Raw genomic sequence first — 115,343 nt, forward strand, 5'->3', positions numbered from 1 at the left:
GATCTTTTGCGGCTGGATCTGGTCCGCGATCGCCACCACGCGCTTGGCGACGTTCTTGGCGAGATCGCCGATGCGCTCGAGGTCGTTCGAGACCCGGATCGCCGACACGGTCTCGCGCAGGTCGATGGCCATGGGCTGGCGCCGGGCGATGAGTAGGATCGAGCGCTCCTCGATCTCGCGCTGCAGGGTGTCGAGACGGTGATCGGCGGCGATGACCGCCTGGGCCAGGGGCACGTCGCGGCGCACGAGGGCGTCGCTCGCCTCCGTCATCATCTTCTCGGCGATGCCGCCCATCTCGGAGATGGACCGCCGCAGGTCTTCGAGGTCGGTGTCGTAGGAACTGACGATGTGGTCGGGCATGTCGCACTCCTCGGTCAGGTCTCGTTCGGGGAACCCTGCCACAGGGCGGGGTGGGGCGGGCTGCGGCGGAGGAGCCGCCCCCTCTCCCAAGAAATCAGCCGAAGCGGCCGGTGATGTAGTCCTGGGTCTGGCGCTTCTCGGGGTTCATGAAGATCCGCGTGGTCGGACCGAACTCGACGAGTTCGCCGAGATACATGAACGCCGTGAACTGCGAGATGCGCGCCGCCTGCTGCATGTTGTGCGTGACGATGACGATGGTGAATTCGGACCGCAGCTGCTCGATGAGCTCTTCGATGCGGCCCGTCGAGATCGGGTCGAGGGCCGAGGTCGGCTCGTCGAACAGGATCACCTCGGGGCGCTGCGCCACCGTGCGGGCGATGCACAGGCGCTGCTGCTGGCCGCCCGAGAGGCCCATGCCGGACTGCTTGAGCTTGTCCTTCACCTCGTCCCACAGGGCAGCCTTGCGCAGGGACTCCTCCACGCGCACGTCGAGGTCGGCTTTCGGCAGCTTTTCGTAGAGGCGCAGGCCGAAGGCGACGTTGTCGTAGATCGACATCGGGAACGGCGTCGGCTTCTGGAACACCATGCCGATGCGCGAGCGCAGCTCGTTCAGGTCGACCCTGGCGTCGAGGACGTTCTGGCCGTCGAGCAGGATCTCCCCTTCGGCGCGCTGGTCGGGGTAGAGGCTGTAGATGCGGTTGAAGGTGCGCAGCAGGGTCGATTTCCCGCAGCCCGACGGACCGATGAGTGCGGTGACCTGCCGGTCGTGGAAGTTGAGGTTCACGGATTTCAGGCCGTGGAAGGTGCCGTAGTAGAAGTTCAGATCCTTCACGGCGATGCGGACGGGGGAACTCTCGTCCGCCTTGTGGCGGCCGGTGAGCTGCGCGGAGGTGATCCCGTTGGCGGCGTTCATCGGTTGCGGGTCCTTCAGGTCGAACGGGGGCGGGGCGAACGGGGCGCGGATCAGCGCGCGCGCTCGCTCTTGATGACGAAGCGGGCCACGATCGAGAGGGCGAGGATCGTGACGGTGATCAGGAGGGCGCCGGCCCAGGCGAGCTGCTGCCAGTTGCCGTAGGGCGAGAGGGCGAACTGGTAGATCATCACCGGCAGGTTCGGCACGCCGCCCATGAGGTTGGGTGAGAACCAGCTGTTGTTGTTGAGCGCCGTGAACAGGAGCGGCGCGGTCTCGCCGGCGATGCGGGCGAGCGCCAGGATGATGCCGGTGACGATGCCGGCGGAGGCCCCGCGCCACGTGATGGCGGTGATCACCTTGGAGGGCGGGGCCCCGAGCGCCGCGCCGGCCTCGCGCAGGGTCGAGGGCACGAGGCGCAGCATGTCCTCGGTGGTGCGGACGATGACCGGGGTGGCGATGATGGCGAGCGCCACGGCGCCGGCCCAGCCCGAGTAGCTCCCCATGGGCCGCACCATCAGGGTGTAGACGAACAGGCCGATGAGGATGGAGGGTGCCGAGAGCAGGATGTCGTTGAGGAAGCGGATGAGGTCGGCGAGCTTCGAGTTGCGGCCGTACTCCGCGAGGAAGGTGCCGGCCATGACGCCCACCGGCGTCGCGACCAGGATGCCCAGGAAGGTCATCACCAAGCTGCCGAGGATCGCGTTGGCGATGCCGCCGCCCTCGGAGCCGGGCCCGGGCGTCGGCTCGGTGAAGAGGAGCGGCGAGAACCCCTTCACGCCCTCGATGATCAGCATGGCCAGGATCGAGCCGAGCACGAGGATGCCGATGAGGGTCGCGACCGTGCTGGCGCCGATGAGCAGCTTGTCGGCGACCCGGCGTCCCGAGCGGACCCGGCTCGCCTGGAGGGGCGGCGCGGCGGTGACGGTGTTGAGCGCGTCCATGGTGGTGTCTCCGGCCGGACTCAAGCGACCTTCACGCGCCGGACGAGCAGGCGGGCGACGATCAGGACGAGGAAGGTGATGACGAACAGGATGCAGCCGAGCGCCATCAGGGAGTTCAGCTGCAGGCCGTCGGCCTCGTTGAACTCGTTGGCGATGCGGGACGCGATGGTGGAGCCCGGATCGAACACCGAGGCCGAGAGGCGGTTGGCGTTGCCGATGACGAAGGTCACCGCCATGGTCTCGCCGAGGGCGCGGCCGAGGCCGAGCATGATCGCGCCGATGATCGAGACCGAGGCCTGGGGCACGAGGACGTGGCGCACCACCTCCCAGGTGGTGCAGCCGATGCCGTAGGCGCTCTCGCGCAGCACCGTCGGGATCTGGTCGAGCATGTCGCGGGTGATCGAGGCCACGAACGGCACGATCATGATGGCGAGGATGATGCCGGCGGTGAGGATGCCGACGCCCGAGGGCACGCGGGCGTAGAACAGGGTGCCGACGATGGGCATCCCCTCCACGAGGTTCGACACCGGCATCTGCACGAAGCGGGCGAACAGGGGCGCGAAGATGAACAGGCCCCACATCCCGTAGATGATGCTCGGCACCGAGGCGAGGAGCTCGATGGTCATCGCCACGGGCTTGCGCGCCCAGCCGGGGCAGAGCTGCGTCAGGTAGATGGCGATGCCGAGGGACAGCGGCACGCCGATGAGGAGAGCGAGGATCGCCGAGGCCAGGGTGCCCACGATGGCGACGAAGGCACCGTATTGCTCTTGTCCGATGTTCCAGGCGCTCGAGGTGATGAAGCCGGGGCCGAACTCGGCGAAGGCCGGCCAGCCGCCATACGCGATGGAGGCGAGGATGCCGAAGAGAACGAGGAGGACGAGGATCGCCGAGGCGTAGGAGGCGGTCCGAAACAGGGTGTCGCCGAGGCCGCCGGGCTTGCGCCGGGCCGGAGCGGCGGTCCGCGTCAGGGAGATCTGTTCAGTCAAGGCGCCCATCCGAAATCGTCTCTTCTCTCTGCGGCGTCTACAGCGCGGCGTGCCCCGAGGCGAGCCCACCGTCGCCGGGCCCACTTTCGCCCATGGGACGGGCCCGGCGCATGCACCGGGCCCGTCGATGGATCACCTGTCCTCCGTGGAGGAGGGCTCAGTTGTTGTAGACGGGCTTGCCATCCTTGGTCTTGATGGTCTTCCAGGCCTCGTGGATCAGGCCGACGACGTTGTCGGGCAGCGGCACGTAGTCGAGGTCGACGGCGAGCTTGTCGCCGTTCTTGTAGGCCCAGTCGAAGAACTTGAGCACGTCGGCGGTCTTGGCCGCGTCGGCCGGCTCGCGGTAGACGAGGATGAAGGTCGCGGCGGTGATCGGCCAGGCGTCCTCGCCGGCCTGGTCGGTCAGCGAGATGCCGAAACCGGGGGCGGACTTCCAGTCGGCGCTGGCGGCTGCGGCCTGGAACGCCTTGTCGTCGGGCTGCGGGAACTTGCCGGCCTTGTTCTGGAGCAGGGTGTGGCTGAGCTTGTTCTGCTTGGCGTAGGCGGACTCGACGTAGCCGATGGCGTTGGGGACCTGCTTGACGGTGGCGGTGACGCCCTCGTTGCCCTTGCCGCCCTGGCCCACGGGCCAGCTCACCGTGGTGGCGGCACCGAACTCCTTCTTCCAGGGCTCGGAGACCTGGGAGAGGTAGGTGGTGAAGATGTTGGTCGTGCCGGACGCATCCGAGCGGTAGACCGGGGTGATGTTGGCGTCGGGGAGCTTCACGCCTTCGTTGAGCTTGGCGATGCGGGCATCCGACCACTTGGCGATCTTGCCGGCATAGATGTCGGCGACGATCTCGCCGGTGAGCTTGAGCTTGCCCGGCTCGACGCCCGGGATGTTCACCACGGGGACGACGCCGCCCATCACGGTGGGGAACTGGACGAGGCCGTCCTTCTCGAGGGCCGGTCCCTTCAGGGGCGCGTCGGTGGCGCCGAAATCGACGGTCTTGGCCTGGATCTGCTTGATGCCGCCGCCCGAGCCGATGGACTGGTAGTTCAGGCCCATGCCGCTTTCCTTACGGTAGGCCTCGGCCCACTTGGAATAGACCGGGAACGGGAAGGTTGCGCCAGCACCCGTGATGTCGGCAGCCAGGGCGGAGGTGGCGAGCTGGGCGGTCGCGAGCCCGAGGGCAAGCGCGTAGGCGAAGGGTTTCACGAGGCTCTCCGTGTCTGTCGAGCGGGAGGGGGGACCGAAGGGCCCGCGCGATCCGCGCGCCCTAGATCCGCCACGACCCGTTAGCCGCCCGATGGTGCGGCTCTATGACCACGACGTGACATACGGATGACAGCGCCCGCCCATTCCCCGCGGCGGCGCGGCTGAATGGCACGGTCCTTGGACTTCGTGCGTTGGCAACACCTGCGCTCAGCACCGTGTCTTGGCGCCGTGTGGTGGCACGATGCGGCTCGGGGGAAACGATGGCGATGAACGAAGCGGACCGCGAAGAGGCGCCGTCGGGCGGCGATCCGGTGGGCGATCCGGGCGAGGGCGAGTTCCTCGACCTCCACGTGCAGCGCGAGGCCCTGGAGCGCAGGCTCGTCCTCGTTCAGCAGCAGCAGCAATTCGGTACGAATGCGGAGGCGATCGCGCAGGCCGGCACCGAGGAGCGCGAAGCCCTGCTCGACCTCGATCGGGTGCTCACCCTGATCCGGGCGGCGGAATATCGGCGACAGCCGGGCGCGCGGCGCTGGTAGGCCCGCGCAGTCCGGGGACGTTCAGTCCATCCGGCGGCGGTCGCGCTCCTTGTGGCGCAGGCGCAGGAGGAGGTCGATCTGGCTGTCGGGGATCGGCAGCGTGTCGCAGGTCTCCTCGTAGAGGGAGCGCAGGGCGTTGCCGAGGCGGTAGCGCGTCTCGTCGGTCAGCGTGGGATGCGCGTCCCCGTCGTGTTCGTGGTCCATGCCCATTCCGGTGATTCTCTGGTCCACGTCGCAGTCCCTCGTCTCGAGCGATGTTCAACGCCGACGCCGAATCAGGCGCGTGCCCGTCACCACGTGAGAGTCCGCGATCATGGTAAACAAAATCTTAACGCTGTCCGTGTCCCAGGTGCATCACGCATCCGCCGATTGAAGCAGGCGGGCGGCCGCGGCGCGGGCCTCGTCGGTCACGGTGGCGCCGGCGAGCATCCGGGCGATCTCCTCGCGCCGGGCCGGGGCGGCCAGGGACGCGACCCGGGTGGCGACCCGGTCGCTGCCCTTCACCGGGTCCTTGGCGATGAGGAAATGGGTCTCGGCCCGGGCGGCCACCTGAGGCGCGTGGGTGACGGCCACCACCTGAACCCGGGTGGCGAGGCGCCCCAGGCGGGCGCCGATGGCGTCGGCCACGGCCCCGCCGACGCCGGTGTCGATCTCGTCGAAGATCAGGGTCGGCGCCGAGCCCTTGTCGGCGAGTACGACCTTGAGGGCGAGCATGAAGCGCGACAGCTCGCCGCCGGACGCGACCTTCATCATTGGCCCGGGCCGGGTGCCCGGATTGGTCTGCGCCCAGAACTCGACGCGGTCGTAGCCCGCGGCATCCCGCGAGTCCGGGTCGGTGCTGATCTCGGTGATGAAGCGGGCGCGTTCGAGCTTGAGCGGCGGCAATTCGCCCTTCACCGCCGCGTCGAGGGCCTTGGCCGCCTTGCGGCGCCCCTCGGTGAGCTTCGTCGCCGCCTTGGCGTAGGCGGCCTCGGCCCCCGCCAGGGTCTTTTCCAGGCCGCCGAGGGCCTCCTCGCCGGCATCGATGGCGGCGACGTCCGACGCGTAGCGCTCGCGCAGCGCCGCGAGATCGTCCACGGGCACGTCGTACTTTCGCGATGCGGCGCGGAGCGCGAACAGCCGCTCCTCGACCCGCTCCAACTCGCGCGGGTCGAACTCGGCCTCGCGCAAGGCGGCGTCCAGAACCGTATGGGCCTCGTCGAGGGCCGTCAGGGCGGCATCGAGGGCGGCGACGCAGGGCTCGACCAGGGCGGGCAACTGTCCGGCCCGACGCTCGAGCTTGCGCAGGGCGGAGGAGAGGTGGGCGACGCCCGGACCACCCGACGCCTCGATGGCCTCGTTGAGTTCACGGGCGACCTTCTCGCCCTGCTGCATCACCGTGCGGCGCTCGGCCAGGGCCGTCTCCTCGCCGGCCTTCGGATCGAGGGTCTCCAGCTCGTCGACGGCGTGGCGCAGGAAGTCGACCTCCTTGCGCGCGGCCTCCACCCGGGCCCGGTGCTCGGCGAGGCTGGCGCGGGCGGCGCGCACGCGCTTGGCCGCCTCGCTCACCTGACCGAGGGGCGCCTGGAGGCCACCGAAGGCGTCGAGGATGGCGCGATGCGTCCCCGGATCGGCGAGCGCGCGATCGTCGTGCTGGCCGTGGATCTCCACGAGGGCGAGGCCGATGGCGCGCAGGACCTGCACACCCACGGGCTGGTCGTTGACGAAGGCCCGGGTGCGGCCGTCGGCCATCTGGATGCGGCGCAGGATGAGATCGCCCTCGGTGTCGAGGTCGGCCTGCGCGGCCAGCGCCCGGGCGGGGTGGTCGAGGCCGATGTCGAACACGGCGGTCACGGCGCCCTGCGCCTCGCCGTGGCGCACGAGCCGGCCGTCGCCGCGTCCGCCGAGCGCCAGGGCGAAGGCGTCGAGCAGGATCGACTTGCCCGCCCCCGTCTCGCCGGTCAGGACGCTGAGGCCCTCGCGAAAGTTCAGGTCGAGCTTGTCGATGAGGACGATGTCGCGGATCGCGAGCTGGCTCAGCATGCCGCGGATTCGGCCCTGTTGAAAACGGTGGCCACGTCTGGGTGCCTCACGAAACGCCCTAGAGGCATTCTCCCCCGCAGCGACGGGCGCGGGAGCCATGTGTGAGGATCTCTTAGCGGGATTCGGGGCGGGACGAAATCACCCGCCTCCGGCGGCGGGGACGCACGCGCTCCGCAGAACGGCGGCCCCGAGCGGGGCCGCTGGCTCAGGTCACTGCGCTTCGGCGGTCCGGCCGACGACGCCGCGATAGACCTTGCTCAGCCACGAGGACTTTTCCTCGCGCGGCTCCAGGCCGCCGTTCTGCAGGAGCGCGAAGGCGTCCTTGTACCAGGGGCTGTCGGGGAAGTTGTGGCCCAGCACGGCGGCGGCTGTCTGCGCCTCGGCGGTGATGCCGAGCGCCATATAGGCCTCGACGAGGCGCTCCAGGGCTTCCTCCGCGTGGCGGGTCGTCTGGTACTTGCTCACCACATCGCGGAAGCGGTTGATGGCGGCGGGGAAGTTGCGACGCTCGAGGTAGAAGCGGCCGACCTCCATCTCCTTGCCGGCGAGCTGGTCGCGGGTGATCTGGATCTTGGCCTTGGCGTCGGTCGCGTATTCCGAGGTCGGATACTTCTGGACGAGCTCCTGCAGTCCGGCGAGCGCCTTCTCCGAGCGATCCTGATCGCGGGTCACGTCGGGGATCTGCTTGTAGTGCGACATCGCCATCAGGTACTGGGCGTAGGCCGCGTCCTTGCTCGCCGGGTGGCGCTGGAGGTAGCGCTTCGAGGCCGAGATGGCGTCGTCGTACTTCTGGCCCTCGTAGTTCGAGTAGGCCGTCATCAGCAGCGCGCGGCGCGACCAGTCGGAATAGCTGTAGGCCTTATCGAGCTCGCCGAATTTCTTTGAGGCGCCCTCGTAGTCCTTGTCCTCCATCCGCGCCAGGCCGTCGCTGTAGAGCTTGTCGGCGGGAACATCCGGCACGACTTCCGGCTTGTACTTCTCGGCGAAGGGGTTGATCGAATCGAGGGCGTCGCAGCCGCCGAGGCCCACGCCGCAGAGCGTGAGAAGCACGGCCGCCATCGCACCGCGGTTCGGATGAGTGAGGCGCATTCCGGTACTTCCCCCAACAGGCGGCCCGCTCGGGACGCGCGTCGTCAAGCCATCACAGGTGTCGGTCGCGTGGCTGACGGCGTGATGCCACGGTCCGGCTGCGTTGCCCAGCGGACCTTGCCCCGTTTCACGGACGATTCACCGTGGCGCGCGATTTGGGCGTGAAAACGGCGGCCGGCCCGGCCTGTGCCCTGAGCCCACCGATTTGCGGACCGGATGTTGCGGGCCCGCTACAGATCCCGCTGTCAGAGTTCGCCCGCGAAGGCGGCGAGGCCGAGGCTGTTGCCGAATTCGGCGAGGCTGGTCTCGCGGCGCGGGCTGGCGGCTTCGACGATGGCGTAGTTGGCCCGGTCGGAGAACAGGGCGGTCAGCACGCCGACGTTCATGCGGTGGCCGCCGCAATAGGAGCGGTAGGCGCCCTGGAGCGGCAGGCCGGCAAGCGCGAGGTCTCCGACGGCGTCGAGGAACTTGTGGCGGACGAACTCGTCGGCGTAGCGCAGGCCCTCGGGGTTCACGACCGCCGTCTCGCCCACCGCGACGGTGTTCTCGAGGGAGGCGCCCAGGGCAAACCCGGCCTTCCAGTAGCGTTCGACGTCGCGCATCATCCCGAAGGTGCGCGCGCCCGCGATCTCGCGGCGATAGGCGGAGGGGGTGAGGTCCATGGCCTTGCGGCTGCGGCCGATCACCGGGTTCTCGAAATCGATCTCCACGTCGAGGCGGAAGCCGCGGTCGATGGGGCGGAGCTCGGCGAAGGCGCGGTCCACCTCGATGCGGACGGGGCGCAGCACCTTGATCCAGCGCCGGGCGGCGCCACAGGTGGTGAGGCCGACGGCGTCGATGGCCTGCACGAAGGGACGGGCGCTGCCGTCGAGGATCGGCATCTCGGGGCCGTCGATCTCGACGAGGACGTTGTCGAGCCCGAGCCCGTATAGGGCGGACATCAGGTGCTCGATGGTGGCCACGGCGCCCGTCTGGACATCGCCGATGACGGTGCAGAGTTCGGTGGCGGACACGCAGGCGTGGTGGGCTTTGATGAGGCGATCGTTGCCGGTGGGCATGCCGGTGCGGAGGAACGCGATTCCGTGGTTCGCCGGCGCGGGGTGGAGGGTGATCTCCGCCGGGTTCCCGGAATGCACGCCGATCCCCCTGAGGGTGGCCGGTGCCTTGAGTGTCGTTTGATGGTTCGTTCGCATTCCATAGCCCTCGGCCGTGATCGAACGCAGGCCTCCTTCGAGGGAGGCAAGTCGTTCCCGTGATCCGTCCGCTGCTTGAAGCCCCGCGAGCGCGGGCGGCGAAACCGCCGCGCTTTTCGTTCCAAAATTCGTATAGCCCCGCCCCAAACCGGGACCAAATCACGGATTCTTACGCTGTGTTACAATGCAGCGTTTGGAGAGTGATCGAAAAACCTCTGCGCGATCAATCGCTTGACCACGCACGTCACCCGAGGTCGCAAGACCCCGGGTGCGTTGCAAAAACACATCAGACCGGACGGAGATGGGCCCCGTCCGGGGCGTTCAGTTGGCCTGGCGACGGAGGAAGGCCGGGATCTCGAGCTGATCGTCGTCCATCATCCGGGCCTGCGGGGCCTGTACCCGGCCCTGCGGGTCGAGGTTGCCCTGGGCCGGGCGGTAGCCCTGGGCGGCGGGCGCGGGCGCCCGCTTGGCGTAGTCGGCGGGGGCCGGCGGCACCGGGCTGGCCGGAGCGCGCACCGGCACCGGCACGGGGGCGGCCTCGGCCTCCTCGCGGCGTCCGCCGAAGCCGACGGTGGCGAGGCGGCGCAGGAGCGTCATCCGCTTGGTATCGGCGGCGGGCTCCGCCGGCTCTTCGCCGCGGCTGGCGCGGAGCTGGGCCTGGGCCGGCATCGGCAGGTCCTGGATCTGCGGCATGCGCGGCGCGCGGGCGACGGCAACGGCCGGGCGCGGCGGCACGAACGGGCCGGCGGCCTGGAGGGGAGCCGGCTCCGGCAGCGGCAGAGGGGCCGGCTCGTACGCCATGGCGGCGCGGGGCTGGGTCTGGGTCAGCACGACCTCGTCGCGGATGACGGGGGCCATCTCCATCCGCACCGGCTCGACGGGGGCCATGGCCTCCGGCAGGGCGGTGCGCGGAGCCTGGACCGGCGCCGGAGCGACGGGGGCGGCGACCGGGGCGGCCGCGGGAGCGGTCAGGGGCTGGTCTTGTCCGGGGGCGCGAAAGGTGGTGGCGGGCTGCGCCGCCCGGGCCCTCGCTTCCGCCCGAAGCCGCTCGGCCACCTCGGCGATCCGCTGCTCGGTCTGCTGGATCTCGGGGTTGTTCTGCGAATGGGCCGTGATCAGGGCCGGCTCGATGCCGGTGGCGACCACGGAGACGCGGATGATGCCGTCGAGGCTCTCGTCGAAGGTGGCGCCGAGGATGATGTTGGCGTCCGAGTCGACCTCCTCGCGGATGCGGGTGGCGGCCTCGTCGAGCTCGTAGAGGGTGAGGTCGTTGCCGCCCGTGATGGAGATCAGCAGGCCGCGGGCGCCCTTCATCGACACGTCGTCGAGGAGCGGGTTGGCGATGGCCGCTTCCGCCGCCCGGTTGGCGCGGTTCTCACCGGAGGCCTCGCCGGTGCCCATCATGGCCTTGCCCATGCCGCGCATGATCGCGCGGACGTCGGCGAAGTCCAGGTTGATGAGGCCTTCCTTGACCATGAGGTCGGTGATGCAGGCGACGCCCGAGTAGAGCACCTGGTCGGCCATGGCGAAGGCGTCGGCGAAGGTGGTCTTCTCGTTGGCGACCCGGAACAGGTTCTGGTTCGGGATCACGATGAGCGTGTCGACGGCGGCCTGGAGCTCCTGGATGCCGGCCTCCGCCGTGCGCATCCGGCGCACGCCCTCGAACTGGAAGGGCTTGGTGACGACGCCGACGGTGAGGATGCCCATGTCGCGGGCGGCGCGGGCGATGACGGGGGCCGCACCGGTGCCGGTGCCGCCGCCCATGCCGGCGGTGATGAAGCACATGTGGGCGCCGGACAGCTGGTCGCGGATCTCGTCGATGACCTCGTCGGCGGCGGCCGAGCCGACCTCCGGGTGCGAGCCGGCGCCGAGCCCCTGCGTCACGCCGAGACCCATCTGGATCACGCGCTCGGCCTTGGAGGAGGTGAGGGCCTGGGCATCCGTGTTGGCGACGACGAACTCGCAGCCGAGCAGGCCGGATTCGATCATGTTGTTGACGGCGTTGCCGCCGGCTCCACCGACGCCGAAGACGGTGATGCGGGGCTTCAGTTCCCGGATGTCAGGTGCCTGCAGACTGATGGCCATGGGTGTCGAGCCTCTCGTGCCTTTCACGTTTCATTTGACGCCTCGATGGAGGGAGGCGCCGATTCTCGTCTGGCCGTTCGCGCCCACCCCCGATGCCGGGGGTTTGGGGCGCGATGGCGGTCGTTCCTCTAGAAACTCTCGCGGAGCCAGCGTCCGACGCGCGAGAAGTAGCCGTCCGTTCCGGTGCCCGCGAAGGCGCCGTGCCCACGTGGTTCGAAGTGCTCCGCGTGGGCCACCTGCGGGTAGACCAGGAGCCCCACCGCCGCCGAGAAGGCGGGTCCCTTGGCGGCCTCGGGGAGGCCGCGGATGCCGAGCGGCCGGCCGATGCGGACCTGCCCCTCCATCACCCGGCGGGCGACTTCCGGCAGGCCGACGAGCTGGCTCGCCCCGCCCGTGAGCACCACCCGGCGCCCGGCCTGGGCCGAGAAGCCGGCGTTGCGCAGGCGGTCCCGCACGAGTTCGAGGACCTCCTCGACGCGCGGGCGGATGATCCGCACGAGCTGCGAGCGCGGCACGTGGGTGGGGGCGTCGCCCTCGTCCTCGCCGACCCCGTGGACCGCGATCATGTCGCGGTCGTCCGACGCCGTGGGAAGCGCCGAGCCGTAGAGGGTCTTCAGGCGCTCGGCGGCCGCGACCCGGGTGGAGAGGCCGCGGGCGATGTCCATGGTGACGTGGTGGCCGCCGACCGCGATGGCGTCGACATGGACGAGGTGGCCGCCGGAGAACACGCCGACGCTGGTGGTGCCGCCGCCCATGTCGACGACGCAGACGCCCATCTCGGCCTCGTCGTCGACGAGCGCCGACAGGCCCGCGGCGTAGGGGGTGGCGATGACCGCCTCGACGCCGAGGTGGCAATGCTCCACCGCCAGCATGAGGTTGCGGGCGGCGGCGGCCTCGCCGGTGACCACGTGGAGATCGACGCCCAGCGCGTCGCCCATCATGCCCGACGGGTCGATGACCGCGCCCTGGCCGTCGATGGCGTAGCCCGTGGGCAGGGCGTGGAGCACGGCCCGGCCGGGGCTGACGCCGTGGGCGGAGGCCGTCTCCAGCACGCGCTCCACGTCCGTCCCCGTGACGGTGCCCGTGCGGGTGTTGACCCGGGCCTCGAAATGCTGGGAGCCGATGCGGCCGCCCGACATGTTGACGATGACGGACTGCACCTCGACCTTGGCCATGCGCTCGGCGGCGTGGACCGCCTGGCGGATGGCGCCCTCGGCGGCTTCGAGATCGACGATGGCGCCGCCCTTCAGCCCCTGCGAGCGCTGGTGGCCGATGCCGATGATGCGGGCGAAGTGGGTGCGACCGCGCAGGGTCGAGAGCGCCTCGGCCGGCTGAAGCTCGGCGATGAGGCAGACGATCTTGCTCGTCCCGATGTCGAGCACCGAGAGGGTGGTGCTCCGCCGGGCGGAGAGCGGCTTGAGCCGCGGGGTGAGGCCGTGCTGGTGGTGCATGGTGCTACCGGGCCGGGAACGCGGGGACAGTCGGCGTGGACGCGGGATGCGCCGGACGGATCGTGCGGCTCATGTCGCGGGTCACGTGGCGGCTCCCTTGGCCTTGGGCTTCTTCTGGGATTCCGCGCGGGCGGCGGCGGCTTCCTCGGTGAGCCGCACCACCACCCGGTCGGGCATGCGCAGGTCCACCGCGATGATGTCCTTCTCGAGGATGCGGGCGTCGCGCTCGAGGCGCACGAGGCGGGCGAGCGCGTCCGCCGCCCCGGTCTCGGGCAGGCGGATGTCGACGCCGTCGAGCTTGAGCGTCCAGCGCCGGCCGGAGACGTAGGTTCCGGCCTTAACCCGCTCGGCGAGGGTGCCGGCGGCCTCGATGAGGGCGAGGTAATCCTTGAGGCGCTCGTTGGCGCCCTCCCCCACCACGAGGGGGAGCGCGGCGTAGCGGTCGTCCCGCATCTCGTCGATCACCTTGCCGTCGGCGGCGATGACCGAGATGATTCCGTTGCGCTGCCACAGGGCGGCGGGCTCGCGCTCGACCTGGGTGATGACGATCTCGTTCGGGTACACCTTGCGCACGGAGGCGCTGGCGATGAGGGGCACCTGCATCAGCCGGTCGCGGACCTCGTTGACGTCGAGGAACACCACCGACGAGTGGCCGTCGATGCCGGCGGCCTGGAGCACTTCGCGCTCATAGAGGCGAGCGATCCCCGCGATGGTGACGCGCTCGACGCCGAAGCCGGCTAGGCGCGCGAGAATGTCGAAGGGGCGGCCGTTCTCGAGGACGAAGCGCTCGTAGCGGCCGCTGGCGACGAAGCCCGTCAGCGCCAGGGCGGCGAAGGACACGGACATGGCCAGGGTGCCGAGGTGGCGCGGGATGCGCCGCTCGATGGGCAGGGCGAGGCGCGAGCGGCGGCCCGGACCCAGGCGCCGCAGGCGTGCGGTCACGGCGTCGCGCAGGGCGCGGGCCGGGGCGAAGCCTGCGCCGCCGGAATGACCCGACCCGCTCAGCGGCCCAACGTTGCGTCCTCCACCATCCATTGGACGAGCTCACCGAAACTATGACCAGCGTGGGCTGCGATCTCCGGCACAAGGCTCGTCTTCGTCATGCCGGGTTGCGTGTTGACCTCCAGGACGACGAGGGCACCGGTTCCACCCGGTGTGTCGTCGAAGCGGAGGTCCGCACGGCTGATGCCCCGGCACCCGAGTGCTTGATGCGCCGTTAACGACAACTCTTGGACACGCTGGTAAAGATTTGGTTTAATTTCTGCCGGGAGGACGTGGATCGACCCCCCTTCGGCGTACTTCGCATCGTAGTCGTACCAGTCCCCCGAGGCGGTCTTGATCTCGATCACCCCGAGGGCCTTGTCGCCCATCACCGCGCAGGTCAGCTCGCGTCCGGCGACGTAGGTTTCGATAAGGATATCATCGCCGTAGCCCCAATCCGCCCGGCCGACGTCCCGGGGCGGCGGGGCGCTCGCGTCGCGCACGATGACGACGCCCATGGACGAGCCCTCGGCCACCGGCTTGAGCACGTAGGGCGGCGTCAGCAGGTGTGACTTCGCGGCCGCATGACGGTTAACGACGCGGCCCTCGGGAACGCTCACACCGGCCGCCCGCATGATCGTTTTGGCACGTTCCTTGTGCATGGCGAGCGCCGAGGCGAGCACGCCCGAGTGGGTGTAGGAAATGCGCAGCAGCTCCAGCAGGCCCTGGATCGTGCCGTCCTCGCCCGCCGGCCCGTGCAGGGCGTTGAAGGCGACGTCGGGCTTTAGGTCGGTGAGCACCGTGGCGATGTCCGGTCCGACATCGACGCGGGTCACCCGGTAGCCGCGGCCCTCCAGGGCCTCGGCGCAGGCGTTGCCGGAATTGAGCGAGACCGGGCGCTCGGAGGACCACCCGCCCATGAGGACGGCGACGTGCTGGGACATGGGAGGCTCCGGAAGGCGGATGCGGACAGGACAAGGGATCAGACGGGACCAATCCGACTGCGGACGGCGTCAAAGACCGCCGCGGCGGCATGGACCGGCAAGGCACCGATCCGGCGCAGGATGCGCGACGGCTCGATGCAGGCAATCTTGGACGGGCGCACCATCGAAGCGGTTTCGAGACCGGCAGCTTCGAGGTCCGAAATCGGAAGGTCTCCCGCCCTGTTCGCATGGCGTGCGCTGGTGATCATGGCGATCCAAACGAAGCCGGCCTCGGCTACGGCGGGACCGGAGATAACGACGGCCGGGCGGCGCTTTTCCGCGAGACGATCGGAGTATGGAAAAGGCACGACAATGACGGTGCCGGCGACGAGCGCCTGACGGTCAGAGGTTGGCATAGTCTTCGTCGTCGATGGGACTCGCCCATTCCGTGAAGGTCACGAACGGGTCCTCAACCTCCGGCTGCGCCTTCTCGATCCGGATCCCATCGGCCGTCAGCACATAGCGAAGGCGGTCTCCGGGCGCGATCCCGAGCTTGGCGCGAACCTCGGCGGGCAGGACAGTCTGGCTTTTCACGGAAACCTTGGAATAGGCGGTTCGAACGGCGTGGGCCATGACTGTACTCCAGAAGCGTCCTTACGACTTACCGACTTACAGCAGAGGCGTCGAGGCCGATGCGCTTGATCTCCCAATGTAGGTCGACGCCGCTGGTCTCGCGCACGCGCCGGCGCACCTCTTCGCCGAGGCCCTCGATGTCGGCCGCCGTGGCGCCGTCGCGGTTGATCAGGAAGTTGCAGTGCATGGGCGAGACCTCGGCGCCGCCGACCCGCAGCCCCCGGCAGCCGGCGGCGTCGACGAGCTGCCAGGCCTTGCCGCCGGGCGGGTTCTTGAAGGTCGAGCCGCCGGTGCGCTCGCGGATGGGCTGGGCGGCCTCGCGCGCCGCCGTGACCCGATCCATCTCGGCCTCGATGCTTTCGCGATCACCCGGACGGCCCCGGAACACGGCATGGGTGAAGATTACGTCGTCGGGGGCCCCGCTGTGGCGGTAGGCGAACCCCATCTCGGCGTGGCCGAACGTCCGCCGGTCGCCCTTCCGGTCGACGCCCTCGGCCGCGATCAGCACGTCCGTGGTCTCGCCGCCATGGGCCCCGGCATTCATGCGGAGCGCCCCGCCGATGGAGCCGGGGATGCCGCGGAAGAACGCGAGCCCGTCGAGGCCGGCTTCCGCCGCCGCCTTTGCGAGGCGCATGTCGGGCACGGCGGTACCGACGCGCAGGTGATCGCCGTCGATCGCGACCGACCCGAAGGCCTTGCCGCCGAGGCGCACCACCACGCCCGGCACGCCGCCGTCGCGCACGATGAGGTTCGAGCCGAGGCCGATCACCGTGACGGGGATCTCCGGGTCGAGGCCGGCCAGCAGGGCGGCGAGATCCTCCGCATCGGCCGGGGTGAACAGCACCTGCGCCGGGCCGCCGACCCGGAACCAGGTCAGGTCGGACAGGGGCTGGTTGGCGATGAGGCGCCCGCGCAGGGCGGGCGCGGCCGCGCGGATGGCGGGGGTGAGATCGGGGAAGGCGGGGGTGAGATCGGGGAAGGCGGTCATGGGTGCTGGTGCCTTTCGGCATAATCAATTAGAAATTGCAGAGCCGATGGGCGGGTGGGGGCATGGACAGGGCGATCGTTTTCACCCGCCCGGCGGCCCGTGCCCTGACCCGGATGCCGGCGACGACGGAGGCCCTGATCCGCGCCAAACTGCGCCAACTCGCCGAAGATCCGGACGCCCTGGTCAACAACATCAAGGCCCTGAAAGGTCAGGACGGCTGTCGCCTCCGCGTCGGCGATTGGCGGGTGATCTTCACGAGCGAGCCCGATCGGGTCATTGTGCATGATGTCGGACCGCGTGGGTCGATCTACGATTAGGACCAGCGACATGACCATCGTCCGCACGAGAACGCCGGCTGGCGAAGCGATCGTCATTCTTCCCGAAGCCGAGTTCGAACGCCTCGTCGCCCTGGCCGAGGACGCGTCGGATACACGCGACCTTGCCGCTTCGCGGACGCGGCTCGATACAGGCGCCAACGAGCTGTTGAGCGAGGCCGACCTCGATGCCCTGCGCGCGGCGCCGACGCCCCTCGTTTTCTGGCGCGAGCGCCGCGGCATGGCTGCGGCGGCGCTGGCCGAACGGGCCGGCATCACGGAGCCTGATCTCGCGGCGATGGAGCAAGGCGCATACGCGGGCGACACCACGGACTACCGATCTCTCGCCGCAGTGCTCGGCGTCGATCCGGACGATCTTCTGCCGGACGCCAAGGCCGCGTGAGCGTCTGTCACCCCGCCACCCCCCCGAGCGCCGCCAGCTCGCCCGGCAGGGCGTAGGCCCATTGGGTGATGTTGCCCGCGCCCAGGCACACGACGTAGTCGCCCGCCTTCGCCCGCCCGGCGACGATGCCGGCGAGATCCTCGGAGCGGTCCAGGGCGATGGCATCGCGGTGGCCGCGCGATTTGAGGCCCGCGACGAGGCCGTCGCGGTCCATGCCTTCGATGGGGGGTTCCCCGGCGGCGTAGACGGGGGCGACGATCACCGTGTCGGCGTCGTTGAAGCAGGTGCAGAAATCGTCGAACAGGGAGGCCAGCCGGGTGTAGCGGTGGGGCTGGACGATGGCCACCACGTTGCCGTCCGTGGAGGCGCGGGCGGCCTTGAGCACCGCCTTGATCTCCACGGGATGGTGTCCGTAATCGTCGAAGATCAGGGCGCCGTTCCACTCGCCGGTCTTGGTGAAGCGGCGCTTGACCCCGCCGAAGCCGGCGAGCGCCTTGCGGATCGCCTCCGGCTCGACGCCGAGCTCGTGCGCGACGGCGAGCGCCGCCGTGGCGTTGAGGGCGTTGTGCTTGCCCGGCATCGGCAGGACGAGGTCCTCCATCTCGATGCGGAAGCCCGGCCGCCGGTCGCGGATCATCACCCGGAACTTGCTCTGGCCGCCACGCAGATCGATGTCGATGAGGCGCACATCGGCCTGCGGGTTCTCGCCGTAGGTGATGATACGGCGGTCCTCGATGTGCCCGACGAGGTCCTGCACCACCGGGTGGTCGATGCACATCACGGCGAAGCCATAGAACGGGATGTTGTCGATGAAGCGCCGGAACGCGTCCTTGACCGCGTCGAACGAGCCGAAATGGTCGAGGTGCTCAGGGTCGATGTTGGTGACGATGGCGACATCGGCCGGCAGCTTGAGGAAGGTGCCGTCGGATTCGTCGGCCTCCACCACCATCCACTCGCCCTCGCCCATGCGGGCGTTGGTGCCGTAGGCGTTGATGATGCCGCCGTTGATGACCGTGGGGTCCATGTTGCCGGCGTCGAGCAGGGTCGCGACCAGGGACGTCGTGGTGGTCTTGCCGTGGGTGCCCGCGATGGCGACGCACGACTTGAAGCGCATGAGCTCGGCCAGCATCTCGGCCCGGCGCACCACCGGCAGGCGGCGCTCGCGGGCGGCGACGAGTTCGGGGTTGTCGCGCTGGATCGCCGTGGAGACGACCACGAGGGCGGCGTCCTCAACGTTCGAGGCGCTGTGGCCGACGAAGGTGCGGATGCCTTTCTCGGCCAAACGTCGGACGTTGGCGTTGTCCGAGGCGTCGGAGCCCTGGACGGTGTAGCCGAGGTTCATCATCACCTCGGCGATGCCGGACATGCCGATGCCGCCGATGCCGATGAAGTGGATGGGGCCGAGCTTGTCGGGCAGCTTCATGGGATGAACCAGTCCAGGCCGGGCGCACCCGAGGCGGCGCCCATGGAGGGGAAGATCAGGTGCGGGCGGCCGTGGCGACGACGATGTCGGCGAGGCGTTCGGCGGCGTCGTGGATGCCCGCGCTTTTGGCCGCTGCCGCCGCCGCGGTCAATTTCCCGCCCTCCGTGAAGCGGTCCACGAGTTCGGCCGCGAGGCGATCGGGCGTGAACTGGCTCTGGGGAATCGCCAGGGCCGCGCCGATGGAGGCCAGGGTCGCGGCGTTGGCGGCCTGATCCTGATCCAGCGCCCCGGGGAGCGGCACCAGGATCGACGGCCGGCCGATGGCGGCGAGTTCCGAGACCGTGGAGGCGCCGGACCGCCCGACGACGAGGTGGGCGGCGGCCATGCGGGACGGCAGGTCCTTGAAGAAGGGCGCCGCCTCGAAACCGCCGAGGCCGAGGCCGAGATAGAGGTTCTGCACCGCCGTGAGATCCTCGGCCCGCACCTGCTGGACGAGGTGGAGGCGGGCGCGCAGGTCCGCCGGCAGGCTCGCGATGGCTTTGGGCACCACCTCGCCCATCACCCGCGCGCCCTGGCTGCCGCCGAAGACGAGGAGGTGGAGGGGGTCGCCTGGCCCGACGGAGGGATAGGGCGTGGCCGCGGCCGCGATCACCGCCGGGCGCAGGGGATTGCCCGTGTGGGTGCGGGGCGCCAGCGCCTTGAGGGGCACGCCGCGCACTTGCCCGAAGCCCGTGGCGATGGCCCGCGCGCCGCGGGCCAGGAAGGCGTTGGCCCGGCCCATGACGGCGTTCTGCTCGTGCAGAACTGTCGGCACCCGCAGGATCTGCCCGGCGAGCATGGGCGGCACCGTGGGGTAGCCGCCGAAGCCCACGATGGCGGCGGGATCGAGGCGCTTGATCTGCCGCGCGGCGACGCCGAAGCCGCGCCCCAGGGTGAGGAGGGCGAGGCCGCGCTTCACCGGGGACCGGCCCGAAGGCGTGGCCGACGCGATGGTGACGATCTCGGAGGCCGGAAACCCCGTGGCGATGGAATCGACCCGCGCGTCGGTGGCGAGCACCACCCGCATCCCGCGCGCGCGCAGGACGTGGGCGAGGCTCTCGGCCGGAAACAGGTGGCCGCCCGTGCCGCCGGCACACAGGAGGATGGTAGCGGTGGCGACGGTCAACGCATCACTCCGGCGACGGTCGCCGGGGCGGTCCCCGGCGGCTTCTGGCTCAGGGTGGTGGTGCGCGGGCGCTTGCGGGTCAAGGCGACGAGGAAGCCCATGCCGAGGGCCAGGGACAGCATCGACGAGCCGCCGTAGGAGACGAACGGCAGGGTCATGCCCTTGGCGGGCATCAGCTGGACGTTCACCGCCATGTTGATGCAGGCCTGGAGCCCGAACAGGGTGACCAGACCCGTGATCGCCAGGCGCGAAAAGGTGTCGTCCGTGCGCCGGGCGAGTTTCAGGCCGCGCATGACCAGGTAGGCGAACAGCGACACGAGGCCGAGGCAGACGAGGACGCCGAACTCCTCGCCGATCACCGAGAACAGGAAGTCGGTGTGCGCGTCGGGCAGGTGGCGCTTGGCCAGGCCCTCGCCCGGTCCGACGCCGAGCCAGCCGCCGGCGTTGAACGATTCGTGCGCCCAGAAGCCCTGGAAGTTGTCGCCGGACTCGGTGTTCATGAACCGGTCGATGCGCTCGCGCACGTGGTACAGGAAGCGGTAGGCGACGCCGACGCCGAGCAGTCCGGCGATGCCGAGGCCCGCGACCCAGAACCAGTGCAGGCCGGCCACGAAGAACAGCGCGCACCACACGATGGTGATGAGCATGGTCTGGCCGAAATCCGGCTGGAGCACGAGAGGCACGATGGTGATGGGCAGGAGCAGGATCGCCAGCAGGCCGCCCGGCATGTCGCGGCGCTGGGCGCCCTCCGAGAAGGCCCAGGCGGCCACCACCACGAAGGCGGGCTTGACGAATTCCGACGGCTGCAGGCCGAAGGGGCCGAACTGGATCCAGCGATGCGCGCCCTTGATCTCCGGCCCGAACTTGCCGGCGAGCACGCACAGGACCACGCCCATGAGCCACGTCGCCAGGGCCACGCGCCGGATGTGGCGCAGGGACAGGAACGACACGGCCACGATGATCAGCAGGGTCGGCGCGAGGTAGAGCGCCTGCCGGTTGAGGAAGTGGAAGGTCGGCAGGCCGATCTTCTCGGCCACCGGCGGACCGCCGCCCATGAGGAAGACGAGGCCGGCCACCATGAGGGCGCCGAGGCCCGCCAGCAGGCCGCGATCGACGGTCCACCACCAATCGGTGAGAGGCGTGCGTTCCGCGCGGGACATCATGGTGAGCGCTCTCCGTGAGGCCTGGGCGCTCGAAGGAGCAGCCGCCGGCCGCCGGCAGCATCGGGAGCCGGCACGGCGCGATCCTGTGCCGGAATGGTAAACCAATCCTTTGCGGTCAGGCCCCATCCTCGGGATGGCGCATCATCCGTGTCGCCACCCAGCCCACCGCGATGGCGACGGTGACGCCCCAACCGACCTCGAGGAGGCGTGAGCCGAACATCTGCTGGGCGGTGCCGACATGGGGCACGAGCAGGATGATGGTGGCGGTGATGCCGGCGAGGCGCCCGGCGCTCGCGACGTTGAGGAGCCAGCACGCGGTGAGCGAGAGGATGACGGCGACCGCGTAGGCGACGAGGTCCTGACCCACGGTACTGAGCACGCCAAGACCGATGAGGCCGCCCGTGGCTGCGCCCAGGAACTGGTCGCGGGCCATGGTGCGGGTGGCGCGGAATTCCGTCTGCACCACCGCGATGGCCGTGATGGCGCTCCAGAATCCCTCGCGGAGGTTCAGCGCCTGGGTCGGCATGTAGGCGATGAGGGCGGCGGACGCCGACATCAGCCCGTGCGCGGCCCCGCCGACGAGGCGCCGGCGCAAGGGCATACGCTTGCGCAGGCGACCGATCTGCTGGCGCAGCCAGCCGATGCGGACCTCGTCCCGCGTCGCCTCGCCCGGCAGGACCGGGGGCTCGCGCAGCTCCTGCTCCACGGGACTCACTCCACGGAACTCACTCGATGGGACTCACTCGATGGGGCTCAGGCCGCCGCCTTCGTCGCGGAAGCGAGGCCGGGGGCGACCTGCGCGGCGATCTGACCGGAGGCGAGATTCTTCGATTTCGCCTCGATCTCGAAATCCGCCCAGGCGAGGTGCCGGCCGACGAGGGCGTTGACGGCGCGGTTCCACATCATGTCCGAATGGGCCGCGAGGTCGCGGCGGGAATGGCCGGCGGCCGAGAGCGCGACGAAATCGGGTGCGGCCTCGGGGTCGGTGCCCGCCAGGAGATTCTCCCGCGAGACGCTGATATGCGCTATGGGGCGCACGCCGCGCCACGAATCGCGCACCTGCGCGATGCGCGAATCCTCGGGCTCGATGTAGGCGCCGCCACTCTCGACCCAGTGGTGATGGAGGTCGAGCACCACCGGCACAGCGTCGGCGAGTTTCAGCACCGTGTCGAGGCCGAAGGCGTTCTCGTCGTTCTCGACGGTGATAAGGTCGCGCGCCGTTTGCGAGAGCAGGGGCAGGCTCGCGCGAAACCCCTCGACGCCGGGGTCGCGGGCGCCGACATGGATGTTGATGTGCGCCCCATGCGGGTGCCACCCGGAGCCGTACCCCATCAGCGCCATCACCTCGGCGTGATACTCGAACTCGGCGATGCCGTTCGCCTGCGCGGACGGGTTGCGCGAGGCGATGACGCAGAACTGACCGGGATGGAAGCTGAGGCGCACGCCGGCTGCCCGGGCGAGATCGCCGATGCGGGCGAGCCCCGGCTCGATCAGGGCGCGCAGGCCCGGCTCGGCGTAGATGTCGCTCGCCACCGGGTGCGTGTAGCCGGGGAGCACGTTGCTCGCCATGCGCAGCAGCCGCTCGAGGGGCGGACGCGCGGCGACCCAGGCGATCTGCCGCTCCAGGGCGCCGAGGTTGTGGCGGGCCAGATCCTCCAGCTTCGCCCGGCGGTCCGCAGGCGCGAGGCGCGTGAGGTTGGCCATGGTGACGTGGCTGAGGTTCATCTCCAGGGCCGCCTCGCGGGCGGCCTTCAGGGTCTTGAAGCTCTCCGGCGGGGCTTCGAGGATGAACTTGCAGCAGAAGCCGAGGCGCGGTTCGCCATCGGTCAGGGGTGCGGGAAGGTTCGGGGTCTGGGTCATCGTCTGAGTCATCCTGGCCCCAACGCCGCTGGGCCGGTTTGGTCCCGCCCGACCCGACGCGTGCGGGCCACAGCCCCGATGAAAAACGTCGCGCCCGGCCTCCGCTCCCCGGACAGGCATTGACGGGGCGGCGGGCCTCGCCTTTACCCGCTTCCATGCAGGCAGATCGGCCCAGGGGAGCGAGCCGCCGCGCGATCATCGCCGTGATCGCGCTCTACGCCCTGTGCCTGCAGGCCATCCTGGGGACCGCCGTGCCCCTGTCGCCCCCCGGGGTGGACCCCGCCCTGTGCCTGCACGAGGCGGGCGAGGCCGGGCCGGACGCGCCCGCTCCCGTCCACGTGCACGTGTCCTGCTGTACGGCGGCCCAGGCCGTGGCGAGTCTCGACCTGCCGCCCCTCATGCCCACCGGCCTCGTCTGGCCAAGCCGGCGCCGCGTCGCCGTGGCGTGGCGCCCGCACGCGGCCGCGCAGCCCCGGGCGCCCCCCGAACGAGACGCACAACCGCGGGCACCGCCCGTCGCCTGAGGGCGCCCTTCGTCCGCCGCCGAGCTTCGGTGCGGCCGGCGCCCCGATCCCCGACCGACCGTCCGCCAGACCGGACAGGTTCGATGGATCGGCCGTGCCCGCGAGGCGCGGCCCCGAGCGCTCGCGACCGTCCAGGACGACCATGCCCTCCTCCCTCACCGGCGCCGCCGCGCCGTTCGCCGCGCCCATTCGCCTCTCCCGCGAGGCGGTCTACCGCGCCGTGTGGCGCTGGCACTTCTATGCCGGGCTGATCTGCCTGCCGTTCCTGATCCTGCTCTCGACCACGGGGGCGCTCTACCTGTTCAAGGACGAGATCAACGTCGCCCTGTTCACCCGGCGCTTCGTCGTCCCGGCCTCGGACGGAGCGTCCCTGGGCCCGGATCGCCTCGTCTACGTGGCGAGCCAGGCGGTGCCGGATGCCACCCCCCTCACCTACCTCGACCCGGCCGGCCCGACATCCCCGGCGGTGGTCACCCTGGTGAAGGACGGGGCCAGGACCCTGGTCTCCCTCGACCCGCGCAACGGTGACATCGTCGGCCACGTCGCGGCGGATGGCGACGTGATGGCGGTGATCCGGCGCCTGCACAGCCTGTCGTATTTCGGGCCGGTGGCCAACGGGATCGTCGAGGTGGTGGCGGGCTTCCTCATCGTGCTCGTGATCACCGGAACCTACCTGTGGTGGCCGCGCGGTCAGTCCGGCGGGGTCGTCGGCGTCCGGGGCACGCCGCGCCGCCGGGCGTGGTGGCGCGATCTCCACGCGGTGACGGGCTTTGTGGCCGGAGGCGGCCTGCTGTTCCTGGCGCTCACCGGCCTGCCGTGGTCCATCGTCTGGGGCCAGCAGCTGCGGGCGCTGTCCAACGCCGCCGGCCTCGGCCAGCCGAGCGCCCTCTGGGCGCGGGTGCCGGTGTCGACGGTCCCCATGGGCGACGCCCTCACCACCGCCGGCTGGGCCCTTGAGGACGCGCCCGTGCCCCTGTCGCGGCCGGCCCCCGGCCAGTCCATCGGCCTCGACCGGGCGGCGGCGATCCTCGTGGAGCGCGGCATGCCGGCGGGCTACGAACTCGCCCTGCCGGTGGGCGAGACCGGCGTCTACGCCGCCGCCGCCTACCCGCGCGACGTCACCCGCCAGCGCATGATCTCCCTCGACCAGTACACCGGCCAGGCCCTCGTCGACGTGCGCTTTTCCGAGATCGGCATCGTCGGCCGGGCGATCCAGTGGGGCATCGGCCTGCACAAGGGCGAGACCTTCGGCCGGCTCAACCAGCTCCTCATGCTCGCTGTCTGCCTCGCCGGCCTTCTCCTGAGCGTCACCGCCGGGGTGATGTGGTGGAAGCGCCGACCCTCGGGGAGTCTCGGCATCCCGCCCTGGCCGCGTGCGCCCCGCGTCGTCGCCGGGGTCACGCTCCTGGTTCTCGGCCTCGGCGCCCTGTTCCCGCTCACGGGCGCGGCGATCCTGGCGATGATCCTCCTCGATTGCGGCGGCCGTGCCCTCGCCGGGCGGATCGCGGCCTGAAGCCGACCCTTACCGGGCGCGTCGCCCGTGTCTTCCCGCGCCCTCCGGGACCGCCTCGGAACCGTCCTTCTCGTTCTGGCCCTCTGGCTGCAGGCCCTGGCGCCGGGGGCGGCCCTGCGCCTGCCCCCGCCCGATCCCCTGGCCCACGCGATCATCTGCGGCCATGGCATCGAAGCCGCCGTCGCGGCGGAGGACGGGATGCCGGGCCCCTGTGCGACCTGCCCGTTCTGTACCGGCATCGCCCTCGCGCCCCTCGTCCCGACCGGCCCACGGGTGGCCCGCACCGCCCAGTGGCACGCGGTCGCCTGGGCGACACCGCCCCCGATCCCCTCCCTCCGCCGGCCCCGGCCCGCCGGCCAGCCCCGGGCCCCGCCCCTCCCGTCCTGATCTCGTCGCCCCTCCCCCTTCGACCGATCGGACGCGTTTTCCCATGTTGCTGTTCTCTCCCGCACGACGGCGCCTCGCCGCCCTCCTCCTCCCCGCCGCGGGCCTGCCCGCCGCCTGCCTGCCCGCCGCATCCGTTCCCGCCGCCGCGCAGGCGCAGGTCGCGCCCAGCGTCACCCTCGACGAGGTCTCCGTCGTCGGCGACGGCACCGGGCGGCCGACCGGACGCACCGGATTCGGCGTCGCCGCCCTGCCGGGTTCGGCCGCGAGCGTCATCGAGAATCCCGTCGGCCAGATCGTCACCGCCGTCGGGCGGGACAGCACCATCGCCAACCGGCCGGCGACGAACATCGGCTCGGTGCTGCTCGACAGCCCCGGCGTCACCGTGCGCCAGGGCAACGGCGCCCGCGACGTGATCATCTCCGTACGCGGCAACAACGCCCGCTCCACCGGGGTCACCCGCAACATGGTCGTCCTCGAGGACGGTTTCGTGCTGACCCAGCCGGACGGTTTCTCGCGGTTCGATCTCGTCGACCCGCGCGCCTATTCCCGCATCGACGTGTTCCGGGGGCCGCAATCGGCGCTGTTCGGCAATTACGCCACGGGCGGCGCGCTGGCGTTCCGCACCCGAACGGGACGGGAGATCGACGGCTACGAAGTCGGGGTCGATGCCGGCAGCTTCGGGTACCTGAGCAACTACTTCACCGTCGGCGGCGTCAGCGGCCCGGTGGAGATCAGCCTGTTCGCCAGCGACGTCCGCGCCAACGGCTACCAGGACCATTCGTCCTACGACACCCAGACCGTCAACCTGCTGGCGAGCTACACGCCGACGCCCGACAACCGCTTCACCCTGAAGGTGATCAACAACGAGCTCCACGCCGACATCGCCGCGCGCGCCTCCCTGAACCAGTACCGGATCAACCCGTACCAGCGCGGCTGCGCCTCGGCCGCCACTGCGGCTTCGGGCTGCACCACCTACAGCTTCTTCCGCAACGGCGCCTTCGGCGCCACCTCCCCCGTGACGGCGACGGAGGTCGGGCTGGAGCGCAAGGACCGGCGCACCATCGTGGCCGCGCGCTGGGAGCACGACATCGACGCCCAGACCACGTGGCGGACCCAGGTCGGCTTCGACGAACGCAACATCAACCAAGCGTTCTTCACGAGCTCCGGGCGCGGCAGCGTGCCGTCCTACAACGCGATGAGCGACATCACCCACCGCTCGGAGCTGTTCGGTCTGCCGGCGGTGAGCTACGCGGCGCTCTCCTTCAGCGCCCTCGATTCCCACGCCACCACCTTCAACCTGACACCGTTCGCGGGGCCGACGCTCGGCGCCCTCATCGGCGATCAGTTCGCCGTCCAGTCGAACCTCGGCGGCCGGGCGCGGACGGAGGTCGCCCTGTCGGACACCTGGACCGGCGTGGTCGGGATCAGCGCCGAGAACACCTGGATCACCGGGCGCAACCTCGCCTACGCCTACTCGGCGGCCGGGCGGACCACGAGTCCGGCCCTGGCCGACCGCAGCTTCCTCAACGTCGCGCCGGAGCTCGCCCTGGTCTACCGGCCGAGCGCCGAATGGGCGTTCCGCGGCCGGGCCGCCACGGGCTACACCGCCCCGGCCGCCGGCAGCCTGTTCGTGACGCCGGCCGGAGTGCCGGGCAACAACACCCAGCTGCAGACCCAGCAGAACCTCGGCTTCGATCTCGGCGCCGACTGGACCCCGTGGGAGGGCCTGCGCTTCAGCCTCACCGGCTTCTATGAGTTCTTCCGCAACGAACTGGTCTCGCAATCGCCCGGCGCCGGGCTTCTGGCCTACACCTTCAACGCCCCGGCCTCCGAGCACCGCGGCATCGAGGTCGCGGCGGACTGGGCCTTCAGCCCGGGCTGGCGCGCCACCCTCGCCTACACCTTCGACGATCAGTTCTACACCCGCTACGTCGAGCAGCTGAGCGGGGGAAGCTTCACCGCGCGGTTCGACCGGGCCGGCAAGCTCATCCCGGGCGTGCCCGCCCACCAGCTCCTCGCCCGCCTCGGCTACGAGCAGGTCGGCGGCCCCCTCTCGGGACTCGGCGGCTTCGTCGAGGTGGTGGCGCAGGACGATTTCTTCGTCGACAACGCCAACCTGCTCAAAGCCCCGGGCTACGCCCTCGTCAACGCCAACGTCCACTACGTCACCGACCTGACCGGCGGCTACGCCCGGCGTCTCAACCTCTACGTCGAGGCACGCAACCTTCTGGACCGCACCTACGCGTCGTCTGTCCAGAACCTCGCGAACAGCCTGAACGCCGGGACCGGCGGTCTCAACGGTGCCGGTGTCCTCGCGGGCATCACCGGTTCGGTCTATGCTGGCGCGCCGCGCACGGTGGTGGCGGGCATGAAGCTGTCGTTCTGAGACGCCGAGGGCGTACGCCGGCGTCGCCCGCCTGCGCGAACGGGCTTTTTCGCGCCCATTCGGCAGGGTGGCGTAGGGTCGGGTGTCCGGGGAGGCCGGTCGCCGGGCCGGGACGTCTGGAATCCTCGGTCCCCGTGTTCCGATCCGCGCGGGCGCCCCGGCCCTATTTCAAGTGGCGCCGGCGGAACGGGATCGGACGGCGCCCCCGGCGCGTTCGGTTCCAGACTTCGTATCGGTTCCAGACTGGTCGCCCCCTTGTCCGTGCGGGCTTCGGATTGGCCGGGCGATCGATCGCGAGAATGCAGGGGACCAGCGCATGAGCGACGAGACCGCCCGCGAGATCGGGTCACGTCGGCCCGTCTCGCATGGGACAGGGCTTGAGACGGGGCTCGGGGTAGGACTTGGCTCAGGGCTTGGACCGAGCCGCCGCAGGGTCATGGAGGGGGCCGCCGCCCTCGCGGCCTTCGGGGTCGCCGGGTTCGGCACCGTCCGGCCGGGTCTCGCCGCCCTCGCGCCGGCCCCCGGCGACCCGGCCCCGCAGACTCTGCCGGTGCGCCTGACCATCAACGGCGAGGCGCGCGACCTCGTCCTCGACACCCGCACCACCCTCCTCGACGCCCTGCGCGAGCACCTCGATCTCACCGGGACCAAGAAAGGCTGCGATCACGGCCAGTGCGGGGCCTGTACGGTGCTGGTCGACGGACGCCGCATCAATGCCTGCCTGACCCTGGCCGCCATGCACGAGGGTGACGCCATCGAGACCATCGAGGGGTTGGCCAAGGGCGACACCCTGCACCCGCTCCAGGCGGCCTTCCTCGATCATGACGGCTACCAGTGCGGCTACTGTACGCCGGGGCAGATCTGCTCGGCCAAGGGCATGCTGGCCGAAGTCGAGGCCGGATGGCCGAGCCACGCCAGCGCCGACCTCCTGGCCGCCCCGCAACTCACCGAGGCCGAGATTCGCGAGCGCATGAGCGGCAATCTGTGCCGGTGCAGCGCCTACCCAAACATCGTCGCGGCCATCGTCGACGCCGGGGGCCGCAGCGGCTGAGTTAACGGAGTGTTTCACGGGAAACACCGTCCCGTCCCATCCCGTTGTTGTCCCTTCGGGATTCGGACGGACGGGTATCTTGTCCACAGGACCCCACCAGAACGGGTACCGCGCCGATGAAAGCCTTCACGTACGCCCGACCGAAGACCGTGGCGGAAGCGGCCGAGATGGCGGCCGCGCAACCGAACACCCGCTTCATCGCCGGCGGCACCAACCTGCTCGATCTGATGAAGCTGCAGGTCGAGACACCGGCTCACCTCGTCGACGTGAACCGGCTCGGCCTCGCGGAGGTCACGGAGACCGGTGACGGCGGCGTGCGCGTCGGCGCCCTGGTGCGCAATGCCGATCTCGCCGCCCATCCCCGCATCCGCAGGGATTACGCGGTGCTGTCGCGGGCGCTGCTGGCCGGTGCCTCCGGGCAGTTGCGCAACAAGGCGACCACCGCCGGCAATCTGCTCCAGCGGACCCGGTGCCCGTACTTCTACGACACCGCGCAGGCCTGCAACAAACGAGCTCCCGGTTCCGGCTGCGCCGCCATCGGCGGCTTCACCCGCATCCATGCCGTGCTCGGCGCGAGCGAGGCCTGCATCGCCACCAACCCGTCCGACATGGCGGTGGCGATGCGGGCCCTCGACGCAACTGTCGAGACCGTCGACGCCAAGGGCACGGAGCGGACGATCCCGCTCGCCGACTTCCATCGCCTGCCCGGCGACACGCCCGAGATCGAGACCGCGTTGCGGCCGGGCGAGCTCGTCACCGCCGTGACCCTCGGCAAGCCCGTGGCCGGCACGCATCTCTACCGCAAGGTCCGCGACCGGGCCTCCTACGCCTTCGCGGTGATCTCCGTGGCGGCGGTGATCGACAAGAGCGCCGATGGCCGGATCCGCGCCGCCCGCCTCGCCTTCGGCGGCCTCGCTCACAAGCCCTGGCGGGTCCCGGCGGCCGAGGCTGCCCTCGTCGCCTCCAACGGCGATCCGGACGCGGCCGCCGATGCGGTCCTGGCGGGGGCCAAGGGCCAGGGCGGCAACGACTTCAAGATTCCGCTCACCCGCCGGACCCTGCGCGCCGTCGTGGCCGAGGCGCTCAGGGCCTAAGACCCTTCGAGCCTCCCGCGACGCCCAATCCCAGAAGAATCAGGAATCGTCCGATGGACATGAACCAGCCGATCGGCCGCACGCCCCTCGACGACAGGCCCAACGGCCTGCTGGGCAAGCCCATCGACCGGATCGAGGGTCGTCTGAAGGTGACGGGCGCGGCGCCCTACGCCTACGAGACGCGCGAATTGAAGAACCCGGCCTACGGCGCCCTCGTGGAGGCCGGCATCGCCAAGGGTCGGATCCGCCGGCTCGACGTGCGGGCGGCCGAGGCCATGCCGGGCGTGCTCCACGTGATGACCCACGAGAACGTGCCGCCCCAGGGCGAGAAGAAGGAGCAGGTCGCTCCGGTCCTGGCCGGACCCGAGATCCGGCATCATGGCCAACCCATCGCTTTCGTGGTGGCCGAGACCTTCGAGCAGGCGCGCGCCGCCGCCGCCACGATCAGGGCCGAGTACGCGCGGGAGACCGGCGCCTACAGCCTGCGGGCCGGCATGGCGGGTGCCGTGGTCCCGAAGCAGCTGCAGAGTCCGCCGGATTCGGCGCTGGGCGATTTCGAGGGCGCCTTCGCGGGAGCGCCCGTGCAAGTCGACGTCGAATACACCACACCGGTCCAGACCCACGCGATGATGGAGCCGCATGCCACCATCGCGTCGTGGGAGGGCGACCACGTCACCCTGTTCACGTCGAACCAGATGCTGAACCGCGGCCAGGCCTCCCTCGCATCGGTGTTCGGCCTGCCGCCGGAGAACGTGCGACTGGTGAGCCGCTACATCGGCGGCGGTTTCGGCGGCAAGCTCCAGCCCCAAGCCGACGCGATCTTCGCCGCCCTCGGCTCGAAGGCGGTGGGCCGGCCGGTGAAGGTGGCCCTCACGCGCCAGCAGGAATTCCACGTCACCACCCGGCGCTCGGACACGATCCAGCGCCTGCGCCTCGGCGCCGGACCGGACGGCCGGCTCGTTGCCATCGGGCACGAATCCTGGTCGGACACCACGCCGGGTGACGGGTTCTACGAGACCTCGGCCAATGCCACGCGCTCCCTCTACGCCGCGTCGAACCGGATGACGAAGCATCGGCTCGCCACCCTCAACCTGCCGCTCGCCTCGGCCATGCGGGCGCCGGGCGAGGCGGTGGGCATGCTGGCGCTGGAATGCGCCATGGACGAACTCGCCGAGCGCCTTCGCATCGATCCCATCGAGCTGCGCATCCGCAACGAGCCGACCCAGGACCCGGAGAAGGGGGTGCCGTTCTCCACCCGCCAACTCGTGCCGTGCCTGCGCGAAGGCGCCGCGCGCTTCGGATGGGACAAGCGTCGCGCGGCCGGCACGACGCGGGAGGGGCAGTGGCTCGTCGGCCTGGGCGTGTCGGCGGCCGCCCGCCTCAACCCGCTCAGGCCCTCGTCGGCCGCCATCCGCCTCGAAGGCGACGGCTCCGTCACGGTCCGCATGGCGATGACCGATATCGGCACCGGCACCTACACGATCCTGGCACAGATCGCCGGCGATATGCTCGGCCTGCCGGTGGAGCGGGTTCACGTCGAACTCGGCGACACGCGCCTTCCGAAAGCCGCCGGTTCCGGCGGCTCGTTCGGCGCCGGCAGCGCCGGGTCGGCCCTCTACGTCGCCTGCGAGGCTCTGCGGGCGAAGATCGTCGCGGCGGCCGAACTCGGCCCGGAGGAAGCGCGCTTCGCGGACGGGCGCGTCGTCTCCGGAAACCGTTCGGAGAGCCTGACCGACATCGCCGGACGCGCCGGGGACATCGAGGCCACGGGGGAGATCAAGCCCGGCGCCATGACCGAAGCGTTCTCGCAATATTCCTACGGCGCGCATTTCGCCGAAGTCGGCGTCGATGCCGATACGGGCGAGGTGCGCCTGCGCCGGATGCTCGGCGTGTTCACCGGGGGGCGCATCCTCAACCGGAAAACCGCGCGCTCGCAGGCCATCGGCGGGATGGTGTTCGGCGTCGGCGCCGCCCTGATGGAGGAGGTGGTGATCGACCCGCGCACGGGCCACTTCGTCAACCACGATCTCGCCGAGTATCACGTGCCGGCCCATGCGGACATTCCCGCCATCGACGCGGTGTTTCTCCCCGAACTCGACGACAAGGCCAACCCGCTGAAGAGCAAGGGGCTGGGCGAACTCGGCATCTGCGGCGCCGGGGCGGCCCTCGCCAACGCCGTCTACAATGCCACCGGCGTCCGTATTCGCGACTACCCTCTCACCCTCGACAAGGTGTTGCGCGGTCTCGAGGCCCACGATCGCCCCCCGGTACGGCCGACCTGACACGTTCGGACCGACGATTTCATGATGATCGGCGTAAGATCCGCACCGAATGCGGAGCGCGACGACGTCGTGATCCGGGTCGTCTCCCTCCGTTTCCAGCGGGCGGGCCGCGCTTCGCGCAGACAACCTTGTGCGATGCTGCCCAGCAGGCGCGGAATGCAAGGGGTTCGAAAGGAGCAGGGGGGCAGGAAGAGCGTGCGCACCGGATCGCGGTGCGAGCCCGAAGCCCCGTCGCCCCATGGTCCCCTCGCCTCACCTTCCCAGCCGGGCCCTCACGCCGCAGACGCTGGTCAGCCGGTTCCGGCATGCCCGCGCGGGTGCCACGGCGGTGGAGTTCGCCATCCTGGCGTTTCCGTTCCTCGCCCTGATCACCGGCATCATCGACATGTCGATGATGTTCTGGGCGAGCCAGACCCTCGACGACGCCCTCGCGGACGCGACGCGCACGATCCAGACGGGACAGTTCCAGAGTGCTAATTCCGGCGTCACCGACCCGGCGACGATCCTGGAGAACCTGCGCCAGAAGCTGTGCCAGGTGAACGGGGCCGAGCGCCTGACCCTGTTCCGGTGCACGGACGTGAAGCTGGAGGTGCGGGTCTACGCATCCATGACCGCGGGTACGAGCACCAATCCCGTCGACCCGTCGACCCGGGACTGGTCGACGGGGTTCGGCACGGCCTACGCGAACGCCCAGGCGAGCACCATCGTGGTGGTGCAGGCGGCCGTGAAGTACCCGAGCTTCACACTGATGTTCCCCATCACCCAGAGTTTCGCGGACGGCTCGCGCCTGCTGCACTCCGTCCAGGTCTTTCGCACGGAACCGTTCTAGGCCCGAGGATGCTGCGCACCCCCCTGCCCCCGAGCCGCGTTCCCGGCGCGTCTCTTCCCGCCACCGACCGGCCGGCCCCGGGCGCCTTCGGCCGCTTCCGGCGGGCCCGGGACGGCGTGGCGGCCGTCGAGTTCGCCCTCATCGCCCCGGTGCTGCTGCTGGTTTATGTCGGCAGCGCCGAGCTGGCCCGCGGCACCATGGCCCAGCGGCGCACCACCCTGCTGACCCGGACCGTTGCCGACCTCACGTCCCTCGGCGACACGACCTCACCCATGACGCGCACGACCATGGACAGCATCCTGGCGGCCTCGAAGCTCGTCTACAGTCCGTTCGACGCGACGAAGGCCGTCATCCGGGTCGCGGCCATCGGCATCTACATGCAGGGCACGACGCGGACGGTGCGGATCTGCTCGAGCGACGCATCCCCGGCCACCGCCAAATGGCCCGTCGGCCTCGCCCCCGCGAGCCTGACCATCCCGGCGAGCTACAGCCGCCACGGCATGCGCCTCGTCGTCGCCCAGGTCACGACGCCCTACACACCGGTTCTGGGCGCCGCGTACGTCAGCTTTACACGGGCGAGCACCGCCGAGTTCCCCCTGGAGGACACGGTCGTCTGGCCGACCCGCCAGGGCAAGGCGGTCACCGGCGGCGCCGACGACGAGGTCGTCCTGCCCGCCGGCGTCGCCTGTCCGGCGACCGCGAACTGAGAGGCGCGGTCCGCCCGCCGGGTCAGCGCACGATGCGCAGTTTGCCGATGCTCTTGGCGATGTCGTCGAAGGCCGCGATCAGGGCGGTGGACGAGTTGGCGACGTAGGCCTGGGCCGGAACCGTCGCGCAGTCCCGCAGCAGATTGATGCCCGCCTGGTCGATGGGGTCGTTCGGCACGCTGAAGCCGATGGTGAACACGGCGATGTTGCGCGCCTTGGCGTTGGTGCAGGCTTCGCGCGTGAGGGCATCGAGGGCGGCCCGGGCCTGGGTGTCGGAGGCCGGATTGGCCGTTCCGGTGACGAGGCGCCCGGGGAGCGCCGAGCTGCCCGAGACCTTGGTCCCGTTGGCGTTGATCATGTAACCGGTGGCACCATACATCGACGCATTGATGTTGCTGAGATTAGACGATGCGTTGACGGTCCACGAGTTCTCTCCATCGGTCATCAGGACGATCGCTTTCCGAACAGTCGTGTCGCTGTACGGAACGCCTTGCCCGAAAACGCTGGCGGGTGAGATCGTCCGCCAAGCCCACATGAATCCCTCGAAGATGTTGGTGCTTCCCAGGGGTGCGAGGGAGTCGACAAGGGCTTTGAGCTTCGCGATGTCGTTCGTCAGCGTTTGAAGCGGCTTGCTCGTGCAAGCGAAATTCGGTCCATTGGGGATGCCGACATCGTTGTATGACGTGGAGGCGGACTGCGTCTGTTTGTAATATTTGCAGGCGCGCATTTCCGCTTCCGAAGCGGTCATTGTCTTTGCATCGCAATTCGGCTCGCCTGTGTAATCCTCTAGGTAACTGTTCAGGTATGTCTGCGTCGACGGACTCATCCCCGCGTAAGAAGAGGCTGTTTGAGGCGTATTCAGGCCGAAAATATTCCAGCCCGAATCATTTCGAACCGTGACTTTATCGACGGAATCACCCCCTGGCTCATCCGGAGCGAACATCGGCACGAAATAGCTGTTGGGATTGTCCGGGGTCGGGGCCGTATCCCGGACGTTCAGCGGATAGGGCAGCGTCTCGAGACAGCCGGCCCAGCCCCAGGTGGGATCGAGCTTCTTGAGTTGGGCGAAAATGTCGAGGCGGTTCTTGATGGCCGCCTTGACGGTGGCGCTGGCCGCGGAGAAATCGACGTTGGTCCAGTGGTAGGCCGATTTCGGAGCCGAGGATCCGTCGATCCACCACGTCGAAGCGCCGTAGAGGTTCGGATCGACGGCCACGCCGCTGGCGAACGGCACGATGGAAATCCGTGTCTGCGGGCTGAAGGCCGGCTTCGTGTAGACGTAGTCGATGAACTTCTTGGCCGCGTCCTGAGCCGCCGACATCTTGGTGCCCGAACCACCGGCCTTATTCATCGAGCCCGTCGTATCGAGGGCGATGGCGATCTCGAAGGTCTGCGCCATGGGAGTCGCGCATTGCGACGCCGCACCGACATCGATGGTGTTGATGCGCAGGAGGCTGGCGAAGGCGGTCCGGTAGGTGGCGCTGGCCTTGACCAGGATCGTGCGCGGATTGGCGCCGATGGCCAGCGGCGTCTCCAACGTCGCCCCCGGCATGTAGGACGCGATGAGCTTCGTCGCCTGATCCTCGAGGGCGGCGCTGGTCGTGGCCGTGCCGGTCTGGCACAGGCTCAGGGCGGTCCCGTCGACGGCGTTCTGCAACCGGGCGCGCATGGACGAGGCGCGCCCGTAGTCGATGCCGGTTCCGGCCAGGAACATCAGCGGGAGAAAGCTGAGTCCGAAGATGACCGCGATATTGCCGCGCCTGTCGCCGAGAAATCGACGTGTAAGAGACATCGCTCGAGTCCTGATCGATCTCCGGACACATCCATCAGGTTTCGATTAATACCTCGTGTACGATTTCGAACAGGCGCTACACTACCATTGATCGGATCGAAATCACGATACAACTCTGCGGCCAGACCTAGAGCTGCGCCCGACCACGTTGGGTCGGGACACATCTCGAGCGAGGCCTTTGTCATGCCGCGCTCTTTTCGCCGAACCGGCATCCACTTCGGCGGAGAGCGCTTTGGCACCGCAGCGGTCGCGTGTGGTGGTCGGTCCGATCCGCAGGGGCCGCGCGCATCCGTGCATGATGCCGTATGACCGGGCGCGGGGCACGCATCGCCCCGGGCGGGAGGCCGGCACCATGCGCAAGAACGATCCCTGTATCGCCGTCTGCCGCTTCGACGGTCGGACCGGCTGGTGCGTGGGATGCGGTCGGACGATCCCGGAGATCCGCGCCTGGATGAAGCTGACGCCGTTCCGGCGCACGGCGCTTCTGCGCGAATTGCCCGCCCGGGTCCGGAAGGTTCAGGATGCCCCCCAGCCGGATTGAACGGGTCGCCGCTCCCTCGAATGTAACCCCGATCAAGATTTCGGGGCCGCCGTGCTCCGTCGCAGACAGGCGCGGCGCGATCCCGTAAGCCTGTCTCAAGGGCCGCGCCGCAGGAACGTGGGACGACGGCTCAGCGGAGGACACCCCCATGATGATGCGCCGCGCACTCCTCGGCCTCGCCGCCTTCCTGCCCCTGGCCGTCCTGGCGATGCCCGCGCAGGCCGACCCCATGCCCTTCGAGGCTGGCGCCTTCGCGGCGGCTCAGAAGGCCGGTCGGCCGATCCTCGTCGAGGTCAGCGCCCCGTGGTGCCCGATCTGCAAGACGCAGAAGCCGATCCTCGCCAAGCTCGCACAGGACCCGCGCTTCAAGGACCTCGTGATCTTCGATGTCGATTTCGACAGCCGCAAGGATGTGCTGCGCCGCTTCGATGCCCGCATGCAGAGCACGCTGATCGTCTTCAAGGGCGAGACCGAGACCGGGCGCTCGGTGGGCGAGACCCAGCCCGAATGGATCGAGGGCCTGGTGGAAAAGGCACTCTAGGCGTGCCCGACAATCCGCGCGATCGCCCCGGGATCCCGCTTCGGTGCGGCGGGCGTTCCGTGAGAGACGCGTAAGGCGACCCATGGGCACCTCCCTCGGCCTCGCCTTCCTCGCCGGACTCCTGTCGGTGCTCTCGCCCTGCGTGCTGCCGCTGCTGCCCCTCGTCCTCGGCGCGGCGAGTTCGGAGCACCGCTACGGGCCCGTGGCGCTCGCGGGCGGCCTCGCCCTCGCGTTCGTCGCCATCGGGCTGTTCGTCGCCACCATCGGCTTCGGACTCGGCCTCGATACGGATGTGTTCCGCAAGGGCGCCGCCCTGCTGCTGGTCGGTCTCGGCCTCGTCCTGATGCTGCCCGCCGCCCAGACGCGCCTCGCCGTCGCCGCCGGCCCGTTGAGCGACCGGGTCCAGGCGCGATTCGGCGGCGTGTCCTCCACGGGCCTCGGCGGACAGTTCGGCGTCGGCCTGTTGCTCGGCGCGGTCTGGAGCCCCTGCGTCGGCCCGACCCTCGGGGCCGCCTCCCTGCTGGCGGCGCAGGGCCGCGACCTCGCCGCCGTGGCCCTGACCATGGTGACGTTCGGCCTCGGGGCCGGGCTGCCCCTCGTCGTCCTCGGCACCCTGTCGCGGGCGACGCTGCTGCGCTGGCGCGGCCGGATGATGGGCCTGGGCCAGGGGCTGAAGGCGGTTCTCGGGCTGATCCTGGCGGCGACCGGCCTCGCCATCCTGACGGGCCTCGACAAGGCCCTGGAGACCGCCCTCGTCGACGCCTCGCCCGCCTGGCTCACCGCCCTGACGACGCGGTTCTGAACACCCGCTCCTCGCGGGCGCCCGCGACGGGACGGCGCACGACCGGGCGGCAGGCATGATTCCCAAGAAAGGCGAAGCATCGGGGATCTCGCGCGGTCTCGACAAGACAGCCTGCGACCCAGACACCGGGAACATAGAGCTTCGGCGCATCGTCCCGGAGCAACGGACCCGGTTGCGGTCCAGACCCATCACGCCCCCGACAGGCGAGGACTGGCGGAGCGGCGATGCGCACCGAACCGCGCCCTCCTTCTTCATCGCAGATCTTCACGAAGTTCGGATGTTTCTGGAATAGCACGTGGTTATTCAATCGTTACGAAATCCAGCTTCGGCTGCGAATGGTTCGATCGTGGTAAACGGTCTCTTAATGAAGCCCACCCCATAACCGCCGGAGGATCAACCCGGGAATGGGGAGCAGGCACGAACGGTCATGGGAATCCCGGCATCCCTCGGTCTCCTCCTGGCGTTCGGCGCCTCGGCCCTCGGCCTTGGCGCCGCGACGGCGGCCGAGCCCGATGCCGTCTATGGCCGCCCGGTTCCGCCGGCCGAGTCGGTGTCGCGGCGGGGGACCGACCAGTTCATCGGCGGCGTACCCGAACAGGCGGTGGAGTTCCGCCCCGGCGTCGTCAGCCTGAACCTCGTCGAGGTGCCCATCGCCGTCGCCGCCAAGGCGGTCCTCACGGATGCCCTCGGCTGGGGTTATACCCTCGACGAGCGCGCCTCCGGCACCATCACCCTGCAGACGGCCGGGCCCGTGCGCCGCGAGATCCTCCTGCGGATGTTCGAGAGCGCGCTGTCGAGCCGCAACCTCACCCTGCGCCGCCGGGGCACCACGGCGCAGATCGTACCGGCGGGGCCTGCCACCGGCGCCGTGCCGGTGCAGGGGCTCGGGGCCGCCGGCGGCGGCGCCCAGGCCGTGCCGCTCCGCTGGATCGCCGCCGCGGAGATGCAGGCGATCCTTTCCTCGGTGGCGCCCCGCGACGTGGTCCTGCGGGTCGACCGCGTCCGCAACCTCCTCATCCTGTCGGGGGACGCCGCCCAGATCGAGGCCCTGCGCCAGACCATCAGCGTGTTCGACGTCGACTGGATGCGCGGGATGTCGACGGCGATCCTGCCCGTCCGCAGCGCGAATCCGGCCGCGATGGCGCGCAACCTCACCCAGATCTTCGGCGGCGAGACCGCCGGCACCGGCGACATCATCCGGTTCGTTCCCAACGAGGCGCTGGGCGCGGTCCTGGTGATCAGCACCCGCGCGGCCTATCTCGACCGCGCGCGGGACTGGGCGACGCGCCTCGAATCCGTCGCCGCCGACCGGGAGCGCCAGCTCTTCGTCTATCGCATCCAGAATCGCTCGGCCAAGGAGTTGGCCGCCGTGCTGCAGGGCGTCATCGCCGCCGAGATGGGGGGCGGGGCGAACGCGGGCGGCTACGGCGGCGGGGGCTATGGCGGTGCGGCCTATGGCGGGCTCGGCGCGGGCGGACTCGGCGCCTATGGGGGCGGAGGCGGCGGTTACGGCGGGGCGGGTCTCGGGGCACCGGGGCTCGGAGCACCGGGGCTCGGAGCACCGGGTCTTGGCGCCGCCGGTCTCGGCGCGGCGGGCTTCGGCGCGGCAGGTGCCGGCGCGTCCGGTTTCGGAGGGGCGGGCGCGGGCTTTCCCGGGGCCGGCGGTGCGTCGGGAGCCGGCGGCTTCGGCGGCGAGGCGGGCGGGGCCGGAGCGGGCGGCATCGGTGCCACCGCCACGGGTGCGGCCGGTTTCGGCGGCGGTGGCGGCGAAGCCTGGGGCGGCTCGCCCGCGACCGGGGGCGGCGTCTTCGGTGCCGCCGGACACGAGGGGGGCTACGGCGGGGGGGCCGGCTACGCGGGTCAGGCGGCGCATGCGGGGGCCATCATCGGCGTCGTCGCCGACGATGCCAACAACAGCCTCGTGATCTCGGCCACCCGCACTCAGTACGACAAGCTCCTGCGCATCCTCGCCAGCCTCGACGCGATGCCGACCCAGGTTCTCCTCGAGACGGTGATCGCCGAGGTCACCCTCAACAACGAGCTCCAGTTCGGCGTGCAGTGGTTCCTCAAGAACCAGGGTTCGCGCTTCAACCTCACCCAGGCGGCGACCATCGGTGCGGCGAGCGCCGCGACGGGCGGCACCGCTGGGCTCATCGCGGCGGCGACGCGCGGCGTCACGGGCTTCAACTACCTGTTCAACAACCCCGACTTCAGCGTGGTGCTCAACGCCCTGCAGGGCATCACCCGCGTCAACGTCATCTCCTCGCCCAACATCACCGTCCTCGACAACCGCACGGCCAAGCTCCAGATCGGCGATCAGGTGCCCATCGTGAAGCAGACGGGCCAGAGCGCGCTCGCGGGCAACGCCCCGATCCTCAACCAGATCGAGATGAAGGACACCGGCGTGATCCTCTCGGTCACGCCGCGGGTGAACAAGAACGGCCTCGTCGTCCTCGACATCAACCAGGAGGTCAGCGACGTGGTGCCGACCACCACCTCGACCATCAACTCGCCGACCATCCGCCAGCGCCGGGTCGCCACCAGCATCGCGGTCCACGACGGGCACAGCCTCGCCATCGGCGGCCTGGTGCAGGAGCGGGCCCTGATCACCAACGAAAGCCTGCCGGTGCTGGGCGACCTGCCGCTGATCGGGCCGGCCTTCCGCAACCGCATCGACAGCCGCATCCGCACGGAACTCATCATCTTCATCCGCCCGCGGGTGATCCGCGGCACCGTCGATGCCGACCGGATCAGCCAGGATTTCCGGGCCCAGCTCCGGACCATGATGCCGGTGCGCCCCGTGCCGGCGCCGATGCCCATGGCCGCCGCACCGGCCGGCCCCCCCGGCTTCCTGCGCCGGATGGTCGACTGACCCGGGATCGGGCGGAGCGGCGCCCCCCGGTGCGGATCAGGGCCGGGGCGGCGTGATCGGGATCGTGCGCACGCGCGCCGGCACCGCCTCGGGGGCGAGCCGGAGGGCAGGCGGCTCGACCCACGACGGTGCGGCCGGTGCCGGTTCGGCCAGCACGACGGCCTCGGGCGGCGCCCGGTCCACCGCCCGCCGGCGGCGCGGCGGCTGCAGCGTCGCGGGCTCCCCGAGGAACGCGAGATCGTAGGTGCGGCCGTCCTGGCGCACGGTGACGCGCTCGGCCTGCACGGCGGCGAGAACCCACCCGGCGCGGCCCTCGCCGGGGGCGAGCCAGACGGGAAGGCCCGCCCCCTCCTCCTCGATGAGGGCGCGTCCGCTGCCGTCGTTCATGAGGATGCCGCGCACCCGGAGCACGGAGCGGATCGGCGTCGCGGGGCTGAGGTCCGCCAGGGAACCCCGCGCGGTCCAGGCCCGGCGGTCGGGATCGAAGAGCGGGCGATGGAGCGCGCCGCCGCTGTCGGCGAGGCGGACCGGCGCGGCAGGCGCCGCCACGGGCCCGGCGTCGAGGGTGGCGGCGGGCCAGACCCATGCGGCCAGCACGGCGAGGCCCGCGAGGCCAGCGAGCGCCCGGGGGACGGGACGGCTCGCGGCCAGCGCCGACGCCAGGGGGCCGAGGCGCGCCCTCATCGGCCCGTCTCCGGCCGGGGCGGCGCGTCGGCGGGCGCGAGCAGCCCGCGCACGGTCAGCGACAGGCGCAGGAGGGTCGGCCGCTCCTCGTCCGCATCGGCCGGGCTCGCGACCGCGATCTCCGCCGTCTCGGTGCGCACGCGCGTAAGCCCCCCGTCCAGCTCCGCCAGGACGCCGTGCAGCCCTTCGGCCGTCCCGCGCAGGGCCGCGTTCAGGAGCGGCAACCGCACCTGATCCGGATCCGGGACCACGGTGACATCCTCCAGGATGACCGCGCGCCCGGCGATGGCGGTCTCGATCCGGGCACGGAACGCGGCGGACACGGCGTCCGCATCGACCCCGGAGAAGGGCGTCGACGGGACCGGCCGGGCGGCGGCCGCACGGGTGCGGGCCAGGCGGTCGCGGGCCTCGGCGATCCCGTTCCCGAGTTCGCGGATCTCGGAGACCGGCCCGGCGACGGCGAGCCCCAGGACCGCGAGGGCCCCGAGGGCGAGGAGGACGGGCGCGCGCGGCATCCAGCCGGAGACGCGATCGGACAGGGCGGCGATCATGGCATCGGCTCCGGAGCCCGGTGGGGAAGCCGCACGGTCAGCCGGCGCGGCGCGCCCGAAGCCTCGGGCGCGTCCAGCACCGCGGCGGGCCCGAAGCCCGGAAGGGCCGCCAGGCGGGGCAGCGGATCGGTCGCGTCCCGGACCAGCAGCGTCAGGGTCAACCCCTGCGCGTCGAGGCGCAGGGCTTCGGCCGAGACCGCATCGGGCAGGGCGTCGGCGACGGCGCTCCAGACCGGGGCGAGGGACGGCCGAGCCGCCGCACCCGCCAGGATCGCGGCGGCGCCGGCGGGAAGCGGGGCCCGGCGCAGGGATGGGGCTCCCCGCGCGGCCAGGATCGCATCGTCGAGGGCGGCCAGCGTCGCGCCGCGATGGTCCCGCACGAGAACGAGGCTGCCGAGCAGCAACAGGCCCGCGAGGGCCAGGAGCGCGAGGTCGCCGAGGCCGAGCCCGCGCAGCAGCGGCGGGATCGCCCGACGCCCCCCCGACAGGAGGTCCACCGGCATGGCGGTCGTCTCCGCGCGCCCGACGGCGACCGGACCCGGCACGAGGCCGGTCCGGCCCATGGCGGCCAGCAGCGGATCGAGCCGCGCGCGCTTGATGACGACGTGGCGGACGCGCAGGGTCCGCGTCGCGGCGTCCTCGCCCTCGACGTACCAGTCGCTGTAAACGCCCTCGGCCCGGAATGGGGTCGCCGCCTCGAGTTCCTGCACCAGCACCTCGCGCATGCGCGGCAGGGACGCCGTCGGCAGGGTCAGGGTGCGGACGAAGCACTGCGCCGGATCGAGGAGGATCTTGGCGCCGAGCCCCCGGCCGCCGCCCCGGATCGCGCTCAGGCGCTCGGCGAAGTCGTCCGCGTCCGTGTCGAGGCGATAGGTGCGGGGCTCCGGCCCGCGCCGGTCGGTGAGCAGGAGGGTGCGGCCGCCGGGTTCGGGACTGAGGAGGATCCCCGTCGTGGGCCGGTCCGACCGGACCTCGGCGAAGCCCGCGCGGGCGGCCCAGCCGGCGAGCCGGCCCCGGATCCCCGGGAGGTGGCCGGACGACCCGGCGGCCCGCAGGGGTGCGGAGGGCGTCACCGTGTCCATGAGATCCGCCTCCATGAACCGCGCCTTCGATCGCATCCGCAAGCGAGGGGCCGCTCCGGGAGACACGTTGTTAACCCAACGTCGGTTTCTATCGGCTTAAGAGCGACTCACGACGGCTCCTCCTCCGGGGCACCCGAGAACGGACATTCGTCATGCTGAACATCTGGGCCGGAAAGCGCCGCCCGAGGCGCGCCCGGCCCGACCGGCGGGCGCCCGAACGCGACGCCCGGGATGCGGCCCGGGCGTTCGTCGCGGACCTCGCCGAGATGCAGGTGCTCGATGCCGCCGGCCTGGAGCGGGCGCTCGCCGCCCTCGACCTGCCGGGGCGGCGCCCGGTTCCGATCCTGCTCACCGAACTCGGCCTCGTCCACGAGGCCACCCTGGTCTCGGCGCTCGCCGCCTCGACGGGCCTGCCGTTCCTGCGCGACGAGGAGGTGCCGGCCGCCCCCGTCCTGCCGGCGGAGATCGGCGCCGACTATTGCGCCCGCGTCCGGGCGCTGCCCATCGCGGTCGACGCGGACGAGCTCGTCGTCGCGGCCGTCGACGTGTTCGACAGCGAGATCGCGCTGGCCCTGGAGCATCTCACCGAGCGGCGGGTGCGCCTGTGCATCGTCGGACCGGCCGCCTTCGAGCGCGTCCATCGCGCCGTCTACGGCGACGCCGCCCCGGATTCCGAGGCCGGCCTCGACGACGACCTCGCCCGGCTGCAGGATGTGGCGAGCCAAGCCCCCATCGTGCGCCTCGTCGCCCGCCTCGTGCGCGACGCGTTCGCGCGCGGCGCCTCCGACATCCACGTGGAGGCCGAGGAGACGGACGTGCGGGTGCGCTACCGGGTCGACGGGGTGCTCGTCGAATCCGAGCGCCTGCCGAAATCCGTCCAGCTCGCCCTCACCACGCGGGTGAAGATCCTGGCCGGCCTCAACATCGCCGAGCGGCGCCTGCCCCAGGACGGGCGCATGCAGGTGTCCGATCGCGGCCACGACATCGACATCCGCGTCTCGACCCTGCCCACCGCGCACGGGGAGAGCGTGGTGATGCGCGTCCTCGACGGCTCGCGCCGGGTCGACGATTTCTCCGGCCTCGGCTTCGACGCCGCCGCCATCGCCGAGATCGGCGCCATGACGGCGCGGCCGAACGGCCTCGTCCTCGTCACCGGCCCCACCGGCAGCGGCAAGACCACGACCCTCTACGCGGCCCTGCGCGCCATCAGCGGCGCGCACCTCAAGGTCGTCACCGTGGAGGACCCGGTGGAGTACCGGATGGCCGGGATCAACCAGGTCCAGGCCCATCCGGGCATCGGCCTCGACTTCGCGGCGGCCCTGCGCTCGATCCTGCGCCAGGACCCCGACGTGGTCATGGTCGGCGAGATCCGTGACGGCGAGACCGCCCGCATCGCCGTGCAGGCCGCGCTCACCGGCCACCTCGTGATCTCGACCCTCCACACCAACTCGGCCCCCGCCACGGTCACGCGCCTCGTGGACATGGGCGTCGAGCGCTTCCTCATCGCCGCGACCCTGAACGGCGTCATCGCCCAGCGCCTCGTGCGCCGGGTCTGCGCCGATTGCGCGGCGGACGAGCCGGCCTCGCCCGAGGCCTGCCTGCGGCTCGGCCTCGACACCGCCGCGCCCCCGACCCTGAAGCGGGCCCGGGGCTGCGCGGCCTGCAACGGCACCGGCTATCGCGGCCGCATGGTGGTCTCCGAGATCATGACCCTCGACACCCCCCTGCGCACCCTCATCGCGGAGGGCGCCGACGAGCAGCGCCTCGTGGCGCAGGCCCGCGCCTCCGGCATGGCCACCCTGGCGGAGACCGCCCGCGCCCGCGTGATGTCCGGGGAGACCACCCTCGACGAGATCGGCCGCGTGTTCGAGGGTCTGGTCTGATGCCGGCCTTCGCCTACAAAGCCTACGCCCCCGACGGGCGCCTGCGCACGGGCCGGATCGAGGCGGAGGGCCGCGAGCGCGCGGTGTCCGCCCTGCGCAACGACGGCCTGCAGGTGTTCGAGATCGCGCCGGCCGCCGCCGGAGGCGTTCCGTTCTGGCGCCGCGACCTGTTCGGGCGCGACCGCATCAACGATGCCGGCCGCATCGGCTTCCTCAAGGAATTCGGGACCCTGCTGGGTGCCGGCCTCACCGTCGACCGGGCCCTGCGCCTCGTGGAACGGCAGGCGAGCGGGGCGCTCCGCCCCGTCCTGTCCGATCTCCTCGAGCGGGTGATGGCCGGCGCCGCGCTGTCGCGGGCGATGAGCGCGCACCCGCAGGCCTTCCCGCCCGACATGATCGACGCCGTGCGGGCCGGCGAGGCGACCGGCACCCTGGTGGGCGTCCTCTCCAGCCTCACGGCGTCCCTGGAGCGGCGCGACGCCGTGCGCCGCCACCTCACCTCGTCGATGGTCTACCCGGCGATCCTCATTCTCATGGCGATCGGCACGCTGGCCATGGTGATCGGCGTTCTGGTGCCGGCCCTGGCCCCCCTGTTCGACGGCACCGGCAAGCCCGCGCCCCTGGCGATCCGCGCCGCGTCCGCCCTCGGCGACGCCCTGGCCGCGTGGTGGCCCGTCCTCCTCGGCGGCGTGTTCGTAACGGGGGCGCTGCTGGCGAAGTTCTGGGCGAATCCCGCCTTCGCGGCCTTCCGCTCGCGGACGGCCCTGCGCCTGCCCATCGTGCGGGAGATCGTGGTCGGCGCCGAACTCGGCCGCATCTGCCGGGTGCTCGGGACGCTCCTCGAAGCGGAGGTGCAGATTCCCGACGCGGTGGCGGCCACCCGGCCGCTGGCGCGCAACGGCCTGTTTCGCGAGGCCCTGGCCCAGGCCTCGCGCCGCCTGAGCGAGGGCGGCAGCCTCGCCTCCGGCCTCGCGGGCTTGCGCCCCTACGCCGCCTCCACCCTCAACCTCATCACCAGCGGCGAGCAGGTGAACCGCCTCGGCACCGTGCTGCTCCACGCCGCCGAGATGCACGAGACCCGGACCCGCGAGCAGATCGACCGATTGCTGGCCCTGCTGACGCCCCTCGTCACCGTTACCATCGGCGGCCTCATCGGCGGCCTGATCATCTCGGTGATGAGCGCGATCCTCAGCGTCGGCGACCTCGCGCAATGACGGAAGGACCGGCCCCGGGAAGCGCCGGGATCAGGCGCGGGCGCTGACCGTCTCGATCATGCGGGCGATGGACCCGACGGAGTAGAAATTCTTCGGGTTCAGCTGCGCCGGCGGGATCATGATGTCGAACTCCGCCTCGACGGCGATCATCAGGTTGACGAGGTCGAGGGACGAGAGCCCCACGTCGACGAGGGCGTCTTCGGGCTGGAAATCCCGCGCCTGCGACTGCTGTGCCAGGATACCCTTGGCGAGGTACATGGTCCGGTCTGTATAGTTAATGGTATCCAAAGCAGGGCTCATGACGATGCGTCCATGTTGAAGCCGGGTCCGCGCACAGAGGCCACGCAACCGCGACGGTCGTCCAGCATCTTTGGATCGCCGCCCAGCGCCGGTCAACGTTCGGTCGAATCCGAGCGTTATTGGCGTTAATTTTAATCATATCCTCAGGGTTCCGATTCCGCTTCCACAAATAAGCGCGCCTTAATGTCTTCCCTATATTGCTGCATCCCGTGCCGGACAGCACGTTGGGCCCTCGGGTTCCGTGGCACGTGCCGTGACTCAACCGGAATGCTTGCGGGCGGAAGGCTCGGAAGCGGAATGCTTTCGAGGATGACCATGACGATCCAGCAAGGAGCGATGTCCGCCGGGGCCGTGGGCGAGGCCGCCGATCTGCAGGCCCGGGCCGCCGCCGTGGCGGCCGTGGCCGCCGCCCACGCGGAGGCGGTGGACCGCGAGGGCCGCTTTCCGGACGAAGCCCGGGACGCCATGCGGACGCACCGCCTGCTCGGAGCGGCGATCCCCATCGATCTCGGTGGCGAGGGCGCCTCGATGCAGGCGCTCGCCGACATCTGCTACACCTTCGGACGCGCCTGCGCCTCCACGGCGATGATCTTCGCCATGCACCAGACCAAGGTGGCCTGCCTCGTCCGCCACGGCCGCGGCGCGGCCTGGGTCGAGGCGGTGATGCGCCGCATCGCCAGCGAGCAGCTGCTCATGGCGTCCTCCACCACCGAGGGAAACAACGGCGGCAACGTCCGTGTCTCGGCGGCCGCAGTGGCGCGGGACGGCGAGGACATCGTCCTCGACCGCGCCGCTACGGTGATCTCCTACGGAGCGCAGGCCGACGGCATCGTCACCGTCGCGCGCCGGACGGACGAGGCCGCCGCGTCGGACCAGGTGCTGTGCGTCTTCCTGAAGGCCGATTACACCCTGGAACGCCTCGGCGGCTGGCAGACGCTCGGCATGCGCGGCACCTGCAGCAGCGGGTTCCGCCTCCTCGCCCGCGGCCGGGTCGAGCAGGTGCTCGCCGCCCGCTACGCCGACGTCCACAGCCAGACCATGACGCCGGTCTCCCACATCCTGTGGTCGAGCGCCTGGACGGGCATCGCGGCCGGGGCCGTCGACAAGGCCCAGGCCTTCACCCGCACGGCCATGCGGGGGGCCGGCGGCGTCGCCCCGCCCGGCGCCCTGCACTACACCCGCGCCGTGTCCGGCCTGAAGCAGGCCCGCGCGCTCATCGGCCAGAGCCTCGACCGGTTCGAGGCCGCCACCGGCGATCCCGCCGCCCTCTCGGCCCTGGATTTCCAGACCGCCATCACGATGCTCAAGGTCGAGGTCTCGGAACTCGCCGTCTCGACGGTGATGAGCGCCATGCGGGCCAACGGCCTCGCCGGCTACCGGGAGGACGGCGACTTCGCCATCGGCCGGCACCTGCGCGACGTGCTGTCCGCGCCGATCATGATCCACAACGACCGCATCGTCGCCAACCTCGCCACCGCCACCCTGATGGCGCCCGTCGCCGCCTCCCTGCGCGACTGATCGTCGAGACCCGTCGCCCTCCCGCCGAATCCGCCTTTCGCGAAAGTCGAGTCCCATGAACATGAATGTCGGCCGCGCCCCGGCCTCGCCCCCGGCCACGGATCCCCTCGACGCCCTGTTCGACACGATGTTCCGGCCCATGGACGCGCAGGGCGTCTACGCCCGGACCGGCGCCTACGAATCGGTGGTGGAGGCCCTGACCGCGCTGATTTCGTCCAAGCGCGAGGCGGACACCGAGGTGTTCCGGTTCCCGCCGGTGATGAGCCGGGCGCATCTGGAGCGGCACGGCTACCTCAAAAGCTTCCCGAACCTGCTCGGCTGCGTCTCGTGCCTGGAGGGAACCGAACAGGAGATCCTCGCCAAGGCCGATCTCCAGGCAAAGGGCGGCGACTGGACCAGCGGCCTCGAGACCGCCGACCTCGTGCTCACCCCGGCGGCCTGCTACCCGGTCTATCCCATCGCGGCCGCGCGCGGCGCCGTGCCGGCGGCGGGCTATCGCTTCGACGTCGCCTGCGACTGCTTCCGCCGCGAGCCCTCCCCGCACCTCGACCGGCTCCAGTCGTTCCGGATGCGCGAATACGTCGTCATCGGCACGCCCAATCAGGTCGCTGAATTCCGCGAGCGCTGGATCGGCCGCGCCACGGCGATCGCCGACGAACTCGGCCTGCCCTACGTGATCGAGCAGGCGAGCGACCCGTTCTTCGGGCGGCTCGGCCAGATCAAGGCGTTCAGCCAGCTCGAGGCCGCCCTGAAGTTCGAGCTGCTGATCCCGCTGCGCGGCGAGGCCGCCGGCACCGCCTGCATGAGCTTCAACTATCACCGCGAGCATTTCGGCACGACCTGGGATCTGCGCCACGCCGACGGCGAGCCGGCCCATACGGGCTGCGTCGCCTTCGGCATGGACCGCCTCGCCGTGGCGATGTTCGCGACTCACGGCGCGGCCATCGCCGATTGGCCGGTCTCCGTGCGGGCGGCCCTGTCGCTCTGAACCGAACCCGATCGAAGGCGAGCGTGATGGGCCTCGACCCCGCCGTGCGGCGGTTCCTCGACATGATGGCGCTCGGCGGCACTGGCGCGCGCGGCGTCGCCGAACGACGCAAGGGCCAGCAGGTGCTGGCCCAGCTCGCGGGCGCGGCGCCCGTCGCCGTCGCGGCGCGGGATCTCGTGCTCGATCTCCCGTCGGGGCCGTGCGCCGCGCGGGCCTACGCGCCCCGCGACGCCGGGGAGACGGGGCCGGGGCTCGTGTTCTTCCACGGCGGCGGCCTGGTGTCGGGGGACCTCGACACCCACGACGCCATCTGTCGGATCCTCGCGGACTCGGCCGATTGCCGCGTCGTCGCCGTCGCCTATCGTCTCGCCCCGGAGCACCCCTACCCCGCCGCCATCGAGGATGCGGTGGCGGCGTTCGCCCACGTGGCGCAGGCGGCGGAAGCCTTCGGCCTCGACGCGAGCCGCCTCGGGATCGGCGGGGATTCGGCCGGCGCGGGTCTCGCCGCGCGGACGACCCAGATGTTGCGCGGCCGCGCGGCCATCGCCGGTCAGCTCCTGATCTGCCCGGTCCTCGATCTCACCTGCGCGACGGAGTCCCACCGCGCCTTCGCCACCGGCCACTTCCTCGACGCCGAGACCGTGCGCCACGACATCGCCGCCTGCGGCGTCGCGGACGTCGTGGCGGATCCCCGCGTCTCGCCCGGGCGCGAGCCGGACCTGACGGGCCTGCCCCCGGCCCACATCCACACGGCGTCCCACGACATCATGCGCGACGACGGCGCCGCCTACGCGGCCCGTCTCGCGGAGGCCCGCATCCCCGTGGTCCACACCTGCCACGCGGGCATGATCCACTACTTCTACGGTCTCGGCCGCCTCATCCCCACGGCGCGCCCGATCCTCGCGGAGATCGGTGCCGCATTCGGCGCTCATCTGCGCGGCGATCCGGCCCGAACCATCCCCCAATCCCCGCACCGGAGAGCATCATGAGCGTTCGTTCCACCCTCGTTTCCGAAATCGAAGCCATCACCCGCGATCACGACAAGGCGATGCCGCCGCTGACCGACGACCTCGTGCTCCTCGACACGCCGTTCGATTCCCTGTGCTTCGCCCTGCTGGTCGCCCGCATGGAGGATCTCGTCGGCGTCGACCCGTTCAGCACCCTGGAGGTCGCCGACCTACCGGTGACGCTGGGCGACCTCGTGGCACTCTACGAGCGCGCCGCCGTCGCGGCCGCGGCCTGAGCCGATGACCCTGCGTGACCGCCTGACGCGCGCGGGCAGCCTCGACGGCTTGTTCCTCTCGGACCGAACCGCGCGCCGGTCGCTTCCCGCCCTGATCGCGTCCCAGACCCGGACCGACCTCACGGAGCGCCTCGCCGGGCGCGCGGTCCTCGTCGCCACGGGCGGCCAGATGAACGCCGCCCTGGCGATGCTCGCCCTCGACGGGCTGGTGGGCCGGATGGTGCTGGCCCCTCCGGGCCTCACGGGAGAGGAAGCGGCACAGATCCTCGCCACCGCCGAGATCGACCTCTGCGTCACGGACGCGGCCTGTCCGTTCCGGGTGGCGCTGAACGGGCTGCCCTGCGTGGAGGCCACGGAGGCGGCCCTGGCCGCTCCGCTCCCGGCCCCCCGCCCGACCGAATGGGTGCTCGCCACCTCGGGCACCACCGGTGCGCCGAAACTCGTGGTCCACACCCTCGAGGGCCTCGCGGGCGGGATCAACGTCGCGGCGACGCCCGAGCCCGGCACGGTCTGGAGCACGTTCTACGACATCCGCCGCTACGGCGGCCTCCAGGTGTTCCTGCGGGCGATCCTCGGGCCGGCGCCCCTCGTCCTGTCGGAGGCGGACGAGCCGGTCCGCGACTACCTCGTGCGAGTGGCCGAGGCCGGGGTCACCCACATCCTCGGCACGCCCTCGCACTGGCGCCTCGCCCTCATGAGCACGGCCCTCGACCGCCTCGCGCCGCGCTACGCCCGCCTCTCCGGCGAGATCGCCGACCAGGCGATCCTCGACCAGATGCGCGCCGCCTTTCCCGAGGCGCGCATCGCCCACGCCTACGCCTCGACGGAGGGCGGCGTCGGCTTCACCGTCGAGGACGGCCGCGAGGGGTTTCCCGCCGGGTTCGTCGGCGCGCGCACGGGCATCGAGATCGTGGTGCGCGAGGGGACCCTCCAGATCCGCTCGCAGCGCACGGGCCGGCGCTATCTCGGCGCCGACGCCGCCGCGCTGACCGACGCGGACGGGTTCGTCGACAGCGGCGATCTCGTGGAATTGCGCGGCGCGCGCTACCACTTCCTCGGCCGGCGCAGCGGCATCATCAACGTCGGCGGCGCCAAGGTTCAGCCCGAGGAGGTCGAGACCATCCTCAACAGCCACCCCCGCGTGTCCATGTCCCGGGTCCGGCCGCGGCCGAACCCGATCCTCGGCGCCGTGGTCGAGGCCGAGATCGTCCTGCGGGAGGATGGCGGCGCACCGGACGATCCGGCCGGCCTCAAACAGGCGATCATCGCCCATTGCCGGCCGCATCTGGCCAAGCACAAGGTCCCGGTCAGCGTGAAGTTCGTGCCCGCCCTGCCGATCTCGGCCGGCGGCAAGCTCCTGCGGGGCGTCTCGTGACCGGGCCGAATCCGACCGAACCGACCCCGACCCAGCGGCGCACCGTCATCGTCACGGGCGGGAGCCGGGGCATCGGGCTTTCCATCGCCACCGGCCTGGCGGCGGAGGGCTTCCGGGTGGTGGCCGTCGCGCGCCGCCCCTCGGAGGCGTTCGAGGCCGCGGCGCGGGCGGCCCCGGACGGGGCGATGCATTTCTCGGCCTGCGATCTCGGGCAGACCGAGGCGCTGCAGCCCCTGGTGCGGGGCATCCGCGCCGCGCACGGCCCGATCTACGGGCTCGTCAACAACGCGGCCATCGGCACGCCCGGGCTGCTCGCCACCATGCCCGACCGCGAGATCCAAGACCTCGTGCACATCAACACCGTGGCGCCGATGCTGCTCACCAAATACGTGGTGCGGGGTATGATGGCGGCGGGCGCCGGGCGCATCGTGAACGTGAGCTCGATCATCGCCTTCACGGGCTACAACGCGCTCTCGGTCTACGCCGCCACCAAGGCCGCCTCCATCGGCTTCACCCGCTCACTCGCACGGGAAGTCGGCCGGCTCGGGGTCACGGTGAACGCCGTGGCACCGGGCTTCGTCGAGACGGCGCTGACCGAGGGGATGGACGAGGCCGAGCGCGGGCGGGTGGCCAACCGCGCCGCCCTGCGCCGCCTCGCCGACCCGGAGGATGTGGCCAACGCCGTCGCCTACCTGATGTCGGACAAGGCCCGCAACGTCACCGGCACGGTTCTCACCGTGGATGCCGGCAGCACCGCCTGAGCCTCACGCGCTCCGGCGACGGACGCGCTTCACCATCCGGCGGGGCGAGACGCGCGGGGCCCGGGCGGAGCCGTCGATGAATTCGAAGCCGCCGGCGGCGTTGAGCGAGTGCAGCCGCGAGCCCGGCCAGAGGGGGCCCGCCTCGATCCGCGACAGGAAGCTCTGGGCGAAGCCGTCCTCGTCGAGGCGGTCGATCCGCATGAGTCCGAGGGCCCAGCCGTAACCGCGGCTGCAATCCTGGACCGGGCGCACCGCCTGCCCGTCATGCACCACGACGCGGCCGGCGGGCCGCGCGGCGGCGGTGTCGACGAGGACCGGGTTCGCCCGGTGCGGCGCCCATGGTCCGCGGAAATCCGGCGCGCTCCAGAGGTAGAGCGCGTCGGAGAACGAGCCGTGCCCGAGGGGGGCCGCCGCCGGCGCCTCGCGCACGGTGGCGAACAGCCACCAGCGGCCATCGTGCTCGAACAGGGTCGGGTCGCTCGCCGCGACGTCGGCGACGAGGGTCGCCTCCTTGACCCAGCCGCCGGGGAAGTCCGTCGCGCGGTAGAGGTCGATGGTGCCGGCGGCGCAGCACTCGGGCACCATCCAGACGGCGCCGTCGCGCGCGAAGACGAACGGATACGACAGGTGGTGGGCGGTCTCCAGCACCCGGACGGGCGTGCCGACGGGCCCGGTCTCGTCGAAGGCCACCGCGGAGATCACGCCCTTGGCCGAGGCGTGATCGTACTCCTCCACGAACAGCCAGCACCGGCCCGCGTGCACGATGGGGAAGGGATCGGCATAGAAGCGTCGTCCGTCGTCGGGGAGTTCGTGCCAGCCCGAATCCGGGTGGCGGCCCAGGGCGACGAGGTCCGGTCCGTCGAGGCGTCGCCAGCCGATGCGCCAATGCGGGGCGCGGTAGCCGAGGTGATAGAGGCGCCGCACCGCGCTGCCCACGGCGATGCGGGCCGCGCGCCGGGCGAGGTCGCGGGCGCCGAGACCCGCCCCGGACGCGGGCGGCGGCGAACCGGCGGGGATCGGCGCCGCGCCCCCCACGAAGGCGGCGGCGATCATCGTCACCGTCCGGGCGAGCCCGTCCTCGAAGGTGGTGCGGACGACGCCCCGCACTTCCGTGCCGAGGCGCGCCTCGCAGAGGACGCGGCCATCCGCGACGAGGCTCGCGACCGGCACGCGGCCGGCGAGCAGGCTCGCCAGAAGCGCCGCCTCGCCGGGTTGTCCGTCGTAGAGGAGGCGCCAGACCGGGACGCCGTCGGGCGCATCGCAATCGCCGCCTAGATCGATGACGCAGTCGGGCCGCACGGCCGCACGGTCGGCCGAGGCCAGCCACGGCAGAGCCGCCGCCTCGGCCTCGTTTAGGCGGGCGGCGGGACCGCCCGGCGGCAGGCCGTGAAACAGGGTCTCGATCCGGAACAGCCGGTCGGCGTTGGCGGGCCACGCGGCCACGCGCGAGCGGGCATCGACCACGACGCGGCAGCCCGGCCGGGCACCGAGGCGCGCGACCAGGGCGGCGTGCCACCCGCGGGGGCCGCGCCCGTCGAGGCAGAGCCTTACGAGCACGACGGATCCCGCAGGCGGATCGGGTCTCGAAGGCCTGACGAATTTCGAAGGCCCGATGGATCTCGAAGGCACGCCAAGTTTCGCATCGTCGTCACTTCCGCTGCCGGGGCATCCCGGTCCACCGCGCGACCGGGCGCATCGACGGGCGGGGTACGGGCGCTGCTCGGCGGGATGGGCCGAGGGCCGGATCGCCGGCGGCCCGTGACGAGCCTGCGGAGACGAAGTAAACTTTCCCTTTCCGGCTGAAGTCTTCCCCAATTCTTCACGCCCCGCCGACGAAACGGACGCGGGACGTGACGATCAATTAAGCATCGATCGATTAACTCTGGGCACGGGCGGGAGCCGGGCCCGCTCCGGGTCGGGCCTTCACCGACGTTTGACCTCCTTCGCGCGGAGTATGGGCCGGGTCGCGGACGCATGCATGGAGTTCCGCCTGTGAACCATCAGTGGCCAAGCGTCCGACCGGCCGAGCGCGACGCGGGCCGCGCGGCCGTGCTGATGCCCTACGTCGCCGACCGGCCCGAGACCGTGGGCAAGGACACCGCGGCCGACATCGGCGACCTCTGGCGCATCGTGGTGCGCCGCCGCTGGATCGTGCTCGCGACGACGGCGGCCTTCACCGTCGCCGCCCTGGTGTACGGCCTCCTCGCGACGCCGCTGTACTCCGCGAATTCGCAGCTCCTCATCGATCCGCGCAACCGGCAGGTGGTCAACCACGACCTCAACGAGAGCGCCGCCGCGGCGGATGGCGGCGTCACCATCGTGGAGAGCCAGGTCAGGGTCATCGAGTCCGACGCGGTGCTCCTGCGCGCCATCGCGGAGGTGGGCCTGGAGGACGATCCCGAATTCGGCGCGCCGGCGGCGGGCCTGGTGCAGCGGACCGTGCAGAGCCTGAAGGATACGCTCCTCGGCCCCTCCGAACCGACCCTGCGCAACCACAAGACCCTCGCCCTGCAGAAGCTCCGGCGCAAGCTCGCGGTGAAGCGGGCCGACAAGGTGTTCGTGGTCGACATCGTCGTGACGGCGTCGACCCCCGACAAGGCCGCCGACATCGCCAACGCCATCGCGCGCGCGTACCTCGCCGACCAGGCCGAGGCCCGCTCCAACGGGGCCAAGCGGGCCGCCGGCGAGCTGCGCGACCGTCTCGAGGGCCTGCGCGCCGACGTCGGCGCGGCCGAACGGCGCCTCGAAGCGTTCAAGGCGGCGAACGGGCTGATCTCGTCGAGCGGCCGCCTCGTCAGCGAGCAGCAGCTGACCGACAGCAACGCCCGCCTCGTCGCCGCCCGCGACCGCACGGCCGAGGCGAAGAGCAAGCTGCAGAACATCGCCACGGCGCGGGGCGCGGCCTTCGACACCAGCACCCTGCCGGAGGCGATCCGGTCGCCCACCGTCGAGCGCCTGCGCGCGCAATACGCCGAGCTCGCCGCCAAGGAGGGCGACCTGCGCACGCAGCTCGGCCAGCGCCATCCCTACATGGCCGCCATCCGCACCCAGATGGGGGACGTCAAGCGTCTCATCGATGCCGAGCTCGCCCGGATCACCAAGGCGGCCGAGATCGACGTCCAGCGCGCCCGGGCCGCCGAGCGCCTGCTCACGGACAACCTCGAGACCCTGCGCGGCGAATCGGTCCAGACCAGCAAGGCCGCGGTGCAGCTGCGCGAACTCGAGCGCACGGTCCAGGCGAGCCGGTCGGTCTACGACACCTATCTCGTGCGCTCCCGGGAGATCGCCGAGCAGGCCACCATCGATACCGCCAACACGCGCGTGATCTCCTGGGGCCTGCCGCCGGAGGAACGCAGCTGGCCCCTGCGCGGCTTCCTCCTGGCGGCCGGTTTCGTCGGCGGCCTTGGCGTCGGGGTCGGCGTCGCGATGGTGAGCGAGTACCGCCGGCCGACGCTGCTCTCCGCCCGGCAGTTCGAGCGGCTCCTGAAGGCGCCCGTGCTGGCGACGTTCCCGCCCGCGCCCGCGTCCGACTCCGCTGCCTGTCAGAAGGAGGCCACCGTCGCCCTCGACACCCTGCGCAGCCACGGCAGGGTTCAGACGAGCGTGAATCCGAAAGGCATGACTCCGAGGAGCATCGGGCAGAACGGCATGGAGCGCGCCCTCATCGTCGCCGTGGCGGCCGGTGCGGGAGACGGCGCGGCGCAGAAGGCCGTGATCGAAGTCCTGTCGGCCACGGCGGCGGCACAGGGAGACCGGGTCCTTACCATCGAGGCCGATCTCGGCGGCCGAAGCCGCGGCAGGAGCGGGCTCCTCGACGTGCTGAGGGGCGAGAAGGGCCTCTACACCGTGGTCTCCACGGATGCGGCCACCGGCGCGTGCTGGCTCGGGATCGGCAACGGCAACAGGGCGACGCGGGGAACCTTCGACCGCGCCAAGGTCGAGGCATTCCTCAACGAGGTCGGCGAGCGCTTCGATCTCGTGCTGATCGATTGCGGCATCCTCTCCTCCAACACGCGCCTCGGCGCCGTGGTCGGCGCGGCGGACCGGCTCGTGGTCGTGGCCCGGGCCGGACGCACCCTGCAGGCGGACCTCGTCGACCTCGACCGGGTCGCCGCGGCCATGGGGCGACCGGCCTTCGGCGCCCTGCTCATCGACGACCGGGCCTGAATGTCGAGCCGCGAGGGGTTACGCGGCGAGGTCGCCGGGCGGGGCGGGAGCCCCGGCTGGAGCCCCGGCGCCCGCGCGCGCCTCCGGGCCCTTCCGGACCCTGCCGTCGCGGTCCTGACGGTTCTGGTCTTCTGCCTCTCGGGCGGAATGCTCTGGACCATCGCCGGCATCAATTACGACGGCCTCACCGGCTCGCCCGTCCAGAAGATCCATCCGGCCACCTACGCCGCCGTCCTGCTCCTCGCGTGGACGCTCCTGCGTGCCGGCAATCCCGTGGCCAACGCGGTCACGATCCTGGAGCACAGGCCGGCGAGCGCGTTCCTCGGCCTCATGGGCACCGCCCTCGCCCTCCAGATCAGCCTGCGCGGCGGCGCGGGCATCGCCGGCGCCATCGACACGTTCCTGCTGCCGAGCCTGACGTTGATTCTCCTCGGCGGCTGCGACGGGCGCAGCCTCGCCCGGCTGGAGACCCTGGTGCACGTGCTGATGGCCGCGAATGCGAGCCTCGGCCTCGTCGAATTCGTCGGCGGCGGGCCGTTCTTCCCGTTCCGCCTCGACGGCCTGCTTCTCGAGAACGACACCCGCTCGGTGGCCCTGCAGGGCCACCCCCTGACCAGCGCGACGCTCACGGCCTGCTACGTGATCGCCCTGGCGGCGGGCGGCGGGTCGCTCGATGCCGTGCGGCGCCTCGCCATGCTCGGGTTGCAGACCGTCGCCCTCGTCACCTTCGGGGGACGCTCGGCCATCGTCGTCACCCTGGCCCTCGGCGGCGTCCTGGCCGGCCGCGGACTGATCCGGGCCGTGACGCGCGGGCGCATCCCGCTGCTCGCCGTCGCGGGGGCCGCCTTCGCCATGCCGCTGTTCACCCTGGCCCTGGCCGGCCTCGTCGGCCTCGGCTTCTTCGACGCCCTCATCGGGCGCTTCGTCGACGACGGCGGCAGCGCCAACGCCCGCGTCCTCGTCGTCGAGCTGTTCAACCGTCTGTCCTGGCGCGAAGTCGTGGTCGGCCCGGACCCGACCATCATCGACAGCCTGCGCCGCATCAACGGCCTCGCCCTGGGGCTCGAGAACCCCATCGTGCGGATCGTCCTCTACCAGGGCGCGATCATGACCGCCCTGCTCACCGTGGCCGTCGCGCTGTTCCTGGTCGAGCTCGCGCGCCGGTGCCGCCCCGGCATCGCCATGCCGATGATCGCCTTCGTGTTCCTCGTGAACACCTACGAGAGCCTCGGGGGCAAGACCACCCTGATGGCGAAGTTCGCCATCCTCCTCGTCGCCCTGTACCGGCCGACGCCGGCTTCGCGCCGCGCCGGATAGGCCGCGTCAGGGCGAAGAGGTCCCGGATGGCGATGTCCCGGATGGCGATGCCCCGGATGGAGCCCCCCCGGGTGGAGCGGGGAGGCCGAGGGCGCCGAGGAGTGCCGGATCGAGGCTCCGCGTCTCGCCCTGCACGAGGCCCATGCCGTCGAACAGGTTCCAGAACGCCCAGGGGAAGCCCGCCGCCTCTGCGCTCCGGCGCACGTCGCCGACGTAGCGCGCCCGGTCGGCCGCCCCCGAGGCGACGTAGCGGTGATCGCTGCGCAGGGCCCCGAACTCGCCCAGGAGGATTTCGCCCGTCGGGATGCCGTGGCGCAGGGCCCAGGCCCGCACCGGGGCGAGCCCCCGGTCGAGGAAGCCGCGATCGGGCCGGGCGGCGAAGTACTCCGCGAGCTTGAGTTCGGTCTCGGCGTAGGCCGTCGCCTTGCGGGCGGCCGGGAGCGCGGCATCGCCCGCCATGCGGCGGCGAACGGCCGCGAGGGTCGCGTCGAGGCGGCCGGCGGAGGCCGGCCACGGCACGGCGTTGAGGGCGCGGTAGATCGGCTCGTCCATCCAGGGCGCGCCCTGGTGGCTGAACAGGTAGGGCTCGTAGAAGTGGAAGGTGTAGAGCAGGGGCCGGAACGCCGTCAGGGCGGCCGGATCGAGGGCGGTGAGCCCGTCGACCAGGCTCCCGCAGGCGCCGGTGGCGACGAGGGTCAGGGCGGGCGCGGCGGCCCGCGCAGCGCCGAGGAGGCCGGCCTGGATGCGCCCCCACGCCTCCGCGCCGCAGGCCTGGGGCGGCTCGTTCACAGGCTCCAGGGCGACCCGGCCCTGCGGGTGGCGCGCGAGGGCGCGGGCGAGTTCCGCCACGAGGTCGCGGTAGGCGTCGAGCAGGGGCGCGTCGGGGCCGCCGTATAGGGCCTCCGGCGTGTAGTGATGCGTCGCCGCGTTGGCGTGGAGGTTGAGGACCACGGTGAGGCCCTCCGCCAGGGCCATCGCGACGGCGGCGTCGAGCATGCCGAACAACACGGCGCGGGTCCGGCCCGTGAAGAACAGGAACGGTCCAGGATCGATGGGCAGGCGCACGAAGTCGAAGCCCGCACGCGCGAGGCCGGCGAGGTCCGCCCGGGTCGGGACCGGGCGGTCCGGATCGAAGGCCGGCCAGGCGTAGTCCGTGCGCGGGGCCGGGTACTCACGGGTGAGGGAGAACCACGGCCAGAGGTTGATTCCGCGGCGCAGGACGACGGGCTGCGCCGACGGGGTCTCCCTCGGCGCAGCAGGCCCGGGCGAGACCGGTCTGGCTCGCACAGGCTCCCGCCCGAGGGCCGCCGGCATGGGGTGTCCGGCGAGGCCGCCGGCCGCGAGTCCGGCGGCGATCACGCCGCGCCGGGTGGGCGGCACGCGCCCGGTCATCGGCCCCGATTCTCCCGCGGACCTAGACGGAGGTCCGCGACGCACCGGAGCCGAGGCGTGCGGCGGCGACCTCGGCGGAGCGGACGGGCACATGCGGCGCGCCGACCTGGCGGATCATGGTTTCGTAGGCTTCAAGAATGTCCGTCCACGTGAAGTTCAGGGCTTGGCGGCGCGCCCCCGCCCGCGCCCGGTCCAGGGCCGCGTCGTCATCAAGGAGACGGGTGATCTCGGCCTCGCACCCGTCGGCATCGCGAAAGTAGCTCTGGTCCGCGCCGGCGGTGACGCGGTTGAACGGATTGTCGTGGGCGATGATGGCGCTGCCGGCCCAGAGGGCCTCGACCAGGGACGGGTTGGTGCCCCCCACCGTGTGCCCGTGCAGGTAGGCCCGGGCGTGGAAGCGCAGGGCACCGACGATCCCGGCCTCGTAGATCGCCCCCGGGAACACCACGTCGGCGCTAGCCGCGGCCCGGATCCGCCGGTGATAGGGATTGTCGTCGCGCAGCTCCCCGACCACCACGAGCTTGGCGTCCCGACGCTTGCGCGAGAACGCCTCGACGATGGTGAGGATGTTGTTGTCGGGTTCGATCCGGCAGATCGAGACGAGGAAGCGTCCGGGCTCGACCCCGAAGGCGGCCAGCGGCGCGCGCGGAGCGTCGGTCACGGGGTCGCCCCCATACGGGATGGTGCTGATCGCACTGCGCGACCGGCGGGTGGCGACATGGTCGGCGATGGCCGGATGGTCGGCGACGAGGTGGTGCGACGACCAGGCGGCGATCCACTCGTTGACCCAGAACCAGGCCCGCACGGGCAGGGACCATTTCGGCCGGCGCCACTCGATGCCGTCCATGTTCGTGATGATGCGGCGCCCGGCGAGGCGCAGGAGCGGCAGGAACACGGCGCCGTTGTAGCCCAGCACCAGGCTGACCGCGTCGCGCTCGGCCGCGTGGCGGACGCATCGGTAGTCGAAGTCGAGGGTCGCCTTGGGGCCGCGGGTGGCGACCTGCACGTGGATGAGCTCGATGCCGCGCCACGTCTCGCTGCGGAACCGCTCGGTCACCGTCTCGACCTCGTCCTGGCAGTAGACGCCGACGGACCAGCCGCGCGCGACGAGGAACAGGGCCAGGCGCTCGGCAAACGTCTCGAAGCCACCGTGATCGGCCGGGAGTCCGCGCGTTCCGAGTATCAGGAGCGCGGGAGCGGGCGGGGTGGTCATGGAATGTCACCTTTGCCGGATTTGCAGGATCGTGCCGGGGTTGCACGATCGACCGCCGTCTGTGCGCGGGCATGCCCTCACGGCACCGTGCTGTGTCATTCTTTAACAAAGGATCCATAGAGACCGATCCAACGAGGTCTGTCCTGATCTCTCCGGCGACGCACGATGTCGGAAACGATCCGTGTCGGAAACGATCCTCGGCATCCCGGGAAGAGCTCCCCCATGCGTATCACGTGCGTTCACCAGGGGTTCGAACTCTACGGGTCCGACCGCAGCTTCATCGAGACGGTCCGGGTGATGCGGGCGACGTGGCCGGACGCCGTCATCGACGTGGTCCTGCCGCGTCACGGCCCGATCGTCGTCGCCCTGGAGCCCCTGGCGAGCCGCATCCACGTCGAGCCCCTGTGGATCCTGCGCCGCCGCGACCTGCCACGGCTCGCGACCCTGGGTCTCCTGACCCTGCCGGTGGCCGTTGGCCGCGCGATGCGGCGGATGGCGCGCAGCGACCTCACCTACGTCAACACCTCCGTGGTCACCGACTATCTGCTGGCGGCCCGGTTCTTCCGCCGACGCTGCCTCGTCCACGTCCACGAGATCCCGCAGGGCCTGGTGCGGACCGTGCTGCGCGGACTGATCGGGTGGGCCGGCTGCGGCGTCATCTTCAATTCGCGGGCGACGCAAGCCGCCTTCGCCCCCCCGCCCGGCCGCCCGGGGACCGTGGTCTACAACGGCATCGCCGATCCCGGCCGGCCGAAGGCCGCGACGTATCGGGGCGACCGCCCCTTGCGCGTGCTGATGCTGGGCCGGATCAGCCGGATCAAGGGCCAGGACGTCATGGTCGAGGCCCTCGCGCGCTTGCCCCGGGGAACCCGCGACCGGATCGCGGTGCGGATCGTCGGCAGCGCCTTCGAGGATGAGGCGCGGGAGCACGCCCTCGCGGCGCGCATCGCGGAAGCCGGCCTCGCGCGGACCGTCGAGCGGCTGGCGTTCACGCCGGACCCGGCGGAGCATTTCGCCTGGGCCGACATCGTCGCCGTGCCCTCGCGGCTGCCGGAATCCCTGGGCCGGGTCGCCATCGAGGCCATGGCCTCCGGCATTCCGCCCGTGGTCTCGGACATCGGCGGCCTGCCGGAAGTGGTGGAGGACGGGGTCACCGGCTGGCTCGTTCCGCCGGGCGACGCCGCCGCCCTCGCCAAACGCCTCGCATTCCTGGTGAGCGAGCCCGAGGCCTGGGCCGGTTTTCCCCGGGCCGCGCGGGCGCGCTACGTCAACGTCTTCGCCGAGGCGGCCTCGGCCGCCGGCATGGTGGCGTGCTTCCGCGGGGTTCTCGAGGGCGGCGCCCCGCTGGATCAGGCCAGCGGCAGGCTGCCGAAGCGGCCGAGCCGGTAGACCAGCGCGTCCGCGTCCTCGTTCGCGATCCGCACCTCGCCCACGGCACCGAGCAGGATCGCGTGGCTGTGGCGCTCGATCACCTCGTCGAGGGTGCAGTCGAGGATGGCCTGTGCCCCGGCGAGGCCCGAGGCCCCCGACGGCATGGCGACCCAATCGGCATCGGCGTAGCGGGCCGCGCCCTTGAGGCCGCCGATTCCGGCGAAGCGCTCGGCCACCGCCTGGTGCCCGGCCCCCAGGATGTTGATGCAGAAGTGCCGCCGGCGCGCGATGACGGGCCACGCCGAGACCGCCCGGTTGATGCAGACCAGCATGGTCGGCGGCTCGACGGAGAGCGAGACCGCTGAGGTCGCCGTCAGGCCGACGCGCTCCTCGCCGGAGCCCGCCGTCACCACCACGACGCCGCCGGCGAGGCGCCGCATGGCCCGCTTCATCAGCGCGGCGCCGGCGAGCGGCGGGACGTCTCGGACCGGACTGCTCAATGTGCTCTCCTGCCCGGGCACCGCGCCCGCTCTCTGTTCATCCGCCGCCGGCCCGGGAGACGCGATCCCCCGGTCGCCGCGCGGCGCGACGGACTCACTCTGTTTCAGGGGCCGGCGCCCGCGTCACATGGGAAAATCGCCGCGCGCCTTCATCCGGATTCGTCGTGCGGCATACCCTATTTCGTCGCGCTGGCTACCCGTTCAGGTCCGCACGGGCGCGCGCCCGTTCCGAAGCCCCGTCCGCGCGGGGGCCGCCGGATCGCCCTCGCGGGGCGCCTCCGCCTCCGACACGATGGCGGCGGCGGCCAGCACGGCACCGTCGGCGCGGCGTGCGAGGCGGCGGAAGTTGAGGACGTACCACAGGCAGCTGGCGAGTTCAGAGGCGATCAGACCCAGCAGCGCCGTGTGCGACGGCAGGCTCAGCAGCATCGGGATCATGATGGAGAACCCGAGCAGGGCGGCGCCGATGGCGCCCCAGGCGATGGAGCGGAACGCGGCCGAGGCTTCGAGGTAGGTGCGCGGAATCGCGTAGAGCAGGGAGATCGTCGTCACGGCCCAGATTCCGAGCCCGATCCAGGCCATCGGCTCCTGGCCGAACCGCCCCTTGAAGAGAACCTGCTCGATGAGCGGCAGGGCGAACCACATGGCCGCGCCGTAGACGAGGCAGCCGAGCGCGATCACCGCCGTCGAGCGGACGACGATCCGGTCGGCCTGCCTGGCCTGCCCGGTGGCGAGCAGCCCGGTCACCTCCGCCAGGACCATGTTGACCAGGGCGTTGGTGGGGATGCGCAGGGGGGCGAACAGCACCAGGGTGGCGGCGATCGGCGCGTAGGCCGCCGGGCCGACGATGGCGGCGAAGGCCAGGGTCAGGCCCTGGCCTTGGACGATCATGCTGGTGACCCCGGTCAGCGACCACAGCAGCGTCCGCCAGAGGCCGACGTAGCGCCGCCACAGGGACCGGCGCAGGGTGATCCGGAGGGGCTGACGCAGGGCGACGTAGGAGACCACGATGCCGCAGGCATGGGCGAAGGCGAGGGCCAGGAAGGCGTGATCGAGGGCGGACGCATCACCCGCGTACAGGATGGCGAGGGTCAGGGTCAGGCCGACGCCCGCATAGACCCCGTCGCTCATCCCCGCGATCCGGGCGGATTTCCGGGCGAGCAGCACGAGGCGCAGGTAGCTGCGGAACGCGTAGAGGGCGACGAACGCGCCGGCGCCCAGCGCCCCGGCGACCCCCATGACGGGGATGAGGAGCGCCAACGCCAGGGCGGCCATGCCGAGGCAGAGCGCCAGGGCGCCCGAGCCGAACACCACGTCGTAGCCGCGCTCAGCCGGCCGGCCGAGGCTGCGGGCGATGTGCAGGGTCGCCGGGACGGCGACGAGGGCCCGGATATAGGCGAGCCCCACGGCGCCCCCGGTGAACACGATGGCGAACAGCCCGTAATCGTGCTGGCTCAGGATCCGCACCAGGGCGATGTTCAGGGCGAAGTGGAACAGGCTCTGGATCAGCTCGCCCGACAGGATCACGGCGAACCGGCCGCCGAACCCGCCCCGCGCGACCGGCGGCGCGGCCGTCTTGCCCACGGGGCTGCCCGCCGCACGGGGCGCGCGTCGAGTCGGCAAAGCGGATTTCAACGCTCGGATCATGATGCAACGGTTCGCGTGGGCTCGCGGGTCTTAGGTTCGCGTGGGCTCGCGGGTCTTACGCGCGAATCTTGGCGCGGGACTCGGCGCGGGTCTTGGCGCGGGTCTCATCTGCTCCACCACCGGCGAAAATCTTTAAGGATGCCTCTCTAGGATCGGCAAATCGATCGGAGACCGACGTTCCGCCCGGACGCGGGCATCGCCACGAGAGCCACGCCGAACCTCGGCCGGTGCGACGTCGCGGCTGCGCCCGCCACCGAACCCGCCCCCACGCGACGCCGTCGCCCGCGATCCGGATTGCCGCATGCCCGCCCCCGTCTCAGACGCGTCCCCCCGGTCCGCCGCCCGGGCCCTGGTCGACCAGCTCGCCGTCAACGGCGTCGACCACGTCTTCACCGTGCCGGGCGAGAGCTTCCTGCCGGTCCTCGACGCCCTCTACGAATCGCGCATCCAGGTCACGGTCTGTCGCCAGGAGGGCGGCGTGGCGATGATGGCGGAGGCCTACGGCAAGGCGACGGGCCGGCCGGGCGTGTGCTTCGTGACCCGCGGCCCCGGCGCCACCAACGCCTCGGCGGGCATCCACGTGGCCCAGCAGGACTCGACGCCGATGATCCTGTTCGTCGGCCAGATCGAGCGGGCCTTGCGCGACCGCGAGGCGTGGCAGGAGATCGACTACCGCGCCGCCTTCGGTCCGATCGCGAAATGGGCCGCCGAGATCGACGACGCGGCCCGCGTGCCCGAATACGTCTCGCGCGCCTTCCACGCCGCCACCGGCGGCCGGCCCGGTCCGGTGGTTCTCGCCCTGCCCAAGGACATGCTGAAGGACACGGCGACCGGGCCGCTCGCCGCCCCCTGGGTCGCCGTCGAAGCGGCGCCGGGCGCGGAGGAGATGGAGCGTCTCGCGCAGCTGCTGGCCCAGGCCGAGCGCCCGTTCCTGCTGCTCGGCGGCAGCCGCTGGAGCGAGGCGGCGTATCGCGACATCCACGCCTTCGCCGACCGGTTCGACCTGCCCGTCGCCACGAGCTACCGCCGCCTGCCGCTGTTCGATCCGCTCCACCCCGCCTATGCGGGCGATCTCGGGTTGGCGGCCAACCCGAAACTCGTCGCGCGCGCCCGGGCGGCCGATCTTCTGATCGTGGTGGGCGGGCGCCTCGGCGAGGTCCCGAGCCAGGGCTACGATCTCCTCGCCATCCCGAATCCCGCCACCCGTCTCGTCCACGTGCATCCGGGCCCGGAGGAACTCGGCCGGGTCTACGTCCCGCACCTCGCCATCAACGCCGCGCCCGCCCGGATGGCCGCCGCCCTGGCGCGCCTCGCCGCGCCCGCAGCCCCCCCTTCCTGGGTGGCCCAAACCCGGGCCGGGCACGCGGAGTACCTCGAGTGGAGCGAGGCGGCGACGCCGCAGCCCGGCGCCGTGAACCTCGGCGCCGTGATGGTGCACTTGCGCGAAACGCTGCCCGCGGACGCGATCCTGTGCAACGGCGCCGGCAACTACGCCGCCTGGATCCACCGCTTCTACCGCTTCCGGCGCCCGGCCACGCATTTCGCCCCGACCTCGGGCTCCATGGGCTACGGCGTGCCGGCGGCGGTGGCGATCAAGCGGCTCTACCCCGACCGCACGGTGATCGCGCTGGCGGGCGACGGCGACTTCCTGATGACCGGGCAGGAATTCGCCACCGCCGTGCAGTACGACCTGCCCCTCGTCTGCATCGTCTGCGACAACGCCAGCTACGGCACCATCCGCATGCACCAGGAGCGGGATTTCCCCGGCCGGGTCTCGGCCACCGACCTGCGCAACCCGGACTTCGCCGCCTATGCCCGCGCGTTTGGCGGGTTCGGCGTCACGGTGGAGCGCACGGAGGACTTTCCGGCGGCGTTCGCGGCGGCCCTCGCCTCGGGCCAGCCGGCGATCGTCCACCTGAAGATCTCGACGGACGCGATCTCGCCGGGCCTGAGTCTGACGGCGATCCGCGAGAAGGCGCTGGCGGCCGGGTGAGGCGCGCCGCCTACCGGCGCCCGTGGGCGAAGTCCCAGTAGAGGGCGCGGGCGCGGCGGAACACGGGGCCTGGCTCGAAGCGGACCTCGTCGAGGCCGGTGACGGGGGCGACCTTGGCGAAGTTGCCCGCCGTGAACACCTCGTCGGCGGCGAGGAAATCGTCGTACGACAGGGTCCGCTCCACCACGGTGACGCCGTCCGCCCGCAGGAGCGCGATCACCCGGGCCCGGGTGATGCCGGCGAGGAACGTGCCGTTGGGCACCGGCGTGTGCACCACGCCGTCCCGGGCGAGGAACGCGTTGGCGTTGGCGAATTCCGCGATGTTGCCGAGCCCGTCCCGCATGAGGCAATTGCCGAAGCCCCGCGCCTGCGCCTCCATCAGCGCCCGCGCGCCGTTGGGATAGAGGCAGCCGGCCTTGGCATCCACCGGCGCCACCTCGATGGACGGCCGGCGGAACGGCGAGAGGGTCGCCCGCACGCCCGTCGGCACCGGCATCGGCGCGTGGTAGAGCGACAGGCACCAGTTGGTGGACTCGGGGTCGAAGCGCACGCCGCCGGCGAATCCGAGTTCGGCCCAGTACATCGGGCGGATGTAGAGTTCCGCATCGTGCGGGAACCGCGCCAATCCCTCCCGCACCAGCGCGTCCCAGCGTTCGACCGCGACCTTGGGCTTCAGCCCGAGGGCCACCGCCGAGCGGTTGACCCGCGCGAGGTGGAGGTCGAGGTCGGGGGCCACGCCTTCGAAGGCGCGCGCGCCGTCGAACACCGTCGATCCGAGCCACGCCCCATGCGTGCGCGGCCCCATCATGCGGACGTTGCCGGGATGCCAGGCCTCCTCGAAATAGGTCCAGGTCTCCTCGAAATGGGTCCGGGTGTCGGGATCGGGCGCCGTCATGGCTCGGGGTCTCGGGCGGGATGGGAAGACGGGATGGGGCGGCGTTCTCAGGCGGCCTTGGCGGGGCCGACCTGGAAGCCGCCGGAGGAGCCCTTCATCATCCTGACGAGGCGGTCGAACGCCCGGATCACGAAGGCGGCGGGCCGCGGCAGGGTCCGGCGGCAGAACGCGACCTTCTTGACGTAGGTCTCGACGTGCCAGTGGCACACCGAACCGTGGGGCAGGAACAGCACGTCGCCCGGCCCGTAGGTCTTGGCCGGGTTGTGCCCGTCCGAGATCGTCGCCGAACCTTCGAGGAAGTAGATGGTCTCGTCGATGTCGTAGATCCACTCGAACTCGCCCGCGGTGCAATCCCAGACCAGGGTGCTGGCGAGACCGTCGGCGCTGCGCGACAGGGTGGCGTTGCGGGCGAGCGGGTTGCCCACCCGGATCCAGCCCGGCTCGATGGGGGCCGCCCGCAGCTCCACGGACGTCACGGACGGAATGATCGGTTTCGTCGCCACACGCGCTCTCCCACACCACGATCGGATCGGCACTCGTGGATCGTCACGAGGCTGTTGCGCAAGCAAATGCCATAGTTCCACGCCACGGCAAGTCCGCATTCGCCGGATACTTAATGGATGGACAGAGATCGCAAAGCTTAAACCATGACCGGTCGCAGTTGTCGCAAATCAAGACTCCCGCCCCATCGGGGCCGTTCCGACACGGAACGGTCGAATCCGGAAGGACGACCGCCCCCCGCGGGTCGGCGGCCGGTGGGTCGTCGCGGATCGGCGCACGCTCCTCATGCGAGAAGGAAGATTTAACCAAGTCTTCGACGCGTTTCCGTTCATCGTCTTTGTCAATGATATGTCCCGATTCGACGCGCAAAAGCTTGGCCTGCACCTTGCTGTGAGGTCGCCGAGCTCATCGTGCCGAGACGGACACGCTCCATGCGCAGTGAAACCATCGCCGTCCATGCCGGCTTCGATCACGATCCGACCACGCATGCCGTGGCGGTCCCGATCTACCAGAGCGTGGCCTACAGCTTCGACAGCGCCGATCACGGCGCGGCGCTGTTCAACCTCGAAGAGGAGGGCTACCGCTACAGCCGCATCGCCAACCCGACGGTGGCCGTGCTGGAGAAGCGCGTGGCCGAACTCGAGGGCGGGCACGCGGCTTTGGCCGTGGCCTCGGGCCAGGCCGCCCTGCACTACGCCCTCGCGACGCTGGCCGACCACGGCGGCAACATCGTCTCCGTGCCCCAGCTCTACGGGACCACGCACACGCTGCTGGCCCACGTGCTGCCGCGCCAGGGCATCCAGTGCCGCTTCGCCGCGAGCGACGATCCGGCCGAGATCGCCAAGCTCATCAACGACGACACCCGTGCGGTCTACTGCGAATCCATCGGCAACCCCGCCGGCAACATCTGCGATATCGAGGCGCTGGCCGCCGTCGCGCATGCCCGGGGCGTGCCCCTGGTGGTCGACAACACCGTGGCGACGCCGATCCTCCTGCGCCCCATCGATCACGGCGCCGACATCGTCATCGCCTCGCTGACGAAGTTCATGGGCGGGCACGGCACCACCATGGGCGGTATCATCGTCGATTCCGGCCGGTTCGACTGGGCGGCGCAGGCGGAGCGGTTCCCGATGTTCTCGGTGCCGGACGTGTCCTATCACGGCCTCGTCTACGCGACGCATTTCGGCAAGGGCGCTTTCGTCGCCCGCGCCCGCAGCGTCTACCAGCGCACCACCGGCGCCGTGCTGCCGGCGCTCTCCGCGTTCCTGCTGCTCCAGGGCATCGAGACCGTGGCCCTGCGCGTCGAGCGCCACGTCGCCAACGGCCGCAAGGTCGCCGAATTCCTGCGCGCCCATCCGGGCGTCGCCTGGGTGAACTACGCCGGCTTCCCCGAGAGCCCGCACCACGCCATGGCGCGGAAGTACCTCGGCGGCGAGGGCTCGTCCCTGCTCACCTTCGGCCTGCACGGCGGCTTCACGGCCGGCAAGGCGTTCTACGACGCCCTCAGGCTGGTCAAACGCCTCGTCAACATCGGCGACGCCAAGTCGCTCGCCTGTCACCCGGCCTCGACCACGCACCGGCAGATGACGCCGGAGGAGCAGCGCACGGCCGGCGTGTTCCCCGAGATGATCCGCATCAGCGTCGGCATCGAGCACATCGACGACATCGCCGCCGATCTCGATCAGGCGCTCCGGGCCGCGACCGCCCTCGCCCACGCGGCCTGAGCGCCCCTCACCGTTCGCCCCGGAGTTGCCGTCGCGATGCTGGATCACGCCCCTTCCGAAGTCCCCTCCCCCCGCCCGGGCGACGGTTCGGGGCTCCGTGCGGACACGCCGTCGCGGGCGGTCCCCGTGCCGCCCCTGCGGATCGGCCTCCTCAACAACATGCCGGACGCCGCCTTCCTCCAGACCGAGCGGCAGTTCCGGCGCCTCGTCGGCCCGCAGGCGGTGCTCAGTCTGTTCGCGTTCCGCGACCTCCCCCGCGCGGGCCTCGCGGCGGCGCACGCGCGGGCCCACTACGAATCCCATCGCGCGCTCCCCGGGGCGGGGCTCGACGCCCTCGTGGTGACGGGGTGCGAGCCCGTCGCCCCGCATCTCGAGGACGAGCCGTTCTACGCTCCCTTGAGCGCCGTGGTGGATTGGGCGGCGGAGAACACGGTCTCGACCCTGTTCTCCTGCCTCGCCTCGCACGCGGCGGTGCTCCACCGCGACGGCATCCGGCGCCGCCCCCGCACCGCCAAGCTCTCCGGCGTCTACCCGTGCGCGTGCACGCCCCATCCCCTGCTCGCGGGCCTGCCGGACTCCGTCGCGGTGCCGCATTCGCGCTGGAACGACCTGCCGGAGGACGAGCTCGTGGCGGCGGGCTACACCGTGCTGCGGCGCTCAGACGCCATCGGGGTCGACCTGTTCGTGCGCGAGGCCGGCAGCCTGCTGGTGTTCCTCCAGGGCCATCCCGAATACGACACCGCGAGCCTCGCGCGCGAGTACCGCCGCGATGTCTTCCGCTTCCTCGACGGCCAGCGCGCCACCCTGCCCGCCCTGCCGGAGAACTACTTCTCGGACGCCGCCGCCGCCCGCCTCGACGCTTTCGCCCGCCGGGCCGCGGCCGAACGCCGGCCGGACCTGTTCGCGGCGTTTCCGGACCTCGCCGACACGCCGCTCCGCCCCCCCGCCTGGCCGGACGACGCGGACCGATTGTTCCGCAACTGGGTCGCCTACGTCGCCCGCCACCGCGCCGACAGCCGGGCCGTCCGATGAGGTCCGGCGCCGCGCCGCAGCCTCCGTCGGCCGCCATCCCCCTTGCGCCTGCGCCCCGCCCGCCCTCGGCCACGTCCGGCTGGGTCGCGGCCCTCGCCCGCACGGCGCGCATCGAGGCCGAGCCCGAGCGCACCTTCCCGCGCGTCGTCGACGAACTCGCCGCGCGTTACGGCGCCGCGCCGGCCCTGATCGGCACCGACGAGACCCTGAGCCACGCGGACCTCGCCGCACGCCAGAACCGCTACGCCCGCTGGGCCCTCGGCCGGGGCCTCGCCAAGGGCGAGACCGTCGCCCTGCTCATGACCAACCGGCCGGATTACCTCGCGATCTGGCTCGGCCTGACCCGCGTCGGCGTGCGCGTCGCCCTGCTCAACACCAACCTGCGCGATCGCGGCCTCGCCCATTGCGTCACGGTGGCGGCCCCCCGCCTCGCCATCGTCGAGACGGCTCTGGCCGCGGCCTGGGCGAGCGCCGCGCCGCATCTGGAGGCGGCGCCCGCGATCCTGTGGCAGGGACCGGGGGCGGGGTCCCTCGCGGAAGAGTCCGAAACGCTGTCCGGTGCCCCCCTCGAACCCGGCGAAGCCCCCGCCGTCGGCGTGCGCGACGAGGCCCTGCTCATCTACACCTCCGGCACCACCGGCCTGCCGAAGGCCGCGCGGGTGAGCCACCACCGGGTGATGATGTGGACCCACTGGTTCGCCGGCCTCGTCGACCCGACGCCGGACGACCGGATGTACAATTGCCTGCCGCTCTACCACAGCGTCGGCGGCGTGGTGGCGCCCGGCAGCGTGCTCGTCGGCGGCGGCGCGGTGGTGATCCGGGAGAAGTTCTCGGCGAGCCGCTTCTGGCGCGACGTCGTCGAGACCCGGTGCACCCTGTTCCAGTATATCGGCGAATTGTGCCGCTACCTCGCGGCGGCCCCGCCCGACCCGTTCGAGGGCCGCCACACCCTGCGTCTGTGCACCGGCAACGGGATGCGGCCGGACGTGTGGACGCGCTTTTCGGAGCGCTTCGCCGTGCCGCGCATCCTCGAATTCTACGCGGCCACGGAAGGGACGGTCTCGCTCTACAACGTCGAGGGCAAGCCCGGCGCCGTCGGCCGCGTGCCGCCCTTCCTCGCCCGGCGCTCGCCCGCCCTCATCGTGCGGCACGACGTCGAGACGGGACTGCCCCTGCGCGACGCCGCCGGGCGCTGCGTGCCGGCCGGGCCCGACGAGGCGGGCGAGCTCCTGGGCCGGCTCTCGGCCAAGGCCGAGCACAGCTTCGAGGGCTACACGAGCGCGGGCGAGACCAGCGCCAAGATCCTACGCGACGTGCTCGCCCCCGGGGACGCCTGGATGCGGACCGGCGACCTCATGCGCCGGGACGCCCAGGGATTCTTCTACTTCGTCGACCGGATCGGCGACACCTTCCGCTGGAAGGGCGAGAACGTCGCCACCACCGAGGTGGCCGAGGCCCTGGGCCACTGCCCCGGCGTGATCGAGGCCAGCGTCTACGGCGTCGCCGTGCCGGGTGCGGAGGGGCGTGCCGGCATGGCCGCCCTGACCATCGGGCCCGGCTTCGACCTCGCCGCCCTGCACGCCGCCCTGACCGCCCGCCTGCCGGCCTATGCCCGGCCCCTGGTGCTGCGGATCGTGGCCGATTTCGCCCACACGGCGACCTTCAAGCAGAAGAAGACCGTGCTGGCGGCCGAGGGCTTCGACCCGGCCCGGATCGCCGATCCGCTCTACCTCGAACGCGAGGGCGGCTACCGCCCCCTCGATCCGGCCCTGTTCGGGGCGATCCGCGCGGGCACCGTCCGCCTGTAGAACGGGATCGGCGCCTCAACCGGGGTGGCTGATCCGGTAGATCACGCCGTTCTGGTCGTCGCCGAGGTAGAGGCTGCCGTCCCCGGCCACCGCGAGGCCGAAGGGCCGGGCGAAGCGCTGCCAGCCGCTCGGGCCGCCCTCGGTCAGGAAGCCGGACACGAAGGGCTCGATGGATTTCGGCGCGCCGTTCTCGAAGCGCACGCGCAGGACCTCGTACCCGCTCGGCGGCTTGCGGTTCCACGAGCCGTGCATGGTGACGAAGCCGTCGCCCTTGTAGTCGGCGGGAAACTGCGCGCCGTCGTAGAACACGAACTGCATGGACGAGGCATGCGCCGTCCAGGTGAGGACCGGGCGGGCGCTGTCCCTGTCCCATTGCTCCAGGGAGCTTTTCGGGACCTCGCGGTAGAGGTTCTTGATCCCGTCGCCGAAGATGTAGGGCCAGCCGTACTTCTTGCCCGGCTCGATCCTGTTGAACTCCTCCGGCGTGGCGTCGTCGCCGAGCCAGTCGACGCCGTCGTCCCAGCCGTAGAGCGTGCCGGTGCGGGGCTGCCAATCGAACCCGATGGTGTTGCGCAGGCCCGAGGCGACGGTCTCCCGGCCGGTGCCGTCGGGCCGCATCCGCACCAGGGTGGCGTTCTCGGGGTTGCGCTCCTCGCACTCGTTGCAGGTGGAGCCGAGGCTGGCATAGAGCCACCCGTCCGGCCCGAAGCGGATGGTGCGGTTGGGGTGCTGGCCGGCGTCCGGCAGGTCCGAGACCAGCGCTGTCTCGGGGCCGAGGCTGCCGTCGGGCTTCAGGGGGGCGGAGAAGATCTGCTTCACCGTCACGAAGAAGAGCCGCCCGTCATGGATCGCGAGGCCGTGCACGTCGGCCTTATCCAGGACCACACGGCGCTTGGTGCCGTCGGCGGGGTCGATGCGGGTGACCGTGCCGGCGTCCCGGTCGCTGACGTAGAGGGCGCCGTCCGGCGCCACCACGATGACGCGCGGGGCGCCGAGGCCCGTGGCGAAGGCCTCGATGCGGAACCCCGGGGGCAACTTGAGGGCCGCGATGCGCTCGGGCGTCGCCGCCAGGGGCGCGGCTTTCACCACATGCGCCGTGACGGTGGCGGTGCCGGGGTTCTGGAGGGCCTGGGCGAAGGCCGGCACCGGAGCCGTGAGGGCGAGACAGAGGACGAGGCGGCGTGCCGGGTGCATGCGGGTGGGGTCCGTTGAGCCGGGAGGGGACGCATCGGGAACGCCCCCCTGGAATCGCCGGTTCCGCCGCGCGGCCCGTCCGACCCGTCCGTGCGGCGTTTCGAATCCGCACCGGACCCGAAACGCCGGAGCCGATCTCACCAGGCGACGCGGGCGGTGACGAGGGCCTGGAACGGCTCACCCACCGCCACCAGCAAGGGGCTGGCCCCGGAGGAGGCGTAGTAGGTTTCGTCGAAGAGGTTCTTCAGGTTGAGCTGCAGGGTGGTCGGCAGGCCGTTCACCTGGGTCCGGTAGGCCAGGAAGGCATCGCTGACCACGTAGTTCGGCAGGCTGAAGGTGTTGGCGGCGTCGCCCGGCCGTGCGCCGACGTAGCGGGTACCGACACCGACTTCGAGGAAACCCGGGCCGAGGCAGGTCGAGCCGAACTCCGTCGCCTCGGCCACGGCACCGAGCTGATGGGTGAGGAACAGCGAGGCCGTGACCCGCGGGGTGTTCTGCAATTCCCTGCCGACGAGGACCGGGTCCTCGGTGACCACGGCCTGGGTGAAGCCGTAGCTGCCGATCACGGCCCAGTCCGGGAGGATCTGACCCGCGAAATCGAGCTCGAAGCCGCGCGAGCGGACCCGGCCGGCGGTGGAGGCGAAGCGCGTGCCATCGATGACCTGGGTGATCAGCACGTTGCTCTTCTTGGCGTCGAACATCGCACCCGTGACCGTGAGCCCCTCGGCGATATCCGCCTTGACGCCGACCTCGTAGGCTTCGCCCTCCTCCGGCAGCAGCGCACCGGTGACGTCGAGGTCGGTGACGTTCGGACGGAAGGATCGCGTGTAGCTGCCGTAGACCGAAAGATTGGGCGCGAGTTTGTAGACGAGGCCGGCGCGCGGCACCGGCTTCACACCGTCGATCGCCGTCGAGATGACGGCCGGGCGCCCCGCGAAGGCCAGCTGATCGTAGATCTGGACGCCGACCCCGCCCACCAGGATCAGCCGGTCGGTGAGGTGGAGCGAATCCTGCACGTACAGGCTGGTGTTGCTGAGCCGATCGCGGTTGTTGCTGGCCGCGAGCGAGATCCGGTCCGAGGGGCCGAGCAGACCGTAGACCGGGTTGAACGGGTTGAAGCCGCTCACGTTCGGCCCGCGCACGGTGGTGCGCCGGTAGTAGTCGATCCGCTCGTGCATCACGCCGGCCAGGAGGTCGTTGCGCAACCCGAAGGTATCGAACCGTCCCGTCAGGTCGAGGCGCGCGATGTTCGCGTTGAAATCGCCCCCGCGCGTCGCATCCGCCCGCCGCGTGAGGATGCCGGTATCCGAATTGTAGGAAACCGGGCGGATCTGGTTGTCGTCGTAGCCGAGATGGGAGTGACTGTAGCCGAAATGCAGCTTCCAGTCGTCGTTGAACCGGTGGTCGACATCGATGGAAGCAAGATGGCTCGTGGCGTCGACCCGGCTCACGCGCTCGTCGAAACGGCGGTCGCGCGGCACCCGCAGGGGGCGCCCGGTGCGTGGATCGAAGGTGGTGCCCCGGTCGAACGGGATGGTGTAGTGCGCGAACTCGTAGCCCGCCGTCACGGTGGTGTCGTCGCCACGCCAAGTGACCGACGGGGCCACCACCTGCCGCTGGATCCGGCCGAAGTTGCGCCAGTATTCATAGTCCTGGAAGTCCCCCACGACCCTGTAGGCGAGGTTGGTGCCCGCGATCGGCCCGGTGAGATCGGTCTGGACGAGACCGCCGCCGAAGCTCGTGCCGGTCAGGTCGAGGGAGCCCCGTTGAGTAAATTCCGGCCGCTTGGAGACGAGGTTGATGAGGCCGCCGGGCTCCGAGATGCCATAGAGCAGCGAGGCCGGCCCCTTGAGGACTTCGACGCGCTCGATGGCGTGGCTGAAGTTCTGCTGCAGAACCGTGCGGCGCCCGTCACGCAGGATGGAACTGTCGCGGGAGAACCCGAAGCCGCGCCGGACCACCGCTTCCTGCGTCCCCCCGAGGCTATTGGTCTGCACCACGTTGCTGACGTTCCGGAGCGCCTCGTCGAGGGACAGCACCCGCTGGTCGCGCAGGACGGCGTTCGGCACGACGGCGACATTGCTGGGCGTATCCAGGAACGAGGTGTCGGAGCCCGCGCCGAAGGTGGAGCGTTTCGTCTGGTAGCCGATCCCGTTCGGGCTTTGCCCGGCCACGTGGATCTCCTCGAGGGCGGTATCGCCGAGATCCGCCCGGCTCGGTTTGCCGGATAGTCCCTGTGCCAAGGCAGAATTGAAGCAAAAGAGACTTATGCTTCCAGACAACATGCCCGCCAAGCATCGTCGGGAACCAATATTCCGTTTGCCTCCGATGAGATTTAATACAAGTACGTCTATCAATGGAACTATCCTTCGGCTATATCCGATGATATCCCAATATCTGACAATAAAACAAATATATTTCGAATATTGAAGTAGTTCTAAAATGTAGAACGATAGGATAGCACGAGGCGATACGGCCCTGTGCTGGCGCTGCCTCGGATCCCATCCCGTGCGCGGGGATCGGGCGGAGAAGCCGAAGCCGGACGGACGCCGCGTGCGTCGGCGCGAAGGTTTCCCGGGCGGCCGTAATGTCCCGCCGCCCAGGCGTCGAGACCGGCGGCGACCTCGCGACGGCGCGAACGGAGGATCGGCCCCGCACGGCGACAGGCTTTGGCCGTAACGGGCGACCACGCCCGGGCCGAGGGCCGGCTTCGCCACACCGGCGCGGCCATGCTTGCGTGGCCATGCCGGGTGGCGAAGACGCGGGCGCGCGGCGTTCGGAGCGTTCGGGCCTGGGACGCCCATGAAAAAACCCTCCGGCGCGGAGCGCCGGAGGGTCGAGGCCCGGATGTGGGCGTCGGGATCAGACGGCGGGCTGAAGGCCCGCGGCCGCCGGGAGTTCGGAGTCGAGGGGCATCGGGTTGCCGCCGAGCGCCGCCGCGAGCTTGACCTCGTCGACTTCACCTTCCCAGCGGGCGACGACGATGCAGGCCACCGCGTTGCCGATGAAGTTGGTGAGCGCACGGCACTCGGACATGAAGCGGTCCACGCCGAGGATCAGCGCCATGCCGACCACGGGAACCGAGGGCACCACCGCGAGGGTCGCCGCCAGGGTGATGAAGCCCGAGCCGGTGACGCCGGCGGCCCCCTTGGAGGAGAGCATCGCCACGAGGAGCAGCAGGCCCTGCTCGCCGTAGGTCAGCGGCGTGTCCGTGGCCTGCGCGATGAAGAGCGCCGCCATGGTCATGTAGATGTTGGTGCCGTCGAGGTTGAACGAGTAGCCGGTGGGGACCACGAGGCCGACGACGGGCTTCGAGCAGCCGGCGCGCTCCATCTTCACCAGCAGCGAGGGCAGGGCCGACTCGGACGACGAGGTGCCGAGCACGAGCAGCAGTTCTTCCTTGATGTAGCGGATGAGCTTGATGATCGAGAAGCCGTTGTAGCGGGCGACGAGGCCGAGGACGCCGAGCACGAAGATGGCGGACGTCAAGTAGAAGGCGCCGACGAGGTAGGCGAGGTTGGCGAGCGAGGCGATGCCGTACTTGCCGATGGTGAAGGCCATGGCACCGAAGGCGCCGATGGGAGCGACCTTCATGATGATGTTGACGACGCCGAAGATGGCTTCCGACAGCACCTTGATGATGTCGAGCACCGGCTTGCCGCGGTCGCCCAGGAAGGCGAGGCCGAAGCCGAACAGCACCGAGAAGAACAGCACCTGAAGGATCTCGCCGCCCGCGAACGCACCCACCGCCGTGGACGGGATGATGTTCATGAGGAAGTCGGTGATCGTCTGCGTCTTCGCCTTGTCGGCGTACATCGCGATCGCCTTGGGATCGAGCGACTTCGGATCGATGTGCATGCCCGCGCCCGGCTGGACGAGGTTCGCGACGATCAGGCCGACGATCAGGGCGAGGGTCGAGAAGGTGATGAAGTAGATGAGCGCCTTGCCGCCGACGCGGCCGACCTTCTCGAGGTTGGTCATGCCGGCGATGCCGGAGACCACGGTGAGGAAGATCACCGGCGCGATGATCATCTTGACGAGCTTGATGAAGGCGTCGCCGAGCGGCTTCATGTCCGCACCGACCTGCGGGTAGAAGTGACCGAGCGTGATGCCGATGGCCACGGCGACCAGGACCTGGAAATACAGGGTCCGGTAGATCGGCTTGGGCTTGGGTGGGTCGTGCGGAGCGTTGAGCGGCAGCGGTACGGTGGCCATGAGGGCGTTCTCCCGGTTGGTGTTGTCGATCCTGCCGGTTGGGACCGGGGCTTCCCCCGTTCCGTCCGATCTTGATGTTGGCCGGCGGGCTTCCCCTCCGGCACCCAGCCCTGCAAGGGATGCAGACCTGCGCTTCCCTCAGTGAATGGCAACCGGCGTGCCAGCGGCGGAACCGATGGAACTTTTCGTTAACACCTTGATCGAAAGCTTATTTTTCCGATGCATCGTCCGCCCTCTTCGAGGCCCGATCCGAGAACCCGCACGCGGCTGGTGAAACCGGTGCGGGATTCCGCACGCCCCTGCGTGCCGCCCCGCACGTCATGAGGACGGCCCGCCCCGATTTCGCCGGCCCCGATGCGGCGCGGCGCGGCAGCCTCGTTCTGGCGGCGAGCCTCGCCATGATGCTACTGGCGGCCTGGATCGCCGGACGGGCGGCGGAGCGCTGGGCGCTGTCCGATCTGCACCGCACGGCCCACACCGCCCTCGCTCTCCAGGTCGCGGCCCTGCGCGCCGAGATGCAGAAGCAAGCCTCCCTGCCCCTCGCCCTCGCATCCGACCCGGAGATGGCGGCGGTCGCGGGCGAATCCCCGCCACGGGACCTGGTCGAGCGGGTGAACCGGCGCCTCGCCCAGGTTGCGGCCGCCACGGGTGCCGCGGTGATCTACGTGATCCGCCCCGACGGCATCACCGTGGCGGCGAGCAACGCCGAGGCCGAGCGCAGCTTCATCGGCCGGGACTACGCCTTCCGGCCCTATTTCCGGCAGGCCGTGGCCACGGGCGCCGGCTCGCAGTTCGCCCTCGGCACCGTCAGCGGCCGGGCGGGGCTCTACCTCTCGCGCAGGATCGCCGGGGCCGGCGGCGTCGTGGTGGTCAAGATCGAGTTCGACGAGATCGAGGCCGCGTGGCGGGCGGGCGGCGACGGGGTGTTCGTCGCCGATGCCCGGGGCATCGTCCTCGTCGCGAGCGATCCCACCTGGCACTTCTCCACCCTGCGGCGCATCGACGAGGCCGAGCGCCGCCGCATCCGCGAGGCCCTGGAATTTGGGGCGGCTCCCTTGGGCGAGATGCCGCTGCATCCCGTCCCGGGCGCCCACGACCTCGTGCGGGTGGGCCAGGGGGCGGCGCCCGCGCGCGCGGCGCTCGCACTCGATGCGGCGATCCCCGGAACGGACTGGCGCCTGCACACCCTTACGCCCACGGGCGGCGCCCTGGAGCGGGAGCGGGCACAGGCCTGGATCATCGCCGCCCTCATCACCGGTCTCGCCTGCCTCGGGCTCACCACCCTGGCGGGCCGGCGGCGACGCGAGCGCTGGCGCCTCGCCGAAGCGGCGGCCCGGCGCGAGGAACTCGAAGGCTGCGTGCGCGAGCGGACCCAGGAACTCACGGACGCCAACCGGATGCTGCGCCTCGAGATCGAGGAGCGCCGGCGCGCCGAGGCCGAGCGCGAGCGGGTGGAGGCCGAACGCGAACGCGCCGAAGCCGAGCGCGAGCGCCTCGGCCGCGAACTCGCGCAGGCCGGCCGGCTCGCGGCGCTCGGCCAGTTCGCCGCCAGCATGGCCCACGAGATCAACCAGCCGCTCGCCGCCATCCGCTCCTACGCCGACAACGCCGCGATCCTGATGCAGCGCGGCCGCACCACGGAGGCCTCCGAAAACACCATCGCCATCGGCCGCCTCACGGACCGCATCGGCGGCCTCACCCGCCAGCTCAAGGGCTTCGCCCGGCGCGCCTCGCCCAAGCGCGAGCCCGTCGCCCTCGACGCCATCCTGCGCAACGGCCTCGAACTGGTGGAGGGCCGCGCCCAGGCCGCCGGCGTGCCCCTGGTGGTCGACGCCCCGTCCGCCGGGCTCCACGTGCTCGGCGACGGACCGCGCCTCGAACAGGTTCTGGTCAATCTGCTGCAGAACGCCCTCGACGCCGTCGCCGGACGCCCCGATCCGAAGGTGACCCTGCGGGTGACGCAAGAGGGCGACCGCGTCGGAATCGCGGTGCACGACACCGGTCCGGGCCTGCCCGAGGCCTTGCGCGCGCAGGTGTTCGATGCCTTCTTCACCACGAAATCCGATGGCCTCGGCCTCGGCCTCGCCATCGCCCGCGGCATCGTCGAGGATTGCGGGGGCAGCCTGACGGCGGGCGACGATCCGGCGGGCGGCGCCGTCTTCCGCATGGACCTCGCCCTGGCGAATCTGGACCTCGCCCGGGCGAATGGGAGGGCGGAGCCGAAGGCGGCTGGACACCGGGGGGCGGGACGTTGAGCGAACCAGCGCAGGAGCGGCCGTCGCCCGAGCGGGTGGTCTTCATCGACGACGAGGCGGATGTCTGCCGGGCCAACCGCCAGAGCCTCGAACTCGACGGGTTCATCGTCGAGACCTTCGGGGCCGCCGGGCCGGCGCTCGCCGCGATCATGGCCGACCCGCCGGGCCTCGTGGTGACCGACGTGCGCCTGCCGGACCTCGACGGCGTCGCCCTGTTCGCGCGCCTGCGCGGCCTCGATCCGGATCTCCCCGTCATCCTCATCACCGGCCACGGCGACATCCGCATGGCGGTCGGCGCCATGCGCGACGGCGCCTACGACTTTCTCGCCAAGCCCTATCCGGCCGAGGCCCTCATGGCGTCGGCGCGCCGCGCCCTGGAGCGGCGCCGCCTGGTGCTGGAGAACCGGGCCCTGCGCGCCCGCCTCGACGCGGCGGTGGAAGAGGACCCGGCGTTTCTCGGGATCTCGCCCGAGATGGTGCGCCTGCGCAGCCTCGTGCGCGAGGTGGCGAACGCCGATGTCGACGTGCTCGTGTTCGGCGAGACGGGCTCGGGCAAGGAGGTGGTGGCGAGCGCCCTGCACCGCTGGAGCCGGCGGGCGCGGCGCAACTTCGTCGCCATGAATTGCGGGGCGCTGCCCGACAGCGTGGTGGAGAGCGAGCTGTTCGGCCACGAAGCCGGGGCGTTCACCGGCGCCCTCAAGCGCCGGGTCGGGCGCATCGAGCACGCACAAGGGGGCACCCTGTTCCTCGACGAGATCGAGAGCATGCCGCTGAACCTGCAGGTGAAGCTCCTGCGGGTCCTGCAGGAGCGGTCGGTGGAGCCGCTCGGCACCAACGAAGTCCGGGCCATCGACATGCGGGTGGTGGCGGCCACCAAGGTCGACCTCGGCCAGGCGGCGGCGCAGGGCACGTTCCGCGACGACCTCTACCACCGCCTCAACGTCATCACGATCCCGATCCCCCCCTTACGCGACCGGCGCGAGGACGTGATGCTGCTGTTCCAGGAATTCCTGCGGCGGGCGGCGGCGCGCTTCGGCCGCGAGGTGCCGCCGATCACTCCGGACGTGCGCGACCACCTGCGCCGCCACGACTGGCCCGGCAACGTGCGCGAACTCGGCCACTTCGCCGAGCGGCACGCGCTGGGCCTCGGTCGGGCCGAGACCGCGCCCCCCGAGGCCGCCGCCGCCGGGACCCTGGCCGAGCAGGTCGACCGGTTCGAACGGGGCCTCATCCGCGAGGAGCTGTTCATGGCCGGCGGCGACGTGCGCCTGGCCGCCGAATCCCTCGGGACCCCGCGCAAGACCCTCTACGACAAGATCGCCCGCCACGGCCTCGCGCCCACCGATTACCGCTAGGCAGGGCTTCGCTGCTTGCCCGACGGATGGGACACACGCTCGCTCTTGTCGAGCGCGATCATGCTGCCCCCGAACCGGGCCGCGGCCTGAGGGCAGGATGCAACCCTCGGCCACAGCGGCCGCGGCACGTTCCCCCCCGGTCCACGGATAACCGCGACGGCACCGGCTCATTCCTTGCCCGTCAACGCTCACACCCAAACCCGTCGCAATGCGCTCGAAAACCGCTCTGATCCGGCCCGTCCGGTGCACACGATGCCGACGCCGCTCCCGGCTGCTCCCTGACATCCAAGTGTCCAGGGAGTGCTAGTGCCATTTTCGTGTTGGTCGCGGGCTCGTCCAGGAACACGAGCCTGACAGGGCTGGGGGCATCCGGCGCTCCTCCGCGGAAAGTCCCATTTCGAATCACATCTGCGGCGCCCTCGAAGCCCAGATCGATTCAAGCCGATCGGACACCGCTCCAGCACGACCCGGGCACTATGCCCACGTCGTGCTCGCGGCCATCCTCTCGCGGAGGGCCCAAAGCCGTTCACCGGCGAGCAAAGGGCGTTCTTCGGTTCTGTGTGCGGCGGGCGGGACAGCTTGCCGTCCGAGGAGGTGAAGAGGCTTCACGTGGCGGATGCTCCGGGCGGCGGCTTCCTCGCCCCGCCCGAGCGGGGCACTGAAAGGCTCCGCTCCTCGGTGCGGATGAACCCTGTCCCTGCGGCCGCACGCGTCGGCTCGATGTCCGCCGGTGGCCTCTACAGCTTCAAGCGAACCGGCACGGCGCGGTGGGTCGGGGAAGTCGAGCAGCGCTCACCCACGCAGCCACGGTTCGGCCGGGTAGAGGGCGTGGCGCACGACGCCGCGGCCCTTGTCGATGTGGGGCCAGAGGAAGGACACCGGCGGGTCCGAGTTCCTTCAGGCCGGCGGCTTGGTGGCTCAGGAACGCGCCCTGTTCTGGGTCCCATGGCGGCCGGACCCGACCACGGCACACCGCCTCCGTCACGAAGCGCTGGTCTGGACCGTCGAGGCGTTCCGAGAGCTGTCCGGGCGCCGTCGCCATCTCGAAATTCAGGCATCGACGACGCAGGCCAGTGCGCAATGAGCGGGCTGAGACTGGTGCCGCAATCGGTCGCCCCAACTGCACCGCGTGGCCGCTCGGAAGCGGCCGGAGCCGAGTGGGATCGCCTTGCGGGGGTCAAAGTTGCACGTCGAAACACAGCTCAGCGCGCTGTATGGATGGACGCTCGGAAGTCGGGAAAGCGCGGCCGATACAGGGACCGCTAACACCGCGAGACTGGCGCGTTTCGCACCCGTTTGCCCCTCACCTCTCAGCCCGATGCGGGCATAGAGGAAAAAGGCTGTAAAGTCTTAGGAACTCTGGAAAAACGAATGGTGCCCAGGGACGGAGTCGAACCGCCGACACTGCGATTTTCAGTCGCATGCTCTACCAACTGAGCTACCTGGGCAGCGGGCGGTTCGCTTTCGCGGCACCGCCTGTGGAGCGGGGGTATAGAGAGGGTTCGGCGGCCTGTCCAGCGGGTTTCGGGAGAGTTTTTTCGTCGGCTCCGGGGCGGGCGCCGGGGGCCTCAGTCGACGGTCGTGCAGTGGCGTTCGGCCTGGGTGAAGCGGGTCTGCTCCTCCATCACCAGGGTGGCGAGTTCGCGCTTGAGGGCGTTGAACTCGGGCGCCGCCGTGTCGCGGGGGCGGGGCAGGGGCACGGCGATGTCGCGCTTCAGGCGGCCGGGGCGGTAGGTCATCACCAGGATGCGGTCGGCGAGGTAGAGCGCCTCCTCGATGGAGTGGGTGACGAACACGATGGTCTTCTCGAACTCGGCCCAGATGCGCAGGAGTTCGTCCTGCAGGGTGCGCCGGGTCAGGGCGTCGAGGGCCCCGAACGGCTCGTCCATGAGCATCACCGGGGGATCGAGGGCGAGGATGCGCGCGATGGCGACGCGCTGGCGCATGCCGCCCGACAGGTCCTTCGGGTAGCGCTTGCGGAAGTCCGAGAGGCCGAGGGTCGCGACGATGCGGTCCACCGTCACGGTGGCGTCGGCCTTCGGCACGCCCTTGATGTCGAGGCCGAAACGGACGTTGTCCTCCACGTTCATCCACGGGAACAGGGCGTATTCCTGGAACACCATCCCCCGGTCGGGCCCCGGCTCGGTCACCGGGCGGCCGCCGAGGGTGATGCGGCCCCCGCTCAGGGGGGCGAAGCCCGCGATGGCGTTGAGCAGGGTGGACTTGCCGCAGCCCGAGGGGCCGAGCAGGCACAGGAACTGGCCCTCCGGCACCGTGGCGCTGATGTCCTCGAGGGCGGTCACCGCCCCGGGCCCGCTGCCGAACACCTTGCTGGCGTGGGCGACGACGATTTCTGCCTGCATGCTGGGGGTCCGGGGGTTCAGCGCTCGAGGCCGCGATGCCAGCGCAGCAGGTGGTCGTTGAGGCGCGACATCGCCCCGTCGATGATGAGGCCCAGGATGCCGATGGTGAGCATGCCGCCGATGATCTTGTCGGACCACATGTACTCGCGCGCTTCCAGGATGCGGTAGCCGAGGCCGTCCGAGACGGCGATCATCTCGGCGACGATCACCACGATGAAGGCGGTGCCGATGCCGATGCGCATGCCGGCGAGCACGAACGGGCTCGCCGCCGGCAGGATCACCCGGCGGAACATCGTCCACGGCTTCGCCCCGAGGTTGCGGGCCGCGCGGATGTAGATGGAATCCACCTGCCGCACCCCCGCGATGGTGTTGACCAGCACGGGAAAGAACGTGCCGAGCGCGATGAGGAACAGGGCCGGCGGGTTGCCGAGGCCGAACCACACGATGGCCAGCGGAATGTACGCGATGGGCGGGATCGGCCGCAGGATCTCGAGCAAGGGGTTGAACAGGGAGAACAGCCGGTCGCTGGTGCCCAGCAGCAGGCCGACGGGCACGGCGAGGCCGGCGCCGATGCAGAAGCCCGTGAGCACCCGGGCGAGGCTCGCCACCGCGTCGTGGGGCATCTCGCCGGAGAACAGCCAGGAGAGGTAGCTCTCCTGCGCCGGATCGTGCGGCAGGGCCGGGACCATCCCGGATACCCACTTAACCGCCACCGAACTCGGCGGCGGCAGCACCACGGCGGAGAACACGCCGAGACGGCTCAGGATCTCCCACAGGACCAGGAGGGCGATGGGAACGATGGCGCCGCGCAGCCGGTGCATGGCGACCTCAGCGGGCCACGAGTTCGGCTTTGGCCTTCTCGAGCAGGTCGGTCTTCACCCACTCGGCGTCGGATTTGGGCGGATTGACCATCTTGCCGAGGCCGTACTTCATCATGGTGTCGGTGGTGATCTGCATGTGCCCGGCCGGCACGTCGTAGGTGTACTTCGCGTTGGCCATGCCATCGCGAAAATCCTGGGCCGTGAGCTGGCCCTTGAACACCGTCTCGCGGACGTACTTCTCGGCCAAGGCCGGATCGTCGATGAAGGCCTTGGTGGCGGCCACGAACAGCTTGAGGACGCGGCCGGCGACCTCGGGGCGCTCGTTGTACATCTTCTCGGTCATCACCAGGGGGCGCACGGGCCGGCCGATGGGGGTGTCGTAGGGTTTCACCACCTCCGTCGCGTAGCCGGCGCTGATGGCTTGCGTCGATTGCGGCTCGCTCTGGCAGATCACGTCGACGTATTTCTGCGCCAGCGCTTGGTTCAGGTCGGCGTAGTTGTTGAAGTAGATCAGCTGCACGTCCTTGCCCGGGCGCTCGCCCCAGGTCATCCCGTGCTTGTCGAGTTCGGCGAGCAGCATGAGATCCTGGGTGCCGCCCCGGACGGAGGCGACCTTGAGGCCCTTCACGTCCTTCAGGGTCTTCACCGCGTCGAGGTCCGGTCGCTTGAGGATGCGCACGCCGCCGTCCGCGAAGCCCGCCACCACGTAGAGCTTCACCCCGTTGCCGCGGGCCGCCACCGCCCCGTCTGCGCCGGAGGCCGAGATGTCGATCTGGTCCACCGCCATGGCGGGGTAGATGTCGGCGCCCTTGGCGAAGACGCGCTCGTCGATCTTCAGGCCGAATTTCGGGGCGAGCTCCTTCATGTAGGAGACGGCGCCGTAATGGGCGAACTTCAGATTGCCGAGGCGCACCACGTCGTCGGCCCGCGCCGCGGTGGCGGAGACGGCCGCCAGGATCAGCAGGGCGGCGCGCGCCGCCGCATTGCGCATGAACATCGGTTTCCTCCACGTCGCGGGTCGTTCTCGCCCGCGTCCGGTCCTTCAACGAACCGTGATGGATTGAATAAGGCGTGCCCAAAGCCGAAAGTAAAGCCGCGGAGGGCGACGAATTGACAGAGGTCTATACGGATGAAAACGGCCCCGTCGCCGTGATCGGTTGCGGCACCCTCGGGGCGAGCTGGGCGGCCCTGTTCCTCGCCCACGGCCTCGACGTGGCGGCCTACGATCCGGCCCCGGATTTCATGGATCGCCTCGGGCCGGCGGTGGCGCGGGCGCGGGCCCAGCTCGCCGAACTCGGGCTGACCGGTGCCGGCCGCCTCGTGCCGCACGACCGGTTGGCCGACGCGGTGGCGGATGCGCGGTTCGTTCAGGAGAACGCCCCCGAGGAGTTGGCGGTGAAGCGCGCCGTGCTCGCCGAGATCGACGCGCATGCGGCCCCGGGCATCCTCATCGCGTCGAGCACCTCGGCGATGCTGCGCAGCGCCATCGCGGCCGAGTGCGCGACCCCGGAGCGCGTGCTCGTCGCCCACCCGTTCCATCCGCCCCACCTCGTGCCCCTGGTGGAGATCGTGGCGGGGGACGACGCCGTGGCGGCCCGGGCGGCGGCGTTCTATGCGCGGCTCGGGCGCCGTCCGGTGATCCTGCGGCGCGAGATGCCGGGCCACATCGCCAACCGCCTCGCCTCGGCGCTCTACCGGGAGGCGGTGCACCTCGTGGCCGAAGGGGTGGCCAGCGTCGCCGACATCGACGCCGCCCTGTGCAACGGGCCGGGCCTGCGCTGGGCCACCATGGGGCCGCACATGACCTACCATCTCGGCGGGGGCGCGGGCGGTATCCGGCACTACCTCGACCATCTCGGGGCCAGCCAGGAGCGGCGTTGGGCGAGCCTCGGAACGCCCAGCCTCGACGCGGCCGTGAAGGCGCGCATCGTCGCGGGGGTCGAGGCCGAGGCCGCCGGGCGGACCCTTCCGGAGCTGGAGGCCCGCCGCGACCGGGCGCTTCTGGAGATCCTGAAGGCGCGGACCGAAGTGGCGGGTCACGACGGATGAGGCGGCTTGGCCGGTCGGTTTGGCCGGGCCGTTCGCCAACGAAAAAAGCCCCCTCCGGAGAGGGGGCTCGATGACATGTCGCGCGGAGGCAGCGATCGGAAAGTGCGGCGATCAGAAGGTGATGCCGGTCTCGATCATGTAGCGCTCCTGCGAGGTCTTCAGGCCGGTGCGGCCGAAGCCGAGGCCGGGCGTGATGTCGTAGAGCTGCACCGTCGAGAACTCGCCGCGCAGGAAGTAGCGGTCGAAGGTGAAGGTCGGGGTCACGGTGAAGGAGAGCGCCGAGCTGCCCGGTCCGTAGAGGACGGAGGTGGTCTGGCCGAGGCCGAAGGGGCTCGCGCTGTTGCCGCTCTGGCTGATATACTCGAAACGGCCGGCGAGGGCGAAGTTGTCGGTGAAGGCGTAGCTGGCGAGGATCGCGCCGCCGATGGTCTCGGCACCGCCGAGGCCGAGGACGGCGTTCCTCTCGACGTTGGTATACTGGACGTACGGCGTCACGATGACGGGGCCGTCGGCGTAGGTGTAGTTGGCGCTGACGATCGAGCTGTTCTGCACCGAGAGCGGCGTGGCGAACTGGAAGCGCGGGTTCTGCAGGGCCGAGTTGAAGTTGTTGAAGTGCGTCCCGCCGTTGATGCCGATCGTGTTGGCGGCGTCGATTTTGTAGACGATGGCGCCCGTGACCCAGTTGATCTCACCCGAATAGAAGCCGTCCGTGGCGGCGAAGGAGGCCGACCACGGGCCGTCGCTGTAGTTCACCTGAACGCCCTGGTTGATCACGTTCTCCTGGTTGAACAGCAGACCGCGGGAGATGTTCAGGTTCTGGAAGGTGAAGGGCAGCTCCGAACCGATGAGGGTCGGCATGCGACCGCCCTGGATCGACCAATTGTCGTTGAAGACGTACTTGCCGAACACGATCGGGATCGGAGAGTAGAGGAGGTTGGTCTGGTCGAAGGCGCTGAGGATCGGCAGGCCGAGGCCCGGGATCGTGTAGGCGCCGAACGCGGCGTAGAACTGGAACGGGCCGTCGGCCTTCTGGATGGTGCCCATCAGGTTCGAGAAATCGACGCGGCCGGCGCGATCGCTGGCGATCTGGGGCACGGCCGAGAAGGCGAACTGGTTGGTCTGGGTGTAGGCGTAGCCCGTCACCGCGCCGCCGAAGTAGATGTCGCCGAGGCCGCCGATGGTGAGGCAGGCCGGGTTGGGGTTCTGCTTGATGATGCCGCCGTAGGACGGGAACGTGATCTCGGCCTTGCACGACGCCGGGACGACGGGCACCGGGGCCTTCACCGACAGATCGGCCGCCTGAAGGTAGGTCGACGACAGGAGGAGGGTCGTCAGTCCGAGGAGCGCGCTGCGGCGGGCCATATCAAGTCTCTTCTTGTTGGGTTGTTCCGTTGATTGGAGGTTCTCAAAGAATGCCGGCCAAGCCAAAGTCATCCTTTATGCAGTTGCACATTTTTTAGACAAAACCCTTGCCCAGGAGGGACTTGCGACGTTCGTGTGGCATTAAGGAAACATCCACAAGGCAGACCCGGACAGACGCTAAGATTTCGTAAACCATATGCCGCGCACGGCACGCACACCTCGTTTCCAGCCTGATTCCTGTCGTCGCGCACCGGAACAGTCTTGCCAGGCACCTTGCCAGGCATTTGATCGCGCCCTGGTTCCCGGAGCACAGACCGGCAGCCGTGTTCCGTCCTGCGAGCGACCGGCCGACGACGGCTTCGACCGGATCCGTGCTTGCCTCCCGCCTCATTTTTACGCCGCATCGACGCCGCGGCTTTACCGAAGGACGAGCAGGGTCCTGGGAAAACGCCCGCGGAGCGTCCCGGCGCCGAAACCGGTCGCCGGGTGGCTGCGCTCAATCGGAACCCGATGCGCCCCGGCGATCCATCCGGGCGACGCCCCGTGTTAAGGATGCGGGACACCGAAACCGCTCCCGCCCGTCCCGCTCCCGCATGCCCACCGAGCTCTCATGAACGCCGTCAGCATCATCGCCCCGGTCTTCGGGATCATCGTGATCGGCTGGGGCGCGGCACTCGCCGGCCTCCTGTCCGAGCGGGTCAGCGACGGCCTCTCGGAATACGTGTTCGCCATCGCGGTGCCGGCCCTCATCATCGGCACCCTCACCCGGCCGGGGCTCACAGGCGAGGTGACGTGGTCGTACTGGATCGCGTATTTCGGCGGGGCGGCGGTGTCGTGGCTCGCCGGCTCCCTCATCGCCACCCGGCGCAAGGGCATCGGCCGCCAGGGCGCGGTGCTGCACGGGTTCGCCGCGAGCCAGTCGAACACCATCTTCGTCGGCGTGCCGACCATCCTGCAGGCCTATGGCGAGGAAGGCGCGTTCCCGCTGTTCCTGCTGCTGGCCGTGCATCTCCCCCTGATGATGGGCTGCGCCACCTTCCTCATCGAGGCCGAGGGTGACCGCACCCTGGTCCAGCGCCTGCGCGGCCTCGGCTTGGTGCTCGTCAAGAACCCGATCTTCGTGTCCCTCGGCATCGGCATGGCCCTGCGCCTCGGCGGCGTGGTGCCGACCGGCATCGCCCGCTCGCTCATCGACGGGTTCGGCTCCACCGCCTCCACCTGCGCCCTCGTGGCGCTGGGCGCCGGCCTGACCCGCTACAAGGTGCTGTTCGACCTGCCCGGCGCCCTCGTCATCGCGGTCCTCAAGCTCGTGGTGCATCCCCTCGCGGTGTGGCTGCTCGCCACCAAGCTGTTCTCCATGCCGCCGGCCTATGCGGGCGTCGCCACCCTGTTCGCCGCCATGCCGGTGGGCATCAACGCCTACCTGCTCGCCGTGCGCTACAAGGCCGAGACCGGCCTGGTCGCGGCCTCCGTCCTCGTCTCGACCCTCCTCGCCCCCCTCACGACCGTGCTCTGGCTGACGCTCCTCGGGCGGGCCTGACCGGCTGGACGGGACCGACCCTCCGGGTCCATGCTCGCCCCCAAACGACGGCCGGCACGACCGGCCGCAACAGGTTCGAGGAAGCTTCCATGAACGCGCCCATCGCCACTCCCCTGCGCGCCGCCGGATTCGTCTGGGACGATCCCTTCCTCCTCGACGACCAGCTGACCGACGACGAGCGCGCCATCCGCGACACGGCCGAGACCTTCGCGCAGGAGCGTCTGCTGCCCGGCATCGTCGCGGCCTACGCCGAGGAGCGGACCGACCCCGACCTGTTCCGGGCCATGGGCAGCGTCGGCCTCCTCGGCCTGACCCTGCCGGAGGAGTACGGCTGCGCCGCCGCGTCCTACGTCGCCTACGGCCTCGTGGCCCGGGCCGTGGAGCGGGTCGATTCCGGCTACCGCTCGATGATGAGCGTGCAATCCTCCCTGGTGATGTACCCGATCCACGCCTACGGCTCCGAGGCGCAGCGCCAAAAGTACCTGCCGAAGCTCGCGTCCGGCGAATGGATCGGCTGCTTCGGCCTCACCGAGCCCGATGCGGGCTCCGACCCCGCCGGCATGACGACGCGGGCGGAGGCCATCGACGGCGGCTACCGGATCACCGGCGCCAAGATGTGGATTTCCAACGCGCCCTTCGCCGACGTGTTCGTGGTCTGGGCGAAATCCGACCGGCACGACGGCGCCATCCGGGGCTTCGTGCTGGAGCGGGGCATGGCCGGCCTCTCGACCCAGACGCTCCACGGCAAGCTGTCCCTGCGCGCCTCGACCACGGGCGAGATCGTCATGGCGGGGGTCGAAGTGCCCGAGGAGGCGCTGCTCCCCGACGTCTCAGGCCTGAAGGGGCCGTTCGGCTGCCTCAACCGGGCGCGCTACGGCATCTCCTGGGGGGTGATGGGCGCAGCCGAAGATTGCTGGCACCGGGCGCGGGGCTACACCCTGGAACGTAAGCAGTTCGGCCGGCCGCTCGCCCAGACCCAGCTCGTCCAGAAGAAGCTCGCCGACATGCAGACGGAGATCGCGCTCGGGCTCCAGGCGTCCTTGCGCGTCGGCCGCCTCATGGACGAGGGTCGGATGGCGCCGGAGATGATCTCCCTTATCAAGCGCAACAATTGCGGCAAGGCCCTCGACATCGCCCGCACCGCCCGGGACATGCACGGCGGCAACGGCATCATGGGCGAATACCACGTCATGCGCCACGCCCAGAACCTCGAGACGGTCAACACCTACGAGGGCACCCACGACGTCCACGCCCTGATCCTCGGCCGGGCGCAGACGGGGCTGCAGGCGTTCTTCTGAGAGGAGGCGTTCTTCTGAGAAGACGCACCTATCGCTTGGAAGCCGGCTTCGGTGCCCGCCCCCGGCGGACCAGAATGGGGCCATCGGATCGATCGGCCCGCTCCATCATGGCGTCGGTCAGCTCGGGAAGTTCGTCGTATTCCTCCGGTTGGATCACGTGGGGATCGACCCTGGCGAAATCGGACTCGCCGAACGCGGAGGCGGGGAAGGCGGACGGGACAGCCTCGGCCCGGCGGCGGGCGGCGCGCTCGCCGGCCTCGGCGCTACATTTGGCGACGTGGACCACGCGGTTCACCACCTGGAGGTTGGGGGCGCCCCAGTAGCCGAGGAGTTCGGGCCAGGGCGCGGTGCGGTGCTCGCGCCAGACCCGGTAGAGCGGCACCCGGTGATCGACCTCGGCGGTCTTGAACAGGCGCTTGCCGGATTCGGTGCAGCGGTGGCGCTGGTGGCGTTTCAGCACCGTCACCTGCTCGGCGGGCGCGCACCACAGCTTCCACGCGGTGACGCAGGCCGAATGCCAGGCCGCGTTCTTGTTCGGCGTGCCGGTTCCCCACAGATCCTTGTGCCAGCCGAAGCGGAACACCGGCTGGCCGCACAGGCAGCAATGGCCGGGGCCCCGCGTGTGGGCGGGCTCACGGTAGGGCGAGGGCGGCAGGCGGAAGCTCGCGGCGAGGCCCGGCTCGGTGCCGAGGCGCCAGGTCCAGCCCTCGGGCGCGCCGGAGCGGGCGGCGAGCGCCCGGGCGAGGCGGTCGGCCCGCAGCATGTGGGCGCGCCAGTAGCTCTCGACGGCCAGACGCGGCGTCGGCGGCAGGAGCGGCCGCGACAGGGCGTGCTGCAGCACCGGGACGGGGAAGATCGCGGGTAAAGCCCGGTCGAGGCGTGCCCGGGACCGCGCGTTGCGGGTGTCGCGCCAGATCGAGCCTGAACCTGTCGCGCTGGAACCTGTCGCGCTGGAACCTGTCGCGCTGGAACCTGCCGACCCGTCGTTCACGGATGGGCGGCCGGCGCCGGAGCCGCGCCCGTCTGAACCACAGGGGTCTGGACCACGGAGGCTTGCGTCGCCGGAGCCTGGGCCCCGGGCGCCACCGCCGGGCGGCCCGCGACGGCGTCGGACAGGAGGTGAAGGCGCCGGGCCAGATCCGTCACCTCGTTGAGGGCGATGGATTTCTCGCCGTTCTTGACCGCCCGGGTGATGTCGCTGAGCTGGAGCTTGGCGATCCGCGTCAGTTCGGCGGCGAGCTGGTCTCTCGTCATCGTCGGGTCTCGGCCTTCAAGGGAGGGGGGTCCGATCGGGGTTAAGCCGGAACGGTTACCGAGACGTTCACCTTCCGTCCACCCGTTGGGCCAGGCGGGACCCGTGATTGCCCCGGACGCGTCGGCGATGCGAGACTGTCACCGTCCCAACGGCGGCGGCCGGGCGGCGGGGCGGAAAGCGCATCATGGAACTGAAGTGGGTCGAGGATTTCCTCAGCCTGTCCGAGACGCGCAGCTTCTCCCGCTCGGCGGAACTGCGCTGCGTCACCCAATCGGCGTTCAGCCGGCGTATCCGCTCCCTGGAGGTCTGGCTCGGCACGGTGCTGCTGGACCGCAGCACCTACCCCATCACCCTGACGGCGGATGGCCGCCAGTTCGTCGAGACCGCCGAGGAGGTGGTGCGCCTGCTCTCCCAGAGCCGCGCCGATTTCCAGGCCCGGGGCGAGCGCTCGCACCTGCCTGTCGTCACCATCGCGGCTCTGCATTCCCTGTGCCTGTCGGTGCTGCCGCGCTGGCTCACGGGCATCCAGGGGGTGCTCGGGCCCATGGCGAGCCGGGTGCTGCCCGACAATTTCAACATCTGCGTCCAGGCCCTGGTGGAGGGCGGCTACGATCTGCTCCTCACCTACCACCACCCGAGCGTGCCGATCCCCGTCGATCCCGAGCGCCATCCCTGCCGGGTCATCGGGCGCGACAGCCTCGTCGCCGTCGCCGCGCCGGGCCTCGAACCCGATGCCGAGGGGCGCCTGCCCCTGCTGCAATACTCGCGCGGCTCGTTCCTCGGGCGCCTCGCCGCCATCGCCCAGGCCAAGGGCGGGGCGCCGGCGACCTACCCGGCCCACACCAACGAGAATTCCATGGCGGAGGCCCTCAAATCCATGGCGCTCGGCCGCCACGGCGTGGCGTGGCTGCCCCGCAGCCTCGTGGCGAGCGAGATCGGCCACGGGGCCCTGGCCGCGATCAGCCCCGAGATGTTGATGGAGATCCGCCTCTATCGCAGTGCCGGGCGGGCGCGGCCGTTCCTCGACCAGGTCTGGGCCGCCGCCGCCCTGGATGAGCCAAACTATGCACTTGCCGAATAGTTCGGCGCGAACTTAGCATTGGCCTGCGCTGGGGGACGGGACTATTCCCATCTCCATCGGCGAACGCCGCCCGCCCCGCCTCCGGGGCGACGGGCGCCCGATCGAACCGGACTTCCACGAAGCCCCCATTCCCACGAAGCCATCGGCGCGCCGCCCCTGCGGCTCCGCCGCCGCGTCCGCATACCCGCCGCGCCCCCACGCGCCGGATCGCGGCCGCACATCCCAGATCCTTGCCAGCCCCTCGCCGGCCCTTTGCCAGGAGAACACCGTGACCAGCCCATCGACCCGCAGCGAGCATGACCTTCTCGGCGACCGCACGGTGCCGGAGGCGGCCTATTACGGCATCCACACCCTGCGGGCCGTCGAGAACTTCCCCATCAGCGGCCAGACCCTGGCGACCTGCCCCGATCTCATCGTGGCTCTGGCCGCCATCAAGCAGGCGGCGGCGCTGGCCAACCGCGAACTCGGCCTCCTGGACGAGGCCCGAATGAACGCCATCGTGGCGGCCTGCGAGGAGATCCGCGCCGGCGCCCTGCACGACCAGTTCGTGGTCGACCTGATCCAGGGCGGGGCCGGCACTTCCACCAACATGAACGCCAACGAGGTCATCGCCAACCGGGCCCTGGAGCTGCTGGGCCACCCGCGCGGCGCCTACGCCCACCTGCACCCCAACGAACACGTCAACATGGGGCAGAGCACCAACGACGTGTACCCCACCGCCCTGAAGATCGCGGCGGCCGGGGGCATCCGCCGCCTCGTCGCCGCCATGGCGGACCTGCGCGGCAGCTTCTCGGCCAAGTCCGCGGAGTTCTCGGATGTCCTCAAGATGGGCCGCACCCAGCTGCAGGACGCGGTGCCGATGACGCTGGGCCAGGAGTTCGGCACCTACGCGCTGATGCTGCGCGAGGACGAGGCGCGGCTGGCCGAGGCCGCCCTCCTCATCCGCGAGATCAACATGGGCGCCACCGCCATCGGCACCGGCATCACCGCCCATCCGCGCTACGCGGCCCTCGTCTGCGCGCGCCTGTCCGAGATCACCGGCATCGCCCTCGTCACGGCGGAGGACCTCGTCGAGGCGACCCAGGATTGCGGCGCCTTCGTGCAGCTCTCCGGCGTGCTGAAGCGGGTCGCCGTGAAGCTCTCCAAGACCTGCAACGACCTGCGCCTGCTCTCCAGCGGCCCGCGCGCGGGCTTCGGCGAGATCAACCTGCCGGCGCGCCAGGCCGGCTCGTCGATCATGCCCGGCAAGGTCAACCCGGTGATCCCCGAAGTGGTCAACCAAGTCGCCTTCGAGGTCATCGGCAACGACGTCACCATCTCGTTCGCGGCCGAGGCCGGACAGCTCCAGCTCAACGCCTTCGAGCCGATCATCGCCTACAGCCTGTTTCGCAGCCTCACCCACCTGGAGGCCGCCTGCCGGACCCTCGACGTGAACTGCATCCGGGGCGTCACCGCCAACCGCGAGCGCCTGCGCGCCTCGGTGGAGCAATCCATCGGCATCGTGACGGCGCTCAACCCCTATATCGGCTACCGCAACGCCACCGCCGTCGCCCTGGAGGCCCACGCCACCGGGCGCGGCGTCTACGAACTCGTGCTCGAGAAGGGGCTGATGGCGCGCGAGCACCTCGACGCCGTGCTCCAGCCCGACCGGCTGACCCGGCCGCAGGACATCACTGCGTTCTGAGGGGGCCGATCCGGCTCGACGCCGGAGAAGGCATCCAGAGATCCGGGTCACGCCATGACCTGCACACCATGACCCGCACACCATGACACATACGCGCGCCCGGCCGCGAAGGCCGGGCCGCACACGTATCCAAGGGGGAGGACATCATGAAGAAGAGCAGCACAGCCAGCGGCGACACGGCGGCCTGATCGGGCCGGCTCACCCTCTACACCGGCATCGGGCTCGCGCTCGGCATCCTCGTCGGCGCGGTGCTGCACGGGCAGGCGGCGAGCCCGGAGGCGGCGAGAGAGATCGCCGGCTCCTTCACCCTGGTGACGGACATCTTCCTGCGCCTCATCAAGATGATCATCGCGCCGCTCGTCTTCGCCACCATCGTGTCGGGCATCGCGAGCTTCGGCGACACCCGGACCGTGGGCCGGGTCGCGGCGCTCGCGATGGCCTGGTTCCTCACGGCCTCCGTGGTGTCCCTGTCCCTCGGCTTCCTCGTCGCCAACCTGTTCCAGCCGGGGGCGGGCCTGAACCTGCCCCTGCCGGACGCTGCGGCCCAGACCGGCCTCAAGGCCGCCTCCCTCAACGTCCGCGACTTCCTCACCCACGTGTTCCCGACGAGCATCGTCTCGGCCATGGCCACCAACGAGGTGCTGCAGATCCTCGTGTTCTCGATCTTCTTCGGCTCGGGTCTCAGCGTCATCGACCGGCGCTATGCCGAGCCGATGATCCACCTCATCGACGGGCTCGCCCGGGTGATGTTCGCCGTCACCGACACGGTGATGAAGCTGGCGCCCCTCGCGGTCTTCGCCGCCATCGCCGCCGTGGTGACGGTGCAGGGCCTCGGCGTGCTCGTCGATTACGGCAAGTTCATCGGCAGCTTCTATCTCGGCCTCGCCGTGCTGTGGACGGTGCTGATCGGCGCCGGCTGGCTGGCGCTCGGCGGCGGCGTGGTGCGCCTCCTCGACCTCCTGCGCTCGCCGATGATCGTCGCCTTCTCCACGGCCAGCAGCGAGGCCGCCTTCCCCCGCACCATCGAGGTGCTGGAGAAGTTCGGCGTGAAGAGCCGCGTCACCGGGTTCGTGCTGCCGCTCGGCTACTCCTTCAACCTCGACGGCTCGATGATGTACCAGGCCATGGCGGCGCTGTTCATCGCCCAGGCCTACGGCATCGAGCTCAGCGTCGCCGAGCAGTTCACCATGCTGCTGGTGATGATGGTCACGAGCAAGGGCATCGCCGGGGTGCCGCGCGCCTCCCTGGTGGTGGTGGCCGCCACCGTGCCGATGTTCGGCCTGCCGGCGGCCGGCATCCTGCTCATCATGGGCGTCGACCAGATCCTCGACATGGGCCGCACGGTCACCAACGTCCTGGGCAACGGTCTCGCCACTGCGGCGGTGGCGCAGTGGCAGGGCGAGATGGAACCGGACGGCGTGCCCGCGGACGCGCCCGCCGGCCCCGGCATCGCCCCCACCGCGACGGCCGCCTGAGCCCGCGGCCCGTGACGCCCGCCTCCGGGCGTCACGGGCTCGTCACGGCGGGATCCTCGCGCAAGGCCCTTATGGCAAGGCGCCGTCCCCCGCGCCCGGCCGGCCCGCCCGGTGGTGGAGCAGGTTGAGGATGAGCGCCGTCCAGCCGGTCTGGTGGGAGGCGCCGAGGCCCCGGCCGGTGTCGCCGTCGAAGAACTCGTGGAACAGGAGCGCGTCGTCCTCGCCCGGCGCCGTCGGGATCGGTTCGCGGTTCCCGAAGATCGGCCGGCGCCCGTCGGAATCCTTGGCGAACAGGGCGATGAGCCGGTCTTCCAGGGCGTCGGCGATGGCCGCCAAGGTCAGCGAGGTGCCCGACCCGGTGGGGTACTCGACCAGAAAATCGTCGCCGTAATAGGCGTGGAAGCGGCGCAGGGCCTCGATGATGAGGTAGTTCATCGGCATCCACACGGGCCCGCGCCAGTTGGAATTGCCGCCGAACATGTTCGAGGTCGAATCGGCCGGGTCGTAGCGGACCGTGAACGAGGCGCCGAACTCGTTGAGCGCGTAGGGCCGGTCGCGGTGGGCCTTCGACAGGGAGCGGATGCCGTGGTCCGACAGGAACTCGGCCTCGTCGAGCATGCGCCGCAGGAGCGCCTTCATCCGGTGGCCGCGCAGGAGCGACAGGAGCTTGCGGTCGCCGACCCCGCCCTCGGTCCAGCGCGAGACGAGGCAGGCGAGGTGCGGACGGTTCTCCAGCACCCAGTTCATCCGCCGGGCGAAATCCGGCAGGCGCTGGAGCATCGCCGGCTCGATCACCTCGACGGCGAAGAGCGGCACGAGGCCGACGACGGAGCGCACCCGCAGGGGGAGCATGCCCCCGCCCGGGATGTCGACCTCGTCGTAGTAGAACTCGTCTTCCTCGTCCCACAGGCCGAAGCCCTCGCCGCCCATGTCGGTCATGGCCTCGGCGATGAGGAGGAAGTGCTCGAAGAACTTCGACGCGGTGCTTTCGTACACGTCGTTGTGGAGCGCGAGTTCGAGGGCGATGCGCATCATGTTGAGGGCGTACATCGCCATCCAGGCGGTGCCGTCGGCCTGGTGGATGCGGCCGAAGCCGGGCGGCGGGCGCGAGCGGTCGAACACCCCGACATTGTCGAGGCCGAGGAACCCGCCCTGGAACACGTTGCGGCCGTCGGCGTCCTTGCGGTTGACCCACCAGGTGAAGTTGATGAGCAGCTTGTGGAAGACGCCCTCGAGGAAGGCGATGTCGCCGCGCCCGCCGCGCCGGGCGCGGTCGATCTCGAACACCCGGAAGCTCGCCCAGGCATGGACCGGCGGGTTGGCGTCGCCGAATTCCCACTCGTAGGCCGGCAGCTGGCCGTTGGGGTGCATGTACCATTCGCGGGTGAGCAGCAGGAGTTGCTTCTTGGCGAAATCCGGGTCGAGCAGCGCCAGGGGCAGGCAGTGGAAGGCGAGATCCCAGGCGGCGAACCACGGGTATTCCCAGGTGTCGGGCATGGAGAGCACGTCGGCCCCGGCGAAGTGGCGCCAGTTGGTGTTGCGGCCGCCCTCGCCCTTGCGCTCGCGCGGCGGCGTCGGCTGGAGCGGGTCGCCCTGGAGCCACAGGCGGACATCGTAGGAATAGAGCTGCTTCGACCAGATCAGGCCAGCGGCGGCCTGCCGGAAGATCGTGCGGGAATCCGCGTCCGCGATGCCGTCCTGCAGGCCGTCGTAGAACGCGTTGGCTTCCGCCACCCGGCGGTGGAGAATGGCGCCCTCGTGGTCGACGGGGCGCTGGCGCCGGCCGGCCGAGAGCCGGAGGGTGACGCGCTTCGCCTCGCCGGGCTCCAGCCGCAGGGCGTAGTGCAGGCCGAGCTTGGTCCCGCCGTCACGGCGGATCGCCGATTCGTCGCCGTCGACGATCGCCGCGTGCAGGCCGTCCTTGAACGGGCCGGTGGCGTCGGGCTTCCAGCCGTGCAGGCGCAGATTGGTGTCGTTCTCGCAGAACAGCACCTCCGGTTCGCCGTCGAAGGCGAGGCGGTAGGCCCCGAGGCGCGGATGGGTGGCGAGGATCCCGCCATCGGCCGCCCTCGCGAGGCGCGGACGCGCATCCTCGCCCCGCGATCCTTCGCGCCATGACCAGGTGTTGCGGAACCACGCCTGCGGGACGAGGTGGAGGTCTGCGGCCTCGGGCCCGCGATTGACCGCCGTGATCACCGCGTGGATGTCGTCGAAATCCTCCTTGGCGTACTCGACCGTGACGTCGAAGAACCGCATCCCGTCGAAGATACCCGTGTCCTCGATCTCGTATTCGGGCTCGTCGCGGCCGCGCCGCCGGCCCTCCGCCACGAGGTGGTCGTACGGGTAGGGCCCTTGCGGGTAGCGGTAGAGCACCTTGAGGTAGGCGTGGCTCGGGACCGCGTCGAGGTAATGGTAGACCTCCTTCACGTCCTCGCCGTGGTTGCCCTCCTCGTTGGTGAGGCCGAACAGGCGCTCCTTCAGGATGTGGTCGCGCCCGTTCCACAGGGCGAGGGACAGGCAGAGCTGCCCGCGCTCGTCGCAGATCCCGGCCAGGCCGTCCTCGCCCCAGCGGTAGGCGCGGGAGCGCGCCTCGTCGTGCGGCAGGGAGCGCCAGGCGTTGCCGTCGCGGCTGTAATCCTCGCGCACGGTGCCCCATTGGCGCTCGGCGAGGTAGGGGCCCCACAGGGACCAGGCCCGCTCGCCGCGCCCCTGCTCGGCCAGCCGCCGGCGCTCGGCCCAATCGTCGAGCTCGCTCAACGCCGCGCCCCGGGAACGGGGACGGCCGAGAGGGGGAGCGCGGGCAGGCGGGACGGGTGAGGGTCGGTCATGGGTCCCGGCGGGGTGTGGTTCGGTGGCCGACGGGATGCACTATCGGCGCCAAGCCAGGCAGCCCCCCGGAACGCATGCCTCGTGGACCCGCGCGCCCCCCTCAGGCCTGCGGCTCGCCCGCGAAGGCCGCGAGCGGTGCGACGAGGATGCAGGCCACGCCCTCGGGCCGGTACTCCAGGGACAGGGTGCCGCCGACCTGCGAGACGAGGCCGCGTTCGATGAAGCGCGAGCCGAAGCCCTTGCGGGTGGGCGGCACTACGGGGGGCCCGCCGGACTCGATCCAGGCGAGGCGCAGCTCCGGCCCGGTCGAGTCCCCCGGGGTCTCCTCCGGGGTCTTCTCCAGGATGTCCCAGGTCACCGCCACGTGCCCGGAATCCGTCGAGAGGGCGCCGTACTTCGCCGCGTTGGTGGCGAGTTCGTGCAGCATCAGCGCGAGGGAGACGGCCCGGTCCGCCCCGATCTCGAGGCTGGGGCCGGAGACCCGGAACCGCGCCAGCCCGTCCTGATGGACCTGCAGGGCGCCCTGGATCACGGGCTCGATGCGGGTGCTGGTGAGTGCCGCCCCCATGAGGAGGTCGTGGGCGCGGCCGAGGGCGATGAGGCGCCCGGCGAGCACGTCCTTGGCCTCGTCCACGTGGGTGGCGTTGCGCAGGGTCTGCGTGGCGATGGACTGCACCATCGCCAGGAGGTTCTTCATGCGGTGCGAGAGTTCGTGGTTGACGAGGTCCTGCTGTTCCTCGGCCTTGAGGCGGGCCAGCGCCGCGTAGGTCCGGTCGGCGACGCCGCGGGTGAACGCCACCTCCTCGATGCTCCACACCCGGGGGGCGGCCTCGTGCACGAGGATGAGGCCGACGAGGGCACCGGCCTTGAGGAGCGGGACCATGATCTGCCCGCGCACGCCGAGGGCGCGGTAGGCCGCGGCATCGTCGGCGAGGCGGACCTCCGCCAGGACATCGGCGCAGACGACGGCCCGCCCGGTGCGCAGCCGCTCGACGGTGCGCGGTAGGTCCGCCAGAGGGTAGGTGCCCCGGAGGCTGGAGAGACCGGGGGCGGCCCAATCCCCCGTCACCGTGAAGGCTTCCCGCCCGGCATCGAGGGTGCCGTAGGCGGCGCGGCCGGCGCCCAGGGTCCGCCCCAGGACATCGGCCGCGATGGTGACGGCCACGGCGGCGCTCGTCGCCTCGCCCAGGCGGTCGCCGAGGTCGAGGAGCGCCTCGATGCGGTCGCGGGCCGCGCGCTGGTCGGTGACGTCCGAGACGGTGCCGAACAGGCTCGAGACCCGGCCGGCGGCGTCGCGGGCGAATTCGGCCCGCCGGGCGATCCAGCGGATCGCGCCGTCGTCGGCGCGGCGGATGCGATACTCGATCTCGGGCAGGGCGGTACCGGTGGCGCGGCGGGCGGCCTCCGCGCGCAGGTGGGAATCCTCCGGCAGGATCAGCCCCTCGATGACCGCGACCGGACAGGTCCGCGCGTCGGCCAGGCCGAACAGCCGGCAGAACTCGGCCGAGACCACGATGGATTCGGCGCCAACATCCGCCTCGAACGTGCCGATGCCGCCGGCCTGCTGGGCGCGCCGCGAGCGCGCATCGCTCTCGCGCAGGGCCGCCTCGTCGTCGAGGCGCTCGCGGGCGACGGAGAGGAAGCGCGCGAGGGTGGCGAAGAATTGCAGCGCCTCGCGGTCGAAGTCGGGCGCGTCGCGGCGCGCGAACGAGATCACGCCGGCGAGGCCCCCGCGCCCGGTGATGGGAAAGCTCGCATAGGCGTCGATGCCGGCCTCGCGCGCGCTGCGGTAGCGCGCCGTGCCGTCCGCCTGCAGGCCGGACAGGATCAGCGGCCGGCCGGTCCCGGCCACGATTCCGCAGAGCGGTTCGTCGAAGGGGGCGCGGTTCAGGGCGGCCCGCGCCTCGGGCGCGACGCCCAGCGCCTGGGCGAGGTGCAGTTCGGCGCGGTTCGGCACCAGGGTCCAGGTGTAGCTCTGGTCGAACCCGAGGGTTTCGGCCCCTTCCTCCAGGATTGGCAGGAGCTCGGCGGTCGGGTCCGCGGCGGCCAGCAGCGCGGCGGAGGCCCGGCTCAGGAGGTCGAGGCGCTGCTCGCGTCGCCGCTCCGTGGTGCGGTCCTGCAGGATCTTGAGGAAGCCCCGGACGCTGTCGTCCTCGTGGCGCAGGGTCATCATGCGGCCCACCGCCCAGAACCGCCCGCCGTCGCGGCGCTGGTGCCAGCGCACGTCAGACGACGAGCCGGCGGCGAGGGCGATGCGCGCCTCGCGCTCGGGCACGCCGTCGCGCCGGTCCTCGGGGGTGAAGAAGGTGTCGAGGAGCCGGCCCTTCACCTCGTCGGCCGACCAGCCGATGATCTGCTCGGCGCCGGTGTTCCAGTCGGTGATCCGCCCGTCGGAATCGGCGGCCACGATGGCGAAGTCGATGGCGCTGTCGAAGATCGCCTTGTAGCGGTTCTCGGCCTCGCGGAGCGCCTGCCGGGTCTCGGCCTCGGCGACGTCGCCGAAGGCCGACCCGGCGAGCCCCGCCAGCATCTGGGCCATGAGGATGTCGCGCGGGCCGAAGGGACCGTCCGCTTCCGAGCGGATCTCCAGGATGCCCACGGCGAGGCCGTGGCGCTGCACCGGGACCGCGACGACGGCCGGGGGCGGGCGGTCAGGGTCGGTCCCCGGCGCGCCGGTGGTGCCGACGAACAGCCTCTCGTCCGTGAAGGCCCGGCCCGACGGCGTGTCCGCCATGGGCATGCGCCGGCCGATCCATCCGCCCGCCCGCCCGGCGCCGGCGCGGCAGACGAGGTCGTCGCCGTCGCGTAGGGTGACGACCGCGCTGTCGGCGCGGTCGATGATCGACAGGGCGGCATCGACCACGGCCCGGAACACCGTGTCGAGGTCGGAGGTCGCGGAGGCCACGACCTGCTGGGTAGCGATCATCGCCTCGAGGCGCGCGGCGTCGGCCACCGCCTGAGCCTGTCCGCGCCGCTCGCCCGTCAGGGCCGCGTCGCGCTCCATCACGGCCCGGCGCAGGTCGAGCTGGCTCATCACCTGCTCGGCCAGGGCCGTGAGTGCTTCGGCCTGCTCAGCCGTGAGTCCCTCCGGGCGCGCGACCTCGTCGATCACGCACAGGGACCCGAGGGTGTGGCCGTCGGGCGTGGTCAGGGGCGCGCCGGCATAGAACCGGATCGCCGGCGCGCCGGTGACGAGGGGGTTGTCGCGGGTGCGGGGGTCGAGGGTCAGGTCGGGGATGACGAGAAGGTCGCCGCGCCCGAGGACATGGGCGCAGACGGACGCGTTCAAGTCGGTCTCGCAGGGGGCGAAGCCGGAGCGGGCCTTGAACCATTGCCGGTCGGCGGTCACCAGACTGACGAGGGCCACGGGCGCGGCGCACAGGGTGCGGGCCAGGAGCACGATGCCGTCGAAGCCCCGCTCGGGCGGCGTATCCAGGATGCCGTGGGCCTCCAGGGCCGCGAGGCGGTCCGGATCGGCAGCGAGCGGGGGGAGATCCGTCACGGGCTCGCCAGGGGCTGAAGTCTCGCCGGGCACGGGGTCCCGGCCCGTCCGGCCATACCTGTCCGTACCACGCCGGGGACCGGCGCAGGGAAGGCGCCTGCGTTCGTCGCGATGCGCGCGAGGGGGTATTTCGGACCGGCCATCCCCGGCCTCATAGCACAGGGATGGCCGGCTGGGATGCCTTCACGGGTCCACGAGGCCACGATCGTTCGCCGGGGGCGGCCAAGCCCCGTCCCGGTTCCTCCACAGGCCGAAAATATCGCCGGGAGCCGACGTGGGAGGGACGCGTTGCCTGCCCACGAACCGCCGAACACCGTGTCCAGCGCACGCTCGGCGCCCCCCCGTACAGGCAAGGAATCGATCCATGGCGACCAAGGTGAAGACCCTGAACGATGCCTTCTACGAGACCCTGAAGGACGTCTATTACGCCGAGAAGCAGTCCGTGAAGGCGCTCAAGAAGGCGGCCAAGGCGGCCGAGCACGACGAGCTGCGCCAGGCGTTCGAGACCCATGCGGAGGAGAGCGCCGGCCAGGTGGAGCGCCTGCAACAGGTGTTCGAGATCATCGGCAAGCCGGCCCGCGCCAAGACTTGCGAGGCGATGCAGGGCATCACCTCCGAGATGGAGGAGGACATGGACGATTTCGGCGACAGCCCGGCCGCCGACGCGGTGCTGGCGGCCTGCGCCCAGGCGGTGGAGCATTACGAGATCGCCCGCTACGGCACCCTGAAGACCTGGGCGGCCCAGCTCGGCCACGCGGACGCCGCCGCCCTCCTCGACGAGACCCTGCAGGAGGAGAAGAAGGCCGACGCCCTCCTGTCGAAGATCGCCGAGACCCTCAACTCCGAAGCCGACACCGGCGAGGGAGAGGACGGCGAGGACGCGGATGCCGCCCCGAAGGCGACCAAGGGCAAGACCGGCCGCAAGGCCGCGTAGGCTCAGACAGGTTGGGCTCGGCGAGGTTGGGCTCGGCGAGCCCGCGACCCATGGTAAAGGCGGCCGGATCGGCCGCCTTTTCAACGTTCGGGGTCGGGTTACGGTGCGGGCCGCCGGACGGGTTCAGGCCGCCTTCACGCCCGCGAGGAAACGCGTCACCTCCCCGCTGAGGCTCTCGGAGTAGCGCGACAGTTCCCGGGCCGCGCCGAGCACCTGGGTGGCGGCCGCACTCGTGGTTCCGGCGCCCATGCGGACATGCTCGATGTTGTTCGTCACGTTGCGGGTGCCCTGGGCGGCCTCCTGCACGTTGCGGGCGATCTCCTGGGTGGCGGCGCCCTGTTCCTCCATCGCCGCGGCGATGCCGGAGGAGAAGCTGGACATGTCGGCGATGGTCTTGCCGATGCGCCCGATGTCGCTGACGACCTCGCCCGTCGCACCCTGGATCTCGCCGATCTTCAGGCGGATGTCCTCGGTGGCCCGCGCCGTCTGACCGGCGAGTTCCTTCACTTCGGTGGCGACCACGGCAAAGCCCCGTCCGGCCTCGCCGGCCCGCGCCGCCTCGATGGTGGCGTTGAGCGCCAGGAGGTTGGTCTGGCCCGCGATGGTCTGGATCATGGCGACCACGTCGGTGATGCTGTCGGCGACGACGGCGAGCCGCTGCACGGTGGCCTCGGTCCGGCGGGTATCCGCCACGGCCTGGTCGGCGTAGGTCGAGGACTGGCTCACCTGGCCGACGATCTCCTGGATCGAGGCCGACATCTCCTCGCTGGCCGCTGCCACGGTCTGGACGTTGGCGGAGGTCTGCTCGGCCGCGCCCGCCACGGACACCGCCTGCTGGATCGCCTGCTCGGCGGTGGCGGACATGGACTGAGCCGTGGCCTCCATCTCGGTGGCCGCACCCGCCAGGCCCTGGGTCAGGACCGAGACGTCGGATTCGAAGCGCTTGGTCAGGCCGTCGAGGATCTCGGCGCGGCGCATCTTCGCGGCGTTCTCGACCTCCTGCTCGGCCGCGAGGCGCCGGGCCGTCACGGCGTTGACCTTGAACACTTCGAGGGAGCGCGCCAGCAGGCCGATCTCGTCCTTGCGCTCCACACCCTCGACCGCGATGGCGAGATCGCCCCGGGCGAGCCGGTCCATGGCGGCGGTCATGCGGCCGATCGGACGCGACACCCCCATCACGACGATGGCGGCGGCGAGACCCATGGCGGCCAGCAGGCCGAAGGCGGCCGACACGATCAGCAGGGTGGTCGACGTGGCCGCGAGGCGCTCCGCCTCACCGGAGGCCACCGCGAGCTGCTGCTCGATGACGCCACTCCGGGACTGAGCCTCCTCGCGAAGTTTGGTGCGGCGCGGCGCGGCCTCCTCCTGGGAGATCTTCATCCCCTGGGCCGACTCGCCCTTCACGCCGTGGTTGGTGGACCGTTCGAGGACAGCATAGTAGGCGTCCAGGCCAGCGCGCAGGCTCTTGTTCGCCGCCGTCCGCTCCGCCGAATCCTCGAGGGCCACCAGGCGGTCCAGGGCCGCGTGGCTCGCCTTGATGGCCGCGGCCTGCTTGGCCTGATAGCCGCTCATCTTGGAGAGATCGGTCTCGACCAGCGTGTTGCGGTTCTGCACCGCGGCCTCGGTCATGGCGACCTGCATGGTCAGGATGTGGGCCTGCCGTGCGGCCTGGACCTGCGCGATCTGGTGGGTCTGCCCGGCGAGGGAGATCAGGGCCGAGCGGGCATAGGCGACGAGCCCGGCCGCGACCACGGCCATGATCGCCAAGGGAAGAGCGATCTTCGTCAGCAGGCTGAGATTGCTGAAGGTTCTCATGAGCAAGGACTTTCCGGCTGACCTTTCGAAGCGGTCATACGGAAACGTTACCGCAAGCAGTTAAATCGTTCCTTAATAAAATCAAATATCCAATCGAGGGGATTCTGAAAAAGCCTGCAAGACAAACAGGATTTAGATGGCCATATGTCCGTCAAAGGGTCGTATTTCGACGCCATGGTTCGGCTAAACTGCATCTATCGGTTCGGTATCGAATGCAACAAATAAGCGCTTCTCGCATGCGAAGTCTCGGTCCGGTCATGATATTGGTCGGGCGGAGGCCCGTATCGCCCTCCGAAAGAGAGCGCTGCGGCATCGGACACGCTGGCGGCTGCCCTGAATACGATATCCGCATGCCAACGACAGGAGCGGGGGCGGTCCCTAGAGCCGTGCCCGAGGGTATTACGGGTGATGCGTTGACGGGCGGAGGCATGCTCGATGCCGTCATGAGACCTTCTTGGCCAGATCCAGGCCGATGGTGCCGACCCCTGGCACGGACGCCGCCCTCGGGTGGTTCACACCACCACCACTTCGGCCCATCGACGCCGTCGGGGCGACCATCCCATCACGACAAGACCATCACCGTCACCGTCACCGTCACCGCCGCTTTGCGCAGCAGCGGCCCTACCGCCATCGCCCTGTTCGACGGGTCCACGAACGGCGCGCGCTTCCGCGCTCAACGACCGACACGCTGGTTCCGGTGCTGAAGCCGGGCGATACCGTCATCCTCGACAACCTGAACGTCCACGAGGTGGTCGGCGTGCGTGAGGCCAGCGAGGCGGCCGGCGCACGGATCCGCGCCCTGCCCGCCTGCAACCCGGACCTCGATCCGATCGAGCCGACGTTCGCCGAGCTCAAGGCCCTGCGGCGCAGCGCGGCGGCCCGCACCGTCCCCGACCGCCAGGCAGACATCGGCAAGGCGTTCGGCCGCTTCACGCCCCAAGAGTATCGAAACCCCATCGCCGCCGCCTGGCACGAATGCGACTTGGCCGTCGCTGCATGGGCGGGAACGGCTCTCGCAGCTGGGCGCGGCGATTTCGAACCGACGGATCGGGGCCGACCGGTCCACGGCGCGAGGCCAGGCACCCACGTCGCGCGACCGGCCCGGAGTCTCCGCTCCCGCTTCCGTCTCCGATGGGCTCGGTTCGCATCGGGCTCGGTTCGCATGGGCTTGGATGTTCCGAGAGCTCACCCGCACGCCCGCGCAAATTTCTCTAGGGTTGTTTAAACGAGAATATTTCACCTCTGAGCCTGATTGAGGTCTTATTGTCAGGCTGGATTGTTGAGGGCGTTGGCGGCCATGAAGCTGGCGGCGCAGGCAAGACGCCCTGTTGCGACATCGAGCCGACCGGCGCGCTCGCGGTGCAAGCCGCCCCGATGGCTCATCCAGCCGAAGCTGCGCTCGACCACCCAGCGGCGCTCCCGCACGACGAAGCTCTTCTGGTCCGGCTGCTTCTTGACGACGCGATGGCGCATGGCATGCCGGTGGCCCCACTCTTGGCCCCCCACTCTTGGCACCGCTCTTGGCCCCATCGTAGCCGCGCCGCCCGCGCACACCGAGGCACTTGACGCTTTGGGTGTCGACGATCGCCGGCCGCGGCTCCGGGCGGCGTCCGCAGCGCCGTCGCTGGCGGCGGGCGAGAGCCCGCATCAGCGCCTCGAACAGGCCTTTGTCGGTCCAGCGCCGGAACCAGCCATAGACCGTGCGCCAGGGTGGAAAGCCAGCCGGCAACCCTCGCCGGGCGCCACCCGTCCGCAGATGCCGGGCGATATGTCCTTCAGGCACGTCTCGTGACGCGTCCGATGTGGGTCCACCCACATCTGCTCTCCACTCCACCCCGCCAGGCGGACGTCGTGTTTGCACACGAGACAGATGGGGACGACCGGCGCAGGACCTCAAACAGGCTCCTGATAAGATGTGCGGCGCCTGAACACCGCCCGGATCCCGGCAACGGTCATCTGCGAGTGAAAGTGTCCGATCCCGCGTTGATCGATGCCCATTCCTCGCCGGAGTCGACCTGCTTGGTCATCTGCCAAAGCGTCTTGATTGTCTCCCTTGGCGCGTTCGGAAGAAGCTGCCCCACCCAGGAAGTGATCGCCTGAAAGGCTTCCCAGTGCACGGTGAAGGCGATCAAGTCTCCATCGACATAGCCGACGAGGGTACCGGCGGTCTTTATACCTCCGCTGCTGACGGCGCTCTCATATGTGCCGGAAAGCGCATCGTTCGTCTGAACAAGGACGACTTCCGAACCCCCTTCGTTCACCCACGTCCCCGCGAAATCGACCGAGGTTCCCGTCCTTGCCGTCGCTCGTGCCAAAGCCTTGTCTTATGGCATCTCGCTCCCCTTTCTCCGTCGACCAGCATGATCGACCACAAGCCAAGATAGCAAAGTCGCGCAGGCTTTGCGTTGGAAACCAAGAGACGCCGATACCATGCCGAACCGGGGGAGCGTTCATCGACCGCTGCGCGCCTCGGTAGCCAGCCGAGGAAGCGAGCAAAGCCGAGACCATTATCGAACGCTGTAGTCTCACTCCGGTTCGCCGGTCCCCGCGATCCGTGCCAGGCTGGTGTCGTGGGCAAGCGCTGTGTCGCTCACGATCAACAAGTCCAATCCTTCATCTCGGTCTGGTCCAGGCCGTGTCAAAACTCGGGGATTGGGGCTTTTGCGATCGGGAGACGTCCCGGTCTCGCGAGAACGGGCTGTTCATCGCATCGAACAGGTTCTTACGGTCGGGAGACGGCCAGTTCCTGGTGGAAAAGGTTTCCTGGGCGGTCTCTCGGCCTCTTCGGCGAGCGATCCAAGCCCCCGCTCAGGTGGGGATCGCCGCCAGGAGCTTCCGGCTTCCCATGATGTCGAGAACCCGCGTCAGATTGTAGGCCGGGACCTGGAGCGCCATCTCGGTCGAGACGCGCGGCAGCGTCTTGGTCAGGAAGTGCGTGGGCCCCATTCGCGCTTTGAGCGCACCGAAGGGATGCTCGACCGTCTCGCGCCGGACCCGCATGGCCAGCGGGTCGCCGTCCAAGCGGCGCTGCACCGTCTCCAGCACGTCCTCGTGCTCCCAGCGCGTCACCCGGCGCTCCTTGCCCGTCGTACAGTCCGTCTTCATCGGGCAGGCCGAGCAAGCATTCGTCCAGTGACGATGCAGCGTCAGACCCTTCTCCACCGTGGTGCAACGGTGGGGCAGCGCCTCGCCCGCCGAAGACCGGTAGACGTCCTCCTGTGGACGATAGAGAAAATCCTCCTTGCCGAAACGGCCGGCGGCCCTGGCGCCCGAGGTCATCGGCCGGGGCAGCGTGACGGAGGTGCCGGCGCGTTCGCAGGCCAGAATCTGTTCACCGGAATAATAGCCCCGGTCGGCCACCGCATCGAGCGTATCCGTCTCTGAAGCCTGCTTGGCCCGTACTGCCATGCCACTGAGTTGCGCTCGGTCCGAGCCGGCATTGGTCACCCCGTGCGCCACGATCAGATGATGCTCGGTCTCGACCGCCACCTGGACGTTGTAGCCCACCATGCCCGACCCGCGCCCGCTGGTTGCCATCGATCGCGCGTCGGGATCGGTCAGAGAGATCTGCCGGTCGGGCGCCGCCTTCACCTGCTCCTCCAGGCTGGCCAACCGCTTCATCTCCTGCCCGAGGCGGGCGATCTTCTCCTTCAGCCGCACCACCTTGGCGGCCAGTTCAGGTGTGGGATCCTGACGATCGGCCGTGTCGAGCTGCGAGAGGTAGCGCGACACGCTCTCCTCGATCTGCTGCGACGCCGGTCGAGCTTGCCTTGTGTGAAATTGCGGTCGCGGTTGTTGACCGCCTTGAACTTCGAGCCGTCGATCGCGACGCGCGTCCCCGTTAGAAGACCCATCTCGCGGCACAAGGCGACGAAGCGGGCACAGGCACGCCCGATGGCCGGTCCGTTCTGACGGCGGCACTCGGCAATGGTCTTGTGATCGGGCGCCAGCTGACCCGTCAGCCACATGACCTCGACGTTGCGGCCCGCTTCGCGCTCCGGACGCCGGCTCGACGGGACCCGGTTGAGATAGCCGTAGACATAGAGCTTCAGGAGGGCTGCGGGATGGTAGCCCGGTCGTCCCGTCCGTGCCGCATCGACGCCCGCGAAGCCGAGCGCACCAAGACCCAGCGCATCCACGAAGGCATCGACCACGCGGACCGGGTTGTTCTCGGCGATCCAGTCTTCAAGACACGGCGGAAACAGCGTCGTCTGATCGCGCTCGGCACCGACAACAAACCGTCCCATGCCAGCCTCCGGTCGACCAGGAGAAAGCTACCATCATCGGCGTTTTGACACAGCCAGGGGCGAGAACCGACGGTTCGGTCCACGAGCGGATGGACCAACGCTGCCGGTGCGCGAGGTCGGTCATACGGTCATCGTCCGGACGCGCGTGGACCAGCCTCCGTGCGCGCTCCTCTCGGCCGGGAGCCGCTCCGATCCCCGAGGGGCATCCCGATCCCAAAAAAGCCTGCCGATCTCGGAGGGACTCGACGGTGGGAAGCGGATCCATCCGACCGCCGTCGTTCCATCGAATCGATCTCGGAGCTCAACAAGGCCGTCGCAGTCGGCGCACGAGCATCGACCGACCCGCGTTTTCCCGGCGCGGGACACGGGATAGTCTTGGATCGGAAAACGGCTGTGGAGCCCGGGCATGAAGCTCTTGGTCACGACGAAGAATGTCCCGCTCCATCGGAAATTCGACCTCTGGCGCGACGTTTCCTACGAGCGCCTGATCCCGAGCGAGGCCCGGAAGAGTGGGGACGGTCCGTTCGAGGGCACGCTCGAAGCGGCGGACATGGGGGGTGTCCTCATCACCCGATCGACGTTCGGAGCCCTGACGACGGACGTGACGCCGACGAACATCAGGCGGCACGGCAAGCAGCATACCCTCTCGGCGACGATACGCTTGTCCGGGACAGCGGCGAGCGCGCAGAACGACCGGTCCCTGATCCACAACCCGGGCGACATCGTCATCGTCGACCGATCGCAGCCGGTTCGCCTGGATTTCAAAGCGCCGACCCAGTCGCTCGTGGTCGAGATCAATCGCGATCGCATCGAGAACCTGCTCGGACCCGCGATCCTCTACAGCGCCCTCAGGATCGATGCCGGCTTGGCCAGCACGACCCTCGCGGTCAACTTCTTCAAGCAATTGATCACCCTGCAACACACGCTCACGCCCGATACGGCGGCGCGGATGTCCTCCATCGGTGTCGATCTCCTGGTGGCCAGCATCGCCGAACGCATGGCCCTCGAAACGCCGAAGCCCCTCTACGGAACGGTCCTGGTTCAACGCGCGAAGGCGTATGTCGAGGCGCATCTCGGAGAGCAGACCTTGACGCCGGCGGAGCTGGCGCTGGCCATGGGCGTATCCCTCCGGCGACTCCAGGAGTTGTTTCACGAGCGCGGCCGCAACATCTCCGACTGGATCTGGCAACGCCGCCTGGAGGTGGCCGCGGCCCGCTTGAGCGATCCGGGCGGCCTTCCGGTGTCGATCGGGGCCATCGCCTACGGCTGCGGTTTTGCGGACCAGGCCCATTTCTCGCGTCGCTTCAAAGAGCACTACGACCTGTCCCCGAGCGCGTACAGGCGCGCGGCGGCGCGACGGCAGCCCCCGTCCTAGTACGCGACGGGCCTTGCGGGCCGCGCCGGGGCCTCACGGGGTCGGGACCCCCAGGGCGGCGGAGCGATACTCGCGCGGCGTCAGGCCGAAGCGGTCCTTGAAGCGACGGCTGAAATGGGCGGAATTGGAGAAACCGCAGCCATACGCGATCACCGCGATGGCGAGGTGGCCGCAGGCGGAATCGCTCAGGCGCTGTCCGGCGGCCCTGAGCCGGCGCTCCCAGATCCAGTCCGAGATGTGCTGCCCCTGCTTGTGGAACAGCTCCTGCAGCCTGCGCAGGGAGAGGCCCATCGCGGCGGCGAGCTGGCGGGGGTCGAGGGTCGGATCCGCGAGATTCTCCTCCACGTAGGCCTTGGCGCGCTGGATGATGACGGTGCCGTAGAGATCCTGCGGCAATTCCTGTGCGAGACGTTCGGCCAGGCTCGCCACGATGAGATCGACGCCGATCTTGGAGAGGCGACCGGCCGTCTCGGGGGCGAGATCGTCGGTCATCTCCGACAGGCCTTGGAAGAAATTCGCGGCCAGCAGGGCGCCCGGCGATGTCGGCCCGACAGGAAAAGCCGTGTAGACCTTCGTAGGGCCGAGAAAGTCTTCGAGGCGCTCCCGCGGCAACTCCAGGACGAGCGACCGATCCGTGTGGCTCGACAGGTGGACGTTGGGTCGCCCGCCGAGCACCATGATGTCGCCGGGCCCCTGCACCGCGTCGCGGCCATCCTGCGAACTCTTCGACCGGCCCGCGAGCTGGATCAGGACGAACACCGTCCCGGCGTCGTCCCGCCGTCGCAGCGTCGCCGGCGTCACCTCGGTCCGCAGCCCGCTCTCTGCGACCCGGGTGATCCGAATGTCCCCGACATCGGCGGTCTCGATCCGTCCCTGGAACGGCCGATCGTCGATCTGTTTCTGCTCGAGCGGACCGATGCGGTCGAGGAGCATCTCCCGCCACAGCCGAAACCTCAGATGGGGCGCGATGGTTTCCGTCGTGAGCACCGTCCGCATCACGGCACCATTCCGGAAAATTCCCGGACACGGTGCTGAGAATCCTTCGCCGCGCGGACGATATCCAATCGAGCGGCCAGCCGACGATAGCACCGACCGCCCCCAAACCACTGGCGGACGCCCGGCCGATGATTGCGGCACGGACAAGACGCTCCTCCGGCCCACGACCGAAGGACACACGGATCGCTCGCCGCTATCGGACCGGATCTCGTTAAATCATCATCGCGGCGAAAGTTGCGCGTCATCGAACTTATGTATCAGAAATTGAGTCCAGCTTCATGCGGAAGCTAATCACTAGGGGATCGTGATCTTCCCCGCATCATAAAAATCGATCCGCACCTGCACAGGGGCGATCCTTCCCGGGCCGGAGACCGGAGAAGCAGCCCGCGAACCCGCCGGGAGGACCGGCCCCGGGCCGGCCCGAAGCCACGCACGCCCGCGCCGGGACAGCCGCGCGGCAGGTCTCCGATCGATCCGAGGCCGGTGGAGCCGAGGCCAGGCGACCCCGTACGCGACACCACCCCACAAGCACAGCTACACTGCGTCGAGGCTACAATAGTTCACGTCTCACGCATCGAATTAATCCCGCACGACAGAAGCGCGATCATAAGAAATATTCTTCCCCATTCAGCCGATTCTTTGCAAATCGATAGGGCATCGATCGGATTGATTTAGCCTCGCAACCCATCTAACTCCTTTGCCGTCGCATGGCCAGATCGTGGAATCGGCCTTCACGAGGCCGGGGCGCGCGACGATCCTATGACCCGTCTTGGATTGCAGACCGTCTTGGGTTGCAGACCGTCTTGGGTTGCAGACCGTCTTGGGTTGGACCGCACGGGACAGGGCATGACACGCGTACGAACGAGCCTGCTCGCGGGCGTGGTGGGGATGATCGGGGTCCCGGCGGCGGCGGAGCGGCCGGGCCGGGAAACGGACGAGGGCAGGACGGGCACGGACGCGCATGTCCGGATCTGCCCGACCCCCGGGACGGGGTTCTTCGTCATTCCGGGCACGGACACCTGCCTGCGGGTCTCCGGCCGGGCGCGGTTCGAGTATGCCTTCCAGAACGCCTACAGCCGCAATTCGGCCGGCGACATCAGCGGCTACCAGGCCCGCGCCCGCATCAACTTCGACGCCCGGACCCAGACCGATTACGGGGCCCTGCGCGGCTTCACCCGCATCGATGTCGGGAGCCGGACCGGGTTCGCCACCATGCATGCCGGGGCGTTCAACCGGATCGGCAACGCGTTCCCGGCCACCGGCGTCGACACCGCCGGCCGGGTCCAGCAGCAGGTGGCCCTGGACAAGGCCTTCGTGCAGTTCTCCGGCCTCACCGCCGGGCGGGCCTCGTCGTTCTTCGACTTCTACGCCCACGATTTCGAGTTCATCGTCGCGTCCATGGGCTCGAACATCCCGTCGACCAACCTCGCGGCCTACACGGCGAAGCTCGGCCGGGGCTTCTCCACCACCCTGTCGGTGGAGGATCCGCATTTCCGCCAGACGGCGGTCTATTCGACCCAGAACGCCCGGCCCCTGGTGCCGGGCCTCGACGGCGGGTTCGCGCCCCGGGCCGTGTCGCCGGTCTTCGTCGGGGCGAACCCGGACGGCACGCCCACGGGCATCGGCTTCGTCGAGTCGGCCCAGCGCAGCCGCGTGCCCGACCTCGTCGGCGTGCTGCGCTACGACGACACCTGGGGAACGCTGCAGGGCTCCGCCGCCCTGCACGAGGTCAGCCCCGGCGTGCTCGCCCGCGACGCCTATCTCGGCACCCATCTGGGCGCGCCCGCCACCGCCCTCAACAGCCGCGACGCCGGCCGCGCGCCCTCGGCCTATGGCTGGGCCGTGCAGGGCGGCGTGAAGGTCAACCTGGCCGCACTCGCCCCCGGCGACACGGTCTATCTCCAGGCCGCCTACGGCGAGGGCACGGCCCTCTACACCGGCCTGCCGGCCTATGTCGGCCCCTACGCCCAATCGGCGACGGCGATCCAGGGCGCGCCGTTCACCCAGTTCCTCAACGACGCGGTGCTAAACCCGCTCACCAATCGCCTCGAACTCTCCACGAGCGTCTCGGTGACGGCGGCCCTGCTGCATTACTGGACGCCGTCCGTGCGCTCGGCGGCCTTCGGCTCCTACGGCACCATGACGTTCGCGCCGGGCGCGCGCGCCGCGCAAGGCCTCGCCTCGGGCGTGACCGGCACCGGGCCGGGCCTGCCCGGCACGCGGTTCTTCGCGCTGAACCAGGTGCTGCGGGATTCCTACCGCTTCGTCGTCGGCGCCAACCTGATCTGGTCCCCCGTCAAGGAATTCGATATCGGCGTCGAGGCGATCTACACCCGCTACGGCATGCAATCCGGGCGCGTCCTCGACCTCAGCCGGTTCCCGGCCCAGAACGCCGCCTTCGTCGACAACCCGGCCAACCCCGTCGCGACCATCTCCAGCGTCGACGCCGTCCAGGTCCGGGCCCGGGTGCAGCGGGACTTCTGATACTGTCTCCGGATGATCCATTCGGGGACAGTATCAGGCAGCCCGCGCGGCGCCTGAGCGAAGCCCAAATCCGCATTGCGAAGCGATCAACCGGATTTGGTATGAGGCGGGAGTTCCGGGGCGCGTCCCGCAGGCCAGTCTTGTCCATGTGCGGTCCAGCACACGCTGCCGGAACCGGGCACCCCTGTGCTTGTTGAGCAAGCACAATCGAGACGGACATCGGGTCTGTTCTTGACCGGGAGCCTGGAACTCAAATGAAGACGCGTCTTTCCGCCCTCGTCGCCGCCGTTGCTCTGGGTGCCGCCGCGATGTCGCCGGCGCTGGCCCATGACGGACAGTCGCGCTTCATGTCGTATTCGCCCTACGCACCCGAGACCACCGGCTCCCTGTACGTCGACGAGCGCGGCCCGACCTTCCTCGGCTGCCCCGTGAGCTCGGCCGCCGACGGCAACGCCAACCAGCAGACCCGCCCGGTGATGCAGTACGGCCAGACCGCGGGCGGCTCGTCCTGCTGAATGAACGGGTTGCCGTACGCGGACCCCGCTTGATCGCGCAAGAGCGATAGGACAAGAGCGATAGGACGAGAGCGCTAGGACCGGACGGCCGTGGGAGAACTCGCGGCCGTCTTCGCGTGGGCCGCCTTACGCTTCGTCGCGCAGCTGCCGGCGGATGATCTTGCCCGTGGTGGTCATCGGCAGGTGATCGCGGAATTCGAGCAGGCGCGGATACTCGTGGGCCGAGAGCCGGGTGCGGACGAAGGCCTGGATCTCGGTCGCCAGGGCCTCGGAGGGGGAAAAGCCTTCGCGCAGCACCACGTAGGCCTTCACGATCTCCGTGCGCAGGGGATCGGGCCGGCCCACCGCCGCCGCCATCGCCACGGCGGGGTGGCGGCTCAGGCAATCCTCGATCTCGGTTGGGCCGATGCGGTAGGCGGCGGACGTGATGAGGTCGTCCTCGCGTCCGACGAAGTGGACATAGCCGTCTGCATCCCGCCGCGCCGTGTCGCCGGTCAGCATCCAATCGCCGCGAAACTTGCTTGCCGTCGCCTCGGCCTGGTTCCAGTACCGCAGGAACATCACCGGGTCGGGCCGCGCGATGCAGATCTCGCCGGGCTCGTCGGCGCCGCATTCGGTGCCGTCGGGGCGCCGGATCGTCACCCGGTGGCCGGGCACGGGCCGCCCGGTGGAGCCGGGCCGCGCCACGCCGGCCGAGGGGCAGGCGGCGAGCACGAGGTTGCACTCCGTCTGGCCGTAGGCCTCACCGATGGTGAGGCCGAGGGCACCTTGCGCCCAAGCGTAGGTCTCGGGGCCCAGCGCCTCGCCGGCCGAGGCGATGTTGCGGAGCTTCGACAGGTCGAAGCGGCCGCGCGGATCCGGCACCGTGCGCAGCATCTTCAGGGCGGTGGGCGGCAGGAACGCGGTGGTGACGGCGTGTTCCGCCATGAGCCGGAACGCCGCCTCGGGCTCGAACCGCGCCGCCGGCTGCGCCACCACGGGCACGCCGAGGCGCAGGGCCGGCAGGGTGGCGTTGAGGAGGCCGCCGGCCCAGGCCCAGTCGGACGGCGTCCACAGGCGGTCGCCGGGGCGCGGCGGGAAGTCGTGCATCATCAGGAAGCCCGGCATGTGGCCGAGCAGCACCCGGTGTCCGTGGAGGGCGCCCTTGGCCTGCCCCGTGGTGCCGGAGGTGTAGATCATCAGGGCCGGATCGTCGGGCCCGGTGTCCACGGGGGTGAATGTCGCGTCCGATGCGTCGGCGAGCAGGTCGGCATAGGCGAGCGCCCCCTCGCCGGCGCCGTCGAGGCTGAGGACGAGGTCGAGGCCCGGCAATCCGGCGCGCAGGGGCGCGACCTTGGCGAGGCCCGCCGCGTCGGTGATCAGCGCCCGGGCGCCGGAATCGGCGAGGCGGTAGGCGAGCGCGTCGGGGCCGAACAGGCCAGCCAGCGGCAGCGCGATGGCGCCGAGCTTGTAGGCGGCGGCATGCGCCACCACCACGGCGGCCGATTGCGGCAGGAGCACCGCCACCCGGTCGCCCGGCCCGACGCCGCGTCGGCGCAGGGCCGCGGCGAGGCGGTCGGACTCCGCCTTCAGGGTGCCGAACGTGGTGGTGG

Annotated in this window: 91 protein-coding genes, 1 tRNA gene and 3 pseudogenes (2 of these 95 only partly in view); 44 read left to right on the plus strand and 51 right to left on the minus strand. The window is 70.6% G+C overall.

The window, feature by feature from the left end; genetic code table 11:
- The 5 genes from phoU to pstS form a co-directional block, all read right to left on the minus strand.
- On the minus strand, window positions 1–360 hold the 5' end (the start) of the coding sequence (gene phoU / locus ASF25_RS18885) for a phosphate signaling complex protein PhoU (RefSeq protein ID WP_056165889.1). 381 nt of this gene lie to the left of the window's left edge; only the first 360 of its 741 coding nucleotides appear in the window; the start codon lies at window positions 358–360; the stop codon falls past the left edge of the window.
- Window positions 361–454: 94 nt separating this feature from the next.
- Window positions 455–1,273, minus strand: coding sequence for a phosphate ABC transporter ATP-binding protein PstB (pstB, locus tag ASF25_RS18890; protein ID WP_056165883.1), 819 nt, complete (start codon window positions 1,271–1,273; stop codon window positions 455–457).
- A gap of 50 nt (window positions 1,274–1,323) precedes the next feature.
- Window positions 1,324–2,214: a phosphate ABC transporter permease PstA gene (gene pstA / locus ASF25_RS18895; protein ID WP_056165880.1), complete on the minus strand. Its 891-nt coding sequence runs from the start codon at window positions 2,212–2,214 to the stop codon at window positions 1,324–1,326.
- A gap of 20 nt (window positions 2,215–2,234) precedes the next feature.
- A complete protein-coding gene (pstC, locus tag ASF25_RS18900) occupies window positions 2,235–3,209 on the minus strand; it encodes a phosphate ABC transporter permease subunit PstC (protein ID WP_056165877.1) in 975 nt (324 codons plus the stop codon).
- 148 nt (window positions 3,210–3,357) lie between these two features.
- The gene (gene pstS / locus ASF25_RS18905) at window positions 3,358–4,398 is read right to left on the minus strand and encodes a phosphate ABC transporter substrate-binding protein PstS (RefSeq protein WP_056306448.1); all 1,041 of its coding nucleotides are present in this window, start codon (window positions 4,396–4,398) and stop codon (window positions 3,358–3,360) included.
- A 266-nt stretch (window positions 4,399–4,664) separates the two neighbouring features.
- Between pstS and ASF25_RS18910 the strand changes: the two genes are divergently transcribed.
- Window positions 4,665–4,934 (plus strand): hypothetical protein, encoded by a 270-nt coding sequence (locus ASF25_RS18910; protein WP_244473095.1) that lies wholly within the window; start codon window positions 4,665–4,667, stop codon window positions 4,932–4,934.
- Between the two features lie 21 nt (window positions 4,935–4,955).
- Here ASF25_RS18910 and ASF25_RS18915 read toward each other — a convergent pair whose 3' ends face one another.
- The 11 genes from ASF25_RS18915 to murB all read right to left on the minus strand — a co-directional run bounded on the left by ASF25_RS18915 (window position 4,956) and on the right by murB (window position 16,299).
- Window positions 4,956–5,138 carry a hypothetical protein gene (locus ASF25_RS18915; RefSeq protein WP_244473096.1) on the minus strand — a complete coding sequence of 61 codons (183 nt, stop codon included), beginning with the start codon at window positions 5,136–5,138 and terminating at the stop codon, window positions 4,956–4,958.
- Window positions 5,139–5,288: 150 nt separating this feature from the next.
- Window positions 5,289–6,956: a DNA repair protein RecN gene (recN, locus tag ASF25_RS18920; RefSeq protein WP_056264977.1), complete on the minus strand. Its 1,668-nt coding sequence runs from the start codon at window positions 6,954–6,956 to the stop codon at window positions 5,289–5,291.
- 210 nt (window positions 6,957–7,166) lie between these two features.
- Window positions 7,167–8,045, minus strand: coding sequence for an outer membrane protein assembly factor BamD (locus ASF25_RS18925; RefSeq protein ID WP_056165863.1), 879 nt, complete (start codon window positions 8,043–8,045; stop codon window positions 7,167–7,169).
- 245 nt (window positions 8,046–8,290) lie between these two features.
- On the minus strand, window positions 8,291–9,238 hold the full coding sequence (gene lpxC, locus ASF25_RS18930) for a UDP-3-O-acyl-N-acetylglucosamine deacetylase (RefSeq protein WP_056264968.1): 948 nt from the start codon (window positions 9,236–9,238) through the stop codon (window positions 8,291–8,293).
- Window positions 9,239–9,559: 321 nt separating this feature from the next.
- Window positions 9,560–11,323 (minus strand): cell division protein FtsZ, encoded by a 1,764-nt coding sequence (ftsZ, locus tag ASF25_RS18935; protein WP_056306450.1) that lies wholly within the window; start codon window positions 11,321–11,323, stop codon window positions 9,560–9,562.
- A 128-nt stretch (window positions 11,324–11,451) separates the two neighbouring features.
- On the minus strand, window positions 11,452–12,774 hold the full coding sequence (gene ftsA / locus ASF25_RS18940; protein ID WP_056306451.1) for a cell division protein FtsA: 1,323 nt from the start codon (window positions 12,772–12,774) through the stop codon (window positions 11,452–11,454).
- Window positions 12,775–12,855: 81 nt separating this feature from the next.
- Complete coding sequence (locus tag ASF25_RS18945; protein WP_056165850.1) at window positions 12,856–13,809, minus strand: cell division protein FtsQ/DivIB; 954 nt, start codon at window positions 13,807–13,809, stop codon at window positions 12,856–12,858.
- Complete coding sequence (locus tag ASF25_RS18950; protein WP_056306452.1) at window positions 13,776–14,699, minus strand: D-alanine--D-alanine ligase; 924 nt, start codon at window positions 14,697–14,699, stop codon at window positions 13,776–13,778. Before ASF25_RS18950 ends, ASF25_RS18945 begins: the two co-directional genes overlap by 34 nt.
- Window positions 14,700–14,737: 38 nt before the next feature.
- Window positions 14,738–15,094: a type II toxin-antitoxin system PemK/MazF family toxin gene (locus ASF25_RS18955; RefSeq protein WP_056306453.1), complete on the minus strand. Its 357-nt coding sequence runs from the start codon at window positions 15,092–15,094 to the stop codon at window positions 14,738–14,740.
- On the minus strand, window positions 15,081–15,311 hold the full coding sequence (locus ASF25_RS18960; protein ID WP_056165843.1) for an AbrB/MazE/SpoVT family DNA-binding domain-containing protein: 231 nt from the start codon (window positions 15,309–15,311) through the stop codon (window positions 15,081–15,083). The genes ASF25_RS18955 and ASF25_RS18960 overlap by 14 nt, the downstream gene beginning before the upstream one ends.
- A gap of 28 nt (window positions 15,312–15,339) precedes the next feature.
- Window positions 15,340–16,299 carry a UDP-N-acetylmuramate dehydrogenase gene (murB, locus tag ASF25_RS18965; RefSeq protein WP_056306454.1) on the minus strand — a complete coding sequence of 320 codons (960 nt, stop codon included), beginning with the start codon at window positions 16,297–16,299 and terminating at the stop codon, window positions 15,340–15,342.
- Window positions 16,300–16,361: 62 nt separating this feature from the next.
- On the opposite strand from murB, the gene ASF25_RS18970 reads away from it, so the two are divergent.
- Both ASF25_RS18970 and ASF25_RS18975 read left to right on the plus strand, forming a co-directional pair.
- On the plus strand, window positions 16,362–16,616 hold the full coding sequence (locus tag ASF25_RS18970) for a type II toxin-antitoxin system RelE/ParE family toxin (protein WP_082502945.1): 255 nt from the start codon (window positions 16,362–16,364) through the stop codon (window positions 16,614–16,616).
- Between the two features lie 10 nt (window positions 16,617–16,626).
- Window positions 16,627–17,016, plus strand: a complete 390-nt coding sequence (locus ASF25_RS18975; RefSeq protein WP_056306455.1) for a helix-turn-helix domain-containing protein — start codon at window positions 16,627–16,629, stop codon at window positions 17,014–17,016.
- A gap of 7 nt (window positions 17,017–17,023) precedes the next feature.
- Here ASF25_RS18975 and murC read toward each other — a convergent pair whose 3' ends face one another.
- From murC to ASF25_RS19000, 5 genes are all read right to left on the minus strand, one after another.
- On the minus strand, window positions 17,024–18,439 hold the full coding sequence (gene murC / locus ASF25_RS18980; RefSeq protein WP_056264947.1) for a UDP-N-acetylmuramate--L-alanine ligase: 1,416 nt from the start codon (window positions 18,437–18,439) through the stop codon (window positions 17,024–17,026).
- A 55-nt stretch (window positions 18,440–18,494) separates the two neighbouring features.
- Complete coding sequence (locus ASF25_RS18985; protein ID WP_056306456.1) at window positions 18,495–19,604, minus strand: UDP-N-acetylglucosamine--N-acetylmuramyl-(pentapeptide) pyrophosphoryl-undecaprenol N-acetylglucosamine transferase; 1,110 nt, start codon at window positions 19,602–19,604, stop codon at window positions 18,495–18,497.
- Window positions 19,601–20,767 (minus strand): putative peptidoglycan glycosyltransferase FtsW, encoded by a 1,167-nt coding sequence (locus ASF25_RS18990; protein WP_056165829.1) that lies wholly within the window; start codon window positions 20,765–20,767, stop codon window positions 19,601–19,603. The genes ASF25_RS18985 and ASF25_RS18990 overlap by 4 nt, the downstream gene beginning before the upstream one ends.
- A gap of 115 nt (window positions 20,768–20,882) precedes the next feature.
- Window positions 20,883–21,473 (minus strand): FUSC family protein, encoded by a 591-nt coding sequence (locus ASF25_RS18995; RefSeq protein WP_244473097.1) that lies wholly within the window; start codon window positions 21,471–21,473, stop codon window positions 20,883–20,885.
- A 47-nt stretch (window positions 21,474–21,520) separates the two neighbouring features.
- The gene (locus ASF25_RS19000; RefSeq protein WP_056306457.1) at window positions 21,521–22,627 is read right to left on the minus strand and encodes a UV damage endonuclease UvsE; all 1,107 of its coding nucleotides are present in this window, start codon (window positions 22,625–22,627) and stop codon (window positions 21,521–21,523) included.
- 203 nt (window positions 22,628–22,830) lie between these two features.
- Between ASF25_RS19000 and ASF25_RS19005 the strand changes: the two genes are divergently transcribed.
- The 9 genes from ASF25_RS19005 to ASF25_RS19045 all read left to right on the plus strand — a co-directional run bounded on the left by ASF25_RS19005 (window position 22,831) and on the right by ASF25_RS19045 (window position 33,400).
- Window positions 22,831–23,151 carry a hypothetical protein gene (locus ASF25_RS19005; RefSeq protein ID WP_244473098.1) on the plus strand — a complete coding sequence of 107 codons (321 nt, stop codon included), beginning with the start codon at window positions 22,831–22,833 and terminating at the stop codon, window positions 23,149–23,151.
- 142 nt (window positions 23,152–23,293) lie between these two features.
- Complete coding sequence (locus tag ASF25_RS19010) at window positions 23,294–24,664, plus strand: PepSY domain-containing protein (protein ID WP_056306459.1); 1,371 nt, start codon at window positions 23,294–23,296, stop codon at window positions 24,662–24,664.
- A gap of 27 nt (window positions 24,665–24,691) precedes the next feature.
- Window positions 24,692–25,051, plus strand: coding sequence for a hypothetical protein (locus ASF25_RS19015; RefSeq protein WP_056306460.1), 360 nt, complete (start codon window positions 24,692–24,694; stop codon window positions 25,049–25,051).
- Between the two features lie 43 nt (window positions 25,052–25,094).
- Entirely contained in the window at window positions 25,095–27,437 is a 2,343-nt protein-coding gene (locus ASF25_RS19020; protein WP_082502947.1) for a TonB-dependent receptor, read from the plus strand.
- A 436-nt stretch (window positions 27,438–27,873) separates the two neighbouring features.
- Window positions 27,874–28,488 (plus strand): 2Fe-2S iron-sulfur cluster-binding protein, encoded by a 615-nt coding sequence (locus ASF25_RS19025; RefSeq protein WP_056306461.1) that lies wholly within the window; start codon window positions 27,874–27,876, stop codon window positions 28,486–28,488.
- A gap of 116 nt (window positions 28,489–28,604) precedes the next feature.
- Window positions 28,605–29,582, plus strand: a complete 978-nt coding sequence (locus tag ASF25_RS19030) for a xanthine dehydrogenase family protein subunit M (protein WP_056306462.1) — start codon at window positions 28,605–28,607, stop codon at window positions 29,580–29,582.
- Window positions 29,583–29,635: 53 nt separating this feature from the next.
- Window positions 29,636–31,864 (plus strand): xanthine dehydrogenase family protein molybdopterin-binding subunit, encoded by a 2,229-nt coding sequence (locus tag ASF25_RS19035; protein WP_056306463.1) that lies wholly within the window; start codon window positions 29,636–29,638, stop codon window positions 31,862–31,864.
- Between the two features lie 238 nt (window positions 31,865–32,102).
- Window positions 32,103–32,693: a TadE/TadG family type IV pilus assembly protein gene (locus ASF25_RS19040; RefSeq protein WP_082483688.1), complete on the plus strand. Its 591-nt coding sequence runs from the start codon at window positions 32,103–32,105 to the stop codon at window positions 32,691–32,693.
- Between the two features lie 8 nt (window positions 32,694–32,701).
- Window positions 32,702–33,400 (plus strand): TadE/TadG family type IV pilus assembly protein, encoded by a 699-nt coding sequence (locus ASF25_RS19045; protein WP_056306464.1) that lies wholly within the window; start codon window positions 32,702–32,704, stop codon window positions 33,398–33,400.
- Window positions 33,401–33,422: 22 nt separating this feature from the next.
- Here ASF25_RS19045 and ASF25_RS19050 read toward each other — a convergent pair whose 3' ends face one another.
- Complete coding sequence (locus tag ASF25_RS19050; RefSeq protein WP_056306465.1) at window positions 33,423–35,192, minus strand: pilus assembly protein; 1,770 nt, start codon at window positions 35,190–35,192, stop codon at window positions 33,423–33,425.
- 352 nt (window positions 35,193–35,544) lie between these two features.
- Here ASF25_RS19050 and ASF25_RS19055 point away from each other — a divergent pair, with 352 nt between their 5' ends.
- The 4 genes from ASF25_RS19055 (at window position 35,545) to gspD (ending at window position 39,948) form a co-directional block, all read left to right on the plus strand.
- On the plus strand, window positions 35,545–35,733 hold the full coding sequence (locus ASF25_RS19055) for a DUF1289 domain-containing protein (protein ID WP_056265222.1): 189 nt from the start codon (window positions 35,545–35,547) through the stop codon (window positions 35,731–35,733).
- Between the two features lie 148 nt (window positions 35,734–35,881).
- Entirely contained in the window at window positions 35,882–36,274 is a 393-nt protein-coding gene (locus tag ASF25_RS19060; protein ID WP_056165796.1) for a thioredoxin family protein, read from the plus strand.
- An 82-nt stretch (window positions 36,275–36,356) separates the two neighbouring features.
- The gene (locus tag ASF25_RS19065; RefSeq protein WP_056306466.1) at window positions 36,357–37,076 is read left to right on the plus strand and encodes a cytochrome c biogenesis protein CcdA; all 720 of its coding nucleotides are present in this window, start codon (window positions 36,357–36,359) and stop codon (window positions 37,074–37,076) included.
- Window positions 37,077–37,503: 427 nt separating this feature from the next.
- Window positions 37,504–39,948 carry a type II secretion system secretin GspD gene (gspD, locus tag ASF25_RS19070; protein WP_056306467.1) on the plus strand — a complete coding sequence of 815 codons (2,445 nt, stop codon included), beginning with the start codon at window positions 37,504–37,506 and terminating at the stop codon, window positions 39,946–39,948.
- A 36-nt stretch (window positions 39,949–39,984) separates the two neighbouring features.
- Here gspD and ASF25_RS19075 read toward each other — a convergent pair whose 3' ends face one another.
- Genes ASF25_RS19075 through ASF25_RS19085 form a run of 3 tightly spaced genes read right to left on the minus strand, consistent with a single transcriptional unit; the run spans window position 39,985 to window position 42,307 of the window.
- A complete protein-coding gene (locus ASF25_RS19075; protein ID WP_056306468.1) occupies window positions 39,985–40,632 on the minus strand; it encodes a hypothetical protein in 648 nt (215 codons plus the stop codon).
- Window positions 40,629–41,183, minus strand: a complete 555-nt coding sequence (locus ASF25_RS19080; RefSeq protein ID WP_056306469.1) for a hypothetical protein — start codon at window positions 41,181–41,183, stop codon at window positions 40,629–40,631. The genes ASF25_RS19075 and ASF25_RS19080 overlap by 4 nt, the downstream gene beginning before the upstream one ends.
- Window positions 41,180–42,307, minus strand: a complete 1,128-nt coding sequence (locus tag ASF25_RS19085; protein ID WP_156369074.1) for a hypothetical protein — start codon at window positions 42,305–42,307, stop codon at window positions 41,180–41,182. The genes ASF25_RS19080 and ASF25_RS19085 overlap by 4 nt, the downstream gene beginning before the upstream one ends.
- 110 nt (window positions 42,308–42,417) lie before the next feature.
- Between ASF25_RS19085 and ASF25_RS19090 the strand changes: the two genes are divergently transcribed.
- Window positions 42,418–44,148 carry a GspE/PulE family protein gene (locus ASF25_RS19090; RefSeq protein ID WP_056306471.1) on the plus strand — a complete coding sequence of 577 codons (1,731 nt, stop codon included), beginning with the start codon at window positions 42,418–42,420 and terminating at the stop codon, window positions 44,146–44,148.
- The gene (locus tag ASF25_RS19095; RefSeq protein ID WP_056306472.1) at window positions 44,148–45,362 is read left to right on the plus strand and encodes a type II secretion system F family protein; all 1,215 of its coding nucleotides are present in this window, start codon (window positions 44,148–44,150) and stop codon (window positions 45,360–45,362) included. Before ASF25_RS19090 ends, ASF25_RS19095 begins: the two co-directional genes overlap by 1 nt.
- Before the next feature lie 30 nt (window positions 45,363–45,392).
- Here the strand turns inward: ASF25_RS19095 and ASF25_RS19100 are convergent, their stop codons facing one another.
- Window positions 45,393–45,662: a phosphopantetheine-binding protein gene (locus ASF25_RS19100; RefSeq protein ID WP_056264885.1), complete on the minus strand. Its 270-nt coding sequence runs from the start codon at window positions 45,660–45,662 to the stop codon at window positions 45,393–45,395.
- A 336-nt stretch (window positions 45,663–45,998) separates the two neighbouring features.
- On the opposite strand from ASF25_RS19100, the gene ASF25_RS19105 reads away from it, so the two are divergent.
- From ASF25_RS19105 to ASF25_RS19130, 6 genes are read left to right on the plus strand one after another with little or no spacing between them, the layout of a single operon-like run.
- Window positions 45,999–47,180: an acyl-CoA dehydrogenase family protein gene (locus tag ASF25_RS19105; protein ID WP_244473112.1), complete on the plus strand. Its 1,182-nt coding sequence runs from the start codon at window positions 45,999–46,001 to the stop codon at window positions 47,178–47,180.
- Between the two features lie 55 nt (window positions 47,181–47,235).
- Window positions 47,236–48,168: an amino acid--[acyl-carrier-protein] ligase gene (locus tag ASF25_RS19110; RefSeq protein WP_082502951.1), complete on the plus strand. Its 933-nt coding sequence runs from the start codon at window positions 47,236–47,238 to the stop codon at window positions 48,166–48,168.
- A 26-nt stretch (window positions 48,169–48,194) separates the two neighbouring features.
- The gene (locus ASF25_RS19115) at window positions 48,195–49,157 is read left to right on the plus strand and encodes an alpha/beta hydrolase (protein WP_056306473.1); all 963 of its coding nucleotides are present in this window, start codon (window positions 48,195–48,197) and stop codon (window positions 49,155–49,157) included.
- Window positions 49,154–49,411, plus strand: coding sequence for a hypothetical protein (locus ASF25_RS19120; protein ID WP_056165768.1), 258 nt, complete (start codon window positions 49,154–49,156; stop codon window positions 49,409–49,411). The genes ASF25_RS19115 and ASF25_RS19120 overlap by 4 nt, the downstream gene beginning before the upstream one ends.
- Before the next feature lie 4 nt (window positions 49,412–49,415).
- Window positions 49,416–50,786, plus strand: a complete 1,371-nt coding sequence (locus tag ASF25_RS19125; protein ID WP_056306474.1) for a fatty acid--CoA ligase family protein — start codon at window positions 49,416–49,418, stop codon at window positions 50,784–50,786.
- Entirely contained in the window at window positions 50,783–51,547 is a 765-nt protein-coding gene (locus tag ASF25_RS19130; RefSeq protein ID WP_056306475.1) for an SDR family NAD(P)-dependent oxidoreductase, read from the plus strand. Before ASF25_RS19125 ends, ASF25_RS19130 begins: the two co-directional genes overlap by 4 nt.
- A 3-nt stretch (window positions 51,548–51,550) precedes the next feature.
- Here the strand turns inward: ASF25_RS19130 and ASF25_RS19135 are convergent, their stop codons facing one another.
- The gene (locus tag ASF25_RS19135) at window positions 51,551–53,104 is read right to left on the minus strand and encodes a hypothetical protein (RefSeq protein WP_056264869.1); all 1,554 of its coding nucleotides are present in this window, start codon (window positions 53,102–53,104) and stop codon (window positions 51,551–51,553) included.
- Between the two features lie 435 nt (window positions 53,105–53,539).
- Between ASF25_RS19135 and ASF25_RS19140 the strand changes: the two genes are divergently transcribed.
- Both ASF25_RS19140 and ASF25_RS19145 read left to right on the plus strand, forming a co-directional pair.
- Window positions 53,540–55,714, plus strand: coding sequence for an exopolysaccharide transport family protein (locus tag ASF25_RS19140; protein WP_244473099.1), 2,175 nt, complete (start codon window positions 53,540–53,542; stop codon window positions 55,712–55,714).
- Window positions 55,715–57,031, plus strand: a complete 1,317-nt coding sequence (locus ASF25_RS19145) for a VpsF family polysaccharide biosynthesis protein (RefSeq protein WP_210168834.1) — start codon at window positions 55,715–55,717, stop codon at window positions 57,029–57,031. It begins immediately after the preceding gene.
- A 6-nt stretch (window positions 57,032–57,037) separates the two neighbouring features.
- Here ASF25_RS19145 and ASF25_RS19150 read toward each other — a convergent pair whose 3' ends face one another.
- On the minus strand, window positions 57,038–58,423 hold the full coding sequence (locus ASF25_RS19150; RefSeq protein WP_244473100.1) for a cellulase family glycosylhydrolase: 1,386 nt from the start codon (window positions 58,421–58,423) through the stop codon (window positions 57,038–57,040).
- A gap of 22 nt (window positions 58,424–58,445) precedes the next feature.
- Window positions 58,446–59,636: a DUF1972 domain-containing protein gene (locus tag ASF25_RS19155; protein ID WP_056165756.1), complete on the minus strand. Its 1,191-nt coding sequence runs from the start codon at window positions 59,634–59,636 to the stop codon at window positions 58,446–58,448.
- Window positions 59,637–59,858: 222 nt separating this feature from the next.
- Here ASF25_RS19155 and ASF25_RS19160 point away from each other — a divergent pair, with 222 nt between their 5' ends.
- Complete coding sequence (locus ASF25_RS19160; RefSeq protein WP_056306476.1) at window positions 59,859–61,025, plus strand: glycosyltransferase; 1,167 nt, start codon at window positions 59,859–59,861, stop codon at window positions 61,023–61,025.
- Here ASF25_RS19160 and ASF25_RS19165 read toward each other — a convergent pair.
- Together ASF25_RS19165 and ASF25_RS19170 are read right to left on the minus strand one after the other, a co-directional pair.
- Window positions 60,986–61,459: a flavin reductase family protein gene (locus ASF25_RS19165; protein ID WP_056165752.1), complete on the minus strand. Its 474-nt coding sequence runs from the start codon at window positions 61,457–61,459 to the stop codon at window positions 60,986–60,988. The genes ASF25_RS19160 and ASF25_RS19165 overlap by 40 nt on opposite strands.
- Before the next feature lie 249 nt (window positions 61,460–61,708).
- Window positions 61,709–63,091 (minus strand): hypothetical protein, encoded by a 1,383-nt coding sequence (locus tag ASF25_RS19170; protein WP_200918678.1) that lies wholly within the window; start codon window positions 63,089–63,091, stop codon window positions 61,709–61,711.
- A 364-nt stretch (window positions 63,092–63,455) separates the two neighbouring features.
- Here ASF25_RS19170 and ASF25_RS19175 point away from each other — a divergent pair, with 364 nt between their 5' ends.
- On the plus strand, window positions 63,456–65,147 hold the full coding sequence (locus tag ASF25_RS19175) for a thiamine pyrophosphate-binding protein (RefSeq protein ID WP_056306477.1): 1,692 nt from the start codon (window positions 63,456–63,458) through the stop codon (window positions 65,145–65,147).
- Between the two features lie 10 nt (window positions 65,148–65,157).
- Here ASF25_RS19175 and ASF25_RS19180 read toward each other — a convergent pair whose 3' ends face one another.
- Together ASF25_RS19180 and ASF25_RS19185 are read right to left on the minus strand one after the other, a co-directional pair.
- Window positions 65,158–66,042 (minus strand): branched-chain amino acid aminotransferase, encoded by an 885-nt coding sequence (locus tag ASF25_RS19180; protein WP_056306478.1) that lies wholly within the window; start codon window positions 66,040–66,042, stop codon window positions 65,158–65,160.
- 47 nt (window positions 66,043–66,089) lie between these two features.
- Entirely contained in the window at window positions 66,090–66,545 is a 456-nt protein-coding gene (locus ASF25_RS19185; RefSeq protein ID WP_056165745.1) for a cupin domain-containing protein, read from the minus strand.
- A gap of 429 nt (window positions 66,546–66,974) precedes the next feature.
- On the opposite strand from ASF25_RS19185, the gene ASF25_RS19190 reads away from it, so the two are divergent.
- The 3 genes from ASF25_RS19190 to ASF25_RS19200 are packed head-to-tail and all read left to right on the plus strand — an operon-like array spanning window position 66,975 to window position 71,107.
- Window positions 66,975–68,267, plus strand: coding sequence for an aminotransferase class I/II-fold pyridoxal phosphate-dependent enzyme (locus ASF25_RS19190; RefSeq protein WP_056306479.1), 1,293 nt, complete (start codon window positions 66,975–66,977; stop codon window positions 68,265–68,267).
- Between the two features lie 36 nt (window positions 68,268–68,303).
- Window positions 68,304–69,299 carry a homoserine O-succinyltransferase gene (locus ASF25_RS19195; protein WP_056306480.1) on the plus strand — a complete coding sequence of 332 codons (996 nt, stop codon included), beginning with the start codon at window positions 68,304–68,306 and terminating at the stop codon, window positions 69,297–69,299.
- Window positions 69,296–71,107 (plus strand): long-chain-acyl-CoA synthetase, encoded by a 1,812-nt coding sequence (locus ASF25_RS19200; protein ID WP_082502953.1) that lies wholly within the window; start codon window positions 69,296–69,298, stop codon window positions 71,105–71,107. The genes ASF25_RS19195 and ASF25_RS19200 overlap by 4 nt, the downstream gene beginning before the upstream one ends.
- A 15-nt stretch (window positions 71,108–71,122) precedes the next feature.
- On the opposite strand, the gene ASF25_RS19205 is transcribed toward ASF25_RS19200, so the two are convergent.
- The 3 genes from ASF25_RS19205 to ASF25_RS19215 all read right to left on the minus strand — a co-directional run bounded on the left by ASF25_RS19205 (window position 71,123) and on the right by ASF25_RS19215 (window position 76,516).
- Window positions 71,123–72,301 carry a PQQ-dependent sugar dehydrogenase gene (locus ASF25_RS19205; protein ID WP_056306481.1) on the minus strand — a complete coding sequence of 393 codons (1,179 nt, stop codon included), beginning with the start codon at window positions 72,299–72,301 and terminating at the stop codon, window positions 71,123–71,125.
- A 137-nt stretch (window positions 72,302–72,438) separates the two neighbouring features.
- Window positions 72,439–74,544 (minus strand): TonB-dependent siderophore receptor, encoded by a 2,106-nt coding sequence (locus tag ASF25_RS19210; RefSeq protein ID WP_244473101.1) that lies wholly within the window; start codon window positions 74,542–74,544, stop codon window positions 72,439–72,441.
- Window positions 74,545–75,163: 619 nt separating this feature from the next.
- On the minus strand, window positions 75,164–76,516 hold the full coding sequence (locus ASF25_RS19215; protein WP_056165733.1) for a dicarboxylate/amino acid:cation symporter: 1,353 nt from the start codon (window positions 76,514–76,516) through the stop codon (window positions 75,164–75,166).
- A gap of 320 nt (window positions 76,517–76,836) precedes the next feature.
- Here ASF25_RS19215 and ASF25_RS19220 point away from each other — a divergent pair, with 320 nt between their 5' ends.
- Together ASF25_RS19220 and ASF25_RS19225 are read left to right on the plus strand one after the other, a co-directional pair.
- The gene (locus ASF25_RS19220) at window positions 76,837–78,771 is read left to right on the plus strand and encodes an ATP-binding protein (RefSeq protein WP_056165730.1); all 1,935 of its coding nucleotides are present in this window, start codon (window positions 76,837–76,839) and stop codon (window positions 78,769–78,771) included.
- Window positions 78,768–80,126 carry a sigma-54 dependent transcriptional regulator gene (locus ASF25_RS19225; RefSeq protein WP_056306483.1) on the plus strand — a complete coding sequence of 453 codons (1,359 nt, stop codon included), beginning with the start codon at window positions 78,768–78,770 and terminating at the stop codon, window positions 80,124–80,126. The genes ASF25_RS19220 and ASF25_RS19225 overlap by 4 nt, the downstream gene beginning before the upstream one ends.
- 1,372 nt (window positions 80,127–81,498) lie before the next feature.
- Here ASF25_RS19225 and ASF25_RS19235 read toward each other — a convergent pair.
- The 4 genes from ASF25_RS19235 to ASF25_RS19250 all read right to left on the minus strand — a co-directional run bounded on the left by ASF25_RS19235 (window position 81,499) and on the right by ASF25_RS19250 (window position 84,307).
- Window positions 81,499–81,574: transfer RNA gene (locus ASF25_RS19235), tRNA-Phe, on the minus strand.
- A gap of 120 nt (window positions 81,575–81,694) precedes the next feature.
- Window positions 81,695–82,489, minus strand: coding sequence for an ABC transporter ATP-binding protein (locus ASF25_RS19240; protein WP_056306485.1), 795 nt, complete (start codon window positions 82,487–82,489; stop codon window positions 81,695–81,697).
- Window positions 82,490–82,506: 17 nt separating this feature from the next.
- Window positions 82,507–83,310 (minus strand): ABC transporter permease, encoded by an 804-nt coding sequence (locus ASF25_RS19245; RefSeq protein WP_056165722.1) that lies wholly within the window; start codon window positions 83,308–83,310, stop codon window positions 82,507–82,509.
- A gap of 7 nt (window positions 83,311–83,317) precedes the next feature.
- Entirely contained in the window at window positions 83,318–84,307 is a 990-nt protein-coding gene (locus ASF25_RS19250) for an ABC transporter substrate-binding protein (protein ID WP_200918680.1), read from the minus strand.
- A 113-nt stretch (window positions 84,308–84,420) separates the two neighbouring features.
- Here ASF25_RS19250 and ASF25_RS19255 point away from each other — a divergent pair, with 113 nt between their 5' ends.
- A complete protein-coding gene (locus ASF25_RS19255) occupies window positions 84,421–85,359 on the plus strand; it encodes a 3-hydroxyacyl-CoA dehydrogenase NAD-binding domain-containing protein (protein ID WP_056306570.1) in 939 nt (312 codons plus the stop codon).
- 111 nt (window positions 85,360–85,470) lie between these two features.
- Here ASF25_RS19255 and ASF25_RS19260 read toward each other — a convergent pair whose 3' ends face one another.
- The gene (locus tag ASF25_RS19260; protein ID WP_056165719.1) at window positions 85,471–86,721 is read right to left on the minus strand and encodes an outer membrane beta-barrel protein; all 1,251 of its coding nucleotides are present in this window, start codon (window positions 86,719–86,721) and stop codon (window positions 85,471–85,473) included.
- Window positions 86,722–87,331: 610 nt separating this feature from the next.
- Here ASF25_RS19260 and ASF25_RS19265 point away from each other — a divergent pair.
- Window positions 87,332–88,261 carry an AEC family transporter gene (locus tag ASF25_RS19265; protein WP_056306486.1) on the plus strand — a complete coding sequence of 310 codons (930 nt, stop codon included), beginning with the start codon at window positions 87,332–87,334 and terminating at the stop codon, window positions 88,259–88,261.
- A gap of 89 nt (window positions 88,262–88,350) precedes the next feature.
- Window positions 88,351–89,559, plus strand: coding sequence for an acyl-CoA dehydrogenase (locus ASF25_RS19270; protein WP_056306487.1), 1,209 nt, complete (start codon window positions 88,351–88,353; stop codon window positions 89,557–89,559).
- Between the two features lie 229 nt (window positions 89,560–89,788).
- On the opposite strand, the pseudogene ASF25_RS19275 reads toward ASF25_RS19270, so the two are convergent.
- Both ASF25_RS19275 and ASF25_RS19280 read right to left on the minus strand, forming a co-directional pair.
- Window positions 89,789–90,475: pseudogene (locus ASF25_RS19275) on the minus strand (hypothetical protein); the annotation flags it as partial.
- Window positions 90,476–90,546: 71 nt separating this feature from the next.
- Window positions 90,547–90,813: a hypothetical protein gene (locus ASF25_RS19280; RefSeq protein ID WP_056264827.1), complete on the minus strand. Its 267-nt coding sequence runs from the start codon at window positions 90,811–90,813 to the stop codon at window positions 90,547–90,549.
- A 185-nt stretch (window positions 90,814–90,998) separates the two neighbouring features.
- Between ASF25_RS19280 and ASF25_RS19285 the strand changes: the two genes are divergently transcribed.
- The 3 genes from ASF25_RS19285 to ASF25_RS19295 all read left to right on the plus strand — a co-directional run bounded on the left by ASF25_RS19285 (window position 90,999) and on the right by ASF25_RS19295 (window position 95,054).
- Window positions 90,999–91,895: a LysR family transcriptional regulator gene (locus tag ASF25_RS19285; protein ID WP_056265206.1), complete on the plus strand. Its 897-nt coding sequence runs from the start codon at window positions 90,999–91,001 to the stop codon at window positions 91,893–91,895.
- Window positions 91,896–92,163: 268 nt separating this feature from the next.
- Window positions 92,164–93,579 carry an aspartate ammonia-lyase gene (aspA, locus tag ASF25_RS19290; protein WP_056306488.1) on the plus strand — a complete coding sequence of 472 codons (1,416 nt, stop codon included), beginning with the start codon at window positions 92,164–92,166 and terminating at the stop codon, window positions 93,577–93,579.
- Window positions 93,580–93,794: 215 nt separating this feature from the next.
- Window positions 93,795–95,054 carry a dicarboxylate/amino acid:cation symporter gene (locus tag ASF25_RS19295; RefSeq protein ID WP_056306489.1) on the plus strand — a complete coding sequence of 420 codons (1,260 nt, stop codon included), beginning with the start codon at window positions 93,795–93,797 and terminating at the stop codon, window positions 95,052–95,054.
- Window positions 95,055–95,123: 69 nt separating this feature from the next.
- On the opposite strand, the gene ASF25_RS19300 is transcribed toward ASF25_RS19295, so the two are convergent.
- Together ASF25_RS19300 and ASF25_RS19305 are read right to left on the minus strand one after the other, a co-directional pair.
- Window positions 95,124–97,811, minus strand: coding sequence for a glucosidase (locus tag ASF25_RS19300; RefSeq protein ID WP_056264821.1), 2,688 nt, complete (start codon window positions 97,809–97,811; stop codon window positions 95,124–95,126).
- A gap of 172 nt (window positions 97,812–97,983) precedes the next feature.
- Window positions 97,984–101,385 carry a GAF domain-containing protein gene (locus tag ASF25_RS19305; protein ID WP_056306490.1) on the minus strand — a complete coding sequence of 1,134 codons (3,402 nt, stop codon included), beginning with the start codon at window positions 101,383–101,385 and terminating at the stop codon, window positions 97,984–97,986.
- 364 nt (window positions 101,386–101,749) lie between these two features.
- On the opposite strand from ASF25_RS19305, the gene ASF25_RS19310 reads away from it, so the two are divergent.
- Window positions 101,750–102,319, plus strand: a complete 570-nt coding sequence (locus tag ASF25_RS19310; RefSeq protein WP_056264814.1) for a ferritin-like domain-containing protein — start codon at window positions 101,750–101,752, stop codon at window positions 102,317–102,319.
- Window positions 102,320–102,442: 123 nt separating this feature from the next.
- Here ASF25_RS19310 and ASF25_RS19315 read toward each other — a convergent pair whose 3' ends face one another.
- Window positions 102,443–104,134: a HAMP domain-containing methyl-accepting chemotaxis protein gene (locus ASF25_RS19315; RefSeq protein WP_056165677.1), complete on the minus strand. Its 1,692-nt coding sequence runs from the start codon at window positions 104,132–104,134 to the stop codon at window positions 102,443–102,445.
- Between the two features lie 584 nt (window positions 104,135–104,718).
- On the opposite strand from ASF25_RS19315, the pseudogene ASF25_RS23805 reads away from it, so the two are divergent.
- A pseudogene (locus ASF25_RS23805) lies at window positions 104,719–105,128 on the plus strand (transposase); the annotation flags it as partial.
- 272 nt (window positions 105,129–105,400) lie between these two features.
- On the opposite strand, the gene ASF25_RS19325 reads toward ASF25_RS23805, so the two are convergent.
- The 3 genes and pseudogenes from ASF25_RS19325 to ASF25_RS19335 all read right to left on the minus strand — a co-directional run bounded on the left by ASF25_RS19325 (window position 105,401) and on the right by ASF25_RS19335 (window position 108,381).
- Window positions 105,401–105,607 (minus strand): transposase, encoded by a 207-nt coding sequence (locus ASF25_RS19325; protein WP_056306491.1) that lies wholly within the window; start codon window positions 105,605–105,607, stop codon window positions 105,401–105,403.
- Between the two features lie 479 nt (window positions 105,608–106,086).
- Window positions 106,087–106,449 (minus strand): avidin/streptavidin family protein, encoded by a 363-nt coding sequence (locus ASF25_RS19330; RefSeq protein WP_056306492.1) that lies wholly within the window; start codon window positions 106,447–106,449, stop codon window positions 106,087–106,089.
- A gap of 493 nt (window positions 106,450–106,942) precedes the next feature.
- A pseudogene (locus tag ASF25_RS19335) lies at window positions 106,943–108,381 on the minus strand (IS1182 family transposase).
- A gap of 406 nt (window positions 108,382–108,787) precedes the next feature.
- On the opposite strand from ASF25_RS19335, the gene ASF25_RS19340 reads away from it, so the two are divergent.
- Window positions 108,788–109,756 carry a helix-turn-helix domain-containing protein gene (locus ASF25_RS19340; RefSeq protein WP_056306493.1) on the plus strand — a complete coding sequence of 323 codons (969 nt, stop codon included), beginning with the start codon at window positions 108,788–108,790 and terminating at the stop codon, window positions 109,754–109,756.
- Window positions 109,757–109,789: 33 nt separating this feature from the next.
- Here the strand turns inward: ASF25_RS19340 and ASF25_RS19345 are convergent, their stop codons facing one another.
- A complete protein-coding gene (locus ASF25_RS19345) occupies window positions 109,790–110,752 on the minus strand; it encodes a helix-turn-helix domain-containing protein (protein WP_056306494.1) in 963 nt (320 codons plus the stop codon).
- Window positions 110,753–111,598: 846 nt separating this feature from the next.
- Here ASF25_RS19345 and ASF25_RS19350 point away from each other — a divergent pair.
- Both ASF25_RS19350 and ASF25_RS19355 read left to right on the plus strand, forming a co-directional pair.
- Window positions 111,599–113,236 carry a porin gene (locus ASF25_RS19350; protein ID WP_244473103.1) on the plus strand — a complete coding sequence of 546 codons (1,638 nt, stop codon included), beginning with the start codon at window positions 111,599–111,601 and terminating at the stop codon, window positions 113,234–113,236.
- A 254-nt stretch (window positions 113,237–113,490) separates the two neighbouring features.
- The gene (locus ASF25_RS19355) at window positions 113,491–113,751 is read left to right on the plus strand and encodes a hypothetical protein (RefSeq protein ID WP_056264797.1); all 261 of its coding nucleotides are present in this window, start codon (window positions 113,491–113,493) and stop codon (window positions 113,749–113,751) included.
- A 126-nt stretch (window positions 113,752–113,877) separates the two neighbouring features.
- Here the strand turns inward: ASF25_RS19355 and ASF25_RS19360 are convergent, their stop codons facing one another.
- A protein-coding gene (locus ASF25_RS19360) for an AMP-binding protein (RefSeq protein ID WP_056306496.1) crosses the window boundary here: on the minus strand, window positions 113,878–115,343 show its 3' portion. The gene runs 154 nt beyond the window's last position; only the last 1,466 of its 1,620 coding nucleotides appear in the window; the start codon falls outside the window, past its right edge; its stop codon occupies window positions 113,878–113,880.

The organism is Methylobacterium sp. Leaf100, assembly GCF_001422845.1.
Lineage (GTDB): Bacteria > Pseudomonadota > Alphaproteobacteria > Rhizobiales > Beijerinckiaceae > Methylobacterium.

Coding starts and splice junctions, on each gene's coding strand:
- pstB (WP_056165883.1), bottom strand. CDS start 1,273: ATGAACGCCGCCAACGGGATCACCTCCGCGCAGCTCACCGGCCGCCAC.
- pstA (WP_056165880.1), bottom strand. CDS start 2,214: ATGGACGCGCTCAACACCGTCACCGCCGCGCCGCCCCTCCAGGCGAGC.
- pstC (WP_056165877.1), bottom strand. CDS start 3,209: ATGGGCGCCTTGACTGAACAGATCTCCCTGACGCGGACCGCCGCTCCG.
- ASF25_RS18910 (WP_244473095.1), top strand. CDS start 4,665: ATGAACGAAGCGGACCGCGAAGAGGCGCCGTCGGGCGGCGATCCGGTG.
- ASF25_RS18915 (WP_244473096.1), bottom strand. CDS start 5,138: ATGGACCACGAACACGACGGGGACGCGCATCCCACGCTGACCGACGAG.
- recN (WP_056264977.1), bottom strand. CDS start 6,956: ATGCTGAGCCAGCTCGCGATCCGCGACATCGTCCTCATCGACAAGCTC.
- ASF25_RS18925 (WP_056165863.1), bottom strand. CDS start 8,045: ATGCGCCTCACTCATCCGAACCGCGGTGCGATGGCGGCCGTGCTTCTC.
- lpxC (WP_056264968.1), bottom strand. CDS start 9,238: ATGCGAACGAACCATCAAACGACACTCAAGGCACCGGCCACCCTCAGG.
- ftsZ (WP_056306450.1), bottom strand. CDS start 11,323: ATGGCCATCAGTCTGCAGGCACCTGACATCCGGGAACTGAAGCCCCGC.
- ftsA (WP_056306451.1), bottom strand. CDS start 12,774: ATGCACCACCAGCACGGCCTCACCCCGCGGCTCAAGCCGCTCTCCGCC.
- ASF25_RS18945 (WP_056165850.1), bottom strand. CDS start 13,809: ATGGATGGTGGAGGACGCAACGTTGGGCCGCTGAGCGGGTCGGGTCAT.
- ASF25_RS18950 (WP_056306452.1), bottom strand. CDS start 14,699: ATGTCCCAGCACGTCGCCGTCCTCATGGGCGGGTGGTCCTCCGAGCGC.
- ASF25_RS18955 (WP_056306453.1), bottom strand. CDS start 15,094: ATGCCAACCTCTGACCGTCAGGCGCTCGTCGCCGGCACCGTCATTGTC.
- ASF25_RS18960 (WP_056165843.1), bottom strand. CDS start 15,311: ATGGCCCACGCCGTTCGAACCGCCTATTCCAAGGTTTCCGTGAAAAGC.
- murB (WP_056306454.1), bottom strand. CDS start 16,299: ATGACCGCCTTCCCCGATCTCACCCCCGCCTTCCCCGATCTCACCCCC.
- ASF25_RS18970 (WP_082502945.1), top strand. CDS start 16,362: ATGGACAGGGCGATCGTTTTCACCCGCCCGGCGGCCCGTGCCCTGACC.
- ASF25_RS18975 (WP_056306455.1), top strand. CDS start 16,627: ATGACCATCGTCCGCACGAGAACGCCGGCTGGCGAAGCGATCGTCATT.
- murC (WP_056264947.1), bottom strand. CDS start 18,439: ATGAAGCTGCCCGACAAGCTCGGCCCCATCCACTTCATCGGCATCGGC.
- ASF25_RS18990 (WP_056165829.1), bottom strand. CDS start 20,767: ATGATGTCCCGCGCGGAACGCACGCCTCTCACCGATTGGTGGTGGACC.
- ASF25_RS19000 (WP_056306457.1), bottom strand. CDS start 22,627: ATGACCCAGACCCCGAACCTTCCCGCACCCCTGACCGATGGCGAACCG.
- ASF25_RS19010 (WP_056306459.1), top strand. CDS start 23,294: ATGCCCTCCTCCCTCACCGGCGCCGCCGCGCCGTTCGCCGCGCCCATT.
- ASF25_RS19020 (WP_082502947.1), top strand. CDS start 25,095: ATGTTGCTGTTCTCTCCCGCACGACGGCGCCTCGCCGCCCTCCTCCTC.
- ASF25_RS19025 (WP_056306461.1), top strand. CDS start 27,874: ATGGAGGGGGCCGCCGCCCTCGCGGCCTTCGGGGTCGCCGGGTTCGGC.
- ASF25_RS19030 (WP_056306462.1), top strand. CDS start 28,605: ATGAAAGCCTTCACGTACGCCCGACCGAAGACCGTGGCGGAAGCGGCC.
- ASF25_RS19035 (WP_056306463.1), top strand. CDS start 29,636: ATGGACATGAACCAGCCGATCGGCCGCACGCCCCTCGACGACAGGCCC.
- ASF25_RS19040 (WP_082483688.1), top strand. CDS start 32,103: ATGGTCCCCTCGCCTCACCTTCCCAGCCGGGCCCTCACGCCGCAGACG.
- ASF25_RS19045 (WP_056306464.1), top strand. CDS start 32,702: ATGCTGCGCACCCCCCTGCCCCCGAGCCGCGTTCCCGGCGCGTCTCTT.
- ASF25_RS19050 (WP_056306465.1), bottom strand. CDS start 35,192: ATGTCTCTTACACGTCGATTTCTCGGCGACAGGCGCGGCAATATCGCG.
- ASF25_RS19055 (WP_056265222.1), top strand. CDS start 35,545: ATGCGCAAGAACGATCCCTGTATCGCCGTCTGCCGCTTCGACGGTCGG.
- ASF25_RS19060 (WP_056165796.1), top strand. CDS start 35,882: ATGATGATGCGCCGCGCACTCCTCGGCCTCGCCGCCTTCCTGCCCCTG.
- ASF25_RS19065 (WP_056306466.1), top strand. CDS start 36,357: ATGGGCACCTCCCTCGGCCTCGCCTTCCTCGCCGGACTCCTGTCGGTG.
- gspD (WP_056306467.1), top strand. CDS start 37,504: ATGGGAATCCCGGCATCCCTCGGTCTCCTCCTGGCGTTCGGCGCCTCG.
- ASF25_RS19075 (WP_056306468.1), bottom strand. CDS start 40,632: ATGAGGGCGCGCCTCGGCCCCCTGGCGTCGGCGCTGGCCGCGAGCCGT.
- ASF25_RS19080 (WP_056306469.1), bottom strand. CDS start 41,183: ATGATCGCCGCCCTGTCCGATCGCGTCTCCGGCTGGATGCCGCGCGCG.
- ASF25_RS19090 (WP_056306471.1), top strand. CDS start 42,418: ATGCTGAACATCTGGGCCGGAAAGCGCCGCCCGAGGCGCGCCCGGCCC.
- ASF25_RS19095 (WP_056306472.1), top strand. CDS start 44,148: ATGCCGGCCTTCGCCTACAAAGCCTACGCCCCCGACGGGCGCCTGCGC.
- ASF25_RS19100 (WP_056264885.1), bottom strand. CDS start 45,662: ATGAGCCCTGCTTTGGATACCATTAACTATACAGACCGGACCATGTAC.
- ASF25_RS19105 (WP_244473112.1), top strand. CDS start 45,999: ATGTCCGCCGGGGCCGTGGGCGAGGCCGCCGATCTGCAGGCCCGGGCC.
- ASF25_RS19110 (WP_082502951.1), top strand. CDS start 47,236: ATGAACATGAATGTCGGCCGCGCCCCGGCCTCGCCCCCGGCCACGGAT.
- ASF25_RS19115 (WP_056306473.1), top strand. CDS start 48,195: ATGGGCCTCGACCCCGCCGTGCGGCGGTTCCTCGACATGATGGCGCTC.
- ASF25_RS19120 (WP_056165768.1), top strand. CDS start 49,154: ATGAGCGTTCGTTCCACCCTCGTTTCCGAAATCGAAGCCATCACCCGC.
- ASF25_RS19125 (WP_056306474.1), top strand. CDS start 49,416: ATGACCCTGCGTGACCGCCTGACGCGCGCGGGCAGCCTCGACGGCTTG.
- ASF25_RS19145 (WP_210168834.1), top strand. CDS start 55,715: ATGTCGAGCCGCGAGGGGTTACGCGGCGAGGTCGCCGGGCGGGGCGGG.
- ASF25_RS19150 (WP_244473100.1), bottom strand. CDS start 58,423: ATGACCGGGCGCGTGCCGCCCACCCGGCGCGGCGTGATCGCCGCCGGA.
- ASF25_RS19155 (WP_056165756.1), bottom strand. CDS start 59,636: ATGACCACCCCGCCCGCTCCCGCGCTCCTGATACTCGGAACGCGCGGA.
- ASF25_RS19160 (WP_056306476.1), top strand. CDS start 59,859: ATGCGTATCACGTGCGTTCACCAGGGGTTCGAACTCTACGGGTCCGAC.
- ASF25_RS19165 (WP_056165752.1), bottom strand. CDS start 61,459: ATGAAGCGGGCCATGCGGCGCCTCGCCGGCGGCGTCGTGGTGGTGACG.
- ASF25_RS19175 (WP_056306477.1), top strand. CDS start 63,456: ATGCCCGCCCCCGTCTCAGACGCGTCCCCCCGGTCCGCCGCCCGGGCC.
- ASF25_RS19180 (WP_056306478.1), bottom strand. CDS start 66,042: ATGACGGCGCCCGATCCCGACACCCGGACCCATTTCGAGGAGACCTGG.
- ASF25_RS19190 (WP_056306479.1), top strand. CDS start 66,975: ATGCGCAGTGAAACCATCGCCGTCCATGCCGGCTTCGATCACGATCCG.
- ASF25_RS19195 (WP_056306480.1), top strand. CDS start 68,304: ATGCTGGATCACGCCCCTTCCGAAGTCCCCTCCCCCCGCCCGGGCGAC.
- ASF25_RS19200 (WP_082502953.1), top strand. CDS start 69,296: ATGAGGTCCGGCGCCGCGCCGCAGCCTCCGTCGGCCGCCATCCCCCTT.
- ASF25_RS19205 (WP_056306481.1), bottom strand. CDS start 72,301: ATGCACCCGGCACGCCGCCTCGTCCTCTGTCTCGCCCTCACGGCTCCG.
- ASF25_RS19215 (WP_056165733.1), bottom strand. CDS start 76,516: ATGGCCACCGTACCGCTGCCGCTCAACGCTCCGCACGACCCACCCAAG.
- ASF25_RS19220 (WP_056165730.1), top strand. CDS start 76,837: ATGAGGACGGCCCGCCCCGATTTCGCCGGCCCCGATGCGGCGCGGCGC.
- ASF25_RS19240 (WP_056306485.1), bottom strand. CDS start 82,489: ATGCAGGCAGAAATCGTCGTCGCCCACGCCAGCAAGGTGTTCGGCAGC.
- ASF25_RS19245 (WP_056165722.1), bottom strand. CDS start 83,310: ATGCACCGGCTGCGCGGCGCCATCGTTCCCATCGCCCTCCTGGTCCTG.
- ASF25_RS19250 (WP_200918680.1), bottom strand. CDS start 84,307: ATGTTCATGCGCAATGCGGCGGCGCGCGCCGCCCTGCTGATCCTGGCG.
- ASF25_RS19260 (WP_056165719.1), bottom strand. CDS start 86,721: ATGGCCCGCCGCAGCGCGCTCCTCGGACTGACGACCCTCCTCCTGTCG.
- ASF25_RS19265 (WP_056306486.1), top strand. CDS start 87,332: ATGAACGCCGTCAGCATCATCGCCCCGGTCTTCGGGATCATCGTGATC.
- ASF25_RS19270 (WP_056306487.1), top strand. CDS start 88,351: ATGAACGCGCCCATCGCCACTCCCCTGCGCGCCGCCGGATTCGTCTGG.
- ASF25_RS19280 (WP_056264827.1), bottom strand. CDS start 90,813: ATGACGAGAGACCAGCTCGCCGCCGAACTGACGCGGATCGCCAAGCTC.
- ASF25_RS19285 (WP_056265206.1), top strand. CDS start 90,999: ATGGAACTGAAGTGGGTCGAGGATTTCCTCAGCCTGTCCGAGACGCGC.
- ASF25_RS19310 (WP_056264814.1), top strand. CDS start 101,750: ATGGCGACCAAGGTGAAGACCCTGAACGATGCCTTCTACGAGACCCTG.
- ASF25_RS19315 (WP_056165677.1), bottom strand. CDS start 104,134: ATGAGAACCTTCAGCAATCTCAGCCTGCTGACGAAGATCGCTCTTCCC.
- ASF25_RS19325 (WP_056306491.1), bottom strand. CDS start 105,607: ATGCGCCATCGCGTCGTCAAGAAGCAGCCGGACCAGAAGAGCTTCGTC.
- ASF25_RS19340 (WP_056306493.1), top strand. CDS start 108,788: ATGAAGCTCTTGGTCACGACGAAGAATGTCCCGCTCCATCGGAAATTC.
- ASF25_RS19345 (WP_056306494.1), bottom strand. CDS start 110,752: ATGCGGACGGTGCTCACGACGGAAACCATCGCGCCCCATCTGAGGTTT.
- ASF25_RS19350 (WP_244473103.1), top strand. CDS start 111,599: ATGACACGCGTACGAACGAGCCTGCTCGCGGGCGTGGTGGGGATGATC.
- ASF25_RS19355 (WP_056264797.1), top strand. CDS start 113,491: ATGAAGACGCGTCTTTCCGCCCTCGTCGCCGCCGTTGCTCTGGGTGCC.